General features: G+C 65.4%; 94 protein-coding genes, 1 tRNA gene, 1 other RNA gene, 1 pseudogene and 1 riboswitch. Of the genes and pseudogenes, 50 read left to right on the plus strand and 47 right to left on the minus strand.

Annotation, left to right across the window (positions count from 1 at the left end; all coding sequences use genetic code 11):
* Positions 1–97: 97 nt before the first annotated feature.
* Positions 98–817, minus strand: a complete 720-nt coding sequence (locus tag ABIB14_RS00005; RefSeq protein ID WP_354233175.1) for a DUF4166 domain-containing protein — start codon at positions 815–817, stop codon at positions 98–100.
* A 172-nt stretch (positions 818–989) separates the two neighbouring features.
* On the opposite strand from ABIB14_RS00005, the gene mtrA reads away from it, so the two are divergent.
* From mtrA to secA, 7 genes are all read left to right on the plus strand, one after another.
* On the plus strand, positions 990–1,664 hold the full coding sequence (mtrA, locus tag ABIB14_RS00010) for an MtrAB system response regulator MtrA (RefSeq protein WP_354233177.1): 675 nt from the start codon (positions 990–992) through the stop codon (positions 1,662–1,664).
* Entirely contained in the window at positions 1,636–3,552 is a 1,917-nt protein-coding gene (mtrB, locus tag ABIB14_RS00015; RefSeq protein ID WP_502909567.1) for an MtrAB system histidine kinase MtrB, read from the plus strand. The genes mtrA and mtrB overlap by 29 nt, the downstream gene beginning before the upstream one ends.
* Complete coding sequence (locus ABIB14_RS00020; RefSeq protein WP_354233179.1) at positions 3,549–5,267, plus strand: LpqB family beta-propeller domain-containing protein; 1,719 nt, start codon at positions 3,549–3,551, stop codon at positions 5,265–5,267. Before mtrB ends, ABIB14_RS00020 begins: the two co-directional genes overlap by 4 nt.
* 94 nt (positions 5,268–5,361) lie before the next feature.
* On the plus strand, positions 5,362–6,408 hold the full coding sequence (locus ABIB14_RS00025) for a ComF family protein (RefSeq protein ID WP_354233181.1): 1,047 nt from the start codon (positions 5,362–5,364) through the stop codon (positions 6,406–6,408).
* 143 nt (positions 6,409–6,551) lie between these two features.
* Positions 6,552–7,271, plus strand: a complete 720-nt coding sequence (hpf, locus tag ABIB14_RS00030) for a ribosome hibernation-promoting factor, HPF/YfiA family (protein ID WP_354233183.1) — start codon at positions 6,552–6,554, stop codon at positions 7,269–7,271.
* Positions 7,272–7,300: 29 nt separating this feature from the next.
* Positions 7,301–8,557 (plus strand): winged helix-turn-helix domain-containing protein, encoded by a 1,257-nt coding sequence (locus ABIB14_RS00035; RefSeq protein ID WP_354233185.1) that lies wholly within the window; start codon positions 7,301–7,303, stop codon positions 8,555–8,557.
* A gap of 84 nt (positions 8,558–8,641) precedes the next feature.
* The gene (gene secA / locus ABIB14_RS00040) at positions 8,642–11,383 is read left to right on the plus strand and encodes a preprotein translocase subunit SecA (RefSeq protein ID WP_354233187.1); all 2,742 of its coding nucleotides are present in this window, start codon (positions 8,642–8,644) and stop codon (positions 11,381–11,383) included.
* A 146-nt stretch (positions 11,384–11,529) separates the two neighbouring features.
* On the opposite strand, the gene ABIB14_RS00045 is transcribed toward secA, so the two are convergent.
* Positions 11,530–12,003, minus strand: a complete 474-nt coding sequence (locus ABIB14_RS00045; RefSeq protein ID WP_354233189.1) for an Rv3235 family protein — start codon at positions 12,001–12,003, stop codon at positions 11,530–11,532.
* A gap of 53 nt (positions 12,004–12,056) precedes the next feature.
* Positions 12,057–12,896 (minus strand): LysM peptidoglycan-binding domain-containing protein, encoded by an 840-nt coding sequence (locus ABIB14_RS00050; protein WP_354233190.1) that lies wholly within the window; start codon positions 12,894–12,896, stop codon positions 12,057–12,059.
* Positions 12,897–12,996: 100 nt separating this feature from the next.
* Between ABIB14_RS00050 and ABIB14_RS00055 the strand changes: the two genes are divergently transcribed.
* On the plus strand, positions 12,997–13,605 hold the full coding sequence (locus ABIB14_RS00055) for a hypothetical protein (protein WP_354233191.1): 609 nt from the start codon (positions 12,997–12,999) through the stop codon (positions 13,603–13,605).
* 4 nt (positions 13,606–13,609) lie between these two features.
* Here the strand turns inward: ABIB14_RS00055 and ABIB14_RS00060 are convergent, their stop codons facing one another.
* Entirely contained in the window at positions 13,610–13,825 is a 216-nt protein-coding gene (locus ABIB14_RS00060) for a helix-turn-helix domain-containing protein (protein WP_354233192.1), read from the minus strand.
* A gap of 153 nt (positions 13,826–13,978) precedes the next feature.
* On the opposite strand from ABIB14_RS00060, the gene ABIB14_RS00065 reads away from it, so the two are divergent.
* From ABIB14_RS00065 to ABIB14_RS00080, 4 genes are read left to right on the plus strand one after another with little or no spacing between them, the layout of a single operon-like run.
* The gene (locus ABIB14_RS00065; protein WP_354233193.1) at positions 13,979–14,620 is read left to right on the plus strand and encodes a hypothetical protein; all 642 of its coding nucleotides are present in this window, start codon (positions 13,979–13,981) and stop codon (positions 14,618–14,620) included.
* Positions 14,620–15,978, plus strand: a complete 1,359-nt coding sequence (locus tag ABIB14_RS00070; protein ID WP_354233194.1) for a CpaE/TadZ family protein — start codon at positions 14,620–14,622, stop codon at positions 15,976–15,978. The genes ABIB14_RS00065 and ABIB14_RS00070 overlap by 1 nt, the downstream gene beginning before the upstream one ends.
* A gap of 58 nt (positions 15,979–16,036) precedes the next feature.
* Positions 16,037–20,893, plus strand: coding sequence for an NAD-glutamate dehydrogenase (locus ABIB14_RS00075; RefSeq protein WP_354233195.1), 4,857 nt, complete (start codon positions 16,037–16,039; stop codon positions 20,891–20,893).
* Positions 20,894–20,928: 35 nt separating this feature from the next.
* Positions 20,929–22,398, plus strand: a complete 1,470-nt coding sequence (locus tag ABIB14_RS00080; RefSeq protein ID WP_354233196.1) for a sensor histidine kinase — start codon at positions 20,929–20,931, stop codon at positions 22,396–22,398.
* A gap of 91 nt (positions 22,399–22,489) precedes the next feature.
* Here the strand turns inward: ABIB14_RS00080 and ABIB14_RS00085 are convergent, their stop codons facing one another.
* On the minus strand, positions 22,490–22,738 hold the full coding sequence (locus tag ABIB14_RS00085) for a WhiB family transcriptional regulator (RefSeq protein WP_003804966.1): 249 nt from the start codon (positions 22,736–22,738) through the stop codon (positions 22,490–22,492).
* Positions 22,739–23,133: 395 nt separating this feature from the next.
* Between ABIB14_RS00085 and ABIB14_RS00090 the strand changes: the two genes are divergently transcribed.
* Positions 23,134–23,478, plus strand: a complete 345-nt coding sequence (locus tag ABIB14_RS00090; RefSeq protein ID WP_354233525.1) for a hypothetical protein — start codon at positions 23,134–23,136, stop codon at positions 23,476–23,478.
* Between the two features lie 9 nt (positions 23,479–23,487).
* Here ABIB14_RS00090 and ABIB14_RS00095 read toward each other — a convergent pair whose 3' ends face one another.
* A complete protein-coding gene (locus ABIB14_RS00095) occupies positions 23,488–27,660 on the minus strand; it encodes an FtsK/SpoIIIE domain-containing protein (protein WP_354233197.1) in 4,173 nt (1,390 codons plus the stop codon).
* 213 nt (positions 27,661–27,873) lie between these two features.
* Here ABIB14_RS00095 and glf point away from each other — a divergent pair, with 213 nt between their 5' ends.
* Genes glf through ABIB14_RS00115 form a run of 4 tightly spaced genes read left to right on the plus strand, consistent with a single transcriptional unit; the run spans position 27,874 to position 32,673 of the window.
* Complete coding sequence (gene glf, locus ABIB14_RS00100) at positions 27,874–29,061, plus strand: UDP-galactopyranose mutase (protein WP_354233198.1); 1,188 nt, start codon at positions 27,874–27,876, stop codon at positions 29,059–29,061.
* Positions 29,058–31,049: a glycosyltransferase gene (locus ABIB14_RS00105; RefSeq protein WP_354233200.1), complete on the plus strand. Its 1,992-nt coding sequence runs from the start codon at positions 29,058–29,060 to the stop codon at positions 31,047–31,049. Before glf ends, ABIB14_RS00105 begins: the two co-directional genes overlap by 4 nt.
* A complete protein-coding gene (locus ABIB14_RS00110) occupies positions 31,050–31,919 on the plus strand; it encodes an ABC transporter permease (protein WP_354233201.1) in 870 nt (289 codons plus the stop codon).
* 1 nt (position 31,920) lies between these two features.
* Positions 31,921–32,673, plus strand: coding sequence for an ABC transporter ATP-binding protein (locus tag ABIB14_RS00115; RefSeq protein WP_354233203.1), 753 nt, complete (start codon positions 31,921–31,923; stop codon positions 32,671–32,673).
* 39 nt (positions 32,674–32,712) lie between these two features.
* On the opposite strand, the gene ABIB14_RS00120 is transcribed toward ABIB14_RS00115, so the two are convergent.
* From ABIB14_RS00120 to ABIB14_RS00155, 8 genes are all read right to left on the minus strand, one after another.
* On the minus strand, positions 32,713–34,707 hold the full coding sequence (locus ABIB14_RS00120; RefSeq protein WP_354233205.1) for a DUF6541 family protein: 1,995 nt from the start codon (positions 34,705–34,707) through the stop codon (positions 32,713–32,715).
* A gap of 7 nt (positions 34,708–34,714) precedes the next feature.
* Positions 34,715–35,578: a glucose-1-phosphate thymidylyltransferase RfbA gene (gene rfbA / locus ABIB14_RS00125; protein WP_354233207.1), complete on the minus strand. Its 864-nt coding sequence runs from the start codon at positions 35,576–35,578 to the stop codon at positions 34,715–34,717.
* A 75-nt stretch (positions 35,579–35,653) separates the two neighbouring features.
* Entirely contained in the window at positions 35,654–36,580 is a 927-nt protein-coding gene (locus tag ABIB14_RS00130; protein WP_354233208.1) for a glycosyltransferase, read from the minus strand.
* The gene (locus tag ABIB14_RS00135) at positions 36,577–37,464 is read right to left on the minus strand and encodes a glycosyltransferase (RefSeq protein ID WP_354233209.1); all 888 of its coding nucleotides are present in this window, start codon (positions 37,462–37,464) and stop codon (positions 36,577–36,579) included. Before ABIB14_RS00135 ends, ABIB14_RS00130 begins: the two co-directional genes overlap by 4 nt.
* 19 nt (positions 37,465–37,483) lie before the next feature.
* Positions 37,484–37,864, minus strand: coding sequence for a DUF2304 domain-containing protein (locus tag ABIB14_RS00140; RefSeq protein ID WP_354233211.1), 381 nt, complete (start codon positions 37,862–37,864; stop codon positions 37,484–37,486).
* Positions 37,861–38,616, minus strand: coding sequence for a glycosyltransferase family 2 protein (locus ABIB14_RS00145; RefSeq protein ID WP_354233212.1), 756 nt, complete (start codon positions 38,614–38,616; stop codon positions 37,861–37,863). The genes ABIB14_RS00140 and ABIB14_RS00145 overlap by 4 nt, the downstream gene beginning before the upstream one ends.
* A 14-nt stretch (positions 38,617–38,630) precedes the next feature.
* The gene (locus ABIB14_RS00150; protein ID WP_354233214.1) at positions 38,631–39,566 is read right to left on the minus strand and encodes a glycosyltransferase; all 936 of its coding nucleotides are present in this window, start codon (positions 39,564–39,566) and stop codon (positions 38,631–38,633) included.
* A gap of 10 nt (positions 39,567–39,576) precedes the next feature.
* On the minus strand, positions 39,577–40,815 hold the full coding sequence (locus ABIB14_RS00155; protein ID WP_354233215.1) for a polysaccharide biosynthesis protein: 1,239 nt from the start codon (positions 40,813–40,815) through the stop codon (positions 39,577–39,579).
* A 96-nt stretch (positions 40,816–40,911) separates the two neighbouring features.
* Here ABIB14_RS00155 and ABIB14_RS00160 point away from each other — a divergent pair, with 96 nt between their 5' ends.
* From ABIB14_RS00160 to ABIB14_RS00180, 5 genes are all read left to right on the plus strand, one after another.
* Positions 40,912–41,667, plus strand: coding sequence for a glycosyltransferase (locus ABIB14_RS00160; RefSeq protein WP_354233217.1), 756 nt, complete (start codon positions 40,912–40,914; stop codon positions 41,665–41,667).
* Between the two features lie 45 nt (positions 41,668–41,712).
* Positions 41,713–42,711 carry a dTDP-glucose 4,6-dehydratase gene (gene rfbB, locus ABIB14_RS00165; RefSeq protein ID WP_354233218.1) on the plus strand — a complete coding sequence of 333 codons (999 nt, stop codon included), beginning with the start codon at positions 41,713–41,715 and terminating at the stop codon, positions 42,709–42,711.
* A gap of 3 nt (positions 42,712–42,714) precedes the next feature.
* Entirely contained in the window at positions 42,715–44,214 is a 1,500-nt protein-coding gene (locus ABIB14_RS00170) for a sugar nucleotide-binding protein (protein ID WP_354233220.1), read from the plus strand.
* A 79-nt stretch (positions 44,215–44,293) separates the two neighbouring features.
* Complete coding sequence (locus ABIB14_RS00175; protein ID WP_354233221.1) at positions 44,294–46,213, plus strand: hypothetical protein; 1,920 nt, start codon at positions 44,294–44,296, stop codon at positions 46,211–46,213.
* A gap of 650 nt (positions 46,214–46,863) precedes the next feature.
* Positions 46,864–47,325, plus strand: a complete 462-nt coding sequence (locus ABIB14_RS00180) for an IS110 family transposase (protein WP_354233223.1) — start codon at positions 46,864–46,866, stop codon at positions 47,323–47,325.
* Between the two features lie 9 nt (positions 47,326–47,334).
* Here the strand turns inward: ABIB14_RS00180 and ABIB14_RS00185 are convergent, their stop codons facing one another.
* Entirely contained in the window at positions 47,335–49,596 is a 2,262-nt protein-coding gene (locus tag ABIB14_RS00185; protein ID WP_354233225.1) for a putative transposase, read from the minus strand.
* A 489-nt stretch (positions 49,597–50,085) separates the two neighbouring features.
* On the opposite strand from ABIB14_RS00185, the gene ABIB14_RS00190 reads away from it, so the two are divergent.
* Complete coding sequence (locus ABIB14_RS00190) at positions 50,086–51,435, plus strand: IS110 family RNA-guided transposase (RefSeq protein WP_354233226.1); 1,350 nt, start codon at positions 50,086–50,088, stop codon at positions 51,433–51,435.
* A gap of 243 nt (positions 51,436–51,678) precedes the next feature.
* Here the strand turns inward: ABIB14_RS00190 and ABIB14_RS00195 are convergent, their stop codons facing one another.
* The 6 genes from ABIB14_RS00195 to ABIB14_RS00220 all read right to left on the minus strand — a co-directional run bounded on the left by ABIB14_RS00195 (position 51,679) and on the right by ABIB14_RS00220 (position 64,104).
* The gene (locus tag ABIB14_RS00195; protein WP_354233228.1) at positions 51,679–52,971 is read right to left on the minus strand and encodes an ISL3 family transposase; all 1,293 of its coding nucleotides are present in this window, start codon (positions 52,969–52,971) and stop codon (positions 51,679–51,681) included.
* Between the two features lie 281 nt (positions 52,972–53,252).
* Positions 53,253–54,914: a DUF2142 domain-containing protein gene (locus tag ABIB14_RS00200; RefSeq protein ID WP_354233230.1), complete on the minus strand. Its 1,662-nt coding sequence runs from the start codon at positions 54,912–54,914 to the stop codon at positions 53,253–53,255.
* Complete coding sequence (locus ABIB14_RS00205) at positions 54,911–55,987, minus strand: substrate-binding domain-containing protein (protein ID WP_354233232.1); 1,077 nt, start codon at positions 55,985–55,987, stop codon at positions 54,911–54,913. The genes ABIB14_RS00200 and ABIB14_RS00205 overlap by 4 nt, the downstream gene beginning before the upstream one ends.
* Before the next feature lie 283 nt (positions 55,988–56,270).
* Positions 56,271–58,367, minus strand: a complete 2,097-nt coding sequence (locus ABIB14_RS00210) for a lysozyme (protein WP_354233234.1) — start codon at positions 58,365–58,367, stop codon at positions 56,271–56,273.
* Between the two features lie 1,443 nt (positions 58,368–59,810).
* On the minus strand, positions 59,811–62,204 hold the full coding sequence (locus tag ABIB14_RS00215; protein WP_354233236.1) for a polysaccharide deacetylase family protein: 2,394 nt from the start codon (positions 62,202–62,204) through the stop codon (positions 59,811–59,813).
* A 595-nt stretch (positions 62,205–62,799) separates the two neighbouring features.
* Entirely contained in the window at positions 62,800–64,104 is a 1,305-nt protein-coding gene (locus ABIB14_RS00220) for a polysaccharide deacetylase family protein (protein ID WP_354233238.1), read from the minus strand.
* A 563-nt stretch (positions 64,105–64,667) separates the two neighbouring features.
* On the opposite strand from ABIB14_RS00220, the gene ABIB14_RS00225 reads away from it, so the two are divergent.
* From ABIB14_RS00225 to ssrA, 13 genes are all read left to right on the plus strand, one after another.
* Positions 64,668–65,891 (plus strand): TadA family conjugal transfer-associated ATPase, encoded by a 1,224-nt coding sequence (locus tag ABIB14_RS00225; RefSeq protein ID WP_354233240.1) that lies wholly within the window; start codon positions 64,668–64,670, stop codon positions 65,889–65,891.
* Positions 65,891–66,745: a type II secretion system F family protein gene (locus tag ABIB14_RS00230; protein WP_354233242.1), complete on the plus strand. Its 855-nt coding sequence runs from the start codon at positions 65,891–65,893 to the stop codon at positions 66,743–66,745. Before ABIB14_RS00225 ends, ABIB14_RS00230 begins: the two co-directional genes overlap by 1 nt.
* A gap of 8 nt (positions 66,746–66,753) precedes the next feature.
* A complete protein-coding gene (locus ABIB14_RS00235; protein ID WP_354233244.1) occupies positions 66,754–67,683 on the plus strand; it encodes a type II secretion system F family protein in 930 nt (309 codons plus the stop codon).
* Positions 67,684–67,734: 51 nt separating this feature from the next.
* On the plus strand, positions 67,735–67,983 hold the full coding sequence (locus ABIB14_RS00240; protein ID WP_354233246.1) for a hypothetical protein: 249 nt from the start codon (positions 67,735–67,737) through the stop codon (positions 67,981–67,983).
* A gap of 144 nt (positions 67,984–68,127) precedes the next feature.
* Positions 68,128–68,475 carry a TadE family protein gene (locus ABIB14_RS00245; RefSeq protein WP_354233526.1) on the plus strand — a complete coding sequence of 116 codons (348 nt, stop codon included), beginning with the start codon at positions 68,128–68,130 and terminating at the stop codon, positions 68,473–68,475.
* A complete protein-coding gene (locus ABIB14_RS00250) occupies positions 68,456–68,980 on the plus strand; it encodes a hypothetical protein (RefSeq protein WP_354233248.1) in 525 nt (174 codons plus the stop codon). Before ABIB14_RS00245 ends, ABIB14_RS00250 begins: the two co-directional genes overlap by 20 nt.
* Entirely contained in the window at positions 68,977–69,450 is a 474-nt protein-coding gene (locus ABIB14_RS00255) for a pilus assembly protein TadG-related protein (protein ID WP_354233249.1), read from the plus strand. Before ABIB14_RS00250 ends, ABIB14_RS00255 begins: the two co-directional genes overlap by 4 nt.
* A gap of 12 nt (positions 69,451–69,462) precedes the next feature.
* Positions 69,463–70,578, plus strand: a complete 1,116-nt coding sequence (prfB, locus tag ABIB14_RS00260; RefSeq protein WP_354233250.1) for a peptide chain release factor 2 — start codon at positions 69,463–69,465, stop codon at positions 70,576–70,578.
* Positions 70,579–70,739: 161 nt separating this feature from the next.
* The gene (ftsE, locus tag ABIB14_RS00265) at positions 70,740–71,498 is read left to right on the plus strand and encodes a cell division ATP-binding protein FtsE (protein ID WP_354233252.1); all 759 of its coding nucleotides are present in this window, start codon (positions 70,740–70,742) and stop codon (positions 71,496–71,498) included.
* Positions 71,495–72,409 carry a permease-like cell division protein FtsX gene (gene ftsX / locus ABIB14_RS00270; protein ID WP_354233254.1) on the plus strand — a complete coding sequence of 305 codons (915 nt, stop codon included), beginning with the start codon at positions 71,495–71,497 and terminating at the stop codon, positions 72,407–72,409. The genes ftsE and ftsX overlap by 4 nt, the downstream gene beginning before the upstream one ends.
* 25 nt (positions 72,410–72,434) lie before the next feature.
* The gene (locus ABIB14_RS00275; protein ID WP_354233255.1) at positions 72,435–73,862 is read left to right on the plus strand and encodes a peptidoglycan DD-metalloendopeptidase family protein; all 1,428 of its coding nucleotides are present in this window, start codon (positions 72,435–72,437) and stop codon (positions 73,860–73,862) included.
* A 62-nt stretch (positions 73,863–73,924) separates the two neighbouring features.
* Positions 73,925–74,395, plus strand: coding sequence for an SsrA-binding protein SmpB (gene smpB, locus ABIB14_RS00280; protein WP_354233257.1), 471 nt, complete (start codon positions 73,925–73,927; stop codon positions 74,393–74,395).
* Positions 74,396–74,511: 116 nt separating this feature from the next.
* Positions 74,512–74,880, plus strand: a transfer-messenger RNA (tmRNA) gene (ssrA, locus tag ABIB14_RS00285).
* Between the two features lie 123 nt (positions 74,881–75,003).
* On the opposite strand, the gene ABIB14_RS00290 is transcribed toward ssrA, so the two are convergent.
* Both ABIB14_RS00290 and ABIB14_RS00295 read right to left on the minus strand, forming a co-directional pair.
* Positions 75,004–75,138 (minus strand): hypothetical protein, encoded by a 135-nt coding sequence (locus tag ABIB14_RS00290; RefSeq protein ID WP_354233259.1) that lies wholly within the window; start codon positions 75,136–75,138, stop codon positions 75,004–75,006.
* 50 nt (positions 75,139–75,188) lie between these two features.
* Positions 75,189–75,560 (minus strand): hypothetical protein, encoded by a 372-nt coding sequence (locus ABIB14_RS00295; RefSeq protein WP_354233260.1) that lies wholly within the window; start codon positions 75,558–75,560, stop codon positions 75,189–75,191.
* Positions 75,561–75,713: 153 nt separating this feature from the next.
* Between ABIB14_RS00295 and ABIB14_RS00300 the strand changes: the two genes are divergently transcribed.
* A complete protein-coding gene (locus ABIB14_RS00300) occupies positions 75,714–77,144 on the plus strand; it encodes an MFS transporter (protein WP_354233262.1) in 1,431 nt (476 codons plus the stop codon).
* Between the two features lie 14 nt (positions 77,145–77,158).
* Here ABIB14_RS00300 and ABIB14_RS00305 read toward each other — a convergent pair whose 3' ends face one another.
* The 10 genes from ABIB14_RS00305 to ABIB14_RS00350 form a co-directional block, all read right to left on the minus strand.
* Positions 77,159–77,527, minus strand: coding sequence for a fluoride efflux transporter FluC (locus ABIB14_RS00305; protein WP_354233527.1), 369 nt, complete (start codon positions 77,525–77,527; stop codon positions 77,159–77,161).
* Positions 77,527–77,973, minus strand: a complete 447-nt coding sequence (locus ABIB14_RS00310; RefSeq protein WP_354233264.1) for a fluoride efflux transporter FluC — start codon at positions 77,971–77,973, stop codon at positions 77,527–77,529. Before ABIB14_RS00310 ends, ABIB14_RS00305 begins: the two co-directional genes overlap by 1 nt.
* A complete protein-coding gene (locus ABIB14_RS00315; RefSeq protein WP_354233266.1) occupies positions 77,970–78,686 on the minus strand; it encodes a metal-dependent transcriptional regulator in 717 nt (238 codons plus the stop codon). The genes ABIB14_RS00310 and ABIB14_RS00315 overlap by 4 nt, the downstream gene beginning before the upstream one ends.
* 10 nt (positions 78,687–78,696) lie before the next feature.
* On the minus strand, positions 78,697–79,992 hold the full coding sequence (locus ABIB14_RS00320) for an Nramp family divalent metal transporter (protein ID WP_354233267.1): 1,296 nt from the start codon (positions 79,990–79,992) through the stop codon (positions 78,697–78,699).
* A gap of 98 nt (positions 79,993–80,090) precedes the next feature.
* Positions 80,091–80,849 carry a class I SAM-dependent methyltransferase gene (locus tag ABIB14_RS00325; RefSeq protein ID WP_354233269.1) on the minus strand — a complete coding sequence of 253 codons (759 nt, stop codon included), beginning with the start codon at positions 80,847–80,849 and terminating at the stop codon, positions 80,091–80,093.
* A 108-nt stretch (positions 80,850–80,957) separates the two neighbouring features.
* The gene (locus ABIB14_RS00330; RefSeq protein ID WP_354233270.1) at positions 80,958–82,376 is read right to left on the minus strand and encodes an aminotransferase class V-fold PLP-dependent enzyme; all 1,419 of its coding nucleotides are present in this window, start codon (positions 82,374–82,376) and stop codon (positions 80,958–80,960) included.
* 33 nt (positions 82,377–82,409) lie between these two features.
* Positions 82,410–82,523, minus strand: a riboswitch (SAM riboswitch).
* Positions 82,524–82,627: 104 nt separating this feature from the next.
* Positions 82,628–83,440, minus strand: coding sequence for a histidinol-phosphatase (gene hisN / locus ABIB14_RS00335; RefSeq protein ID WP_354233272.1), 813 nt, complete (start codon positions 83,438–83,440; stop codon positions 82,628–82,630).
* Between the two features lie 82 nt (positions 83,441–83,522).
* A complete protein-coding gene (rsgA, locus tag ABIB14_RS00340) occupies positions 83,523–84,638 on the minus strand; it encodes a ribosome small subunit-dependent GTPase A (protein WP_354233274.1) in 1,116 nt (371 codons plus the stop codon).
* Entirely contained in the window at positions 84,622–86,022 is a 1,401-nt protein-coding gene (gene aroA, locus ABIB14_RS00345; protein WP_354233276.1) for a 3-phosphoshikimate 1-carboxyvinyltransferase, read from the minus strand. Before aroA ends, rsgA begins: the two co-directional genes overlap by 17 nt.
* A 7-nt stretch (positions 86,023–86,029) precedes the next feature.
* Positions 86,030–86,578, minus strand: a complete 549-nt coding sequence (locus tag ABIB14_RS00350) for a DoxX family protein (protein ID WP_354233278.1) — start codon at positions 86,576–86,578, stop codon at positions 86,030–86,032.
* A gap of 285 nt (positions 86,579–86,863) precedes the next feature.
* On the opposite strand from ABIB14_RS00350, the gene ABIB14_RS00355 reads away from it, so the two are divergent.
* Together ABIB14_RS00355 and rsrA are read left to right on the plus strand one after the other, a co-directional pair.
* Positions 86,864–87,607 carry a sigma-70 family RNA polymerase sigma factor gene (locus tag ABIB14_RS00355; protein ID WP_502909569.1) on the plus strand — a complete coding sequence of 248 codons (744 nt, stop codon included), beginning with the start codon at positions 86,864–86,866 and terminating at the stop codon, positions 87,605–87,607.
* Complete coding sequence (gene rsrA, locus ABIB14_RS00360) at positions 87,604–87,870, plus strand: mycothiol system anti-sigma-R factor (protein ID WP_354233279.1); 267 nt, start codon at positions 87,604–87,606, stop codon at positions 87,868–87,870. Before ABIB14_RS00355 ends, rsrA begins: the two co-directional genes overlap by 4 nt.
* 81 nt (positions 87,871–87,951) lie before the next feature.
* Here rsrA and ABIB14_RS18720 read toward each other — a convergent pair whose 3' ends face one another.
* From ABIB14_RS18720 to ABIB14_RS00380, 5 genes are all read right to left on the minus strand, one after another.
* A complete protein-coding gene (locus tag ABIB14_RS18720) occupies positions 87,952–88,026 on the minus strand; it encodes a 50S ribosomal protein bL37 (RefSeq protein ID WP_104061284.1) in 75 nt (24 codons plus the stop codon).
* A 93-nt stretch (positions 88,027–88,119) separates the two neighbouring features.
* Positions 88,120–88,731: a PadR family transcriptional regulator gene (locus ABIB14_RS00365; RefSeq protein WP_354233280.1), complete on the minus strand. Its 612-nt coding sequence runs from the start codon at positions 88,729–88,731 to the stop codon at positions 88,120–88,122.
* On the minus strand, positions 88,731–89,558 hold the full coding sequence (locus tag ABIB14_RS00370) for a DUF4097 family beta strand repeat-containing protein (RefSeq protein WP_354233281.1): 828 nt from the start codon (positions 89,556–89,558) through the stop codon (positions 88,731–88,733). Before ABIB14_RS00370 ends, ABIB14_RS00365 begins: the two co-directional genes overlap by 1 nt.
* A gap of 125 nt (positions 89,559–89,683) precedes the next feature.
* A complete protein-coding gene (locus tag ABIB14_RS00375) occupies positions 89,684–90,283 on the minus strand; it encodes a GDSL-type esterase/lipase family protein (RefSeq protein ID WP_354233282.1) in 600 nt (199 codons plus the stop codon).
* Positions 90,284–90,422: 139 nt separating this feature from the next.
* Positions 90,423–94,211 carry a multifunctional oxoglutarate decarboxylase/oxoglutarate dehydrogenase thiamine pyrophosphate-binding subunit/dihydrolipoyllysine-residue succinyltransferase subunit gene (locus tag ABIB14_RS00380; RefSeq protein ID WP_354233283.1) on the minus strand — a complete coding sequence of 1,263 codons (3,789 nt, stop codon included), beginning with the start codon at positions 94,209–94,211 and terminating at the stop codon, positions 90,423–90,425.
* 311 nt (positions 94,212–94,522) lie between these two features.
* On the opposite strand from ABIB14_RS00380, the pseudogene ABIB14_RS00385 reads away from it, so the two are divergent.
* The 6 genes and pseudogenes from ABIB14_RS00385 to ABIB14_RS00410 all read left to right on the plus strand — a co-directional run.
* A pseudogene (locus tag ABIB14_RS00385) lies at positions 94,523–95,071 on the plus strand (IMP dehydrogenase); the annotation flags it as partial.
* A gap of 267 nt (positions 95,072–95,338) precedes the next feature.
* Positions 95,339–96,700, plus strand: a complete 1,362-nt coding sequence (locus ABIB14_RS00390) for a hemolysin family protein (protein WP_354233284.1) — start codon at positions 95,339–95,341, stop codon at positions 96,698–96,700.
* A complete protein-coding gene (locus ABIB14_RS00395) occupies positions 96,697–97,758 on the plus strand; it encodes a hemolysin family protein (RefSeq protein ID WP_354233285.1) in 1,062 nt (353 codons plus the stop codon). Before ABIB14_RS00390 ends, ABIB14_RS00395 begins: the two co-directional genes overlap by 4 nt.
* 101 nt (positions 97,759–97,859) lie before the next feature.
* Entirely contained in the window at positions 97,860–98,819 is a 960-nt protein-coding gene (locus ABIB14_RS00400; protein ID WP_354233286.1) for a metal ABC transporter solute-binding protein, Zn/Mn family, read from the plus strand.
* 64 nt (positions 98,820–98,883) lie between these two features.
* Positions 98,884–99,699, plus strand: a complete 816-nt coding sequence (locus ABIB14_RS00405; protein ID WP_354233287.1) for a metal ABC transporter ATP-binding protein — start codon at positions 98,884–98,886, stop codon at positions 99,697–99,699.
* Positions 99,700–100,602 (plus strand): metal ABC transporter permease, encoded by a 903-nt coding sequence (locus ABIB14_RS00410; protein WP_354233288.1) that lies wholly within the window; start codon positions 99,700–99,702, stop codon positions 100,600–100,602.
* A 304-nt stretch (positions 100,603–100,906) separates the two neighbouring features.
* Here ABIB14_RS00410 and ABIB14_RS00415 read toward each other — a convergent pair whose 3' ends face one another.
* The gene (locus tag ABIB14_RS00415; protein ID WP_354233530.1) at positions 100,907–101,335 is read right to left on the minus strand and encodes a Fur family transcriptional regulator; all 429 of its coding nucleotides are present in this window, start codon (positions 101,333–101,335) and stop codon (positions 100,907–100,909) included.
* 162 nt (positions 101,336–101,497) lie between these two features.
* Between ABIB14_RS00415 and ABIB14_RS00420 the strand changes: the two genes are divergently transcribed.
* The gene (locus ABIB14_RS00420; RefSeq protein WP_354233289.1) at positions 101,498–102,154 is read left to right on the plus strand and encodes an MBL fold metallo-hydrolase; all 657 of its coding nucleotides are present in this window, start codon (positions 101,498–101,500) and stop codon (positions 102,152–102,154) included.
* Here the strand turns inward: ABIB14_RS00420 and ABIB14_RS00425 are convergent, their stop codons facing one another.
* Positions 102,155–103,249, minus strand: coding sequence for a PLP-dependent cysteine synthase family protein (locus ABIB14_RS00425; RefSeq protein ID WP_354233290.1), 1,095 nt, complete (start codon positions 103,247–103,249; stop codon positions 102,155–102,157).
* A 48-nt stretch (positions 103,250–103,297) separates the two neighbouring features.
* Here ABIB14_RS00425 and ABIB14_RS00430 point away from each other — a divergent pair, with 48 nt between their 5' ends.
* The gene (locus ABIB14_RS00430) at positions 103,298–104,182 is read left to right on the plus strand and encodes a sulfurtransferase (RefSeq protein ID WP_354233291.1); all 885 of its coding nucleotides are present in this window, start codon (positions 103,298–103,300) and stop codon (positions 104,180–104,182) included.
* Here ABIB14_RS00430 and ABIB14_RS00435 read toward each other — a convergent pair.
* Both ABIB14_RS00435 and ABIB14_RS00440 read right to left on the minus strand, forming a co-directional pair.
* Complete coding sequence (locus ABIB14_RS00435) at positions 104,179–105,621, minus strand: HNH endonuclease (protein ID WP_354233292.1); 1,443 nt, start codon at positions 105,619–105,621, stop codon at positions 104,179–104,181. The two genes, ABIB14_RS00430 and ABIB14_RS00435, sit on opposite strands and share 4 nt — an antisense overlap.
* A gap of 294 nt (positions 105,622–105,915) precedes the next feature.
* On the minus strand, positions 105,916–106,446 hold the full coding sequence (locus ABIB14_RS00440; RefSeq protein WP_354233293.1) for a hypothetical protein: 531 nt from the start codon (positions 106,444–106,446) through the stop codon (positions 105,916–105,918).
* Between the two features lie 85 nt (positions 106,447–106,531).
* On the opposite strand from ABIB14_RS00440, the gene ABIB14_RS00445 reads away from it, so the two are divergent.
* Positions 106,532–107,722, plus strand: coding sequence for an NAD(P)-dependent alcohol dehydrogenase (locus ABIB14_RS00445; RefSeq protein WP_354233294.1), 1,191 nt, complete (start codon positions 106,532–106,534; stop codon positions 107,720–107,722).
* Positions 107,719–108,147, plus strand: coding sequence for an HIT family protein (locus tag ABIB14_RS00450; RefSeq protein WP_354233295.1), 429 nt, complete (start codon positions 107,719–107,721; stop codon positions 108,145–108,147). The genes ABIB14_RS00445 and ABIB14_RS00450 overlap by 4 nt, the downstream gene beginning before the upstream one ends.
* 13 nt (positions 108,148–108,160) lie before the next feature.
* On the opposite strand, the gene hrpA is transcribed toward ABIB14_RS00450, so the two are convergent.
* Both hrpA and ABIB14_RS00460 read right to left on the minus strand, forming a co-directional pair.
* Positions 108,161–112,174: an ATP-dependent RNA helicase HrpA gene (hrpA, locus tag ABIB14_RS00455; protein ID WP_354233296.1), complete on the minus strand. Its 4,014-nt coding sequence runs from the start codon at positions 112,172–112,174 to the stop codon at positions 108,161–108,163.
* Positions 112,175–112,261: 87 nt separating this feature from the next.
* Positions 112,262–112,429, minus strand: a complete 168-nt coding sequence (locus tag ABIB14_RS00460) for a hypothetical protein (RefSeq protein WP_354233297.1) — start codon at positions 112,427–112,429, stop codon at positions 112,262–112,264.
* Positions 112,430–112,510: 81 nt separating this feature from the next.
* Between ABIB14_RS00460 and ABIB14_RS00465 the strand changes: the two genes are divergently transcribed.
* A complete protein-coding gene (locus ABIB14_RS00465; protein ID WP_354233299.1) occupies positions 112,511–113,476 on the plus strand; it encodes a GlxA family transcriptional regulator in 966 nt (321 codons plus the stop codon).
* A gap of 12 nt (positions 113,477–113,488) precedes the next feature.
* Here the strand turns inward: ABIB14_RS00465 and ABIB14_RS00470 are convergent, their stop codons facing one another.
* The 3 genes from ABIB14_RS00470 to ABIB14_RS00480 all read right to left on the minus strand — a co-directional run bounded on the left by ABIB14_RS00470 (position 113,489) and on the right by ABIB14_RS00480 (position 115,245).
* Positions 113,489–113,773, minus strand: a complete 285-nt coding sequence (locus ABIB14_RS00470) for a protealysin inhibitor emfourin (protein WP_354233300.1) — start codon at positions 113,771–113,773, stop codon at positions 113,489–113,491.
* 40 nt (positions 113,774–113,813) lie between these two features.
* The gene (locus ABIB14_RS00475) at positions 113,814–114,860 is read right to left on the minus strand and encodes a M4 family metallopeptidase (protein ID WP_354233301.1); all 1,047 of its coding nucleotides are present in this window, start codon (positions 114,858–114,860) and stop codon (positions 113,814–113,816) included.
* 309 nt (positions 114,861–115,169) lie between these two features.
* Positions 115,170–115,245 (minus strand) — tRNA-Arg (locus tag ABIB14_RS00480).
* Between the last annotated feature and the right edge of the window lie 98 nt (positions 115,246–115,343).

The raw sequence follows: 115,343 nt of genomic DNA on the forward strand, positions 1-115,343 counted from the left end.
GTGGTCAGTCAACCGTTCAGGACCCTCCGGGGTCACCCATCCGCTTCGCGCCATGCCGAGAGATTAACACAACTGTGCTAAGTAAACGGCATTGGGCCTAAGCGCGGCCTTCCCAGCGCTCGGGTTGGGCCCGGCCGGGAAGGTGGCCGGGCGCCAGGGTGCCGCCGGGGTAAGGCTCCAGCCGGTAATCGAAGTGCCCGGCGTAGACCAGCACCAGGCCAAGCTGCGGCTGGATCACCTTGACCTGGATCCGGTGCCGGCCCGGAGCGCCGTCGGCAGGCTCCCACCACTGCTCGGCATAGGCTTTGGCGTCTAGGGCTGCCGGCAACGGGAGCCGGAGCGGGCCAACGAACAGCCGGGAAGCTTCTGAGACGCCGCGCAGACGGCCTTCCGGGGTGACGCTGAGGTTCAGGTCGCTGACCAGCCGCCGGTAGCGGCCCACATAGTCCACCAGCCGCGGCGTGCCGGCGGAGGAGTCCAGGCTGGTGGTGTCCTGGAAGATCCTTGTGGTCTTCGGGAAGAAGATTTCCCGCCGGGCGGTCAGGCTCGAGCGCCCGAACGGGTCCAGGTGGGCGTGGTTCTCGATCCGGAACCTGATTGCCGTGCCGTACTCCGGGAAGAACGCCTCTTCGCCGGTCGCGAGCCTCAGCAGCGGCCGCAGCCAGCGCTGCTGGCAGCCGACGACGTCGAAGACGCCTTCACCCACGCCGTAGTGCCCGGAGCCCGGCGCCAGCGAGAAGTACTGCTGCAGTTCGGGCTGCAGGCGGGAAAAGCCGGGCCCGAGGCCTAGTCGATAGATGGGTTCATAGCCGGTCATGCATCCTCCTGGGGTTACAGCCGTCCTGCGGCCTTCCCCTGAATGTACGCGTCCGCAGGCGGCAGCCGTAGCGGATCGGTGTCAACCGCTCCGGGCCGTTCCCGGCACAGCCACGCCATGCCGGGAACGGCCCGAATACGACAAAGCCATTTCAATAGGGGAATATATAGCTATGAAGGCACGGATTTTGGTAGTGGACGACGACGAGGCGCTGGCCGAGATGATCGGCATTGTGCTGCGCAACGACGGCTTCGACCCCGTCTTTTGCGCAGATGGCGGGCAGGCCCTCGAGGTGTTCCGCTCCTCCAAGCCGGATCTGGTGCTGCTGGATCTGATGCTGCCGGGCATCGACGGCATCGAGGTCTGCCGCCTGATCCGTTCCGAGTCGGATGTTCCGATCGTCATGCTGACGGCAAAAGCGGACACCTCCGATGTGGTGCGCGGACTAGAATCAGGAGCCGACGACTACGTGCCCAAACCCTTCAAGCCCGCCGAACTCGTGGCCCGGGTCAGGGCGCGGCTGCGTCCCGGGGACCAGAAAGCACCGGAAACACTGCGCATCGCGGACGTCACGATCGACGTCGCCGGCCACGTCGTCAGCCGCGACAGTGAACGGATTTCGTTGACCCCGCTGGAGTTCGACCTGCTCGTCGCCCTGGCCCGGAAACCCTGGCAGGTCTTCACCCGGGAGCTGCTGCTGGAGCAGGTCTGGGGTTACCGGCACGCGGCGGACACCCGGCTGGTCAACGTCCACGTCCAGCGACTGCGCTCGAAGATCGAGCGTGATCCCGAAGCCCCTGAAGTTGTATTGACGGTCCGTGGTGTCGGCTATAAAGCAGGTTCCTGAGCCGTCGGAAGGCCACCCGGCACCCGCCCGGGAGAGCGACGCGCCGGCACCCGCCCCGCCCGGCGATGCGCCGTCGCCGCATCCTCAGACCGCGCTCTTCCGTGCCCGCATCTGGGCCCGCCGTGCCCGGATCGTCAATGCCCGGGTCGTGCGGCTGGTCCTCACCGGAGCGTCGCGCCTGCTGCCCGCGGCGCGGTACCTGTTGCGTGCCCTGCACCGCCGCTGGCGGCGGTCCCTGCAGTTCCGGACCGTGCTGACCACCCTGATGCTGGCGATCGGCTCCTTCACAGTGGTGGGCGCCTACCTCTCAAACCAGATCGCCGACAACCTCTTCCAGGAGCGGCTGACGCAGGCGGAGTCCGAGACCCGCTATAACGTCAAGCAGGTCCAGGACACTTTCGACGGCGCGCAGGTCACCGATCAATCCAGCGTCATCACCCTGGTCTACGACACGCTGAACGCCGTCGAAGGGCGCGGCTCGGTGATCCAGCGGCGCTATGTCTTCGAGGCAATGCCCGAACAGACCAAACCGCGCAACCGCTGGGTGGAATCACGTGCCTCGGACCAGCTCACGATCAGTGTGATCCCCACCGACCTGCGCAAGGCGGTGGAGGACTCCGGCAAGGACCAGTTCTGGGCCTCCACGCAATTCCCGGTGGGGACAGAAGACCGTCCCGGCATCGCCGTCGGCAACAAGGTGACGTTCAACGGCACGGTCTACGAGCTGTACCTGATCTACGACCTCAACACCGCACAGAAGACACTCGATGAGATCCAGAACGTGCTGCTGGCCGGTGCAGCCGTGCTGGCCCTGATGATCGGCGCCATCGCCTGGTACGTCACCCGCAACGTGGTCAGCCCGGTCAGCCACGCCGCCGTCGTCTCCGAAAAGCTCGCCGCCGGCCAACTGCAGGAGCGCATGGTGGTCAAGGGCGAGGACGAAGTGGCCAGGCTCGGCGCCTCCTTCAACCACATGGCCGCCAGCCTGCAGGAACAGATCACCCAGCTGGCCACCCTGTCCCAGATGCAGCAGCGCTTTGTCTCCGATGTATCGCATGAACTCCGGACGCCGCTCACCACGGTAAGGATGGCCGCAGAGGTGCTGTACGACGCCCGCGACGAGTTCGACCCCATCAACAAACGGTCCGCAGAGCTGCTCTACCACCAGGTGGAGCGCTTCCAGTCCCTGCTGGCGGACCTGCTGGAAATCTCCCGGTTCGACGCCGGCGTCGCCATGCTCGACGCCGAACCGACCGACATCGTCCAGCTCATCGGGCACGTGATGGAGGGCGTGGCGCCGGTGGCGGCTGAGTATGGCTCGGAGGTAACGCTCCACGCCCCGGCAGGCAGCATCGTTGCCGAGATGGACGACCGCCGGATCGACCGGATCCTGCGCAACCTGGTCCTGAACGCGCTGGAGCATGGCGAAGGGCGGCCGGTGAACATTTCCGTCGCCGCAAACGACACCGCTGTGGCAGTGGCGGTGCGGGACCACGGCATCGGCATGACCTCCGCGGAAGCCGCACGCGTGTTCGACCGTTTCTGGCGTGCCGACCCGGCCCGGGCCCGCACCACGGGCGGCAGCGGCTTGGGCCTGTCCATCGCGACCGAGGACACTAAGCTGCACAACGGCTGGCTGCAGGCCTGGGGCTCGAAGGGCAGCGGCTCCAACTTCCGTCTCACGTTGCCGCTGCGCCAGGGCGAAACTATCACCCTCTCCCCGCTGCAGTTGGAGCCTGCCGACGTCGGGCTGGACGTCGGGCCAGGCAAGCAGCTGATGCTGCTGGACCAGGCCGTCATGGTACCCCGCCCGGCGGCCGCCCGCTCCAACGGAACAGCTGGTTCCAACGGACGAGCCGGTTCCAACGGAACAGAGGAGCGACCATGAGCGGCGCCCGAAAGCTCACCAGCCTTGCCGCCGCCCTGCTGGCGCTGGTCCTCCTGCTCCTGACCTCCTGTGCGCAGATCCCGCGCTCGGGGCCGGTGGGCAAGAGCAACGATGAAAGTGCCGGGAAGCCGAACAACGCCCCGGTGTTCTTTCCGGTGGCTCCGCGCGCGGGAGCAGGTCCGGAATCGGTGATTGAGGATTTCTACCTCGCTGGCAGCGGCTATGAGGACGACTACGCGGTGGCGCGGCAGTACCTCACCCAGGCGTCCTCGGTGAAGTGGAAGCCGGACCAGCGGGTGCTGGTCTTCCGCTCCGCCCGCGTGGTGGCCACCGCCGTCGAAAACGTCTTCAATTACGAACTGGACCTGGCGTACTCGGTCGACGCCGACGGCATCGCCACGCAACTGCCGGAAGGCTCCAAGGAGAGCATCCCCGCGACGCTGACCAAGGTCGACGGCGAGTGGAGGATTGCGGATATCCCGGATGGCACGGCCATCCCCGAGGAGACGTTCAAGGTCATCTACGGCGCCTATCCCATCTACTTCTACGACCCCACGTTCAGCTACGCGGTACCTGACATGCGCTGGTTCATCAAGAAGAAGACCGTCAAGTCCATGACCAGCGCCCTGCTCGGCGGCCCCGCACCCTACCTGAAGGGCGCCGTCGTCAGCGCCTTCCCCTCCGGCATGAAGCTGGCCCGCGAGTCGGTTCCCGTCGTCTCCGGCGCCGCACAGGTGGACCTGTCGGCCAAGGACCTGGTGGACGCGTCCAACGAGGACCGGCTTCGGATGCAGACCCAGCTGGCGTTGACCTTCCGCAGCCAGCCCGACGTGATCAACGTGGAACTGCGGGCCAACCAGGACCTGGTGCGGGTCGAGGACAACGGATCGGTGCTCCCGCCGGTGCGGGACAAGGAAGTCCCGGCGCACCAGATTGCGGTCAGCAACAACGATCTGGTCCGCTATGAGAACAACAAGCTCGGCCCGCTGCCGGGCATCGCGTCAGTGAGCGCGCTGGCACCGCGCCTGCCGGCCGAATCCCCGGTGTCCCAGGCCGCGGCCTTCCTCAGTGCCGACCGCAGCACGCTGTACTCGATCGTCCCGGGCCAGCCAGCGCGTGCCCTCACCACAAGGACCGGCCTGTCCGGGCCGTCTTTCGGGCGCTACGACTGGGTTTGGGCCGCCGGTCCGGGCGGAAGCGGGTCTACCGAGGTCCTGGCCTACCGGCCGACCGGGGTCGCCGAGGGTGCCACCGTGCCCGCCGTAAGGTTGACCCCGTCGTGGCTCGCCGGGCGCCACGTCACGGAGTTCCGGATCTCGCGCGAAGGCACCAGGGCTCTGGTCATCTCGGAGCTGAACGGGAAGACCCGGGTCCAGGTCACGGGCATCATCCGCAACGGCGACGGCACCCCGCGGGATCTCACCGCCCCGGTCACCCTCCTGGCGGCTACTGATCCGGACCAGGGCGTCTGGGTCAACGACACCACCGTCGCCGTGATGAAGGGGTCCGCGAACGGGAACGTCACCCCCGAACTGCTGTCCCTGACGTCCTCGGCGCCGCAGCAGCTGGCGCCGTGGGCGGGGCTTACCCGGCTCAGCGCTGGCAACGGACCGGCCGAGATCTTCGGCCAGTCCAGCGACGGCATCTTCCAGCGCCTCGGGAACGGCTGGTCGCAGCAGGTCAAGGGCGCCATCGACCCGGCTTTCCCGGGCTGACCTGCGGGCCTGTTCACCCGGCTGCCGGGCACTGCTGTCCACATAGCGGCAGGCCAGGCTTCCGCGCCGCGGCCGGGGCGCCCAGTCTTGAACGATGAACCTGCGCCTGGACCGTGCCCCAAACCTCCGTGCCCCCAACCTCCGTGCCCCAAACCTCCGTGACCCAACGGAAGACCGGGTCCTTGACCCGGACCTGGCTCCACCGCTGCCGCCCGCCAAACACCGTGGGGACTACGGCGACTGGCTGGCGCGGGCCGCGGAGCGGACGGCAGCCGCTGCGGGAGAGGTGCTGGCACTGGCGGTGCCGGTGGAGTGCGTGGGTTGCGGTGCGGAGGATCGGACCCTGTGTGCCGCCTGTGCCCACAAGGTCCGGCTGCTGACCCGCCGGCCGTTCCGGGCCGAGGGGAGGGCCCCGGCCCTGGTGGACATGGACGGCTCCGTCCTGCTTCCGGTCGTGGCCGCCGGGGTCTACCGGGGCGAGCTTGCCCAAGCGCTGCTCTCCTTCAAGAGACACGGCCAGCGGCAATTGGCCGGGGAACTGGCCAAGGCGCTCGCCCGGGCCGTCGGCGCCGCCGCGGGTCCGGCGGAGGGGATCCTGCTGGTCCCCGTCCCCACCAGCGGGACCGCCTTTCGGCGCCGCGGCTTCAGCCCGGTCCACTTGCTGCTCGCACGTGCCCGGCGCAGCCCGGCCCTGACGGGAGCCGCCGTCGCCGACGTGCTCCGCAAAATACGGCCCGCGCCGATTGATGCCCCGGGCCGTTCCAGGACGGTGGCAGGCTGGCCGGTCCGTCCCCGGACGCCGGCAGGCTGGCCTGGCTGGCCGGGCTGGCCCGGCGGACAAAAGGGTCTGGGGCGCGCTGCCAGGGCACGGCGGGTGCGCGGCTCCATGCGCGTCAAGGGCGGAATTCGAACTCCGGCGCTGACCGGGAGGGCCTGCATCGTCGTGGACGATGTGCTCACCACAGGCGCCACACTGGCCGAAGCGGCGCGCGCGGTGAGTGCCGCGGGAGGGATGGTCCGCGGCGCAGTGGTGCTCGCGGCGACACGCCCGCCCGCCGAGCACGACTTTGCCGCGGCGATCCCCGGGCTGGCACGGAGCCTCGGCGAAATGGAAAAAAATAAACCAAAAAAGGATGAATAACAGGAGGCTATGAACTAACGTCGAAGATGGGTACCAAGAACAGATGTACCTGTCGATAGCGGCTCGGAAAGGGGCTCGACTGTCAGTCAGATCAGCCCCCGGACGCGTCGCTGTCGTGTCACCGAAGTCATTTGGAGGGCACCATGGAGTTCATGATCAGCGGTCGTAATTTGACGGTTTCGGACCGCTTCCGCGAATACGCCGACGAAAAGATCTCAAAGATCGCATCCCTGGGGGACAAGGTCCAGAGAGTGGACGCAAAGGTTTCCAAGGAGACGAAGGCCCGGCAGACTGCGGAGATGCTCACCGTTGAGTTGACCGTCCTGGGGCGCGGCCCCGTGATCCGCGCCGAAGCCAGCGCCGCCGACAAATTTGCCGCTTTTGATCTGGCCTACAACAAGCTTCTTGAGCGGCTGCGCCGTGCCAAGGACCGCAAGAAGGTCCATCACGGGCGGCACACGCCGAAGTCCGTCACCGAGGCGACGGCGGCCCTTGAACCCGCCAGCGCCAGCGAGCCGCTCTACGAAGAAGCGAGCCGTCAGCCGGAGCCCCGGCCGGCCGAGAAATCCGCCTACGAGGTGGAGAACGACATTCCGGCCGGCGATTCGCCGGTGTTGATCCGACGGAAGGTTTTTCCGGCGGCGTCCCTCACACTCGATGACGCCGTCGACAACATGGAACTCGTGGGCCATGACTTCTACCTGTTCGTTGACAAGGACACGAAGGCGCCGTCGGTGGTCTACCGCCGCGAAGGATGGACGTACGGTGTGATCAGCCTGGACCAGACCTGCGAACCGGGCGAGGCGGCGCTGGAAGAGAAGGTCATCGCCTATCGTTCCGAGGATGAACCCGCCCGCACCTGAGCCGGCGGCCATCCGAGGAAGGGAATGACATGCCCGCATCGCTGAGCCTCAATCAGGCGCGGCGGATCGCACTGTCAGCCCAGGGATTGGATAAGGTCCGGTCCACCGCACCCGTGAGCGCACGGGCGGTGGGCCGGACCTTTGCCCGTCTGCACCTGGTCCAGATCGATTCCGTCAACGTGCTGGCGCGGAGCCACTTCCTGCCCTTCTTCTCCAGGCTCGGCAACTATGACCGCTCCATCCTGCACCGCATGGCGGGGACGCACCCGCGCCGGATGATGGAGTACTGGGCGCACGAAGCGAGTTTCATCCGGCCGGACCACTTCCCGGACCTCGTACTTTGGCAAAAGCGCCAATGGGTCGGAGCCCGTGCCATGGATCCGGAGCTGCGCATCGAGGTGGCGCAGCGCGTGCTGGCAGCCCTGGCGGCGGGACATCCGCTAACCGCCGCCGAACTCACGGCCCGGCTGGGTCACGTCGAGGACCGGCCCAGGGACAATTGGGGCTGGAACTGGAACGCTGTCAAGCGGGTCTTGGAGCACCTCTTCGAGCAGGGTCTTGTCTCGGCAGCGTCCCGGACCGATTCCTTTGAACGCCGCTATACGCTGACGGCGAAGGTCCTCGCACCCAGGACACAGGGCGGCCCCACGGAGCTCTGGCAGGCGGAGCCCGACGACGGCCGGGGAGCGGACGCCGCGGCCGCGCTGGTCCGGCTGATCGACGCTGCGGCCCAGGCGCACGGAATCGGCACCCTGCGGTGCTTCGCGGATTATTTCCGGACCCCGCTGCGCGCCGCCGCCGTCGCGGTGGAGCAACTCGTCGACGCCGGGCGGCTGGAGCCGGTGACGGTGGCCGGCTGGAACCGGCCGCTGTACCGGCACGCCGACGCCGGCCTGCCGCGCGCCGCCCGCGGCCGCGCGCTGCTAAGCCCTTTCGATTCCCTGGTCTTCGAACGCCGCCGGCTGGAGGAGCTGTTCGGGTTCCACTACCGGATCGAGATCTACACACCCGAGGCCAAACGCCGCTACGGCTACTACGTCCTGCCCTTCCTGCTGCGCGACGGGATCGTGGCCCGCGTGGACCTTAAAGCGGACCGTGCGGCGGGCAGCCTGATCGCCCGGGCCAGCCACGCCGAGCCCGGCGCGCCGGCCGACACCGCCGTCGAACTCGCCGAAGAACTGCAGCTCATGGCAGAGTGGTTGGAGCTGGACCGGATCGTGGTAGCCCCCGTGGGGGGCCTGGCACCGGCGCTCGCGCGGGCCGTCGCCGGCCTCCATCCGCTCTGAGGGAACAGGCGCGTCCCGCCCTGCGTCTCTCCCGTAGACTAAAAACGCCGGAATTCGGCAGCTTGAGACTGGGAGCAATTTCACGTGGCATCACTTATCGAAAAACTTCTCCGCACGGGCGACAAGAAGACCCTGCGGCAACTGCGGAACTATGCCGATTCCATCAATGCCCTGGAAAGCTCCTTCACGACCTTCACCGATGCCGAATTGCGCGAAGAGACTGACCGGCTGCGTGCCCGCCATGGAGACGGGGAGAAGCTCGACGACCTGCTCCCCGAGGCCTTCGCGGCCGTACGCGAGGCCTCCTCGCGTACCCTCGGGATGCGCCACTTCGACGTCCAGCTGATGGGCGGCGCGGCCCTGCACCTAGGCAACATCGCCGAAATGAAGACCGGTGAAGGCAAGACCCTGGTGGCCACCGCTCCGGCCTACCTCAACGCCCTCGCCGGCAACGGCGTGCACGTCATCACCGTGAACGACTACCTCGCCGAGTACCAGTCGGACCTGATGGGCCGCGTCTACCGGTTCCTCGGACTGACCAGCGGCTGCATCCTCTCCAACCAGGACCCCGCGGTCCGCCGCGAGCAGTACGCCTCGGACATCACCTACGGCACCAACAACGAATTCGGCTTCGACTACCTGCGCGACAACATGGCATGGGACCAGTCCGAACTGGTCCAGCGCGGACACAACTTCGCCATCGTCGACGAAGTGGACTCCATCCTCATCGATGAAGCCCGTACCCCGCTGATCATTTCCGGCCCGGCGCAGGGCGACACCAACCGCTGGTACAGCGAATTCGCGAAGGTCGTTCTGCGGTTGCAGCCGGACACCGACTACGAGGTCGATGAGAAGAAGCGCACCGTCGGCGTCCTCGAGGCCGGCATCGAAAAGGTCGAGGACTACCTGGGCATCCACAATCTCTACGAATCCGCGAACACCCCGCTGATCGGCTTCCTCAATAACGCCATCAAGGCGAAAGAACTGTTCAAACGGGACAAGGACTACGTCATCCTCGACGGCGAAGTGCTGATCGTCGACGAGCACACCGGCCGTATCCTCGCCGGCCGGCGCTACAACGAGGGCATGCACCAGGCCATCGAAGCCAAAGAAGGCGTCGAGATCAAGGCCGAGAACCAGACCCTGGCCACGGTCACGCTGCAGAACTACTTCCGCATGTACGACAAGCTGGCGGGCATGACCGGCACCGCTGAAACCGAAGCCGCCGAGTTCATGAGCACCTACAAGCTTGGGGTCGTTGCGATCCCCACTAACCGGGATATGCAGCGTGCCGACCAGTCGGACCTCGTTTACAAGAACGAGGAGGTCAAGTTCGACGCCGTCGTCAAGGACATCGCCGAGCGGCACGAAAAGGGCCAGCCCGTCCTGGTCGGCACCACCAGCGTCGAAAAGAGCGAATACCTGTCGAGGCTGCTGGCTAAGGACGGCGTCCGGCACGAGGTGCTGAACGCCAAGAACCACGCCCGTGAAGCGTCCATTGTGGCGCAGGCCGGCCGGAAGGCAGCCGTGACGGTGGCAACCAACATGGCCGGCCGCGGCACTGACATCATGCTGGGCGGCAATGCGGAATTCACCGCCGTCGCCGAACTCGCCCAACGCGGCCTGGACCCGGAGGAGAACTCCGAGGAATACGAGGCCGCCTGGCCGGCCGCTTTCGAAGCGGCCAAGCAGTCGGTCAAGGACGAGCATGAGGAAGTCCTGAACCTTGGCGGACTCTACGTGCTCGGCACCGAGCGGCACGAGTCCCGCCGCATCGACAACCAGCTGCGCGGCCGGTCCGGGCGCCAGGGCGACCCGGGCGAGTCCCGCTTCTACCTGTCGCTGACCGATGACCTGATGCGCCTGTTTAACTCCGGCGCGGCAGAGCGGCTCATGAACAGCTCGGTCCCGGACGACGTGGCGCTGGAATCGAAGCTCGTCTCCCGAGCCATCGCCTCCGCCCAGGGCCAGGTGGAGGGCCGCAACGCCGAACAGCGCAAGAACGTCCTCAAGTACGACGACGTCCTGAACCGCCAGCGTGAGGCCATCTACGGCGACCGCCGCCGCATTCTCGAAGGAGACGACCTGCACGAAAAGGTCCAGTATTTCCTCGAGGACACGATCACCGCGTTCATCGATGAGGCGACGGACGAGGGGACCGGCGACGACTGGGACTTCAACCTGCTCTGGTCCAACCTGAAGACCCTGTACCCGGTGAGCTTCTCGCCGCGCGACGTGATCGACGAAGCGGGCGGCAAATCCCGGATCACCGTCGAGTTCCTCAAGGAAGAAATCCTTTCGGATGCCCGGCTGGTCTACCAGGCCCGCGAGGAGCTGATCGGCTCCGAAAGCATGCGTGAGCTCGAACGCCGCGTGGTCCTCTCCGTGATCGGCCGCAAGTGGCAGGAACACCTGTACGAGATGGACTACCTGAAGGAAGGCATCGGCCTGCGCGCGATGGCCCAGCGCGATCCGCTGGTGGAGTACCAGCGCGAGGGATTCATCATGTTCCAGGCCATGATGGAGGCGATCCGCGAGGAGAGCGTCGGCTTCCTGTTCAATCTGGAAGTTGAGGTGACCCCGGCGCAGGACGTCGTGGTGGCCGACGCCGAGGGCCAGCACACGGAACACCAGGAGCCGCAGATCCATGCTGCCGGCCTGGAGGCGCCCGAGAAACCAGCCCAGCTGCAGTACACGGCTCCCGGCGAGGACGGGGCGGCCAAGACCCGGGTGGAGGAGGCCAGGTCTTCCGGGCGCTCCGGCAACCCGGCGAAAGCCGCGGCGCAGGAGCCGCCGCGCCGCGCCAGCAAGAAGAAGCGCCGCTAGGCCGCCCGCCCGAGGCACGAACGGGGCATGGACGGGGAAGGCAGGCAGGCACGGAGCAGGCAGGCAGGCACGGAGCAGGGCCGGAACAAAAGTTCCGGCCCTGCTCCGTTAACGCCACCCTCCTTTCCGGTTTTCGGCCTGGACTCTCAGCCGATCTCGAGCACGGTGACGCGCCAGACCAGCCTGCTGCGCTCCAGCCGCAGCGCGACGGCTCGGACGCGGAGTTCGTCCGATACCACGGCGCTGGCCTCGTAGACGTCCTCGGAAACCCGGCTGGCGCGGACCGACCGGACCGCCGGATTCCGGTGGAGCCGGCCCGCCGTCGGCGAGGTGCCGGAGGCGACGCGCCGTGTCAGCGCGGCCCGGTGCTGCAGTGCCGCCAGGCAGCGACCGTCAAGCCGGCGGGCGAGCTGCTGGGCGGGTCGGGTGCCGGCGAGGACTTCGATGGCCGCCTGCACGGTTGACCGGGAAATGGCACACACCTCGCGGTCCTGGTCCACGAGCCGCAGGCGGGGGACCGATCCGCCGGACGCGGACGGAAAGGGAACTGTGCGGCGATCGGCCGATGTGGGCGGCCGCGGGACAGCTGCTCCTGCGCGGATACTGGCAATGGGACTCATCGGGCTTCCTTTGCTCTCGTGGGTTTGCGAATTGTTATGTTGGAGTGTTGTGGCTACGGAACGACCGGCACCCTGAGGACCTGCCCGGGCAGCAGCAGTCCGGGATCGCCGCCAATGACGTCGCGGTTGGCTTGGTAGAGCCGCGGCCACGCCACAGCGATATCGACGTCGGACGCCAAAGGTCCCAGCTCCGCCGCACAGATGCTCCACAGCGAATCCCCCGCCCGGACAGTCACCTCGGCCGTGCCCGGCGGCTCCTGGGTCCGCAGCGGACGGGCTGCGAGGGTACGTGGATCCACCGGCGGCGGCGCCGGGGTCCAATGCGGATCCGGGCCAAGGCTCGGGGATCCGGGCGTGGGGTCCGGCATGGGGTAGGCGGGTTCCGGTGCAGGAACCGTCACCGGTGCAGGAACCGTTGACGAAAGGCTCCCGCCCAGGGCGCCGCCCGTGGGGACCCAGGCCGCGGCCACAGCTGGTGGGGGAGGCGTGCCCGGACCGGCCGGACCGGGCACCGCGTGGGCCAGTGGGGCCGTGGCGAGCTGAAGCCCGACGGCGGCCAGTGCCAGCCGGCGCATGAACGCCGGGCTGAACTTCCCCGCTGCGGCGGCGGCCCGGCGGCTGCCGCTGCGTTCGAGCAGCGCGGCGACGATGGCAATCAAAAAGGAAAGCGCCCACCAGACGACGACGATCAGTCCGGTGGTGTTGGCCGCCACGCCAATGTGGTCTTCAAAGGAGAGTGACTGGCGCCTCGCCGTCGAGGAATTCAGTCGCTGCGCGAGCTGGGCTCCCGACAGGGCCAGGAACGCGCCCAGCAGCAGAATGACGGCCGACATGGCCGCGTCCGCGCCCAGCCCGCGTCGCGTCCCGGTCCCGAAGGATTCCTTGAGTGCCACAACTGCCTCCTTTGGTGCTGTTTGATGTTATTTGATGTGTTTAGAAGAAGTTTCATCCCGTCGGGCTCGGTTTGTCTAGAGGAAGCGGCAAGAATGTGGATTGACCGTCACCCGGGGCCGCGCCTACGCTGGCGCCATGCGCTGGGACGCCCTGTTTGCAGACCTGGAGGCGCAACTTGCCGCCGGCGAGCGCCTGGACCTGGACGTCGAAATCGACGAGCGGGCGCGCATGGATGCCGCCGCGGTGGAGCTGGCAGACCGGCTGCGCGGTTCGGTGGGGCTCCGGGTCGGCGTCCATCTCGGTTCCGGGACGATATACGAAGGAACCCTGAGTCACGCCGGCAGCCAGTGGCTGGTCCTCGATGAGGAGCGGCACCAGGTGCTGATCCCTTACGCCTCCGCCGTTCGCTACGGGGGACTCTCCAGGTTGGCGGTGGGAGCAGGGCCGTCGGTGCGGCAGCGGCTCGGACTGGCCAGTGCCTTGCGCGGGTTGGCCCGGGACCGAGCCAGCCTCGCCGTGATGGTGTGGCGGGGAGCGGCGGAAGAAGCCGTGCTGCACGGTGTGATCGACAGGGTGGGCCGCGACTTTCTGGACCTGGCCGTCACCCGGCCGGGTGAGGAACGCCGACCGTCCAATGTCAGCGGGGTGGCCACCATCCCCTTCGGGGCTCTGGTCGCGTTAAGATCAGTCCGCGGCGCCGAAGGCTAGTGTTTTAGCGACCCTTGGCTTTGGCCTCATTGATCATGCGCCCTGCCTCAGCGTAGCGGTCCTGGATGTACTGCTCGAGCATGGTCTCCTCCACGCGCCACTGCCCCCGCCCGCCCACTTGGATGGCCTTGAGTTGGCCACTCCGGACCAGGGCGTAGGCGGCAGGCGAGTTGATCTGGAGCTGCTCGGCAACGTCCGCGAGGGTCAGGAATCGGGGCATGACACCATTTTGCCATTGCTGGCGACGTTTGGGCCGGTTATCCCCAGATTGATGTTGTTTGCTTCAGGTCCTTCCCGCGGCGCCGCCAATTCGTGAGAATAGGGGTGTCCGGCGCCCGCAGCCGGTGCCGCGACTACAGGGGGAGCAGGACGCATGACTGTGAGCACGGTGGCCGGCGGCGCCCGGTTGAAGAAACCTTCCTGGAAGGATCCGCGGCTGCTTGTGGGCGTCCTGCTCGTACTGGCTTCCGTCGTGGGCGTCGTCTCGCTCGTCGCCGCGGCGGACCAGACCACCGAGGCCTATGCGGCCAGCGGGCCGATCGCCGTCGGGGAAATGCTGACCACGGACAAGCTGCACCGGGTCAAAGTCCGGCTTGGCGACGTTGAGCAGCACTACCTGACGCCGGAGGCAGGCCTGGCGGCCGGACTGGTCGCCGTCCAACGCATCGGCAAGGACCAGCTCGTCCCGCGCGAAAGCCTCGGCCAGATGGACGCATTGGACCGCAAACCGGTGGCCGTCACGATCGAGGAGACCCTGCCGCCGCAGGCAGTGGCAGGGTCCCGGGTGGATATCTGGGTCGCGCAGCCGGACACCCGCAACGGCTTCAGTGAGCCCACCCTGCTGCTCAAGGGCGCCGAGATCGCGCAACTCACGCCGGGATCTACCGCACTGGGATCACAACGCTCTACCGTCGTGATGGTCCTCGTCCCGGACGGGCAGATGCCGAAACTACTGGGGGCGCAAGCCAACAAAGCGAAGATCTCCGTCGTCTGGAATCCGGGCGGAACGCCCTGATGGGAATCCCAGTGGTGACGGTGGGCAGTACCCGCGACGACCTGGTCGGCGGACTGGAACGACTGCATGGTCCGGTGTCCGTGGTCCGGCGCTGCGGTGAACTGGCCGAACTCCTGGCCGCGTGCCAGACCGGGCTTGCCCGGGCGGCCGTCGTCGCCGAGGGCAGTGCGGAGCTGACCGCCTCACTGGTGGACCGGCTGTCCGCCGTCGGTGTCGCCGTGGTGGCACTGACCGACAGCCCGGAGGAAGCCGCCAGACTGACGGGGATCGGCGTGACCGCTGAGGTCCCCGGGGTGGAGGCCGCAGCGCTCGCCGCCCTGATCGCCGGCGCCGTGGCCCAGCTCGGAGGGGCCGGGCAGGAGAAGGCCGGGAGTGCTTTTGCGGACCATTCCGCGGCGTTCCGGACACAAAACCGCACCCAGGACCCCGCCCGGGAGCTCTCCCCCGACGGCTCTCCCGACGCCGGGGAGTCGGCAGATGCCGGGGCCTTGGCGACGGGCTCCGGGCGGATCATCGCCATCTGGGGCCCGGCCGGCTCGCCCGGCCGGACCCTGGTGGCAGCCAATATCGCCGGTGAGCTGGCGGCAGAGGGCAAATCGGTCCTGCTGGTCGACGCCGACAGCTACGGCGCCAGCGTGGCCGCGGTGCTGGGACTGCTGGACGAGGCGGCCGGACTTGCGCAGGCCTGCCGGCTGGCTGACCAGGGCGTGCTGGACGGAGCGGCTTTACTCCGGATGGCCGCCCCGGTGGCCACCCGTGCCGGATCCTTCCGGGTCCTGACCGGCATCACCCGGGCCGACCGTTGGACCGAACTGCGCGCCGCGGCCCTCTCGCTGGTCTATCAGCGGGCCCGGGAAACCGCCGAGGTCACGGTGATCGACGCCGGGTTCTGCCTCGAGGCGGACGAGGAGCTCAGCTTCGACTCGATGGCGCCGCGCCGGAACGCCGCAACGCTCCGCAGCCTGGAACTTGCGGACACAGTGTATGCCGTCGGCTCCGCCGACCCGGTCGGGGTGCCGCGTCTGGTGCGAGGGCTGGCCGAGTTGAACGCCGCCGTCCCGCAGGCAACACCGCGGGTGGTCCTGAACAAGGTGAGGGCCGCCGCCGTCGGGCGTTCACCGGAACGCCAGTTGCGCGACGCCTGGGCGCGCTACGGGCCGGCCGTTCCCCTGGAAGCGTTCCTCCCGTCCGACCCGGCGGCGTGCGATGCCGCGCTTCTGGCCGGCTCGCTGCTGCTGGAATGCGCGCCCGACTCGGCCCTTCGCAGGGCCATCGCCAGTCTGGTTTGTGCACCTGCCCAGCGGAATCGAAGATCCTCTGTTCTTTCTTCCACAGCAAAGCGCCGGGCAAACGGCTAGGCTCGCCATGAGGGCCGCAACGGTGCGGCCAAGAACTTCTTGATGGAGGCGTTTGTCGATGTCGTCTGGGTCCAGCGTGGAGGATCAACCCGTTTCGGTCGGTGCCAGTGAAGGCTACTTCGGGGACTACTTCGAACACCTCGCCGAGGAGGATGCGCGCGCTTACGGCGGGGAAGTGCTGACCGCGAGGTCGCAGACGCATCTGCAGGTGGCAGATCACCGGCGGCCCGGCGTCGCAAAAATTCTGATCTCCGATGAGGCCGAGTCCAGCGTCGTGTACATCGTCACCGACGACATGCCGTTCCTGGTGGACTCCGTGAACGCCGAACTTGTCCGGCAGAAGTCCCCGATCCGCCTGGTGATGCACCCCCTCTTCGTTGTCACGCGCAACCGGGAGACCGGCCGGCTGGTCAAAGTCGCACGTGTGCCCTCGCACCTGGGGATTTCCAGCGGCGATACGGCGGCGATGCCTAAGCTGTCGCACCTGATTGCCGACGGCGACAATGCCTCCCACATGGAGTCGTGGATCGCTGTTGAAATCGACCGGGTCGACGACGCAAAACGCGAGCAGCTGATCGAAGGCATTTCCCGGGTGCTCGGCGACGTCCGCGCCGCGGTCGAGGACTGGCCGAAGATGCGCAACAAGGCGCACGAAATTTCCGCGGACCTCGACAGGGTGGCCCATGCCGCCCAGATCGCTGAACTCCGCCAGGCCCAGGAACTGCTCCGCTGGCTGGACGACGGGAACTTCACCTTCCTCGGCTACCGCGAATACGACCTGCGCGACGACTCCGGCGAGGATGTGCTGGAACTCCGGGAAGACAGCGGCCTCGGCCTGCTGCGCGGCAGCACCGACACCCGCCACCAGATTCAGCACCTGACCGAAACGGGACGAAAAAAGGCGCGCGAAAGGAGAGCCCTGGTGATCACCAAGGCCAACTCGCGCTCCACGGTGCACCGCTCGGCGTACCTGGACTACGTCGGCGTCAAAAGCTTCGACGCCGCGGGCAACGTCAACGGGGAACGGCGCTTCATCGGCCTGTTCGCGACAACCGCCTACGCCGGCTCGGTCCGGGACATTCCGGTGGTCCGCGAAAAGGTCGATGCCGTGCTGCGGGGGGCCGGCTTCCCGCCGGACTCGCACTCCGGCAAGGACCTGCTCGGCATCCTCGAGACGTACCCGCGCGATGAGCTCTTCCAGATCGAGATTCCCGACCTGGCCGCCATCGCCACCGGCATCCAGCGGCTGCAGGAACGCCGCCGGACCCGGCTGTTCCTCCGCCCGGATATTTACGGCCGCTTCATGTCCGCACTCGTCTACCTTCCCCGTGACCGGTACACGACCAACGTCAGGCTGCGAATCGAGGAGGAACTGCGGGAGACCTTCGACGCGGTCTCGATCGACTACGAGGCGCGGATGACCGAGTCCGCCCTCGCCAGGCTGTTTTTCCGGATCCGGCTGCCCAAGGACGCCGACGTCAGCCACGTCAACAGCGAAGAGCTGGAGAAGCGACTGGTCCGTGCCGCCAGGTCCTGGAGCGAAGGCATCACGGAGGTCCTGCGCGCCGGGGCCGACGGCGACGGCGAGAACGGCGCCAAGGAGCTCGCCGGCCTGTGGGCCGAAGCCTTCCCGGCCGGCTACCGGGTCGACTACGAGGTCGAGGATGCACTCGAGGACATCGCCCGCTTCGAGAAATACGGCGCCGCAGCCGAACACGCGGGCGGGGAGCGGCCCGGCGTGCACGTCTACCTGCCTGACGGCGCGGGGACGACGCTCGAAGAAGACGCCCGCGTCAAGCTGTACATGCTCGAGCCCAAGAGCCTGAGCCAGATCCTGCCGTACTTCCACAATCTCGGCCTCGAGGTCCTGGACGAACGTCCCTTCGAGATCGGGACAGCCGACCACCGCGATTTCTTCCTTTACGATCTCGGCCTTAAGTACCCGGCCGGGGTGGACCCGGAGCGCACCGGGACCCTGCTTGGTGAGTCCTTTGGTGCAGCCGTGTCCGGCGCCGTGGAATCGGACAGCTTCGACCGGCTCGTGCTGCGTGAAGGCATGCCGTGGCGCCAGGTGGTGGTGCTGCGCGCCTACGCCAAATACATGCGGCAGATGGGAAACACCAACTCCTTCGAGTTCATGGCAGACACACTGTTGGCCAACCCCGATGTGACCCGCAGTCTGACTGCGCTGTTCGCCGCCCGCTTTGACCCTGCGCTGGACGCCGCCGGACGCGAACAGCGCCAGGACGAGGTCGCCGCCGCCCTCGACGCGGCCATCGAACAGGTCGCCACGCTCGACGCCGACCGCGTCCTGCGCACCTTCAAGAACCTGATCCAGGCCACGCTGCGGACCAATTTTTACCAGAACAAGACGCACGTCAGCTTCAAACTGGACCCCTCCGGCATTGACGGCCTGCCGTTCCCGCGGCCGATGTTCGAGATCTGGGTTTACTCACCGCGGGTCGAGGGCGTTCACCTGCGCTTCGGCAAAGTCGCCCGCGGTGGACTGCGCTGGTCGGACCGCCGGGAGGACTTCCGCACCGAAATCCTCGGCCTGGTCAAGGCACAGACCGTCAAGAACGCCGTGATCGTTCCGACCGGCGCCAAGGGCGGCTTCTACGCAAAGCAGCTGCCGGATCCGGCCGTGGACCGCAGCGCCTGGATGGCCGAGGGGGTCGAAAGCTACAAGACCTTCATCCGTGGCCTGCTGGACATCACCGACAACCTCGTCACCACCGCGGAGGGCGAAACGCTGGTCCCGCCGGCCGACGTCGTCAGACACGACGGCGACGATTCCTACCTCGTCGTCGCCGCGGACAAGGGAACTGCCTCGTTCTCCGACATCGCCAACGGCCTCGCAGCCGAGTACGGTTTCTGGCTCGGCGACGCGTTCGCATCCGGCGGCTCCGTCGGCTACGACCACAAAGGGATGGGCATCACTGCCCGCGGCGCCTGGGAATCAGTCAAACGGCACTTCAGCGAGCTGGACCTGGACACGCAGGCCGAGCCGTTCACCGTCGTCGGCGTCGGCGATATGTCGGGCGATGTCTTCGGCAACGGCATGCTGCTCTCACGGCACATCCGGCTGCTCGCGGCCTTCGACCACCGGCATATCTTCCTGGATCCGACCCCGGACGAGGCAGCCGCCTTCACGGAACGGCAGCGGCTCTTCGAACTGCCCCGCTCCTCCTGGGACGATTACGACAAGTCGCTGATCAGCGAAGGCGGCGGCGTCTACGGCCGGCAGGCCAAATCCATTCCGGTCTCCGCGCAGGTCCGGGCGGCGCTCGGGCTGCCGGAAGGCACCACCCGGCTCAGCCCGCCGGAACTGCTCCGCGCGATCCTCCTCGCCCCGGCCGACCTGCTCTACAACGGCGGGATCGGCACCTACGTCAAGGCGAGCACCGAAACCAACGCCGAGGTCGGCGACAAAGCCAACGACGCGATCCGCGTCGACGGCCGCGAACTACGCGTGAAGGTGGTCGGCGAGGGCGGCAACCTGGGCATGACCCAGCGCGGACGCATCGAGGCGGCACTGCAGGGCGTCATCCTCAACACGGACGCCATTGATAACTCTGCGGGCGTGGACTGCTCCGACCACGAGGTCAACATCAAGATCTTCGTGGACCGCATGGTGGCCGCCGGCAAACTGGCCCCCGCGGAGCGCGCGGAGTTCCTCGCATCGATGACGGAGGAAGTAGGCCGGCTGGTGCTCGAGGACAACACCGACCAGAACATCCTGCTGCTCAACGACCGGATGCGCGTTGCCGAATGGAGCCCCAGCTACGAGCGCCTGATGGACTGGCTGGAGAAATCCGCCGACCTCAAGCGAGAACTGGAGGCGCTCCCCACTACTGAGACGCTGCGCGAACGCCTTGAACAGGGCCAGGGGCTGACCTCGCCGGAACTCGCCGTGCTGGCCGCCTACGCCAAGATCGAACTCGCCGCCGCACTCCGGGACAGCGACCTCACGGAGGACCCGTGGTTCCGTGAGACGCTCCGTGCCTACTTCCCGAAGCAGCTAAGGGAACGCTTCGACGCCGATCTGGACACCCACCCGCTGCGCCGCGAAATTATCGCGACCGTAGTCGCGAACGCCATGATCAACATGGGCGGCATCACTTTCGTGTTCCGCGCCATGGAGGAAACGTCCGCCACCGAAGCCGCGGTCGCCAAGGCCTTCGTCGCCCTCCGCGAGGTTTACGAGCTGGACGTCATGGTGGCCGAGCTCAACGAACTGCCGGCGTCGTTCCCGACCGAGCACTGGAGCACCGTCCATCTGGACATCCGGAGGCTGCTGGACCGCGCGGTCCGCTGGATCCTGAGCCAGGGCAGCGCTGCACGGCCGATCGTCGAGATCGTGGAAGAATTCAAGCCCTTGATGGATCCGATGCGGGCCAGGCTGCTGGACTACCTGCGCGGCGACGACCGCGAGCGGGTGTCGCAATGGCTCGAGAAGGCACGGAGCTGGGAGCTTCCCGAGGATCTGGCGCAACGCTGGGCCGAGCTGTTCGAAAGCTTCGTGCTGCTGGACATTGCCAAGATCGTGCACGTCAGCCCCGAGCCGGTGGAGAACATCGCGCACGTCTACTACACAGTCTTCAACCGCTTCCACGCCGATTCGCTGCTTGAGCGCATCACCAAGCTGCCGCGCAAGGACCGCTGGCAGGCCTTGGCCCGTGCGGCTCTCCGCGACGATCTGTACTCGACCGTCTCGGACATGACGACCGCGGTTCTGGAGGCGACGCCGCCGGAAATGGCGTCTGACGAAAGACTGGCGGCCTGGGAGAGCCAGAATGTCGACCAGCTGGGCCGGGCGAAGTCAATGTTCGACGAGGTGAACGCGCTCGAGGCCGATGACATGGCCTCACTGTCGGTAGCATTGAGGCTCTTGAGGTCAATCGTTCGACGCTAGGGGACTGCCGTCCCGACGTCGCAAATGGAGGTGCTGTGGCAATCTTTACGGACCCTATCAGGGAGCATGCTGATTTCGGGCCGGGGGATGCCGAGTGGTTGCACCTGCTCGTGGGGGACTGGCAGATGGTCGCCGACCTCGCGTTCGCCGACCTTGCCCTGTGGTTCCCGCACCCGGAGCTCGGTTACGTGGCGCTGGCCCATGTCCGCCCCTCCACCACGCATACGGTGTTCCACGCCGACTTCGTGGGGGAGGGGATCCGGTCGGATTTGAAAAGGCTCGTCGACAAGGCCTGGGAGACCCGGACGATCGAGCGCTCCAACGAGACCAACTGGAGCAGCGACACGGCCATGCGAGTCGAGGCCGTGCCGATGGTGCGCAACGGCCGGACGCTGGCAGTGGTGACCTCGCACATGGATCTCTCCAGCTCGCGGATGCCCTCGCGGCTGGAACTGACCTACCGCCAGTGTGCCTACGACCTGCTGCGCATGGGCACCCTGGGTCTGTGGCCGGACTTTGCCTCGCCCACCGGGTCGCGCCGCGGGGCGCCGCGCGTCGGGGACGGGCTGATCCGGCTCGACGCCGAAGGGATCGTGCAGTATGCGAGCCCCAACGGCGTGTCCGCGTTCCGCCGGCTCGGTGATGGCGAATCGCTCGAAGGCAGGTCGCTGGCCGAAGTCACGGCGGGGCTGCTGCGGGACCGGCGGATGGTGGACGAAACCCTGCCGCTCGTTGTCACCGGTCGGATGCCGTGGCGCACCGAGATCGAGTCCCGCGGCGTGAGTCTGTCTTTGCGGGCGATTCCCCTGCGCGACGAAGAGCGGCGCTTCGGGGCGCTCGTGTTGTGCCGCGACGTCTCGGAACTGCGCCGGCGCGAACTGGAGCTGGTCACGAAGGACGCCACGATCCGCGAGATCCACCACCGCGTTAAGAACAACCTGCAGACGGTGGCGGCGCTGCTGCGCATGCAGTCACGCCGGATGGTCAGCGATGAAGCCAAGCAGGGGTTGGAACAGGCCATGCGCCGGGTCGCCACCATCGCGTTGGTCCACGAAACGCTCTCGCAGGGCCTGGCCCAGAGCGTCGACTTCGACGAGCTGATCGGACGCCAGTTCCGCTTGTCAGCCGAGGTGGCCTCACCTTCGCAGCAGGTACGGACGCAGCGGTCCGGGCTGTTCGGCGAGCTGCCAAGCGACTTCGCGACGCCGTTGGCCCTGGTCATCAACGAACTCGTGACCAACGCCGTCGAACACGGGCTCGCTGGCAGGGCCGGAACGGTCTGGCTGCTCGCCGACCGCTCGGAAAGCGAAGACGGCGAGGAACTGCTGACAGTGACGGTGGCGGACGACGGCGTCGGGCTGCCTGCAGGGTCCTACGCCGAAGGATTGGGGTTGCAGATTGTGCGCACGCTCGTCACGAGTGAACTGGGCGGGAGTATCCAGTGGAAGCCGCGGGAGGGCGGCGGAACTGCTGTGAAGGTGGTCCTCAGCCTGGCTCCGCGCTGAGCACAGCGGCTTAAAGGCAAAGGCAAAGGCAAAGGCAAAGGCCCCGGACCAGCGGTCCGGGGCCGTTTTAGCCGGGTCACCGGCTGAAAATTTAGGAGGCGCGGCGGGCGCGGGCCGCGCGACGCTTCAGGGCGCGTCGTTCGTCTTCGCTCATGCCGCCCCAGACTCCTGCGTCCTGGCCGGATTCGAGGGCCCACTGGAGGCAGGTGTCCACGACGGGGCAACGCCGGCAGACGCTCTTCGCTTCCTCAATCTGCAGGAGGGCGGGACCCGTGTTTCCTACGGGGAAGAACAGCTCCGGGTCCTTGTCAAGGCACGCTGCGCGGTTACGCCAATCCATGCTGATCAGTAACTCCATTCCTGGGAATTCGTTAAATGCCTCTTGTGAAATTATTCACTAGGCGCTACATAAGAAAAGGGCCCTGTGGGCCCCCTCGGTCATCTGGATTAAGCGTGTCATGTTAACGCTGTGTAAACAAGGGGTATTTGCCTGCGAAATGTCGCCAGATCGTGAGCGATGCATCACATTGACTGGCGGAACCCCCAAGTCTGTCCGACTATGTCGGGTAGTGTGCCAGTGTGTCAAGACCCCCTGTGAACCCAGCCGATTCCGCCGACGACAAGGCCCGTGACAAGGCCGACGCTGCCGGCGACAAGGCCGGCGCTGCCGGCCCTGAGTTCGCGGCCCGGCCCGCGGGAATCACCGTCATCGCGATTGTTGCCGCCCTTGAGGCCATGGCGCTGCTGGTGGCGGCAGGCTGGTACGGATTCCAGCTGCTGACCGGGGCGCCGGTCCTGTCCTTTTGGGGGGCGGTCTTTACCCTGGGCCTCCTGCTCGCTTTTTCGGCGTGGCTTTTCGCCGTGGGCTATTTCCTCTTCCGCGGCTATCGCTGGCCGCGGGCCGGCGCCCTGGTCGCCCAGCTATTTATGCTCACCATCGGGTTTCCGACCCTGACCGGCGGTTACCCCCTCGCCGGTCTGGCGATGTTGCTGCCCGCCGGCGTCGCCATCGTGCTGTTGTTCGACAAACGCGTGATTTCCTTTGCGTCCCGGGCAGGCAGCCAGCCTCCGGCACTGTAGGCCACCGGCTCACCGACTCTGCTCCGGAGCCAGAGCCAACTGCACCGCCGTGGCCGCGCCATCCGAGATCACGACGGCGCGTCCCGCCGGCGGACGGGACTCCGGCTCGAAGCGGACGCCGAAGAGGTCCCCGTCCATCAGGCTCCGCGGGCCGATCAGGATGCCCTTTCCCTGGCTGCGGGCCGGTAGCGCCAGCGGAACGCGTTGCGGAAGAGCCGGGCCGAATCCCGCGGAAAACACTACCGTCCAGCCCAGGCTGTTGAGCTCTAGCAGCGAATCATTGGTCTGCCTGCCGCACAAGTCCACGTCGTCGGCCAGGAGGACTGCGGACCTGTCCAGGTTACCGGCCCCGGCCTGCGCCAGAACCCCGGACCAGTAGTCGTCCTGGCCAGCTCCCGGCTGCGGCGCCAGCCACGTCCTTGAGGGGTTCAGCCGCCCCAACGCGCGGAGCAGGGACGTCTTTCCGGAACCGGCCCTGCCGAGGACGGCAAGGACGCCGCCGGGCGGCAAGGTCAGGCTGACGGGCAGGAGCTCATCGCCGCTGACACCGATCCAGAGACGGGTATCCGGGGACCGCGCCGCACGCGCTGCCGGTGCGTTGCGGGCCGGCCCGTCGGCCGGCCCGAGCCGGGACCGGACTTCGTCCGCGGTCACTACGGCCGGCAGCGCTTCGATCCGGAACGGCCGGCTCTGCATCTCGTTGGTGCACCGGCCGCCGGACGGCGCGGCGTCGTCGTCCTCGGGGGGCTCGTAGAGCTGCGCTACCTGCAGCCCGTTCCCGAGTGCTCTCCCGATCGCTGCCGGGCCCGACTTCCCGACGGACATCCCTCGTTCGCCGGACACCCGGTTCCCGTCCGACATGCCGGAGACCACAACGCGGCCGGGAATATCGGGTAGATGCGGAAGCGGCGGCCACGCGAGCCGGCTCTCCTCCGTAGACCCGAGAGGGAAATAGACCCGGTTGGGCAGCGCCGCAAAGAACCGTGCAGTCACCAACTCCCGCTCGCCGGAGAGAACCACTGTGATGTCCGCCTTGGGACCGTCCCGGATGATGTCGTGGACCAGATCCTCGGCCCAGGCGAGCGGACCAGAGCGGAATTCCGAAACCCACGATCCCCAGCTGTGCAGCGCAAGCACCAGCGGCACAGGTTTGCCGGCGACCGGTGCGGCCAGCCGCCGGGTCATTTCCTCGGCTATGCGGGCGAGCACCCGGACCGCGCGGCGCGGCTCCTGCGGGCCTACCCAGGCCCCCACCCTGGGCGAAGTCGCGGCGCGGGCCAGAGCCCCATCCCCGTCGAGAAGATAGAGATGCGATTCGACGTCTGCCCCCTCCAACTGGTCCAGGACAAGACGCAGTGCTTGGAGGCTACCACCGCGCACCGCGTTCTGCGTGCCGCCGATCAGTGCGAGGTGGCCGTGCAGGTCCGGGTTCCAGCTGAGACGGCCGATTCGCTGCTGCTCCGGTAGGTCCACGACGCCTAACATGACATCCCGGACCGCGGGCGTGCCTAGACCCAGATGCGCCGGCGCCGGCGCCGGCGCCGCGGCCGGAGCAGGAAATGTCAGTACCGGCGGCAGGGGTTCGGCGACCGGCCGCCTGGTCGGGGCTCCGCCCTGCAGGTGCCACAGGCGCGACGCGAGTTCGACGAAGGGCAGGGCGGCTTCCACCGGGGTGGACTTCCGCTCTTGGTCTGTAGTCGTCGGCGCAGCAGCTTGAGGCTGGTCCAGCAGCGCCTGTGCGGTCATCACCGTCACGGTGCCCGCGGCCGGGAGGGGCGGCGTCGCACCCAGAACAGCAGTCTGGAATTCTTCAGGGGCGCCGTTGCCGCGGACCAGATACGCGCGTCCCGGGAGCGCAATCGGAATGGTGGCGGCGAGCCGGGAGTTCATAACGTCCGCGGATTCGAGTTCGGACTGGACCCTTAGCACCACGCAACTGGTGACGTTGGCACGGATGTCAGCGGTGAGTGCGCCCTGCGGACGCTGCGTGGCCATGACCAGGTGGATCCCCAGGGAACGGCCGATTACGGCGATACGCATGAGTTCCGTCAACGCCGCAGGCGCGTCCTCCACCAGCATCCGGAATTCGTCGATGATCAGAACCAGGTGCGGGAGTGCGGGGAAGTCCACGGCGCGTGCCTGGTACGAGGCGAGGTCGGGCACTTCGGCTTCCGCAAGCAACTCCTCCCGCCGGCGGACTTCTGCCCTAAGCGAGGCCAGCGTCCGGTCCACTTCGTAACTATCCAGATCTGTGAGCAGCCCGACGCAGTGCGGTAGACGGGACAACGGTCCCAGGCCGGAGCCGCCCTTGAAGTCGACGAAGAGGAGACTTACCCGGTCCGGCGGATAGCACGCCGCCAACCCCGCCACGAGCGTGCGCAGGAATTCAGACTTGCCGGCCCCGGTTGTTCCCGCCACGAGCAGGTGGGGGCCGTCGGCCTGTAGATCGATCCGCAGAACTCCGGCCGCGTCGCGGCCGACCGGAACCGGTAGCCCGGGCGACCGCCCCGGCAACCGGCCGTCCGCTGCCCAGCGCAGTGAAACATCCGCCTCCGAGAGCGGCAGGACGTCGTCCAGGGAACACAACGCCGGGACGGCGGACGGTGCGCCGACCGGACCGTCTGCGGCCGCCGTTTGCCGGCAGAAACGGTCAAAGACGTCGTCCGGCACCTGGTCGGGGAGGAAATCTATCGCGGCACTACCACAGGTAAGCCGGCCGTGGCAGCCGGCGAAGGTCACGGTCTGGCCCGCTGCGGGTGACGCAGCACACGAGCAGTCGACCACCTGCCAACCGAGCCGGCACGCCTCCGCAAGCAGGCTAGCCGGGTCCGTGGTTCCGGGTAGAAGGATCAGCACGCCCCGTTCGCAGCCTGGGCCGGGACCCGCCGTCAGTGTGGCAGCAGTGACGTGGGTGCTGGCGGACAGCGAGACCCGTGCCAGGAAGCGGGCGGCGAGCGGGATCGAGGCTGCCGGGCCGTGAAGATGAATCCAGGTGCGGCCGCCGCGCGGGTAGCTGGCGAGCTGCATGACGAAGAATCGGACCAGCCCGGCGACGGCCTGCGGCGGTCCCTCCAGCCGGGTCGGCACCGAAGGATCCAGAGTTAGCGGCAAGAGACCGGCCGTCGGGGCTCGAAAACCGGGATCGGCCGGCTCCAGCCTGATCTTGGCCGTTTGCTCGGCCAGCCCGAGGCGCAACCACACCGGCCCGGCCTCTGCCGGCTGAGGAGCCGGGATGGGAGCCGGGGCCGCCGTGTCAGCGGGGTTCGCCGCCCCGAGGAGGAGTTCGGGCGCCGACGGCGCGGCCTGCCGTCGTCGTTCCTGGTCCAGCCGGACCGCGGCTGCCACGGCGGCGTTCAGCTCGCGGTGTTGCTTCCGGCCGGACACTGCGGGAACCAGTGCCGGAACCGCCGACATGGCGGTAAAGGCCAGAAACATCCACATGCCCGTGACTACGGCCAGTGCGACTCCGACGACGAGCGGCGCGACCACCGCCGGCACCAACAGTGTCCTCGGGCCGGCGGGACCCGGGCCGGTTACCCGCAACTGCTCCGACGTGTCGCGGCCGGCGGCCTCCAACCCCGGCATTCCCGGGCCGGATTTGCCCGGCAATTGCTCGCGGAACAGGACGGCAAGCGTCGAGTTGCCGCAGCCGATCAGGGAATCGGTGGACACGGGGGCGGACGACACCCGCCGGCCGTCGACTCGTGTCCCGTTGGCGCTGCCCAGGTCGACCACGGTGATACCCGAGTCCGAAACGTCCAGCCGTGCGTGTTCCCGGGAAAGTTCAGTGTCCGGAAGAGCCAACTCCGTCCCGCTCCGGCCGATCCGATAGCTCCCCCGGCGCAGCTGCAGCACCGTTCCGGCGCCTGGTCCGCTCAGGACGGCCAGCAGCAGCGGCGCGCCAGAGGACGCCGGTCGGCCGCCGGGTGCTCGGTCGCCCCGCGGCGGGGGCGACGCCGGGCGTCCGTCAACGAGGACGGCCCCGTTCACGAGCGGAAAGGTTCCGACGGTGAGGCTACCAAGCAGTGTCCCTCCGATCCTCAGCCGGGCGGTACCGAACGTTCCCGCTAGTGCGTCCTGTAGAGCGGCGCCGGAACAGCCGACGCCCACACCGACGGAGAGCTCCAGTGGAGCAAGGATCGCCGAGCCTGCCTCTCCGACGAGAGTGCACTGCAGCAGCATTGCCGGATTCCTTTCTCGCGCCCGCTGCAGTCAACGCTAGGGGCCACAATCCTCCGGCGGCCCGCCGGAATCCCGCTAAGTGGACAACTCCGGCGGGCCCCGAAGGGTTGCTGCTGCGGCTTCCGCATCGCAGGTTCATCCCGTGCCTCGGGTAGGCTGGAACAGCAGACAACGCACAACGTTGCGCTGCCCATATTCGAACCAGGAGATTTTGTGACCGCTGACCTCGTCATCGTAGGGTCGGGTTTTTTTGGCCTGACCATCGCAGAACAGGCCGCCACCGAGCTAGGCTTGAAGGTCGTCGTTATCGACCGCCGCCACCACATCGGCGGCAATGCGTACAGCGAAAAGGAGGAGCAGACCGGGATCGAAGTGCACCGGTATGGGGCACACCTCTTCCACACCTCCAATGACCGCGTCTGGGAGTACGTCAACCGCTTCACGACGTTCACGAACTACGTGCACAAGGTCTACGGCGTGCACAAGGGCGAGGTTTACTCGCTGCCGATCAACCTGGCCACCATCAACCAGTTCTTCCGCGCGAACCTGACCCCGGGCCAGGCCCAGGACCTGATCAATGAACAGGCCGGCGAACTGGCGGGCACCGATCCGCAGAACCTGAACGACAAGGGCATCCAGCTGATCGGCCGGCCGCTCTACGAGGCGTTCATCAAGCACTACACCGGCAAGCAGTGGCAGACGGATCCCAAAGACCTGCCCGCCGGCATCATCTCCCGGCTCCCGGTACGCTACAACTACGACAACCGGTACTTCAACGACAAGTACGAGGGCCTGCCGACCAAGGGTTACACCGCGTGGATCGAGAAGATGGCCGAGCACCCGAACATCGAGGTCCGGCTCAACACCGACTTCTTCGACGAGTCGCACGAATACAGTAAGGACAAGGTCGTCGGCAACATCCCGGTCGTCTACACCGGCCCGGTCGACCGTTACTTCGACTACGCCGAGGGCGACCTCTCCTGGCGAACCATCGACTTCGAGGAAGAAGTGCTCGACGTCGGGGACTTCCAGGGTACGTCGGTGGTCAATTACAACGACGCCGACGTCCCCTATACCCGCATCATCGAGCCGCGCCACTTCCACCCTGAGCGTGACTACCAGTCGAAAAAGACGGTCATCATGCGCGAGTTTTCCCGTGCGGCGGAAAAGGGCGACGAGCCGTACTACCCGATCAACACCGCCGCAGACCGCGAACGGCTCCTCAGGTACCGCGACCTGGCGGCAAACGAGAAGGACGTCCTCTTCGGCGGCCGCCTGGGCACGTACAAGTACCTGGACATGCACATGGCCATCGGGTCTGCCCTGGCCATGTTCGAGAATAAGATCCGCCCGCATTTCGAGGGTGGCGTCACGATTGAAAGCGGAGGAGTGGACGCGTGAGCGACGTGGACCCAGCGACTGAGTGGGCTCGAATTCAACGGGTTATCCTGCCCTCGGCCGATCAAACCGACACTATCCCGCTTTACGTTGACGCGGGGCCCGCCAGCGGAATCCGTTTGCGGGAGAACGACGAGTTGGCTCGGGCCCCCAAACTGCCCGAGGACAAACTGCAGATGTTCAGCTCGGGAAGCCGCCAAGCGCGCTTCGAGGATTTACTCTCTCGGCAGACCATGCGTGTGCGTTCCGGCGAGGAGATCTCATTCGGCACATATTTCAACGCGTTCCCGGCAAGCTACTGGCGGCGGTGGACTTCCGTTCGCGACATCCGGCTGGTCGTCAAGACAAGCGGCAGCGGAGCGGTTACCGTTTATAAGTCCAACGCTCGGGGCTCCGTGCAACGGGTAGATGGACGGCACTTCGACGGAGAGTCCACGTCGGTGTTCGAGCTACCGCTCACACCGTTTGGCGACGGCGGCTGGTACTGGTTCGATCTGGCTGCTAGCTCTACTGACCTGGTGCTGGAATCCGCCCAGTGGGAAACGCAGGAGGTCTTGGACCGCCGCGGTAAAGTGACGCTGGAAATCACGACGATGAATAAACCTGATTTCTGCCTCAACAACGCCAAGATCCTCTCGGAGAACCTCGACGTCCTGACGGATGTCAAAGAGATCCTGATTGTGGACCAGGGAACAAAGAAGGTCGAGGACCAAGAGGGTTTCGCGGACGTCAAGGAGGCGCTCCGCGGGAAGCTGCGGGTTATTAACCAAGCCAATCTTGGCGGATCCGGAGGCTTCGCCCGTGGAATGTACGAGGCCGTGGAGAACGGCAGCGACTACGTACTGCTGCTCGACGACGACATCGTGGTCGAGCCCGAAAGCATAGTTCGTTTGCTCACATTCGCCGACTACTGTCGCACGCCAACCATCATCGGTGGCCACATGTTCGACCTTTACAGCCGCAGCGTCCTGCATACCTTTGGCGAGGTTGTGGACCCGTATCGGATAGTCCCGGCTCAGCCACATGCCGATATGGAGCTCCGCCACGACTTTAGTGTGGCCAACCTCCGCCAGACAGCGTGGCTTCACCGTCGGGTGGACGTGGACTATAACGGCTGGTGGATGTGCCTAGTACCCACGAAGGTGATCAAGGAAATCGGGCTGTCACTGCCGGTGTTCATCAAGTGGGACGATGCCGAGTACGGTCTCCGTGCCAGGGAAGCGGGCTTTGCGACCGTGTCGCTGCCCGGCGCTGCAGTGTGGCATGTCTCGTGGGCAGACAAAGACGACATGGTCGGCTGGCAATCGTATTTCCACGAACGGAACAGGCTTATTACTACGCTCATTCACAGTCCGTACCCTAAGGGCGGGAGGGTGTTAAGGGAATCTGTCCAGGCCGACGTCAAGCACCTCGTGTCGATGCAGTATTTCACCGAACACGGTCGCATTGAGGCTCTCAGAGACATTTTCAAGGGACCGGGTGATCTTCATGGGGTGCTGGCGACCAGGCTTCCGGAAATCAATGCGCTCAAGTCCCAGTACTCGGACGCCCAGCTCAGGGACGACGTCGACGACTTCCCGGCACCAAAGTTGGGACGTGGACCGATGGGTGGTGCCCCGATCGGTATGCCGCGAAAGAAGGACCTCGTTCCGTGGGGGATCAAAACCGTGGCACGCCAGCTGGTCAAGGCGCCGGCGCCGGAGAGCGCAGAACGCCCCCAAGGCTTCTTGGCCCACCGCGACAACCGTTGGTTCCGACTTGCTCACTACGACAGCGTGGTAGTGAGCAACGCCGAGGGTACGGGGGCGTCTTGGTACCGGCGCGACCCCCAGAAGCTCAAATCGATGCTGGCCGAAGCCACGCGGTTGCATGTCCGGCTGTACCGCGAGTGGGACAAGCTCGCCGCGCAGTACCGTGCCGCCGTCCCCGGCATTACCTCGATGGCCGCTTGGAAGCGGACGTTCGACGCCGACGCGCAGGACGGCCGCTAGATGGCCGGACAAGGCGATGAGCTGGTCAAACCCGGTAGTGGCCGCGGGTTGCTTGATGTTTACGGCGACCGCTTCCTGCTGAAGCTGCTGGTGCGCAAGGAAATCAAGATCCGCTACCGAGGCTCGGTGCTGGGGTTGATGTGGTCCTATGTGAAGCCGTTGATGCAGTTTTTGATTTACTACATCGCGTTGGGTATCTTCCTGAATCTTGAGCACGGGACGCCCAATTACGCCATCTATCTTTTTGCTGGGATAGTTCTGGTGAACTTTTTTACAGAGTCGTTGTCCAATTCCACGCGGTCCATCGTGGATAACCGCGACCTGATCAGGAAAATTTATCTGCCGCGGGAGCTGTTTCCCGTGGCGACCGTCTGGGTGTCTGCCGCGCATTTTCTGCCGCAGTTGGTTGTGCTGATTGCGGCCTGTCTCCTCGTGGGATGGGCGCCGTCGATATTGCAGCTGGCCGCGGTGGTTTTGATCTTCATCATGGTGTCCGTGCTCGCGACCGGTCTGGGCCTCATGTTTGGCGCGGTCAACGTGTATTTCCGCGATTCGGAGAACATTGTTGACATGATCGTCATGGTAGTAACTTGGGCATCGCCGGTGCTCTATGTGTGGTCGATGGTGGAACGCGTGATGGGGCCCTGGTACTGGCTCTACCAGCTCAACCCGATGACAACGGCCGTTGAGGTTTTCCATTGGGCCTTCTGGGAACCAACGCTGAAGCCGGGCCAAGTGGTTTCCGGCACTCTTCCGCCGGAATTGCTCACCCTCTGGCTCCCGGTCTCGCTGCTCACAACCCTCGCGGTGCTCTTCCTCGGGCAGTTGACGTTCCGCCGGCTGTCCACCCACTTTGCTCAGGAGCTTTGAGATGACCTCGCACGGACACGTCGCCATCAGCTGCGCTGGCGTCCGAAAGCAGTTTGTTCTGCGCCACACCCGATCCCTGAAAGAGGCCCTGGTGTGGCTGGTGAAAGGCCGCAAGGGTGATCTGTCCAAGAAGTTCCTGGCGTTGAACGACGTGTCGCTTGAGGTCAAGCAAGGTGAAACCGTTGCACTCTTGGGCCTCAATGGTTCCGGCAAGTCCACGTTGCTGAAGTTGATTTCCGGGGTGCTTCAGCCTGACGGTGGCACAGTGCGTACACGGGGGCGGGTTGCCGGGCTCATCGAGGTTGGTGCGGGCTTCCATCATGATCTCAGCGGCCGAGACAATGTCTACCTCAACGGCGCAATTCTTGGTATGTCCGAAAAGCAGATCGATGAGATGTTTGATTCCATCGTGGAATTCTCGGAGATCGGTGAATTTATAGACACCGAAGTGAAGTTCTACTCGTCGGGAATGTACTTGCGTTTGGCGTTTTCCATCGCCGTTCACACTGACCCGGAAGTCTTCTTAATCGATGAGATTTTAGCCGTGGGCGACGAGCCGTTCCAGCGCAAATGCATCGCTAAGATCAAAGAGTTGGCGGATAAGGGGAAGACCCTTTTCGTAGTGAGCCACGACCTCGACCTGGTGGCTACGGTGTGCGATCGTGGGGTTTTGCTGGAACACGGTGAGATCGTGATGGACGGGGAAGTCCACGATGTCGTTGGCGAGCTGAGGCGGCGGTCCACAGTTCAGTAGCACTGCAGTTCCCCGTCCGACGGCTTCGAATCCGGTGTGCTACCCTCCACAGGCCGTAATCTTGTAAAGCTTCGCGTCGCCCTGACTGTCGACCAGTTGGACGCCTGGGTTCTGGTCCAGATGGGTAAGGCCTGCCGCCTCATGGTGACCACCGTGAACTTCCTTGGGGCCGAAGTCCAGGATGTAATAACCGTGTTCTGCCCGTACAGCCTCACAGACGGACGGATCCGTGGAGACTGAACCCGCAGACTCGTAGATCTTTTCGACTCCAGGGGAGACGCTGCTGAGGATATGCAGCTGGGCGGATTTGCGGTCGCCGAGGGCGTACGATAGGGCAGCACCTGTATAGGGGTTGTCGATAAGCACCGCATCGGGTGGCACGTTTTGCCTGAGCCGCTGGATCAAAGAAAGTTCATCCCGAGAGACAAGAGCTGAGTCTTCGTCCAAGGTGTAGCGGGAAGCAGCCTGCTGGATCTCTTTCTTGAGGCCGCCCTGCTGCCCGAGAGCGATGGCGCAAACGAGCAACACGATTCCGCCGCCGACTCGGTAAGTGGCCCGAACCGGGTTGCGCCAGCCCGCCGGGCCCTCAATGATGGTTGTCAGGGCAGGGCGGCGCACCCCCTTGGCCGCCGCCAAGGCGTCGCTGGCCCAGTCCAAGGCAATAGCGGTAAGCAGCACGGCGACCAAAGGCAAGAGCGCCGCTATCCGGTAGCTGTCGTTGTACCAGATGCCTGTCAGGAAGTCCCGGATCGGGGAAATCGAAAAGCCAGCCACAAAGACGAACAAAATTGTGAAGATCACGAAGACCGTTGAAACCCATGCGTATCTGGCCGGACGCCGGCAGCAGACCCAAAGGCCGAGAAGCGCCAAGGGAGCCACCAGCCACGCTGGCGGCAGGTCCACGGGGGAGAAAGTCAGCGCTTCACCCAAGGACTGCGGAACCGTGCCGTACGGGCCCCAGAAGGAGGCGTCCTCTGGCGGACGTAGGAAGGCCCACAGGACTACGAATGCAAGACCGCTGGCGGACCACACCGCCAGATACCTGGCAACGGCGTACCGTCCATTTCCTCTGTTCCGCCAGATGGTGGGAAACGTCGTCCACACCCGGGCCGCTGCCATGGGCAGCGTCCAGGCCAGCCACGCCATGAACGTCGTGGGATGGGCGACGACGAGCCCGCCCAGACCCAGCAGGAGCACCAAGATCGTGCCGACATCGCGGCGTTGCTGTCCAGGTGCCAAACCAGCGTGGGACGCGGTCAGTGCAATGCACCCAGGAAGGATGCTGATAGCGAGCAGATTCGGATAAAGGACGCCGAAGTCCATCATCAGGATCGGGAAGGCGCCCAACGAGGCGCAGGCGACGCCGGCCCCGATGGTCGCAGCCACGCCCGATCCGACGATCCACCGCACCAGCAGGAGACAGCCAAGAGGCCAGAAAACGGAGGCAAGGATGATGCTGGTGATGCTGACCGCGGTTGGTACGTCCGCCCCCGTTGTCGAGGCGACAAGCGAGGCCACGGCGTTCCAGCCGGCGGGGTAGAACCCGCCGCCCGTCATTCCGCCGATGGTCAGCGAAGACGCCTGGCCCGTATCGAGGGCGTACTTGACCGAGTTCAGGTGGAAGACGGCGTCATAGGTCTGCGAAAACGACTGCGGTGTGCCGATGACTCTTATGGTGCTTGCCGCCAGCAGGGCCGCCGCAATGCCAAAAGCGGCAAACGGCACGAGCCCGTTCCGCAAGCGCCACCGGCTGCCGCCCGGGGCCGAGGACCCGGACCGCACCTGGCCGAACCGTGCGGCGAAGAACCCGGCCGCGGCCACAAGTACCGACACGACGGTCACCGGTACCAGCCCGAATCGGACGTGGATGACCGGTGTCAGAGTCGAGGTGGCGACGACGACTCCCACTGTCAACGCCGGAGCGAGCGCAAATGCGTCAAATCCCCTGAAGCGAACTGCCAGGGCAACGAGCATCCCCGGCGAGATCAGGAGGACGGCGGCGCCGATAATCTGGGGTAGGACCGACCACCACATGCGGCCGTTACGGCTCTAGGAGACCGAGCAGGTACGCACCGTAACCGCTCTTGACGAGCGGCTCAGCCCGCTGGCGGAGTTCATCGTCAGAGAGGAAGCCTTGGCGCCAGGCAATTTCCTCGGGGGCGCCGATCTTCAGCCCCTGGCGGTTTTCCACGGTGCGGATGAAGTTCGACGCGTCGTTCAAATCATTGAATGTTCCGGTGTCGAGCCAAGCCGTGCCGCGAGGGAGGATTTCGACGCGCAGCTTACCCTTGTCGAGGTAGGCGCGGTTGACATCCGTGATCTCAAGCTCTCCGCGCGGCGACGGCTGGAGGTTCTTGGAGATATCGACGACGTCGTTGTCGTAGAAGTACAGTCCCGGCACGGCATAGTGGGACTTGGGTTGCGCCGGCTTTTCCTCGAGCGAGATAGCTTGGCCTGAGTCGTCGAATTCGACCACGCCGTAAGCCTTTGGATCCTTGACCCAGTAACCGAAGACAGCGCCGCCGTCGATGTCGGCATGTTTGCGTAGCTGGGTGCCCATTCCCTGGCCATAAAAGATGTTGTCGCCCAGGACGAGGGCTACGGTCTCATTCCCGATGTGCTGCTCGCCGAGAATGAAGGCCTGTGCCAGGCCGTCAGGGGATGCCTGCTGGACGTAGGTCAGGCTGATGCCGAACTGAGAGCCGTCGCCCAAGAGGCGCTGGAACTGTTCGGCATCATGGGGCGTGGTGATGATCAGGATGTCGCGGATTCCGGCCAGGATCAGAGTCGAGAGCGGGTAATAGATCATCGGCTTGTCGTAAACGGGAACGAGCTGCTTGCTGATGCCGTGGGTGATGGGATGAAGTCGTGAGCCGGTCCCACCGGCAAGAATAATTCCGCGCATGGTCTTTATCTTCCCCTACCGGTCTGCAGCGGGCCAAACCAGCGCGTGCGGGACGGCTACCGGCCCCGGACCAGTTCAGTGGAAATCTCCTCGCCCGCTGCGCCCTCGGAGGCCGTCGGCGATGCCGTAAAACACGGACTTTAGCCGGGCGGAGCGTCCCGGCGCCAGCAGCGTAACAACCAGCAGGTGGCGTAGATCAGTCCAGATCCCGGCCGCCACCCAGGCTGGATGACGGGAAAAGTATCGCCGACCCACGAGGAGCCGGTTCCTGAAGATGTAGTAATAACGCCACGTCGCAGCGATGCGGACCTTCAACGGACGCCCCATGGCTGCAACACTTCGCCCGAAAACCCTGGCGTCAACCATGGTGCCCAGCGAATGATCGAATTCCGTATCCGCGAGGATCGTCGGCAGACCGGCGTCGAGGGCGCGGTAATAATACTCGGTATCCACCAGATCTATGAATAACTCTTCCGAGAACTCGCCTATGGCATCCAGGGTGGCGACCGGAATCATCAGCCCGGACTGAATTGGCTCCTTACCCAGAGAAATACCGTTGCGAGATCCTTTACGCTTGACCGGATTTCCATGAATATTTGCGGGCGAGATCAGGCCCGGCTCAATACGCGATGTCTTCGCGCCTGCGGCCGCGCTGTGAAGTGCCTGAACGTAGCCGGCGGGTAGGTAAGAGTCCTGGTCCACGGTCACGATGTACTCGGGGTCACCGATTTCCCGGGCCTTATGAATGCCTGCATTTAAGGCTGCGCCGATGCCCGAGTTAGCTTCGAGGCGGAGAACCACCGCGCCGACCTCGGCAAGCGCCGCGAAGATATGGTCAAAACCCGGGCCGCTGCCGTCGTCAACCACGACGACCACAGCGGCCTGCCGCAGCAGCGATTCAACGTTGCTGACAATTTCCGGGAAAGGCCGGAAGGCGGTCACGACGCCCGCGACACCGGCACCTGAGCCGCTGGGTCGTAGCTGCATCTGCGTTTGACTCATTTGCCGAACGCATGCCGGAGCAGCGTCCCCAGCGGGCCGTTAACGCCTTGGCGCAGAGAGCCGGGGACGAATAAGATGGCGTGCGCCCGTGATGTGAGCCGCAACCGAGCTGCACGGGCAGCCTTGCGCCACCCCATCGCCTCGCACAAACGTTCGGCGAGATCAAAATATTCACGCTCGCCTTCGAACCGGGACCCGTCAACTAGCTTGGCCGCCGAAGCGCTGCTTGTGTGCCTGCGGTACTCAAAGCAGATGTCGGGCTCGACTAAAAGTTCGGCACCCCCCAAAACCATGTCGAGGACCAACGCGAGATCCTGAATGACCGGAAAACCGTCGCGGAACTCATAATTCCGTATCTGGTCAGTCCGAAAGACGAGGGAGGGCCAGTAAAGCCAATCGCCGTGCAACAAGCTGGCTGCCAGCGCTTCTCCGGATAGGACGCGGGCCTTCGTACCGCGCGGTTTGACCAGACGTTGCTTGACAACATCAGCCAGCGGGGCCGCCGCTTTGCCGGTCTCGTCGATGACCTGGACTCCAGGTTGAATGATCCAGGCATGCGGAAACGCATCGTGTGCGTGGAGCGCAACTTCGACGTAGTTGGGCATCAACAAGTCGTCCGAGCCCATGACCACCAGTAAGTCCTGTGTTGCCAGAGAGACACAGGTCCGGAAGTTCTCGGTAATGCCCTCGTTGGTGTCCTTTCGGATGTAGGTGATCCGGGCGTCGTCGATGCCCTCGACGTAGCGGCGGACCTCATCGCTGGGGTAAGCATCGTCAACGACAGTCAGACGCCAGTCGCTATGGGTCTGTGCGAGGACGCTCTGGACGGCCTGGGTCATATAGTCGGTGTCGCCCCAGTAGGGGATGAAAATATCCAGTGCCATGGGTGTTTTTCAGCGTCCTCTATTTTGATGTCGGCGAGGCCGACGTATCGCCGTCGGAGTCTTGGGGTGACATTTCCTCGATCATGGTGCGCAGAATTGCTACTTCTTCTGCGAGCGTCCGGGTCTCGTCCTCCACGACTGAGATCTCCCACGACAAGTGGAGGCAGACGCCCAACAACAGCAAGATGCTAATGATGAACAGGAGGTTGGATGGCAACTGAACACCGACAGCTGTAGCCACTACGGTCAACAGGCTTGGAAAAGCGGCCAAAATCAACGTTCCGACGCCGACGATCAGCCATAACGCTGCATACTTTTCGCGGAGCTTCTTCCCCCGGAGCATTTCGAAGACGACGCCAACAATGGTGAGGGAAAGAACAAATGCTGCCAGGTTTGTCACTGTGTCCTTTCCTCAGCATTGAGATGTGCAGGAGAAATCGTTGACGGCTTCCGGGTTAGGGCAAGAACCAGGGCGAACACCGAGCGGCCGAGGTAGATGGCAGCCTTGAACGGGTTGTGGCTGGGCGTGCCGCCTTGGCGGGGTCGCATCTCGACGGGGATCTGAGTCACCCTGCAGCCGGAGCGGACAGCTACTACTAGCGAATCAATGGTGTCGCCAAGATACTCTGCCGGGTAGTGATCTAGATACTGGGCGATGGCGCGCTCGTTCGCCGCGCGGAAGCCTGAGGTGACGTCAGTCAGCCGGGTCTTGGCCAAACCCGAAATAACCTTGGCCAGAAATTGCATCGCCCATTTGCGTGGACCGCTGACCTCGTATTCGCCTCGGTCTGCAAAGCGGGCGCCGATCGATATATCGGCATATTCCAGACCGGCAAGGACTTCGTCAATATTGCGCGGATCGTGCTGGCCGTCAGCGTCCACCTGTATCACACGGCGGTAGCCAAGCCGCTGGGCATATTTGAACCCCGCCCGCATCGCGCCGCCGACGCCGAGGTTAAACGGTAGTGTCAGAACAGTCGCGCCAGCCTGTTTGGCGATGGACGCTGTGGAGTCGGTCGATCCGTCGTTGACGACAAGAACATCGTAGGGACGTCCGACGCTAAGGACCTCATGGACGGTATTGCCCACCGACTCGGCTTCGTTCCACGCCGGCATGATGACCAGGACACGTGTGGGGTCATGGATTGTCATAGGTCTCCTATAGTTCAACGGGCATGGAAACGGGTGACGAGTTCGTTGCTGATCCGACCGTCGACGCCTCGGCCGGAGTCCTTGAGTCCTTGCCAAGCGGCAGTCAGCAGATTGCGCCGATCGGGGCTGAAAGCGAACCGCAGCATCTGCGCCTTGGCATCCTCAGTCAGACGGCGGAAGACCCAATAGGGATTCCGGCGCCAATAGCGCCTTACAAGGGTCGTCCCGTTGCGCACTATGTAGTACATCCGGAACGGAGAGTAGTAGTTAAATGACAGGTCGTTGCCCCTGAACCGCAGCGGCTGGCCGAACGCCTTCGCAGGTAGGCGTGCCCCGAGTCGGTGTTTGACGCTACAGCCGGCACCAATCAGCACCCTATAGCCCGCGGCCCTGGCTCGCGCGGTGTATTCGGAGTCCACACAGTCGATGAAGAAGCCGGTCTCAAATTTGCCGATTGCGGAGAAGGTCGAAACCGGAATGAAAAAACCGGATTGCATCGGATCGAAGGCGTCGCTGAAACCGTCAGCATGTCCTAGAACAGGTACTGAGTGTCCGGAGAACGATTGCGCGGACACGAACCCGACCCTATGGCCCCCGGCTGTTGCTCGCTCATACGTCGCGAGGGCGTTGTCCACGTAACCGGCGACTGGAAGCGAGTCTTGATCGAAAGTTAGGATGAAGTCAGGCGGCCTCTTAGTCTGAAGTTCCTCGATGCCCCGGTTGAGGGTAGCCGCGATTCCAGAATTGCAGTTCATGGCCAGCACGGTCACGCCGCTCACTTTCTGGAGTCGGGTGAAGATACCGGCCGCTGCCGGCGCAGAACTATAGTCGTCGACGACGATTAGCTCATCTACCTGCGCACGAATGGCAGCAGCATTGGCTAGAAGATCCTCGTCTGGGTTGAACGCAGCAATTACGGCGGCAATCCGCCGTTGGCGCCTTACAAGCACGGTGCTGATCCTACCTATCTACTGTTGAGGGGCGGGCGGTCGCAGGTATGAGCCGTAGTGCGGGGGGCAGTAGTCCCACGAAAAGCAGCGCTTCACTCACGGCCATTCCCAGTGCGACCGCCGGAACGTTGGACATAATGCCCGACAGAATCATGAGCAGTACGCCTACGGCCGCAGATATCCCGGTCCACAACAGCACCGTCTTCTGACGGCGTGCGGGAATCAGGATGTTTCGAATGAGCGGCGTTGACGCCGAGAGAAAGAAGAAGGAAGCGCCATAGTAGGCACAGGTCAGCATTTCTGCTCGCACCGCCTCACCGAACATGACGCCGGACACCCAGGGTCCGAACAGTCCCAAGAAGGCACCTCCTGCTAACCCGAGGATCGCATGCGCGGTCAGGGCGGTGACGTGCCGGCGCCGCGGGTCCGCGGAGTCGTGTTCCAGCGTCCAGCCCTGAAAGGTGTTGCCGAGGGCCACAACACTGAAGAGACCGAGCCGGTAAATGGCGTCCGCGGAGGCCAGCCCCGCGGTGGCAGCGGCGGTCGGAATTGTCGCGGTCGCAATCGGTACCGGCGAGGAAGCATACGCGCTGCCCGTGAGGTTGATGCCGGCAGTGCCTGCATGGGGAAGGATTTCCCGGATCACGTGCCTCGGATTCTTCGGCATCCAAGTTTTTGGTTCGCCAAACCTTAGCTGGAAAGCCCTCATGGCCAAAACGGTGGTCAGTAAGGAAACGACGCCGTAGGTCCAGACCTGCCCGGTGGCCACAATGAGAGGTGCGCTGATGACCGCCGCGAAAAAACGCGGCAGAGTGTCGTAGACGGCAAGGATCCGGGGCTGACCGGTACCGATGCCGTACCAAGCCGGCGAGAAACCGGTTAGGGCAGTCGCCCAGGCCATGGTGACAGCGTCAAGGCGGAAGCCCTCGTGGGCCACGACGAGAACGATCGCCGTCATCAGTGGCAAGACCACCACAGCAATCACCACACGCGTACGGACGCTGCTGGCGTACAGAGCTGCCCGTGCAGCGGGTGCGCCGGACCGGGCGATCTCTACCGGGCCAGAGATATTCCAGCTCCAAAGAATGATGGTCGCTGCAAAAACACCAATGGCTTGGCCGGATGTGATGCTGGACCAGCCCGCGGCACCTACCACCCGCGCGACTATGGGCAGGAGGAGGAATGGAAGGACCAGCGCCAGCAGCGGCAGCAGGGTGAAGCCTGCCAGCCGGAGCAGTACGGGTCTCATGCGGTGAACGGTCCTATTGCTGGAGGGCTTGACCTAACGATGATACGCGATCGCCTGGCTCCATCCCCTGCGCCATTGTCACTTAGAGTGGATTGCATGAACGATGTGTCGGCGCCCGGCGGGCGGAAAATCCGGGCGAGCGTGTGCATGGCGACCTATAGGGGGGCCCCCTTCGTAGAGGAGCAGATCGCGTCTATTCTCGCGGAACTAGGCGCAGACGACGAACTGGTCATCGTGGACGACGCTTCACCCGACGAGACCGCCGGCGTCATCGACAGGATCAGGGACGGCCGCGTCCGCCTCGTCCGCGCACCTATAAATAGGGGCTACGTCCGTACCTTCGAGGAGGCGGTCGGGCTAAGCCGGGGGGAGTACATTTTCCTTTCCGACCAGGACGACGTCTGGATTCCCGGACGTCTCGAACTCATGCTCGCGGCGCTCGCGGAATCCCAAGTGGTTGCGAGCAATTTCGACGTGCTCGACGGCGGTCCCCGGCCCTGGATTCCGCGATTGCGTTCACGGGACTCCGGCCGGCGTCTGGCGAACCTTTGGGGCATCCTGATTGGTTACCGGGCCTACTACGGCTGCGGAATGGCGTTTCGACGGGAGGCTGCGCGCTATTTCACGCCCATTCCGTCGTATGTTCGAGAGTCCCACGACCTTTGGCTGGCCATATGTGGGAACATTGTCGGTTCCGTCACGCATCTCGATCAATCCACCATTTACCGGCGCCTCCACGACGAAAACCAGACGCCGGCGGGCTGGCGCTCGCTCCCCAGGATACTGTCGGCGCGTGTCATGTTGCTGCGACTGATGCTGGAAGCTTTTCGTAGATTCCGCTCGCGGCCATGAACCCGTGATTCTGAGGTAGCGGTGGGGTTTCGGTAGGCTGGGAGCATGCAGAAACTCCTCGTTACCGGCGGCGCCGGCTTCATTGGTTCGAACTTTGTCCACTACGTGATGTCCCATACTGACCGCGACGTCACGGTCCTCGACAAACTTACCTATGCGGGAAACCTCGAATCACTCAAGGGGCTGCCGGGAGATCGCTTTGAATTCGTTCGGGGTGACATCGCAGACGCCGCCCTCGTCGACGCACTGGTGCACGATCACGACGTCGTGGTCCACTACGCCGCGGAATCGCATAACGATAACTCGCTGCACGACCCGCGCCCGTTCCTGGATACGAACATCATCGGCACTTACACCCTGATCGAGGCAGCGCGGAAGCACAACAAGCGCTTTCACCACATCTCCACCGACGAGGTATACGGCGACCTGGAGTTGGACGATCCGGAACGGTTCACCGAGAGCACTCCTTACAATCCGTCGAGCCCTTACTCGTCCACCAAGGCCGGCTCGGACCTGCTGGTCCGTGCCTGGGTGCGGTCGTTCGGGCTGCAGGCGACCATCAGCAACTGCTCGAACAACTACGGCCCGTACCAGCACGTGGAGAAGTTCATACCGCGCCAGATCACCAACGTCATCGACGGGATCCGCCCTAAGCTCTACGGCCAGGGCGAGAACGTCCGCGACTGGATCCACGCCAACGACCACTCCTCTGCCGTGCTCGCCATCATCGACAAGGGCCGGATCGGGGAGACGTACCTGATTGGTGCTGATGGCGAGAAAAACAACAAGGATGTCGTCGAACAGATCCTCAAGCACATGGGCCAGGCGCCGGACGCCTACGACCATGTCGTGGACCGGCCCGGCCACGACCTGCGCTACGCCATCGACTCCGCGAAGCTTCGCAGCGAACTCGGCTGGGAGCCGCAGTTCTCCAACTTCGACGCCGGGATCGAGGACACCATCGCTTGGTACCGGAATAACGAGGACTGGTGGCGTCCCCAGAAGGCGGCGACCGAAGCGAAATATAACGAACAGGGCCAGTAGATCATGTCGATCGAGTTCTCGAAGAAGCTCACCCCAAACGAAACCCAGATTCCTGGCGTCGTCCTCTACGACCTCCCGGTGCACGGGGACAATCGAGGCTGGTTCAAGGAGAACTGGCAGCGCGAGAAGATGGTGGCCCTGGGCCTGCCGGATTTCCGGCCGGTCCAGAACAACATTTCCTTCAACGAGAAGGCCGGAACCACCCGGGGCATCCACGCCGAACCGTGGGACAAGTTCATTTCCGTGGCGACCGGCAGGATTTTTGGTGCCTGGGTGGACCTGCGCGAGGGCCCCACATTTGGAGCGGTTTTCACCGCTGAGCTGGATCCCTCCCAAGCCATTTTCATTCCGCGTGGCGTGGGCAACGCCTTCCAGACCTTGGAGGACAACACCGCCTACACCTACCTGGTCACCGACCACTGGTCCGCCGAAGCGCAGGGCCAGTACACGTTCCTGAATCTGGCCGACGAGACAGCCGCCATCGCCTGGCCCATACCGCTGGAGCAGGCCGAACTCTCGGACAAGGACAAGGCACACCCACGGCTGGCCGACGTGACTCCGATGCCGCCGAAGAAGACCCTCGTCCTGGGCGCTGACGGCCAGCTCGGGAAGGCGCTTCGGAAACTGTACGACGGCGATGCTTCCGTCGAGTTCGCCGGCCGGAGTGACTTTGACCTCAGCAACGAGGACGCATTGGTTGCCCGCAACTGGAAGAACTATTCCGCTATCATCAACGCCGCAGCCTACACAGCGGTGGACACGGCTGAAACCCCGGAGGGGCGCCGGACGGCGTGGGCGATCAACGTCACCGCCGTTGCACGCCTGGCCAAGGTGGCCGCGGCCCACGGTGTCACCCTGGTCCACATCTCCAGTGACTACGTCTTCGATGGCACCGAGGCGCTACATGACGAGGACGAACCCGTATCCCCGCTGGGCGTCTACGGCCAGACAAAAGCCGCCGGCGATGCCGTCGTTTCCGTGGTTCCCCGGCACTACATCGTGCGCACCAGTTGGGTGATTGGAGACGGAAACAACTTTGTCCGCACCATGGCCTCCCTCGCAGCGCGTGGGATTGCCCCCAGCGTGGTCAACGACCAGATCGGCCGGCTCAGTTTCACTGAAGACATTGCCGCCGGCATCAAACACCTGCTGGACTCTGGCGCCGATTACGGGGTCTATAACCTCACAAACGACGGAGATCCGCAGTCGTGGGCCCACATTGCGGCCGACGTATACGAACTAGCCGGACAGCAGCGCTCGTCGGTCACCGGAGTGAGCACGACCGAATATTTCAGGGGGAAATCTGCAGCCCCGAGGCCCCACAACAGCCAATTGGACCTTTCCAAGATTCGTTCGGTGGGCTTTACGCCCCCTCTCGCATCGGATCGGATTATCGGCTATATGCGTTCCCACGGTGTCGCTGGCGCGGGGCTGCCGGTCACTGAACCCGCGAACCAATCACATCAGGCGAACGATTTGAACATTGACTTGGCCAGTGAATAGCGTCATAGAGCTGTTCACCGACTTAAGGCCGAGACTAGTCAGAGCCTCACCGACGGATTTTAACTTGATCCGAGCGTTCTTGGCATTCTCACTGACATTCGTTGCCATAATCGTCCTGCGTCAGTCGGGTTACTTGGTTGGCAAACCCGCTCTTGTACTGGCCGCTGTGGTAGTGGTCATAGCTCCTACATCGTCGGTGCTAGCGCGGCGTCTATTCTTGAATCTCTTAATCTCCATGGGTCTCTTACCGCTTACTTGGTGGATACGTGAAGACTTAATCGGGATCGACCATGGCAGTCTCGTTCTTGCCATTACTGCCGGCACTGTAGCTGGCTGGATATTTGCGCGACCGTTTGAAGGGCAGCGATGGCGCAGGCTATTACCTAAGGTGCGGGGCATTGATTTATTACCCGTTGCCGGCGCAGCCCTCTCGGCGGGTTCGTTATGGACGATGCTGAGGGTATCCAGGCCTGAAGACGCTTTGTCGCTCTTTTTGACTCGCTGGGACTATCAATCGCACTTTAACATCTACGAAATGCTTCGGATGCACGGTGCCGTCATTCCGATTATTCCCCGCCAGAGCCCCGGCATGGGATGGGGATTTGCTGAATATCCTCAGGGGTTTCACGCGCTCGTTGCCACTATTGCCGAGATCCGCGGACCACGGCTCTCGACGCTGGATCTGGAGCTCGTTTCGTTCATGCAATTGCAGGCGTTCGTCGCCGTTCTGACGATAACCATGCTGCTCGCCGGACTCTGTGCCATCAACCAGGTCCGCAAAAGGGCAATCGTGCTGGCTCCTTTCCTTGGGGTTACCGCGGCAGTCTGGATTTATGGCCCAGGGAGTATTCCCATGTATGAGGGTTTCGCGAACTTCTACCTTGCGTGCGGTATGGCGGTCGCCGCTGCCATGGTCTTGTTTATTTTCTCTCGAAAGATGCCGGTTATCGGTATGACCGCGATTTCGGCAGCATTGGTCGGCGTATTTAATAACTGGTTTGTCCTTGCGACATTGTTTGCAATTCCCTTGGCGTTTTTCTTTTGGCGGAAGTTGGCCGGAATTGGACGCCTTGGTCGTCGAGGGCGACTCGTTGCTGGAAGTTGGTCGGCCGTGACCGCCGTGGGCTGCATATTACCCTTGATCCAAGCCGGACCAATTATTGCTCAATCGTCTGCTGTGGTCAATGCACTCGGCGGCATTGCGCCGCCCGACCTTGGATTGGCCATTGCCTCAATCTCGGCGGTTATGTTTTTTGGGATTTGTAATGTGGGACGTCATCCTAATTTTGCGGTCCGGCGCGACCGGGCTATTTCATCACAGCTAGCTCTTGGGCTTGTATTTCCTGTGTTTTTGAGCATCTGCCTGGCAGTTTCCCAGATTCAACAGAATGGTCAAATTGCCTACTACTTTTACAAGTACGTCATAGCTATCATGCTATTTGCGTGGCCTGCTGCGACCGTTGCCTTTGCCACTCTGCTGCCGTCTAGGGCTGAGGCATTTCTGCGGAGACCCCCCGCGCGCTTTAAAATTGCGCTAGGGCTGTTGGCGGCCTCTGCAACGCAGATTTTTGGTTTCTCAGTGACAGGTCTGGAGGATATTGGTCTCGCGCCGACAGCGTCACCGGTTGTTCAAATGTTGCAACAGCGGAAGCACCTTGAGATTACGCCTGACAACGTACGGAGGCTACTAGACAGCGCCAAGATGGTGCAGCCGGCGGATACGGTCTATATTGCGTCTTCGAAATCTCTTGACCCCATCCTTGCTGCTCGCTGGCAGTGGGGCATGCGGGGTACGGCCACTCAGAAGACCACCGACATGTCCAGTTACCTAGCGAGACTCCACAAAGTGCCGTCCGAAGATGCCAGCGTGGTCGTTGAACTCCTTCGAGCGAATGAAGGTACCACGGCGCTGGTTGACCAAGAGCTGTATGAGGAACTAACTCCTCTCATGACAAAGAAGGGGATCGATGGCCGCATCATTCCCGTGGTCAGCCCGTAGTCGGAAGACGAGGCTGATCGACTTCTAGTAACTCTGAGCGGCGGACGCACGGTACTCTAGCGGTTGTTCAGCTCGGGACAATCGCGAGGCCTCCTTTGGTTCTTCCGTGCGGGAGTCCGCGCGCGGGGTTGCCTGTTGCCGCACGTCACTACCTCCGGGAAGAGCGATTCGTTGCCTCATCTGAAAACCTCCGGCTGTCGTGGTGGTTCCAGCGTTCTTTCACGGCGGGTTTGACGGCTTGTATCCCTTAGGTACCCCCTGTTGAGGTTGGGTGGTCGTCGTTTACGGTGGCCTTGGGAGGGGCCGGGGTGGTTCCGGTTTTCGGCTGGGCGTCATGGCTCGTGAAAGAGATCGTCGCCCCCGGCCTGTATTCCAAGCAGACCCGATTGAGGGAATTGGTGGCCGGAAGGCAACGGTGCATAGCACCGGGTTTCGTCCGGGTGGGCACCGGATGACTTACAAGCGCGGGAGCTGTATCCGACGCTTCCTCAGCAGTTCCGGGCGTGTGAGGGAGGTCGCCGCCGGCGCTCGAATTAGAGGCACGACGGTTCTCCCCAAGGTTGGGAAGCCCGGCCTGGTGACTCCGGCTGGTGGACCGGTAACGACGGGTTGTCCCATCGCACGTATTCGATGCGAGGAGGAGAACCATCATGCAGAATCAGAATAAACCCGCTGAGATCGTCCAGGCAGTGGCAGGTATCGACGCTGCCATCACAGCACGGCACCATATCGCGATGCGCGAGTTTTTCGATGACGGAACAGAACACCTGAGCCGTTTCACGGTCGACCCTACACTGGCCGGACTGGAGGGACTCTCACAGCGGCTGGCCGCAGTTCCGGCACCTGTGACAGCTGTCGTGGAGCCAACATCCATGACCTGGCTGGCGCTGGCCCTCGCTGTCGAACGGGCCGGCGGCCAGATGGAAATGATCGGCGCCCGCCACTCGTCACGGCTGCGCGGAGCCATCATGGGCAAGAACAAATCCGACGTCATCGACTCCGAAGTACTCACCCACGCCGGGGAGATCTTCGACCCGCCACCGCTGGTGCTGGCGTCCCCGGGCCAGCTGGCACTGCGCCGGGCCGTGGTACGCCGGGCCCAGGGCTCTTGACATGGCGATTTATTCGGTGAGTGACGGTTTCCTGTTTTTGACCTCGTAGCGCAGGACGAGGTCGGTGCCGGGATACCGGGTTTGGGTGTTGGTGAGGTGTTGGTAGAGTTCGGCGATCGCGGCCGTGGCCCGCTGGGTCGGGAACGGGTCGAGGCGGATGGTCAGGTAGCCGGGCTGTGTGGGGTCGATGTCGCCGCTGCCGGTGAGGGCCTGCCGGACAAGGGTGTGTGCTTCCTCTGCGGCGCGGGCGTAGCCGGTGTTCGTCCGTGCTTCCCTGTCGAGGGTGGTGGCGGTGTTGAACGCGGCCATCCGGACCGCATGGGAGAGCAGTTTCGTCTCGGTGTCCAGGACCTGCTGGCCCGGGGCGAGATCGCCCAGCCGCACCCGGGCAGGGATCCCCTGGTGCGATGCTTCCGCCGCCTCCAAGGCTGTTTCAGCGTCCCAGAGCGGCGCGGTGGCCGTGTTGTGGGCGGCACTGGTGACCGTCACCTCGTTGGAACCTGGCAGGGGGGTCCGGGCTGCCAGCAGTGCCGCGTCCGTCTCGGCCTTCGCCTGGGCATGGCGGGCCCGGGCGGCCAGCACCTGCTGGTACGCCTTCTTCTTAGCCGGGTTCGGCACCGACCTCTCCGCATCGTCATCGGTGGAGGCGTAGGCGTCGTGGGAATCAAGGGCGAAATGCATGCGCGCGTACCGGAAGTAGTTCTCCTGCCGCCACCGGGACCCCATCCGGTAAATGAGCTCCCCGGCCGGCAAGCTCTCGGTGGTGGTGAGGATGTGGATCTGCCGTGACCCGCCACCGCGGGTGGGCACGATCCGGCTGATCTGCCGCATCTGGAAGACCTCACCGGTTCCACCCAAGGGCAGGTCCACGAGGGTGTCGGCCGCGGTCCAGGACCGTGCCTTCCCGTGCCCGACCGTGTGGGCGGCCGTGTTGAAAAGGTGTTCGTCAATGTCGGTGGTGGCGCCTTTGCGCCAAGTCAGCACGTCAAAGCCGGCCCCGGACATGTGTTTGAAGAGGGCCGGGGACCAGCCTCCCCGGTCAAAGCCCACCAGCACCCGCCGGTCATCCCCGACGATCGTCCGCAGGGACGGCAGGAGGCGGCGCAGTTCCCCGGTCAGGGCGGCCCCGGGTTCGGCCAGGACCACCAGCACGGGAGCGCCGGCCGCATCGGCGACCCAGGTCTCTTCCGTGGCCGGGACCGGGAACTTCAATCTCGTTGAGTGGACCTTGCCGATCTTCTTACGTCCCTGGTAGGCGCGCACATGTCCGTCAACATAAAGCACCGCCGCCAAACCATCCTCACCGCTGCCACCGGCGCCGGTGCTGGTGCCGAGGTGTTTGATGGCCATGGCCGTGATGAGCTCGGCGGCTTTCCCGGTCCCGGCCAGATGGGTGAGTTTGCGGCGGATCGTTTTTACTTCAGGTGCCCGGTCCAGCCCGAGCACCCGCCCCAGCGCTTCCGGGTCCAAGCGGGTGGCGCCCTCGGCCCGGGGTTCACCGGCCAGGGCCCGGAAAACAGCATCCAGCAGAAGGGAGTCCAGGCCGTAGAACCCGTCCGGCAACGCACCGAAGGTTGCCCGTGAACAGGCCAGCAAACCGGTGGTTTCCAGGGCCGGCAGCGCCAGGAACAACCCGGCCAGCGGCACCCTGGCTGCCGGGGCAAAGGCCGGGGCCGCGCACTCCAGCAGACCGGCCCGGGCGGCGGCGCGCTCCCCAGACCGATCCACCGGTGCCGGCAGGACAGGCAACACCGGCTGCGCCACCGTGACGGAGATGGTGCCCACGGTGCCTGCCGGTTCCGGTGTGCCTGGTTCGTTTCCGTCGCCGGCTTTCAGCCTCAGGGCCCGGCGGACGCTGAATTCGGAGACGCCCACGGCGGCACCCACCGCGCGCAGGGACAGGCCGCTGGCCCGCAGCGCGACGATCTCGGCCATGACCGTCCCGGTCAGCCTGCTGGGGCCTTTCGGACCCATTCTCTCCGGCGCCAAACCCGCGACGCCCTCGGCTGCCAGGAGTTGGCGCCACCGCCACAGCGTCACCGGCTCAATCCCGAAGGCCCCGGCGATCTCGGCCACGGAAGCGGCCTTGATCTCAGCCAGTTTCACGGCCGTGAACCGGCGCGTCACCGTGTCACGGGCATCCCAGGCATAGGCGAGTTCGCCGTGAATGAAGACCCGGCCGCCCTCACCGCCTTCAACCAGGGAAACGGCCAGGCCCACCAGCGCTGCACCGCCAATCATCGGGACCGGAAGGGGCAGTTGGGCAGTCATCACGCCCATCATCCCACCCCTCAACAGCGACCAATGTTATTTCACACATTTTATCGCAAACGGCGGGGGATTAACGGCTTGTATCTCTTAAGTACCCCCTGTTGAGGTGGGTGGTCGTCGTTTACGGTGGCCTTGGGAGGGGCCGGGGTGGTTCCGGTTTTCGGCTGGGCGTCATGGCTCTTGAAAGAGATCGTCGCCCCCGGCCTGTCTTCCAAGCAGACCCGATTGAGGGAATTGGTGGGCCGGAGAAGAACGGTGCGCAGCGCCGGTTTCGTCTCCGGGCAGGCACCGGATGACTTACAAGCGCGGGAGCTGTATCCGACGCTTCCTCAGCAGTTGCGGGCGTGTGAGGGAGATCGCCCCAGGCGTTCGAATTAGCGCATGAGGGTTCTCCCAGGGGTGGGATGCCCGGCCTGGTGACTTGGCTGGTGGACCGGCAACGACGGGTTGTCCCATCGCACGTATTCTATGCGAAAAGGGAGAACCATCATGCAGAATCAGGATAAACCCGCGGGACTCGTGCGGGCGGTGGCGGGTATCGACGCTGCCATCACGGCGCGGCACCATATCGCGGTGCGGGAGTTTTTCGACGATGGAACGGAGCATCTGAGCCGCTTCACGGTCGACCCGACACTGGCCGGGCTGGAGAGACTATCGCAGCGGCTGGCGGCAGTTCCGGCACCTGTGACAGCTGTCGTGGAACCGACCTCGATGACCTGGCTTGCGCTGGCCCTCGCTGTCGAGCGTGCCGGCGGTCAGATGGAAATGATCGGTGCCCGGCACTCCGCACGGCTGCGCGGGGCCATTATGGGGAAGAACAAGTCCGACGTCATCGACTCCGAAGTGCTCACGCACGTTGGGGAGATCTTCGCCCCGCCACCCCTTGTCCTTGCATCTCCGGGACAGCTGGCACTGCGGCGGGCCGTGGTCCGCCGGGCTGGCGCCGTCATTGACGGCAACCGGTACTGGCGGCGGTTGCTGTCGCTGGCGCGCTGGGCCTTTCCCGATGTGTGGACCGCTTTCGCCGGATCCGAATCAACAGCCCTCGCCGTGCTGGGCCGCTGGCCGCATCTGCGTTCCCTGGCATCGGCGCGCGCCGCCACACTGACAGCGGTGGTGGCAGCGCACACCCGGGACGTCGCAGACACCCCTGCCCGTGCCGCCGCGATCAAGACGGCAGCCCGGGGGTGGGCGGACTTCTGGGACGGTCACCTGGACCTGGACGCACTGGCCGTCGACGTCACCGAACACCTGACCGACCTGCAGGAATCCCGAGCCAGGGTCGAGCGTTTCACCGCACATGCGCGCCAGTGGTGGGAACATCTCTACGGCGATGACCCGCTAATACTCTCCCTGCCGGGCGTGGGCCCGGCAACCGGTCCCTGCATCCGCGCCTACTTCGGCGACGGATCAGGGTTCGACAGCGCCAAGAAGGCAGCCAACTACGTCGGGATCACCCCCTCAAACTGGTCCTCCGGGACGATGAACCAGCCCCGCCGGGCCATCAGCAAGGAAGGGCCTGCACCGTTGCGCCTGGCCTTCTACCAGGCCGGCAGCGTCGCTCGGACCATGGACCCGCAGCTGGCCGCGTTCTATCACCGGCTCATGACCGAACACGGACACTGCCACACCCAGGCCACCATAGCGGTCGCCAGGAAGCTGGCCGAACGGACCTGGAAAACTCTCATCACCGGGCAAATGTATGAGATCCGCGACGTCGAAGGGCAGCCAGTCACCAAGCGGGTCGCGAAGGAACTCATCGCTCCCGCTACACAGTCACCACCAAACAGCGCAGCCAATCCCGGTCCCACACGGTTGAAGCGAAACGGGCACGCCTGACACGTTAGACAACGCCCGATAACGTTTGGCGACCGAGCCGCCAGAGCACCCCAGCCCCCCTCCACCAGCCCTGGGCCGCCACCAGCCGACACCCGGCTTTCCCGAAGGACGGCACCACCGCCACCGGCAAAGCACCGGCGACGGTGCACTCAGCGTGCCTGGCCGTCCAGAGCCAAAAAAGGGTTGACAAAGCGTTAGGGAATCTCTCCGCGGTTCATGGGGAAATGGATTCCCGGATGAGTGTCATGCCGCCGTCCGGACGGCACTTCTCATGAGAATAACCGATTTGTAATTGCCGGGGTTCCGGTAGCCCCGTGCGGTTCGTTTGATGTGCTTGATGCCGGTGTTGTTTGCCTCGACCTTGCCTGTTGTAGCGCCGGTGACGATCAGGACTTCGATCTCGTTCCACCACCTGCAGACTGTGCGGTAGAGCTTGTTCGTCTCCGGCCGTCCAGCTGCTTCAACCAGGATCTTGAGTTCCTCTTTCGCGACGGCGGCGTCGGCCAGGGAGTCGGTGCGCAGGAGCGCCCTGAGCTGCTCCTTGACCTTCCACACAGCTTGGAGCTTGCCGGTCTGGTCGTCAGCGGCGAAGACCTCAGCCAGCCGGTGGGCTGCAGTATCGGAGAGCGTGTCGCCGGCGCGCAGGAGCAGCATCCGGTGCGCCCAGGCCTTGTCGACGCCACGGCCGCGGCGTCCTTTGACCTGCTGGGACAGATTTTGCCGGGCCTCTGTCATGGCCTGGTTGGCCAGCGAGACCAGGTGGAAGTGATCGACCGCGACAGCGGTGCGCGGCAGCCACATCCGCAACGCCTTCCTGAACGCCGCGGACGGGTCGATCGCCACGACCTGCACGCCCAGCCGCCAGGCCAGCGGCCGGGCGAACAGCCATTCACCGACGCCCTTGTGGTCCCGCCCGTCGACCACGCCCAGGACCTGGCCGGTGTCCAGGTCCACGATGGTTGTCATCCAGGGCTCGAACCGTGTCCAGGTCTTTGATTCCGGGTCCTGGAAGTAGCGCACGGACCGGAACCGGTGTTCGTCGATGCCCAGCATTCGGGGGCTGAGCTTGTCCACGTCGGGCAACTGCAGCACGCAGGCTTCGTTGACGGCAGCACGGACCATCCACCACGACACGGCGAAGCCGGCCGCGGTCTCCGAGAAGGCACGGCCCGAACGGATGACCGCGTCCACGAGCTGGTCCCGGAGCCGGCCGGTGGAGCGGGCACGGCGCGGTACCTGTGTCGTGGATTCAAAGAAGGACAGCCTCTCGCAGGCGGGTTCCTCGCAATACCAGCGGTACTTGGACCAGAAGACGTCCACCGTCCCGGCGACAGGGATGTCCCGGAGTCGTTGGAAGCGGCGTTCCTTCCGGCGGGTGGCAATCACCCCGCAGCTCGGACAGCCCGGTGGCTGGTCGGTTTCGACAATGACCTGCCGGCGGCCGCCGGTAGTGAAGGTGGTGGAGACGACGCGGTAGTCGGGCAGGTTGAAGAGGATGGTGGCAGCGTCAACTGCCGCCCCGGTAGGCTCGTTCAAGGCTCGTGGTCCTGTTCCAGGTTGAATGCTTAGACACACTCATCCCAGCAGGGCCACGGGCCCTCTTGTCTTCAACGACACGAACTCAATTCCCCACGAACCACCAAGAGCCGGATTAACAGGCCTGGAGCCACGAAACCACTGGAAAACCAAGGAACCTACCCAGCGATCCGGCGCTCATGTCCAGAGCCCTGGGACCAGATCTCCGGACCCTCACAGATCAATAGTGAAGGGCCGATAATAGGACGTGGGGGATTGAGGCCTCGGACAATTTTGACATCTTAAGTTCGTGCTATTCGAGTTCGAATCTTGGCTCGAAGCCTGGGGATCGCTGGTATTAAATCCTGCGTGGGAAAAATATAAGTGAATAGACGCGAAGCTGATAAGAGAAGGGTGACGGCGAAGAGCACACTCAAGACTTCCCACGACAATGGAGGCTGCCAGGATGGAACTGTGAACATTGTCTGCCAATTGCCAAAGTCCGTTAGCCCGACGACATACCGGCGAAGAACTGTGAGGAAGCCATATAGATGCGCAACGCACATTGCTAATATAAGAATGCGACCCAGGGTCCGCTGCGAAGGGCTGCGACTGTCCAGTGCCTTACCTCTTAGTGCTAGGCCAGTAGAAATCATCGCTATCATGAAAATTGGGAGGCTGTATCGTCCCTGCCAAATATAGCCGCTTGTGTTGACAATTGCAGCCTGAACGAGAGCCGGAACAATGACCAGCATCGCTAGCGCAGCCCAGAATCCAAACTGCGCGCGATATGGTCGAACGGTAAACACCAGCAACGACAAACCGACAAACAGCATATTCCAAAACATAATTACACCCTGTGGCATCGGCGCATCGAGCCATCCAGCAACGCCGATATATTGGCTGACGTAATCAAAAGAACGGTCGATCATCGTAAGAAATGCGTTGTAGGGTCGAACTTCACCGTTAAAGTTTGAAATGCCGAGAGGAGCGTCCCCTGCGGAGGCAGGCGCTGTGAGCATCAGAAAACTCCAGGCGACTCCGAGCGATACGCCGATTGCAGTAATCCCGCTGACGAACAACACGAGCTTGTTCCGAAAAATCGCTGCTATATCCGCTCTCTTGAAGAAGAGTAGTGCTGCGACTCCGCCGCAAAGCAGCCAAAGCGGGGATATGTTTCTAGTGTTAGCGAGAGTGATGGCGGCGACGCCGACGGTTAAAATTCCCGGTCGTGCCCTATGCAATTGTTTGGAGTTTTCAAGAATGGAAACAAGCCCGCAGAAAGCAGCCATGGAAGCCGAGACCTCTATCGAATTTGGATTGATGCCACTCGCCAGGAACATGACCATGGGAGTGGTAGCTACGGTAGCCGCAATGATGGGCCACTTTGGGTTTCGGAGGCGTGAAAGTGCTGTGAATCCAGCAGCATACGCGGCGGCCGAGAGCAGGCCGCTGACGATTCTCATGGCGTATATCGCCGGCGCCCCGGAAATAAAGAGGCTGGGAAGTCCCACAATCCAGTAGTAGACAGGGTTGTAGAGGCCAGCGGAGGTTACACCAATTGTAGGTAGCGTGTCCCCCATCGGGATGGCCGGCGCGCAGTTTGCCGTCTTGTCCTTAAGGAACGCGAAACACATCTGGGATTGAATGTTTGCGATGTAAGACGGTACTTGAACATGGACGCCGTGACCGTAGGATTCACCAGGCGCCGGAAAGAATTGCCCGCGGGCGACTGCTGCCGCCTTCACTGTGTGCGCAGGTTCGTCTGGGTAAGCCATCAGCGGTGTGGCGAGAATCCACAGAGTAACTAGCGCGGAGATGAACGCGAAGACTCGTACGAAGAAACTTAGGCCAGCCCGTGTGTCGGGCGACAGTGCGACCTCCCCTAGTTTGAAGATTCTCGAACCTGTCGAAGACCTTCTCGGAATTGGCGAATCTTGGGGATCTACCTGGGTGATGATCAACCTGCTGCCTCAATCTCTTTGATCCTCTGTGCTGACTTCCGGAGAGCAACTTCGCTCGGCGAACCAACGTTTCCAAAGTAATTGGAAGCTATCTGTCCGTCAGCTCCGAGGACATACAATGCCCAAGACTTAACGAGGGTGGTCAGCTGTTGACTCGGGTAGGTGCTGCAGAAAGCCTGGAAATTAACGAGCCCGAGTGGGTAACCTCGCTCGCTGTGAGCGGGAAGCGTGAATTCGACGCCGGTCGCCCCTTCGGAGGTCAAACCCTCTCTGGCCGCTAACGCAATTGAGTCCTTGGATTGGCGTATGAAGTCGCCACCGAAGGACAAGAGGGCAGTGTCGAATCTATTGCCTATTGAAGCAACATCCATGAAGGCAATTGCCCCAGCTGTTTCATTCAACTTTGACGGAAGATCCCTGTATTTCTTAACCTCGAGCCCGGTTCTCGGGACACTCCAGACGGGTACATCTCCCACGAGCCACTTCTGGCTCGAGCTCAAATACTTCGTTGCCGCTAAAGTCAGGGCCGAAGACTCGGTTGCCACGATTGGGACTATGTCTGCAGAAGGGAGGCGGGTATTCGGGTTGATGGAGACTATTGCATCGTCGTCCCATCGGTTAATGTTGCCCGAAAAGATTTCGGCGAGTACTGCAGGAGAAAGCTTTAGGCCTGTGACACTTGGCAGATTGAAGGCTACACCCAGGGAAGTAACAGAGACGGGGACGGAGAATGCCCCGGCAGGCCCGCACCTAGCTTGGGTTTGGGTCTGATCTTGAGGCGAAATAGGGGAGTCAGTGGCGGCAAAGTAGGCCTGGCCCGTTGCAAGGGCCGTGATGCCGACCCGGGAGCCGTCGGGCGAATAATTGAGAGACGTCGCGGTGTTGGTCTTCCGCCATGCGTTGCTCCAAGCATCGATGGCGTCGCTCTGCACCGGACTCCCTACGGCAGTGAGTGCGCCGCGAATTTCGTTGCCAGAGGTGCCGTTGGAGCAGCTTGTGGTGGCCAAGCCAACCAGCAGGAGACTGGCGATTGCTCCGCATAGGGACCGAGGTTGCAAGGAGAATCCTTTCACTCCATGTTCAAGCAGTTCTTTTACACCCTAACGGCTCCGCCCAGCCGGGATGGGAGGGCCTCTCATTGGGCTGCATGCCTTGTTTCCACCGGAGCAGTTGAAGGCGTCACTTAGCCCCGGCCGACGTGCTTTGGCACGACGGCCGGAGTCGGCGTCTTGAGTGCGGGCCTCAACCCTCGTCAGAATCGTGACCAGGAACGGATGGCTCCCAGACGACCCTACAGGGCGTTCGCGGGCCCGGACCTGCCAGCTATTTATATCACCCGTGGTTGAGCGAGTGGGACTAGTAGGACAATGTCTTGCAACCAAGCAGGGGGTTGCCAGGGCCAAACTCGGCGATGCCGATTCCATAGGCGCAGACGGTGTATGGTCCGCGCTGGGTCAGGGGAGTGAACGTGGAATACCCGTGGTTTCCGCCGATTCCGAATGCCTTGTTGACGTCTGGCCTCGAACGGTCGGCCGCGAAGGCATAGCCCGTGCGGTTTCCATCTGGAGAGGTCACATAGATGTGTACGGGATTTGAAGCCGCTGGAATTGCCGGATCAAAGGTCCAGCCGTCCACGGCAATGCTTGCTTGTCCATTCAGGGACTGGATTCTGGCGCTGTCAACATATCCTAGGGGCGCTGGAGTCTGGGAAACCGTGACTGCGGTGCACCCAAGAGTGGTATTGCCCGCGGATAGGGGGGCGACGGGGATCGCGTATGCGCACACCGAGTAGGTCCCCGTTCGGACGACATCGATCTGTACGTTGAATCCATGATCTCCGATGGTCCCAATGGCCTGGTTGACATCGGGGCGCGGTTTATCAGCGGCGAAGGCGTACCCAAAATTTGATCCATCAGGCGAACGAACATAAATGTGAACGGGCGTGCTCGCTGCTGGTGCCGTTCGATCCAAGGTCCACCCGGTCACTTGAAGTCGTGCGGCCCCGGGCGTTTGGACCACGCTGAGGGTGTCATAGGAGCCCGTCGGGGCCGGGTTTGATTCGACTGTGAATTGTTTGCAACCCAAGGCGGTGTTCGAGTATTGCCCGATTGCGTAAAGACAAGCCGAATAGGTCCCCGCTTGGGCAATTGCGATCTGGCTGTCGAAGCCATATGCAACCGATGCGTTGACATCTGCTCGCGCCTTGTTGGCAGTTAGTCGGTAACCCGTTGTTTTGCCGTCCGGGCCAGTGACATAGGCGTCGGCCCAAGTGGCTGATGCCGCATTAGCCTGGTCTATTGCCCAGCCGGAAAGCCGCAACGAGACGTTGCTGGATGTCCTCACCTGCCCAAGGACATCAAACGAGCCAACGGGGGGTTCGACGCCGAACGCTTGGAAAGTTTTGCACTCGAGTAATGTGTTGTCAAACCTTCCAATCGCGTATGCGCAGGCCTTATACGTTCCGGATTTCGTGATCCTTATCGAATTATCAAAGCCGTGGGAAGATCCGAAGCCTAGGGCTTGATTAACGTCGAGACGGTACTTGTCGGATGGGAATGCATAGCCCGTGGTCACGTTCGAAGGGTCAGTCACATAGACGTGCACTTGACTGGAAACCTGAGGCTGTGAAAGATCGACGGCCCACCCACGGACGCGCAAAGACACCTCGCTACCGCTTCGTACCTGCGAGAGTTCGTCGAAGGACCCAGTTGGGAGCCGCACTCCCGCGAAGCGCTGAAGTGAGGCGTAGTCGCCGTTCCAGACATTTGAATCGCCGGTGTACGGACCCGACTCGCTGTATTGCCAGATGCCATAGCTGGACCAGCTGGCAGGAATCGGCCCGGCGCTATTCGAGGCCGAGCTCGGGTAGGAGGCCAGCCAGAGAGGGTTGTCGCCGAAGCCGAGGGGATTTCCGACACAGTCGCTCCACCAGTAGTTGCCGGTGTATATAACAGGCAGCCTGCCCGTCATTGCCTGCATGGTGTTGCTGAAGTCCCTCGCCCAGGCCGTGAGTGCAGCCGGGGACATGTCATAGCAAGTGTTGCCCTGGTAATATCCACCGATGGTTTGCCCTGCGTAAGGATTGCCCTCGAAGTCGAGAACCGGCGGCAGCGTGTATCCATCGCCAGTCCAGCCCCCACCGCTCTGCACAAAGATCCTGGCCTGGTCGGCGCCGGAGGATGCCGAGGGGTTTGCGTAGTGGTAGGCGCCGCGCATCATTCCGACGCTCCGTGACCCGCCATACTGGGCGCCGAAGAGGGGATTCTTGTAGTAGTTTCCCTCGGTCGCCTTGACGTAGGCAAATCTGGCACCCATGGTCCACTGCTGCTGCCAGTCGACACCGGGCTGGTAGGCGCTGACATCGAGGCCTTGCACACCGAACGTCGGCGTCCAAGTGCCCTGCGTTATCAGAGCTCTGGCAGCCCCCGTGCTTGCGGACAAGCCCTGTCCCATTTCTGCTCCACCCCCAACCGTGGCCGCGGCCATTGCCTCGCGATAGCCTAGTGCGGCTTGGGGCGGGACGGGGGCTGACGGCGGCACAGGGGCGGCCACAGCGCTTTGCGGCGTTGCCGGTGGCGCCGGTGCGGGGACCGTTGGCGACGCGCTAGGGGGCGTGGGTGAGACCGGCGAGCCGGTCGCGGATGGTGCGGCCAGCGAAGGCTCAAGGGCAGCCGCCGGTGCAGTAAAGCCGAGCCCGGTCAGAAGCGTTGCAGCCAGTAGTGCGGTGCCAATTCGGTGGCCGCGATGGAACTTCAGGTTAGCTTGGGTCCGCTTCATTTCCACTCCGGAACAATGACGCCAACTACACGGCGTCCATGGATCTCAGGACCGGATCGAGCTCCAAGGAGTGGCCCAGCTGAGAGAATGTCTGACTTGTCGCGCTCACCGTAGCATTGCTGGAGGCCTGAAACCAGAGTTGCAGATGTTGCAGGTGTGAACATTGTTGTAACGGATACCCGACGATTTCCACCTCTGTCCGGGTGGATCCTTGTTCGGTCGCTGGTACGCACTGCTTTACACAAGTCGGGTTGTCCCAGGGAGTGGTCATGTTGGGGCGCCTTGGAAGCTATGCGCATCGTCGCGGACGAGGTCGACGAGCCAAGCGGCCATAGCGGGCTGGACCCATTTCGGCAGGCCGCCAAATGGTCCGGCGGCCCGTGGAAGGGGCCATCAGCGACTACGAAGACCGGACACAGTTCGGCGCCGCTGCCTCCCGACTTGTAGACCGCCCGCCGGCTCGTCTTGACGCACCGGCGGGCGTCGGCGCGCGGCACCCTTTGCTGGATGAATCGTTCGATCGAAGAGGTCTGGCTCCAAGCGTCGGACGCAATCTTTGGATCTCTTGTCCGCCGTTCTCAACGTCGCGCTCCCTTTCGGGTGCGCACAGATTCTCTCATTGAATGACTTCTACCTGCATGCGTCGACGGCTCACCTGGACTGGGCCTGGCAGTTCGGGGAATCAGTTCTGAAATTCGTCAGTGGCAGTTGGAGTCCAAGGTCGGAGTCAGAAAGCTGCTTTGCTGTGAGGCAGCCGTAGCCACGTGCCTCGCCGGCACGCCCGAAGATGAAACCATCCGAACCGCCTTGTCCCACCACGTATGAACCCAGGAATCAAGAACCGCAGCCGCCTTGCTTCGTTAGGTATATTCCGTACGGTCGCTCATTCGAAGGAGACTGGGCTGGGGCTGTGCCCACTTCAGTGGACCGATTTGAACTCTCCAGGCGACAAAAGCAAACGGTGACGGCTCTCTACACGAGGATCCTTTGCGGGCTAGTTTCGGGCCCGCCATGCCTCTTCCATTGAACGCATTCTATGGGTGAAAATCCGCCGAGTTGAAAGAAGCAACTAGGGCCCTGATAAATCAGGGCCCTAGTTGCAGTCGTGGAGTCAGCCCATTAGAGGAAGTATCCAAAGACGTCGGCTACGAGCTGCGTAGTTCCCGTCGATTGATTATAAAGATTGACCTTGCCATCGACGGCTCCCACGGGCACCGTCACCATGTTCGGTACCGTTTGGCCTAAACCGTAGTTCAGGTTGGAAGCGTTGGGGCGCGGACTGCCCGAATCGTAAGCAGTGATGAACCCGGACGCCCGCGGCTCGGTTACGGTAACGTTCAGGATCGTGGCCGAGGCAGTAGCGGGGACCGCGTTTGCCCCAGCGACGGCGACCGACACGGTTCCACCGCCAGCTACTGGTCCACTGCTGGTCCGTGTATCAAGGAAGCGCAGCGGCGCGGTTGGCTGGAACGTGCCTAACGCGGATGCCGTACCGGCCAGATAGTATCCGGCGACATCAGCGACGAGTTGGGTAGTTCCGGTGGATTGGTTGAATAGCGTTACCTTTCCATCCGCTCCGACAGGAACGGTGACCATGTTCGGCACGGTTTGACCCTGGGCATAATTCAGGTTGGAGGTACCGGGGCGAGCCGCACCGGACGCGTAGGCTGTGACGAATCCATTGGACTTGGGTTCTGTCACTGTCACGTTCACGGCCACGGCAGAGACGCCTGATGGGATACCGTTTGCTCCGCCGACCTGGAAGCTAACCGTCCCGTTGGCCGCCACCGCACCGCTGCTAGTGCGTGTATCTAGGAACCTTGACGGGGCCAGGGCTTTAAAGGCACCTGCAGCGGTAGGTGTCCCTACCAAGTAATATCCAGCGACGTCCGCGATGAGTTGAGCCGTACCGGTGGATTGATTGAATAGAGTGACGTTGCCATCCGCGCCGACCGGGACCACGACCATGTTCGGAACGGTTTGTCCCTGGCCATAATTTAGATTGGAGGCATTGGGACGTGTTGCACCTGATGCGTAGGCGGTGACGAATCCGTTGGCCTTGGTTTCTGTCACTGTGAGGTTCATGGCAACGGCCGAGACAGAGGCAGGGATACCGGGTGTTCCCGCGACCTTAAATGAAACAGTTCCGTTGGGTGCCACCGGACCGCTGCTTGTACGCGTATCAAGTAGCCGCGCAGGGGTGATGGGCTGGAACGCCCCCGGCGTCGTGAGTGCCTCCGTGAGGCTGTAGTCGTCCGTCACTAGCGTTCCGGTGCTGCTCAGCGTCAACGCCATGGACATGGCGGTGGCGCCGGCAGGAACGGGAGGTGAGGTCCAGCTGGTCTGGGTGTAGGTCGCGGAGGGAAGCGCGAAGGGGCTGGACGTCCAGTAGTGCCAGGCCCCCTGGCCTATCCGATAGTAGAGTTCGAACTGCGTTTGTGCCGTGGATGTGTACCAGGCCGACATGGTGTAGCGGTGGCCCGGCGTTACGGTAGGCGCGCACTGCCCGGTGTCAAGCGGTGGAAGCATCTTAGCGTCACCATCGGTGTAGCTGGACATGACCAGTTGACTGGCGGCAGTCCCCGAATGGGCGGTCGTCACGGTGCTGGTGGTGTACGCGTTGGTGCCGTAGGCGCCCGGAACCCAGCACGCTGGCGGGCTTCCGGCTACGGAACCGGCGGTCTCAAATCCGGGGTTGCGAATCAGGTTCCCTGTAGTGATTGGTGCGGGTGGGGTCGGCCCATTGGCGGCAGAAGGTTTGACCGCGCCGCCGATCACCTGATCCACAGTTTTCACGATGACCCGACCCGCGGCTTGCTCGGTCGCCAGGAAATCGATCAGGGCGTTGAAATCTGCGGTGGGTATGCTGAGCGATTCACCCGCGACACCGATGTGGTGAAACGTATACTGCATCCAGCCGCCGGCCGGCTCCGCCTTTAGCGTCAGATCTTTCAGGTTCTGCAGAGTCCACGTGTTGTCGACCTGGTCCGGCGCCTTGGTCAGGAAGGGGTCTCCCGGCGGGATTGTCTCAGCCAGCGGGAGGACTGCGGAGTCCGGATTCTTACTGGCGATGTCGCCCAGACCACGAGCGCTGTTGTAGCCGCAGGCCGCCACGATCGGCTCAATTGTCGAGTTCGAGGCAGCGAACGGATAGGCGAAGCTGGTGACGCGGAGACCCAGCGCGATCAGCGCGTTGCGGTCGTTACAGATTTGCCGCTGTTGCTCACCCGTGTCGGCCAAGGTCAAATCTGGGTGGGTCACGGTGTGCCCGGCAATCTCGTTGCCGGCCGTCTGAAGCGCCTTGGCCTGGTCAGTGGTCATGTAGTACTTGGGGTCGGAATTGAGAAAGCCTGACGGGACGTAGAACGTTCCCTTCAGGCCCTTGGAGTTCATGTACGCCGCAGCGGCCACCTGATCGACGTGGGAATCATCAAAGGTAAGCGACACGATAACTGGTCCTGCGGCGCTGGCAGGCTGGGCCAGAATGGCCGAATTGAAGAGGGCCGCCAGCATGATTGCCGTGGTACCCATGGCTGCCGCGGTGGCACCGCGGTTATGACGTTTCTGCAAAGGATGGCCTCGCCTATAGCGTGAGACCCCGGTCCACCAAGATTGCATCGCAGGTCCAATCGTCGCGCCTGCGATCAGACCGGTGGACTCTTTCGCGCCCCTAGTGTGTCTCTCCCATCGCACAGCTACAGACTCACCAGTACTCATCGCAGGCAGTTATTTATCCTCATTAGCAGCGGTCGCGACTATGGAGCAGACCGTTTTCGTCGGCGATCCCATCCCAGCACCCGCTGATGGGCGCCACGCTACGGTTGCCTTTTGACAGGGACAACGGTAGCCATTACTTGGTCTACTACTTGGTTCCAACGCTGGGCTCCACCGGGACTAAGTAGCCGGAGCGCGTGCAGGCGCATTATCGGTTTGTCCCGCTGGTGGTCGATAAGGCTGGTGTTATTTGTCTGACGAGGAGCTCGGCGGCACCGGGCGCAGCCAGAGCGCGGAAGGGGGCAGAAGCCAATGGAGTTGGCTCCTGCCCCTGCCCGTGCACAAGTTCAAGGACCGTTTTGAGAGCCCCGAGTCTGCTGCGACCCTTCCAAGGTTAGGGACCCTGGGCGGTGAGGCTGTAGTCGTCCGTTACGAGCGTTCCCGGGCTGCTGAGCGTCAGCGCCATGGACATCGCGGTGGCGCCCGCAGGAACGGGCGGGGAGGTCCAGCTGGTCTGGGTGTACGTGGCGGAGGGAAGGACGAACGGGCTGGACGTCCAATAGTGCCAAGCGCCTTGGCCTATCCGGTAGTACAGCTCGAACTGGGTTTGCGCCGTTGAGGTGTACCAGGCCGACATCGTGTAGCTGCGGCCCGGGGTGACGGTCGGCGTGCACTCCCCGGTATCAAGGGGCGGCAGCACTTTGGCGTCGCCGCTCGCCCAACTCGTCACGACCAGCTGAGCGGCCGCAGTCCCGGAATGGGCGGTCGTCACGGTGCTGAAGATGTAGTCGTTGGTGCCGTAGGATCCCGGAACCCAGCAATTAGGTGGGCCGCCTGCCACGGATCCGGCCGTCTCAAACCCGGGGTTGCGGAGCATGTTCCCTGTAGTGATAGGCGCTGGGGGTGTCGGCCCATTGGCAGCAAGCGGTTTGACCGCGCCGCCGATCACTTGGTCCACAGTCTGCACGATGACCCGACCAGCAGCCTGCTCGGCCGCCAGGAAATCGATCAGGGCGTTGAAATCTGCGGTGGGTATGCTGAGCGATTCACCCGCGACGCCGATGTGGTGGAACGAATACTGCATCCAGCCGCCGGCCGGCTCCGCCTTCAGTGTCAGATCTTTCAGGTTCTGCAGAGTCCACGTGTTGTCGACCTGGTCGGGGGCTTGAGTCAGGAATGGGTCGGCCGGTGGGAGTGTCTCGGCCAGTGGGAGGCCTGCGGATGCCGGGTCCTGGCTTGCTATGTCGCCCAGACCACGAGCGCTGTTGTAGCCGCAGGCCGCCACGACGGTCTCTATTGCGGGGCTCGATGCAGCAAACGGATAGGCGAAGCTGGTGATGCGGAAACCCAGCGCGGTAAGTGCGTTGCGGTCGTTGCAGAGTTGCCGCTGTTGTTCACCGGTGTCGGCCACTGTCAAATCGGGATGGGTGACCGTGTGCCCCGCAATCTCATTGCCTGCTGCTTGAAGGGCGAGCGCCTGGCCAGTGTTCATGTAAACGGGGTCGGAATTGAGAAAGCCCGACGGTACGTAGAACGTTCCGTGCAGGCCCTTGGAATTCATGTACGCCGCGGCGGCCACCTGGTCGACGTGCGAATCATCAAAGGTCAATGACACGACGACGGGGCCAGCGGCGCGCGCTGGCTGGGCCAGAATGACCGAGTTGAAGAAGGTACCGAGTAGGAGCGCTGCGGTACCCATGGCTAATGAAACAGCCCAGTGATGTTCTTGCACAGGATGGCCCCGCCCAAGGCGTGAGGTCCCAGTCCATCGAGTTTGCATGCCAAGTCCAATCGTCGCGCCGACGACCAGACAGGTAGACCCTTCCGCGCGGTTTCCTGTATCCCTTCATTGCACAGCTACAGAGCCACCGGTACTCACCGCAGGCATTCATTTACAGGCAATCAGCAGTATTCGCGAACATGGAAGCAAACTGGTTCACGTCTGCAAACCTTTGTCCACTGCGGCTGATGGGCGACACGCTACGGCTGCTCAACGGCGGTGTCAACGGTAGCCCCCACTTGTTTCCACCACTCGTTTCCAGCCGCACTAGGTGGCTGCGGTCTGACAGCGCGAGCCTCTCGGAGGCGTGCCGTCGTCAAACCGGCGTTTCGGGTGTTACTCGTGTGACATTTGTTAAGGGTCTGGATGTGGGTTTTCCCCAGACGACCCTGGGGGCCCTTGCCCGACAGGGTCCGCACCCTTAGCTTTAACCCCAGTTGCACTGCCCCAGGGGAGGGGTAGCGGTCATTTTGGGGGGCTCCGTGGAAGCTGTGCGCATCGTCGAGGACGAGGTCCGTGAGCTGATCCGCCGTCGAGGGCTGGACCCGCTGCGGCAGATCGGCGAGGTCCGGCGCCTCGTGGAAGAGGCCATCAGCGACTACGACGAGCGCGCGCTCCTGGCACCCCTGCCTCCCATCGGCTCCCTCGACACCGCCAGACGGTTCGTCTTCGACGCCGTGGCGGGATTCGGCGCGCTGCAGCCCTTGCTGGATGATCCCGGGATCGAAGAGATCTGGCTCAACGCGCCCGATGAAATCTTTGTGGCGCGCAACGGCGAATCGGAATTGACGTCCGTCGCCTTGACCGAGCAGCAGGTCCGGGACCTCGTGGAACGCATGCTCAAGAGCTCCGGCCGGCGGCTGGACCTCTCGTCCCCGTTCGTGGATGCGGCGCTCCCGGACGGTTCCCGCCTGCACGTCGTGATCCCGGATGTCACGCGGCGGCACTGGGCCATCAACATCCGCAAATTCGTGGTCAAGGCCACCCGGCTGGAACACCTCGTGGAGCTGGGAACGCTCACCCCGCAGTCGGCCCGCTTCCTCGGCGCGGCGGTGGCCAGCGGGCTCAACATCCTCGTCTCCGGTGCCACCCAGGCCGGCAAAACCACCATGCTCAATTGCCTCGCCGCCGGCATCGGCACCCGTGAGCGGGTGGTCACGGTGGAGGAAATCTTCGAGCTGCAATTTCCGCTCCGCGACGTTGTGGGGCTGCAGTGCAGGCAAGCCAACCTCGAGGGGGAAGGTGAAATCCCGCTCCGCCGTCTCGTCAAGGAGGCCCTGCGGATGAGGCCGGACCGCCTGGTGGTCGGCGAAGTCAGGGAGGCCGAAAGTCTGGACATGCTCATCGCCTTGAATTCCGGCCTGCCCGGCATGTGCACGGTCCATGCCAACTCAGCGCACGACGCCGTCACGAAGATCTGCACGCTGCCGTTACTCGCCGGACAAAACATCTCCAGTGACTTCGTCGTCCCCACCGTCGCCTCCTGCATCGACCTGATCGTCCACTGCAGCCGTCAGTCGAACGGGCGCAGGCAGGTCACGGAGATCCTCTCGCTGGGTCGCCGGGTGGAAAACGGCGTCATCGAATCGTCCATGGTGTTTGACATGTCCACCGGCCAACTGGCGCCGAGGGCGAATTCAATGCCAGCCGCGGAAAAGTTCGCGCGCTCCGGGTACGACGTCGCGGCGCTGCTGGAGCCGCGCTGATGGCGCCGCTGTTGGGGGTGCTCGGGGGTGCCGGACTACTCCTGGTTTGGTGGTCTGCCTGGGAACAGCCGCAGGCGCCTGAGCGTAGGCAACGGGTCAGCCGGCTGGAGGACCTATTGCGGGCCGCCGGCATTGAAAAGGTCAGCCGCCTCGGCCTGATGGCAACGTGCTGCGGCGTGGGTGCCTTCGTGACCCTCCTGTTCTTCGCAGGCACCAGGTCCTGGCCGATTTCCGGCTGCTTTGGTCTGTTCGGCGGTTGGTTGCCGCTGGGCATCGTGAGGTGGCGTGCCCGGAAGAGAACGGCCGTGCTCCGCGAACTCTGGCCCGACGTCGTCGACCACCTGCGGTCGGCGATCCGGGCGGGCCTTTCGCTGCCCGAGGCCCTGATTCAGCTGGGCGAGAAAGGGCCGTCCGAGCTCCGGCCGTTGTTCCGCGACTTCGGTGCGGACTACCGGTCCGGCGGCCAGTTTGACCCGGCACTGACCCGGCTGAAGGAACGGCTCGCCGATCCCGTGGCGGACCGGATCGCTGAGGCGCTCCGGTTGACCCGGGAGGTCGGCGGTTCGGACCTGGGCCGCCTGCTGGGGACCCTCGCCGAATTCCTGCGGGAAAACGCGCGCACCCGCAGTGAGCTCGAGGCGCGGCAGTCGTGGACGGTCAACGCCGCCCGGCTCGCCGTCGCCGCGCCGTGGATTGTCCTGGTGCTCCTGGCCAGCCGGCCCGAGGCGGTGACAGCCTACAACTCGCCAGCCGGTGCGGCGGTGCTGCTGGGCGGTTTGCTGGTCTCGCTGTTTTCCTACACCGTCATGCTGCGGATCGGTGCACTGCCGCAGGACGAGCGGGTGCTCCGGTGAGCGGGTTAATGGCAAACGCGGTGGTCTGCGGCGCCGTCTTGGGCGGCGGTCTTTGGCTATGTCTGGTACGGCTGCCGTTCCTGCGTCCCATCAGCTTCGCGGAGCGGATCGGACCGCAGCTAAGATCGCACGCCCTGGAATCCCGCCTGCTGCGCCCGGCCCCTGGAAACGCAACGCCGTTCGGCCCGCTGGAGCGGATCCTGCGTCCGGTGATCCGTGACTGGGCCCGGGCGCTGGGCCGCCTCAACCCTGGCTCCTCGGCGCTCAACCGCAGGCTTGCCCGGGCCGGGAGCAGGAAGTCGTCGGTGGATTTCCGCGCGGAGCAACTGCTCTGGGCCGCCGGCGGATTCGTCGCCGCCGCGGTGTCCGTGCTGTTGGGCGGAGCATCCGGCCGGTTCAATCCGTTGTTGGCGGTGCTGATCGTCCTGGCTGCAGGGGTTGCCGGTTTCCTGCTGCGCGACTACGTGCTGGGGGTTCAGGTCAAGAACCGGGAGGCCAGCATGATGGCGGAGTTCCCCAGCGTTGCCGAACTCATGGCGCTGGCCGTCAGTGCGGGGGAGAGCGCCACCGGCGCGCTGGACCGGGTCTGCCGGAGAACCCAGGGGGAACTTTCCAAGGAGTTCGCCAGGGTGCTGGCCGATACCCGTGCGGGCAAGCCGCTGGCCGACGCCCTGCAGGACTTCTCGTCCCGCACCGAACTCGGGCCGCTGGTCCGCTTTGTCGACGGACTGATGGTGGCGGTGGAACGCGGGACTCCGCTGGCGGAAGTCCTGCGTGCGCAGGCCCAGGACGTTCGGGACACCGCGAAGCGCGACCTGATGGAATCCGCCGGCAAGAAGGAAATCGCCATGATGGTCCCGCTTGTCTTCGGCGTGCTCCCGCTGACGGTGGTGTTTGCCGTCTTCCCGGGACTGGCAGCCATCAGCCTGGGACTCTGAGCAACCGTACGACCTGAATTAGCTAGCGCAACACTCAAAAAAGGGGAATTAGTGAAGACACTTGGTATCCGCACCTTGTTAATGGCCCGCGTCTTGGGTCTCCTCGCGTGGCGCTCCGGCGCCCCAGGGATCCCGGATGCGCTGCCGCCGGGAACCGGGGACCCGCGCCAGCGCGGCGACGTGCCCGGCTGGGTAATGATCACTCTGATGTCCGCCGTTCTGGTGGCAGCACTGCTGGCGCTCGCAGGCCCGGCGCTGGAGGGGCTCTTCAACCAGGCCATGCAAAAAGTCGGGCAGTAGGCGGTGGAGGCGGCGGGGCGGCAAAGGCGTGTCGGCCGGAACACGGCGGACGCCGGCCGGGACCCGGAGGACGCCGGCCGGAACACCGAGGACGCCGGCCGAGGGGACCCGGAACCTGCCGACGGCTGGCAACGCGGCTCCGCAGTGGTGGATTTCGTCCTAGTCGGAGCGTTGCTGACGATCTTCTTCCTGGCCATCATCCAACTCGCCCTCGTCCTGCACGTCCGCAACACGCTGATTGACGCCGCCGCCTCCGGCGCCCGGTACGGCACCCTGGCCGACCGCGGCGCCGCCGACGCCAGAGAACGCACCACGCAGCTGATCGGCGTCGCTCTCACCGCGGAGTTTGCCCGGGACGTCAGCACCACGGAGACCGGCTACCGGGGCATTCGCACGCTTGAGGTGACAGTCCGCGCCCCGCTGCCCGTCATCGGACTGATCGGCCCCCGCGAAGTGCTGGAGGTGAAGGGCCATGCCGCCATCCAGCCCTAGCGCCGGGCCAAGCGGCAGCCCTAGCGCCGGGCCCAGCGGCAGCACCAGCTCGGGCCTTAACGCCGGGCGAAGCGGCAGCCCTGGCAGTGACGACGGCGAGCGGGGGAGTGCCGTCGTCGAATTCACCTTCCTCTCGCTCCTGCTGATGGTGCCGGTGGTCTACTTCATCATCACGATCGGCCAACTCCAGGGCGGGTCGTTCGCGGTGGTCGGTGCCGCGGACCAAGCGGCCAAGGTCTACGTCGCCCAGCCGGACGCGGCCAGCGGACGTGCGGCCGCCGAGCAGGCAGTGCTGCTGGCGCTCGCCGACCACGGGCAGCCGGCGGAAGCTTCCAGCCTGGAAACCAGCTGCCATCCCGCCGACTGTTCGGCGGCCGGGACCGCCGTCACCGTCACCGTGCACCTCACCGTCCCGCTGCCGTTCGTGCCGTTCGGCGACGCGCTGAGGCTCGACGCCGGCCACCTGAGCGCCACCGCCACCCAAATCGTCGGCCGGTTCCGGTGACCGCCCGGCCGCGCAGCCACCGAAGCGGCGGCAGCGGACGCGGCGAGGACGGCCAGCTGATGGTGCTGCTTATCGGGTACGTGCTGCTGGCCCTGCTCGTCACCACAGTGGTCACGGCGGCGTCCAGCGTCTACATCGAACACAAAAAGCTGCTGTCCCTGGCCGACGGTGCCTCGGTGGCCGCCGCCGACAGCTTCACCCTGGGGCAGCTGGAGAGCGCCTCCGGAGGTCCCACCGCCGTCCTCAGCGCCGGCCGGGTGCGCAGCACCGCCGCTGATTACCTGAACCGCGACGGCGCGTTTGCCCGGTTCAGCGGCCTCGCCGTCTCCCCGGCGACGGGCAGCCCTGATGGTTCCACCGCCGTCGTCGTGCTCAGCGCAGCCGTTCACCCGCCGATCGTTAACTTCCTGGTCCCGGACGGCATCCAGATCGAAGCGACGTCGACGGCGCGGTCCCGGCTGACGCGGTAGGCTTGAAAAACCATGGCAAACATTGATTTTCCCGCAGAAATCCGCGCGCTGCGCGCCACCTACACCTCGATCGAGAACGTTTCGAATGTCGAGGCGCTGAAGGAAGACATCGCCGAATTGAGCGAGCGCGCGGGCGAGCCGAACCTTTGGGATGACCCCGCCGCCGCGCAGGTCATCACCTCAAAGCTCTCGCACAAGCAGTCTGAACTGGAGCGGCTGAACCGGCTCACCGCCCGGATCGACGACCTGGAAGTCCTCGTGGAATTGGGCCAGGACGAGGACGACGCCGCCTCGATGGGGGAAGCAGCCACGGAGCTTGAATCAATCCGCAAGGCGCTGACCGACCTCGAGGTGGTCACGCTGCTCTCCGGCGAATTCGACGAGCGTGAAGCCGTGGTCACCATCCGCGCCGGCGCCGGCGGCATCGACGCTGCGGACTTCGCCGAGATGCTGCTACGGATGTACCTGCGCTGGGCCGAACGCCACGGCTACCCGACCACCATCATGGACACCTCCTACGCCGAAGAAGCGGGGCTGAAGTCCGCGACCTTCGAGGTCAAGGCCCCCTACGCCTTCGGCACGCTGAGCGTCGAGGCCGGCACCCACCGGCTGGTCCGGATCAGCCCCTTCGACAACCAGGGCCGCCGCCAGACCTCGTTCGCCGCCGTCGAGGTCATCCCGTTGATCGAGCAGACAGATTCCATCGACATCCCGGACAACGAGATCCGCGTCGACGTCTTCCGCTCCTCCGGGCCGGGCGGCCAGTCCGTCAATACGACAGACTCCGCCGTCCGTCTGACCCACCTCCCCACCGGCACCGTGGTGTCCATGCAGAACGAGAAGTCCCAGCTGCAAAACCGCGCCGCGGCCCTGCGGGTGCTGCAGTCCCGCCTGCTGCTGCTCAAAAAGGAGCAGGAAGACGCCGAGAAGAAGGCGTTCGCCGGCGACGTCAAGGCGTCCTGGGGCGACCAGATGCGCTCCTACGTGCTCAACCCGTACCAAATGGTCAAAGACCTCCGCACCGAACACGAGGTGGGCAACACCTCGGCGGTGTTCGACGGCGAGATCGACGACTTCATTGACGCCGGCATCCGCTGGCGCACCGACAACCGCAACGCCGAGAAGTAACGGCAGAATCCCGCGACACGCCCCCGCCCTTCCGGCCCCGGCGCAGTTACCCGTGCGTATAGTCGGAGGGCCGGTGCCCTACTTCCCCCCAAAAGAAAGCCCGCGCCCCGGCAGCAGAACTGGTCTGAAAGATGCCCGGCGCCTGCAGGGAATTTAGGGCCATGATCCGTTTCGAAAATGTCACCAAGGTCTACGACCAGAAGGCGCGGCCGGCGCTGGATTCGATCAACCTGGAGATCGACCGCGGCGAGTTCGCCTTCCTCGTTGGAGCGTCCGGCTCCGGCAAATCGACCTTCCTGCGCCTTGTGCTGAAGGAAGACCGTGCTTCCTCGGGCACCGTCTATGTCGCCGGCCAGAACGTGGCCAGGATTTCCAGCTGGCGGGTGCCGCGGCTGCGCCGGGGGATCGGCGTCGTCTTCCAGGACTTTCGCCTGCTGCCGCAGAAAACAGTTTTCGCCAACGTCGCCTTTGCCATGCAGGTCATCGGCAAGAGCCGCGGCCTCATCCGTGAGACCGTTCCCGAGGTCCTGAAAACCGTAGGCCTCGAAGGCAAGGAAAACCGGCTGCCGCATGAGCTGTCCGGCGGCGAGCAGCAGCGCGTGGCGATCGCCCGCGCCGTCGTCAACCGTCCCGGCATCCTGCTGGCCGACGAGCCCACCGGCAACCTGGACCCGACCACTTCGATGGGCATCATGGGCGTCCTCGACAAGATCAACCAGAACGGCACCACCGTGGTGATGGCCACTCACGACGACGACATCGTCAACGAGATGCGCAAGCGCGTGGTGGAGCTCAAGAACGGCGTTGTGATCCGCGACGAGGCCCGGGCGCTGTACACCTCGATGATCCCGGTGGTGGGCCAGTCCCGCCGGCTGCGGGACGCAAGCGGCCGCGATGACACCGGGGAGGGCCAGCTGTGAGACTCGCCTTTGTCCTCTCCGAAATCGGAAGCGGCCTGCGCCGCAACCTGTCCATGGTGGTCTCCGTCATCCTGGTCACCTTCGTGTCCCTGACCTTCGTGGGCGCTGCGGGCATGCTGCAGCTGCAAATCAACCAGATGAAGGGGTACTGGTACGACAAGGTCCAGGTGGCCATGTTCCTCTGCAGCGACGGTTCGACGGCGCCCGGCTGCGCCGCCGGCCCCGCGACCCCTGAGCAGCAGGACAACCTGCGCAAGCTGTTGCAGTCCCCGTCCGTGGCCCAGTACGTCAACGATTTCCAGTTCGAATCGAAGGACGAGGCGTACAAGCACTTCAAGGAACAGTTCTCCAACTCGCCGATCGTGGACTCGGTCACCCCTGACCAGCTCCCGGCCTCCTTCCGGATCAACCTGAAGGACCCGGAAAAGTACCAGGTGATCAGCGAGAACTTCTCCTCGCAGGCCGGTGTGGAGTCCGTCATCGACCAGCGCCAGCTGCTGGAACGGCTCTTCTCCGCGATGAACGCCGCCTCCCTGGTGGCAGTCAGCGTGGCCGGCGTGATGATCGTCTGTGCCATCCTGCTGATTGCCACCACCATCCGGCTCTCCGCCTTCAGCCGCCGACGGGAAACGGGCATTATGCGCCTGGTGGGAGCGTCGAAGACCGTAATCCAGCTGCCCTTCATCCTGGAAGGCGTGATCGCGGCCGTGATCGGTGCGGCCCTGGCGTCCGGCACCCTGTGGGCCGTGGCGCACTTCTTCCTAGGCCAGTTCCTGTCCCAGCAGTATCCGGACACGGCCTTCATTTCCCCGGCCCAGACGCTGATTCTTGCCCCGGCCCTTATCGGCCTGGGCGTCCTGCTGGCAGGGACATCATCACTCCTGACCCTCCGCCGCTACTTGAGGGTTTAGCTTTGCCCAACGAAGAGGAATGCTCATGACACCGAAGGACCGACGGGCCGCCCCGGACCGACGCACGGCCCCGGACCGGCAGGCCGTCCGCCGCAGCCGCCTGATCAGTGCCGCCGTGGCCCTGGTCCTGGCGGCCAACCTGGGCGCCTCCACCCCGGTGGCCTTCGCGGACAGCCTCGAGGACCAGCAGGCAGCCCTCAACGCCGAGGCCGCGCGCGCCCAGCAGTCACTGGAATTCGTAGATGCCCGGATCGCCAAGGCCGCCGGCGACCTGGTCCTCTATCAGGGGCAGCTTCCCGGCGCCCAGCAGGCGCTGCTGGATGCGCAGGGCCGTGTGGCCGGCGCCGTCAAGGAGGTGGAAGCCCTCGCCGCGCGCGTGGATCTGGCGCAGCAGAACAAAGCCAAGATCACCCAGCAGCTGGCAACCGACCAGCAGAAGATGACCGGCACCAAGAAGCTGATCGGCCAGATTGCCACGCAGGCGTACAAGTCCGGCGGGGTGCCGTCCAACCTGGCGCTCTTCTTCGGCTCGAACAAGAGCGGCAGCCTGACCGACACGATTGACCTGGCGGACCAGGCCCTGCGCAGCCAGAACTCCGCGATGGACAAGCTCACCCAGCAGAACGCCACGAACGTGAATTCCCAGGCCCGCCTCCAGGCAGTTGAGGCCGAGATTACGGACCTCAAGACTAAGGCCGACGCCGCGCTGGCCCGTGAGAAGACGGCACGCGACGAGGCCGAAGGCAGGAAAGCCCAGGTGGACAAACTCGTCGCCGACACCACCCGCCTCAACGGCGAACTCGAGGCGGCCAAGCCGGGCATCCAGAATCAGATCGCGCAGGTGAAGGCCCAGCAGGATACCGTCGCTGCGGAAATCGTCGAACGGGACAGGAAGCTGCGTGAGGCCTGGGAAGCCGAACAGCGGCGCATCGCCGAAGCGGCGGCAGCCGCGGCTGCGGCAGCCGCCCGCGCCCAGGGCCAGATAGAGGCCAAGCCGGCGCCCTACGTTCCCGCGGCCCCGGGCCCGGTGTCGGCCTTCGGCCTGCGCAGCCCGTTTAACGGTGTCCCGATCACCTCGGGTTTCGGCTGGCGCGCGACGCCGCCGGGCACCATCGACTTCTACGGCCAGGGCGGCTACATGCACACCGGCATCGACTTCGGCGCCGCCTGCGGGACCCCGGTCTACGCCCCGGCAGCCGGCACCGTCTATTCGGCCGGGTGGGGGAACGACGGCGGCGGCAATCACGTGAAGATCTCCCACGGCGTTGTGCAGGGCAACTCGCTGACCACGATCTTTTACCACAACACCTCCGTGGTGGTCTCGAATGGCCAGCAGGTCAGCCAGGGCCAGCTGATCGCCTACTCCGGTACCACCGGCAATTCCACCGGCTGCCACTCGCACTTCGAGACGTGGGTCAACGGCAGGGCAGTCGATCCGATGGGTCTGCTCTAAACTGGAGTACTCCGCGCCAACCCGGCCGGAGTCAGCCATCAACAGATCCGAGGAGTTCTACCGTGCCGAAAGAAAGTGGCCGGAAGGTAGTGGCCACCAACCGCAAGGCCCGGCACGACTACCACGTCCTGGATACCTATGAAGCAGGCATCGCACTCATGGGTACCGAAGTGAAGTCCCTGCGCGAGGGGCACGCCTCCATGGTGGACGGATTCTGCACGTTCTACAACGACGAGTTGTGGATGGAGGGCATCCACATCCCCGAATACCACCAGGGGAGCTGGACCAACCATGCCGCCCGCCGGCGTCGGAAGCTGCTCCTGCACCGCGAGGAGCTGACCAAGATCTCGCATAAGATCCGCGAGTCGGGTTTCACAATCGTGCCGTTGCAGCTGTACTTCGTTGACGGCCGCGCGAAGGTGGAAATCGGCGTCGCCCGCGGTAAGAAAGAATACGACAAGCGGCAGACGCTGCGGGAGCAGCAGGACAAGCGCGAGGCCCTGCGCGTCATGCGTGAGCGTAACCGGAAGTAGCGCCAGGACCGCAAGCCGGGAATGATTCCCGGCAGGCATGCGTTATGCTTGGTAGTCCGGGAAGGAACCGATAGGTTCAGGTCCGGCTTGCTGAAGCAAGGTTGATAAAAAAATACGGGGATGATCGGTTTCGACGATGTTAGTCGCGACAGGTGAAGCGGGCCGAGGATGCAGAATTATCTCGTAAACGCTGTCTGCAAACCAATAAGTGCCGAATCAAAACGCACTGACTTCGCTCTCGCTGCCTAAGCAGTAAGACAGTCCGTCAGCCCGAGGTTGCTATTGCCCCGGATCCTGGCGTCATTTAGATAGCCACTGCTGTTTACCTCCGTCATCGGGGTGAACGGGACTCTTAGATGACTGGGCCCGGATCAGCCACCTGTTTGCAGGATGGCTGGGGCCGAGAAATTCCGACGCAAACTGCGCCCGGAGAAGACCTGACAACACGACATCGGACGGGGGTTCAATTCCCCCCATCTCCACATACGGAGCCCCGGCAACGGGACTCCACCCCGTAGCAAAAAGGCCGGAAGCATCAGCTTCCGGCCTTTTTTGCTGTCTTCGAGGCATCCGACCGCGCCGACGGCGGTCTGCCGGGCAGGAGCCGGTCAGCGCTTCTTGATGTGCGCCACCGGATCGGTGTGCTCGTCCACGATGTGCTTGGTCTTCTTATCGACCCGTTTTTCTTTGATGGTTTTGACCGGCTTCTTCGTGAGGTGCCGGTGCGGCGACTTGTCAGGCATTTCGCGCTCCCTAAAAAATGGGGGCCCGGGATGAGCCCGTGCTTTTAAGGCTACGCCTCGGGCACTGAGACGTCCACGATGCCGACGAAGCGGCTCCCCACACCCTCATATTCGCTGCGGACCAGCCCTGCAGCCAGGTCCGGCCGTTCGTAGGGGGCGTGGTGGGCGCAGCAGACGTAGGTGAAATCCGGCCACCACTTCTTCGGTCTCGCCATCTCGGAGAAGCCGCAAACGGCGCAGCTCAGCTGAACCCAGACCGGGCGTTTGCCCGTCCGGTTGGCCCTGGACTGGAGGAGCCAGGCCGGCGGGCTGTCCAGCAGTTCGCCAAGTTCGGCGTCGGACAGGCGGGATGGAATGCCGTGACGGTGGGCCATCTCCAGCGGAATATCAAGGGCCTGGGCAGCTTCACGTCTCGTAACCATCCTGCAATTTTACGGGATCCCGGGCCCCGTCCGGCCCGCCGCTGCACCGGCGCCGGCCGGTGCTAGGCTCATTCCGTACCCGGCCCCCACCAGGCGGATAACAGCCAGGCAGACAGCCAGAGAGCCGGGACGGCCGTGAGGAAGGCAGCAGCCATGTCCCGCACCCCCGCCGCGGCCTTGACCGGCCTCGAGAAGCGCGTGCTGTACGTGGCGATCGTCGCGTCCTTCATCGCCTTCCTCGACGGCTCGGTGGTCAACCTTGCCCTCCCGGCAATTGGCCGTGAGCTCGGCGGCGGGCTGGTGGTCCAGCAATGGGTGGTGGACGCCTACCTGCTGACCCTGGGGGCGCTGATCCTCGTGGCCGGCTCCCTCTCTGACCAGTTCGGCCGGGTACGGATCCTGCAATGGGGCCTGGCCGGCTTCACCGCTACCTCCGTGCTCTGCGGGCTCGCTTGGAGCGGTGAGTCCCTCATTGTGGCGCGTGGCCTGCAGGGCGTCGCCGGGGCCCTGCTGGTGCCCAGTTCGCTGGCCCTGATCGTGTCGGTCTTCAGCGGGCCTGCCCAGTCCGCCGCGATCGGCAAATGGTCCGCCTGGACCTCCGGGGCCATCATCGCCGCCCCGCTGCTCGGGGGCATCTCCGTGGATGTCTTCACCTGGCGGGTGATCTTCTTCCTCAATATCGTGCCGGCGGTGGCGGTGTGGCCGGCGCTCCGCCGGTTGCGTACCCAGGACCTGGCGCGCGCGCCCGGCAGCACGATAGACGTTACGGGCACCGTCCTGGCGGTCATCGGACTGGGCGGCATCGTGTACGCCTTCATCGAACGCGGGGCGCTTGGCTGGGGCTCCCCGCAGGTCTGGCTGCCGCTGGTCCTCGGCGTTGCCGGACTCGCCGGGTTCCTGCTGCACGAGCGGCGCACCCCGGCGCCGATGATGCCGCTGCGTCTTTTCGCTATCCGCAACTTCGGCTGGGGCAATATCGCCACCGCGGTCATCTACGGGGCGCTGAACCTTGGCTTCTTCGTTCTGGGTCTCTTCCTGCAGCAGGTCGCTGGTCTGGGCGCCACCGCCGCGGGCTTCGCCCTGCTGCCCTCCACCCTGATCCTGCTCCTGCTGTCCGCGCGGGTCGGGGCCCTCTCCGGCCGCTACGGTCCGCGCTGGTTCATGACGGCGGGGCCGCTGCTGTGCGCGGCAGGCTTCCTGATGCTGCTGGGCATCGGCCTGCCGCTTGAGTACTTTTCCGAGGCTTTCCCCGGTCTGGTGATCTTCGGCGTCGGACTGGCGGTGACCGTGGCGCCCCTGACCGCGGCGATCCTGGGCGCCGTGCATCCGGAAGAGGCGGGGATCGGGTCGGCCGTGAACAACGCCGTATCCCGCATCGCGGGGCTGGTGACCATCGCCTTCGCCGGGCTCATCACCGGACCCATGATTACGACGTCGGGGCTGCACGCCACGGCGGCAGTCACCGCCGGGTTGTTCATCGCGGGCGCCGTGGCATCGGCCGTCGGGATCCGCAACCCGCCCCCGGAAGCCCCGGAAGCTCCGGAAGCCCCGGAAGCCGGGGGAGCGGACGCCGCATCGGCCTGACCGGACCGGCCGGCCTAAGAGACCAGAAAGATGCCGAGGGCGGCGGCGGAGAGGCCGGCCGCCAGGTTGGCTCCCAGGTTAATTGCGGCTGCCCGATACCGGGCCTCGCTGACCAGCCTGACGGTGGCGGTGGCCCAGGAGCTGAAGGTGGTCAGGCCGCCCGCCAGGCCGCCGGCGACGCCGGCCTGCCACTCCGGTCCGAGTCCCAGGTGCGGCGTGATCCCTAGGGACAAACCGATGATGAAAGACCCTGTGACGTTGACGGTGAGGGTGGCCCAGGGCCAGTGCGGATGCGGACCATGCCGGTGCGCAAACCAGGAATCCACCGCGAACCTGAGCAGGGCGCCGGTAATCCCGAAAATCCCCACTAGCAGTGCGGTGATCACTGCGCGCCGTCCCGCAGGCCGGCGAGCACCTTGCCCGACTTCCAGCCAGCCGCCGACGCACCGAGTCCCAAAACCAGGGACAGCGCCAGGTAGGCCAGCCAGAGAGCGTGGAAGCCGTCATGGATCTGCTGGTCCAAGGTGAGGGCCAGCGCCGAAAAGGTGGTGAAGGAGCCGAGCAGCCCCGGTCCTAGGCCGGCCCGGAGCCAGAAAGCGGTCCCCGGCCGGGTGATCCAGAAGGTGGTCAGGGCGGCCAGCACGAAGCTTCCAACCACGTTGATCGACAGGGTGGTCCACGGCACGGCCCCGGCCGACTCAGGGAAGACCAGCCCCGCACCGTAGCGCAACTCCGTGCCGATCAGACCGCCGACGGCGACGGCCGCCCACGCCCGCCAGCCCGGAACTCCGGACACTGCGGCCGGGCGCCGCTCGGGCAGCGTCCTCATTCAGCGCCCGCGACACTGCAGCCGGGGTGGGGCGAGTCGCTGTGCACCCAGAGGGCGGAGGCCACCCCATCGGCGAGGTCGAGGTCGCGTGACTCCCTGCGGCTGCTGACGCGGACTACGATCGGGCCGCCGAACGGTTTCCGGCCTACAACCTCGACCTCGGCGTCGAGGTCGATCCGTTCCGCGGCGAGATAGCGCAGCAATTCCGGATTTTCATCGCTGATCCGGGTGATCCGGCCGGTATGGCCGTCGTCGAGCTCATTCAGACGGTAAGCCGGCGGCATCAGGACCGAGCCGTCGGCGGCCGGAATCGGATCGCCATGGGGATCCCGGACGGGGTTTCCCAGCTTCGCTGCCATCCGCTCGATGAAGGTTTCCGAGACGGCGTGTTCAAGGAGTTCTGCCTCGTCGTGGACCTCGTCCCAGCGGTAGCCGAGTTCCTGGACCAGGAAGGTCTCGATCAGCCGGTGCCGCCGGACCATTGAGAGGGCCAGCCGGACGCCATCGTCGGTCAGGGTGACGGCACTGTACGGCTTGTGGTCCACCAGGCCCTGGTCCTTGAGCTTGCGGACCATCTCGGAGACCGATGAATTGGCCACGCCCAGGCGCTGGGCCAGTTGCGTGGAGCTGATGGGCTTGTCCTGCCACTCCGTGAAGGAATAGATGACCTTGACGTAGTCCTCGATCGAGGAGGATGGCGGACTGGTCTTCACGGCCCCAAGCCTACCGCCCGGCGGCACCGGAAAAGGTGAGCCACAGCAGGACCAGGTTCAGAGCGACCACCAGGATCACGCTGAGGATCGCGGCGGTGCGCAGCGCCGGCCCGTCAACGAATCCTCCCATCAAGGACTTGCTGCTGGTCAGCACCACGAGCGGGACCAGGACGAAGGGGATCCCGAAGCTGAGCACCACCTGGCTGAGCACGAGGGCCCAGGTGGGGTCGAAGCCGACGGACAGCAGGACGATAGCGGGGATCAAGGTGAGCAGCCGGCGCGTCAGCAGCGGAATCCGGATCTTGAGCAGGCCCTGCATGATGGTGCCGCCGGCGTAACAGCCCACGGAGGTGGAGGCCAGGCCGGAGGCGAGCAGGCCGACGGCGAAGACCACGCCGATCACCGGGCCGAGGCTGGCCGTAATGGCGGCGTGGGCGCCCTCGATGGTATCCGTTCCGTCAACGCCGGACAGGGTGGACGCGGCCAGCAGTAGCATGCCGATGTTGACGATGCCCGCGACGGCGAGCGCCACGATCACGTCCCAGCGTGTGGCCTTGACCAGCCGGGCGAGGGCATGGGGCGGGACATGCAGGTGCGGGTCCGGGCGGTGCCGGTCCCGGGACAGCGCCGAGTGGACATATATGGCGTGCGGCATCACGGTGGCGCCGAGCATGCTCGCGGCCAACAGCACCGTGTCCGGCCCCTGGAAGCCGGGCACCAGGCCGGCCAGGACGCCGCCCGGGTCTGGCGGCCTGATGAAGAGCCCGGCCAGGAATCCGACGGTGATGATGCCCAGCAGGAAAATGATGACGAACTCGAAGGGCCGCTGCTGGTTGCGGCCCTGCACGACAAGTAAGGCCATGGACATGCCGCCGACGATGATGGCGCCGAGGGGGAGTGGAAGTCCGAAGAGCAGGTACAGGGCCACCGCACCGCCCACCACCTCGGCCAGGTCGGTGGCCGCGGCCACGATTTCGGCCTGGACCCAGAAGGCCCTGCGCGAGGCCGGCCTGAGCCGCTCGCCGAGGATCTCGGGAAGACTCTTGCCGGTGACGATGCCGAGTTTGGCGGACTGGTACTGGACCAGCACGGCCATGACGTTGGCGGCGACGAGCACCCAGACCAGCAGGTAACCGTACTTCGCCCCGGCGGTGAGGTTGGCGGCCACGTTGCCGGGGTCCACGTACGCGATGGCAGCGACAAACGCCGGGCCGAGCAGTCCCAGGAGGGCGCGGCGTCGGCCCCGGACCCTGCGGACAGGCGGCTGCCCTGCGGGCGGGGGTTCGTGTCCGGTGACGTCAAGCACTGCGGGCTCCGATGAAAGTTCCTGTCGGCCTATATCGAAAAGTTAGGTACACCGAAATACTAGGCGCGGCCGCTGTTCCGCGCAATGCGGGCGCCACCTCAGGCCTTGGTGGCGCGCCAGCTTTGCGTCAGGTAGGGAAGCAGCAGGATTTCCCCGCCGTCGTGCCCCAGGTGCGTGTGGAGGTACCAGTCAAGGTTGCCGAGCACCTTGGCACGGGTGTCCTCGCCGGCGCGCAGGTAGTAGCTGCGTGACTTCGCCAGTTCCAGAATGTCCTGCGTGCCCACGGGCTCCTCCCAGCGGGTGAGATGACTCTCCAGCCCGGTGAATCCGGGGCCCAACGGCGGCTTGAAGTCCGGTTTGTGGACGTCGCCGGCATGCATGATCCGGGACAACCGGTGCACCCAGGGGACCGAGGTGTCGAGCTGGTTCCAGATCAGGCCGAGAACGCCGTGCGGGCGAAGGATCCGCGCCACCTCGGTGCTGGCCAGCAGTGGATCGCACCAGTGCCAGGCCTGTGCCACTGTAACCAAGTCGTACGCCGCCGGCGCCAGGCCCGTGTGTTCGGCGGTGCCCTCGACCGCGGTCACGCCCGGCAGGGCCCGGCGCAGCTGTCCCAGCATGTCCGGCGACGGGTCCACGGCCACGGTCCGGAGCCCCCGCGCAACCAGCAGGGCCGTGAACTTGCCGGTCCCCGCCCCCAGGTCGACGACGTCGCTGGCCGCCGCCGGCACGAGCCAGTCGGCTGAGTCCTCGGGGTAGCCGGGCCGGACCCGGTCGTAGTGCTCGCCGCCGTCCAGGAAGCTCCGGCCAAGCTCCCGCCGCCGGTCCTGGTGCAATTTGGGGCCGCCCCGTGCCACGTGCGATCTCCTTCGGCAGCTGAAGCTGGGTACCTATCGAATTTACCGCACGCGGCGGGCGAGGACGCTCCCGGTGCTAGCGGCTCCCGACGCCGGCCGCTCCCGTTGCTAGTCGAGCGTGCAGGGCGCGGCCCCGGCCGTGCCCGGCGTGTTGGGAGCCCACTGCGGGTAGCTGCGGGTGTCGTTGGCCGGCACCCAGCGGCCGGCGTCCACGACATAGTCCCAGCCGAGGCCGTTCCGCCGCAGCTCCTGGAGCCCGGCGAGCAGCCGCCGGGCGTCATCGAGCCGGGACCCGAGGCCAAAGCTGGCGCGGAGCGAACCGGCCGGCAGACCGAGCCGCTTCAGCAGCGGGTGCGCGCAGAACTGGCCGTCGCGCAGGCCGATCCCGTGTTCCGCGGACAGATATGCGGCGACCAGGCCGGCGTCGTATCCGGCGACCGAGAAGTTTACGACCCCGATCGTCCCGGGGCCGTCCGCCAGTGCGGTGTCCTCGAAGATGTGGTGCACGCTCACGCCTTCGATCTGTTGCAGCCCCTCGACCAGGAAGGAGCGGATGGCATCCTCGTGGGCGTGCCACTGCTGCTCGTCAAGTGCCTCGATCACCTGGCTGGCGCGGGCCAGCGCGGCCGCGCCGAGGACGTTCGGCGATCCGGCCTCATGGCGGGCCGGCCCGGTGGTCCAGCTGACACTGTCCAGCCGCGCGTCCCGCACGGCGCCGCCCCCGGCCAGGTACGGGGTGCCGGCGTCGAGCCAGTCCGGCCGGCCGACCAGCACGCCGGCGCCGAACGGGGCGTAGAGCTTGTGGCCGGAGAAGGCCAGGTAGTCGACGTCGTCCGCGGCAATGTTGATACGGCGGTGCGGGGCCAGCTGGGCGGCGTCAACGGCGATCCGGGCGCCGAATTCGTGCGCGAGGGCGGCGAGCTCACGGATCGGCAGGATTTCGCCGGTGACATTGGACGCGCCGGTGACAGCGAGCAGGCTTACGCCGCCGCGGGCGAGCTCCCGACGGAGCCGCGCCAGGGTGCCGGCCAGGGTAGGGGCTGCGACCACGCTGCGGTGCGGGACGCCCTGCCAGGGGAGCAAGTTGGCGTGGTGCTCGATGTCCAGGTAGAGCACCTCGCCCGTGTGCCGGCCGTGGGCAACGGGCAGGCAGCCGGCCAGCAGGTTCAGCGAGTCGGTGGTGTTCCGGGTGAAGATTACGGAATCGTCCGGGCGTCCGCCGACAAAGCCGCGGACGATGTTCCGGGCGTTTTCGTACACCGAGGTGCTCAGCTGGGAAGCGTAACCGGCGCCCCGGTGGACGCTGGCGTAGAACGGCAGGATCTCATTCAGGAACGCGGAGACCACCGACAGGGCCGGGGCCGAGGCGCCGTAATCCAGGTTCGCGTAGCGGACGTGGCCGCCCTGGATCAGCGGGGCCGGGATTTCGGCGCCGGAGACCGCGGACAGGGGCCGGCGGGCGGCGTCGAAGCGTGCCGCGGAAAGCTCCGGGCCGGCGGGGTGGGTGGGGATGGTGGCAGTCGTCATGGGACCTCGCTTGAAAAGGACCCCGCTGACAGGGATCCGCGCTTGCCGTGTCCGCTCCGGACCGGCCAGGTCGTCACCCGGGGCACCCCGCCGCGAATGGAGGGTTGCCGGCCAGCAAACCGGGGTTTAGCGCTGGCACTCGTGACCTGCACCGAGCCTAAGACATGGCCGGCCGAACCGAAAAGGGAAGTCCGGATTGTGAAGCGTTATGTTACGGCACGGCGCGGCCGGCCCTCCCTGGAGCGGGCCCGCTACAGCAGGTCGTCGAGCCCCGGGTTGAGGCGCTTGAGGACCTCAGAGTGGAGGATCGAGTTGGTGGCCAGGGCGTTGCCGCCGAAGGGGCCATCCTCGCCCTCGAGCGAGGTGAAGCGGCCGCCGGCCTCCGTCACGATTGGAACCAGTGCCGCCATGTCGTAGAGGTTGAGTTCCGGCTCGCAGGCGATATCGACGGCGCCTTCGGCCACCAGGCAGTAGGACCAGAAGTCGCCGTAGGCGCGGGTGCGCCAGACTTCCTCGGTCAGGCCGAGGAACTCGTCGAGGTTGCCGCGCTGTTTCCAGCCGCCCAGGCTCGAGTAGGACAGGGAGGCGTCTGCGAGCTGGGAGACGTTGGAGACCTTCAGCCGGGTGGCGGCTGCGAGGGAACGGCCCATGTACGCGCCGGCGCCCTTGGCCGCCCACCAGCGTTTGCCGAGCGCGGGTGCGCTGACGACGCCGACGACGGGTTCGCCCTCATCGACGAGCGCGATCAGCGTGGCCCAGACGGGGACTCCGCGGACGAAGTTCTTGGTGCCGTCGATCGGGTCGATGATCCAGCGGCGCGAGCCGTGGCCGGAGCTGCCGAACTCCTCGCCGAGGACGGCGTCGCGCGGGCGGGAACGGGACAACTGACCGCGGATGGCTTCCTCGGCGGACTTGTCGGCGTCGGTGACGGGGGTCAGGTCCGGCTTCGTTTCGATCCGGAGGTCGAGGGCCTTGAAACGGCTCATGGTCTGGGAATCCACGGAATCTGCCAGTACATGGGCAAGGCGCAGGTCATCGTTGTAGCTCGAAGCGGGTTGACTCATGGTTACAAGCTACCGTCAAAAAGCGCGGCGGCCGGGGAGGCCACGTCGCAGCCGCCGAGGAGACGCCGTTTGGGAGACGCTGCTAGGAGACGCTGCCGAGTTCCTTGGATTCCTGCGCTTCCATCCGCGGATCCGTGCCCAGCAACCGGCGCAGCGAGGCGAGCCGGGCCGGCCCGGACGGGCCCGCATGGCCGGCCCGTACCCACGCGTCCACCCCGCAGTTGACGGCTGCGGCGTCGTGTTTGCAGCCCCGCTCGCAGTCCTCGGTGCCGGGCGCCAGATCCGGGAAGGAGCGCAGGATCCGGTCCGGGTTTACATGGGCCAGTCCGAAGGAGCGGATGCCGGGAGTATCGATGATCCAGCTGCCGGCAGGTGCGTCGTTCACCTTCAGCGCCAGCGCCGAAGAGGAGGTGTGCCGGCCGCGGCCGGTGACCGCGTTGACGCCGCCGGTGGCCCGTTCGGCCCCGGTGAGCGCGTTCACCATGGTGGACTTGCCGACGCCGGAGTGGCCCAGCATGACGGTGACCTTACCGTCCAGGCAGGCCCGCAGCTGCGAGACCGCGACCTTGTCCAACCGGGCGGACAGGCCGTCGTCGGACCGGGCATCGATGCCGGATGCGGCCGAATCCGCGGTTCTGGAGATGATCACCGGAAAATTGAGGTGCTCGTAGTTGGCGAGCAGTTCGGCGGGGTCCTTGACGTCCGCCTTGGTGACAAGCAGCAGCGGCTCGATCCCGGCGTCGTAGGCGGCCACCAAGGCGCGGTCGATGAAGCCGGTGCGCGGCTCCGGGTTCGCTGCGGCCACGACGATGACGAGCTGGTCAGCGTTCGCGACGACGGCACGTTCGATCGGGTCCGTGTCGTCCGCGCTGCGGCGCAGCAGGGTCCTGCGGTCCTGGATCTTGACCAGCCGCGCCAGCGAGTCGGTCTCCCCGCTCACGTCGCCAACGAGGGAGACGAAGTCGCCGGCGACCACCGGATTGCGGCGCAATTCCCGTGCGCGGGCGGCGATGACCGTGCGTTCATCAGCGGTGCCTTCGCCCACGACGGCGGTGTAACGGCCGCGGTCCACGGTGATGATCCGGCCGGTGACCGCGTCGTCGTGGCTGGGCCGGTCCTTGGTGCGGGGCCGGGAGCCCTTTTTGCTGGGACGGATGCGGACGTCGGACTCGTCCCAGGAGTCAGTGCTGCGGGCCAACGGCGACGTCCTTGTTTGCGGTGGTTCCCTGGCTGAGCATGGCTGCCCACAACTGCGGGAAGTCGGGCATGGTCTTGGCCGTGGCGGCGATGTCCTCCACTTCCACGCCGGGCACGGCGAGGCCGAGAATCGCGCCGGCAGTGGCCATCCGGTGGTCCGCGTAGCTGTGCACAACGCCGCCGTGCAGGGTGGCGGGCCGGATGATGAGCCCGTCGGCGGTTTCTTCGGCATCGCCGCCGAGGCCGTTGATCTCGGCCACCAGGGCCGCGAGCCGGTCCGTTTCGTGGCCGCGCAGGTGGGCGATGCCGGTGAGCGTCGAGGGACCTGCGGCCAGGGCGCACAGGGCAGCGACGGTGGGAGCGAGTTCGCTGGTCCCGGCGAAGGTGGCGCCCTTGATCTCCGGGCCGCCGGTGACGGTCAGGGTGCCGTCCGCCAGGCTGACGCTGGCGCCCATGGTCGCGAGGATGCCGCGCCAGAGGTCGCCCACCTGGGTGGTCTCCGCCGGCCAGTTGGGGATGCGGACGGTTCCGCCGGTGGCAAGCGCCGCGGCCAGGAAGGGTCCGGCGTTGGACAGATCCTGCTCGATCCGCCGGTCGAAGGCGCGGATGGGACCGGGGGAAACGATCCAGTGGTTGGGGACGGAGTCGTCGACGCTGACGCCGACCCCGCGGAGCACGGCTACCGTCATGTTGATGTGGTCCAGGCTGGGCACGGGCTCGCCGGCGTGTTCCCTGCTTTGATGTTCGAGGTGGAGCCCTTCGCGGAAGCGCGCACCGGCCAGCAGCAGGGCGGAGACAAACTGGGACGAGGCGCTGGCGTCGATGACGAGGTGGCCGCCGCGGACCTCTCCGGTGCCCCCGACGGTCAACGGCAGGGACGTCGTCGGTCCGCCGTCGGGCGCCCGGACGGCGACGCCGAGGCCGGCCAGGGCCTCGATGATGGTGCCCATCGGGCGTTTGCGCGAATGCGGGTCGCCGTCGAACAGGGCCGTGCCGCGGCGCAACGCGGCCACCGGCGGCACGAAGCGCATGACGGTGCCGGCCAGTCCGCAGTCGATTGCGGTGTCTGCGGCTGCGGCGAAGCTCATGGGGGTGATGTCGAGGTCCGGGCCGTAGGCGCCGTCGCCGGGCACCTCGGTAATGGTGGCCCCCAACTGGCGCAGGGCGCCGATCATGAGGGCGGAGTCCCTGGAGTGCAGCGGTGCCCGCAAGCGGGAAGGACCGTCCGCAAGGGCGGCCAGGACCAGGTACCGGTTAGTCAGGGATTTGGAACCCGGGACCGAGACGGTGGCGTCCACGGCACGGTCCGCGAACGGCGCGAGCCAGTGCGGACCGCCGCCGGCCGGAAGGGACGGTGCCGTTGCGGCGGTGGTGGTGCGAGTCATTGCCGTCTTAGGCTCCGACTGCGTGGTCGACGGCCTTGCGGACGGCCTTGTCTGCCTTCAACAGGTTTTTGCCGGTGGTCTTCCGGGCATCGGACGTCAGGTGCGCCGTAGTCTTCCGGGCGTCGGCCGCGAGGTGCTCGGCACGCCAGGCCAAGCCAGGCTTGCCTGCGGTGTCCACCGATGCCAGCAATACTCCACCCGTCAGCGAGACGTTCTTCAGCAGCTGCTTGCGCCGGGCGTCGCGGCCCTCCTTGGAGGAGATGTCCGCGCTCCGCCATTCGACGAAGCCGTTCAGTGCCGAGATCAGGGCGAGGACGGTGGCGGCGAGGCGGGCGGATTTGCCGAGCGCGAAGCAGACGCCGGCGCCCACCTGGGTGCCGCCGATCACGCGGGCCAGGACCAACTCATTGGTCTGGAAGGGCAACGACTCGGCGGCACGGCGCAGCAGTGGAGACAGCTGGGTGGCAGTGTCATCCGCATTCCGGAGCTTGTCCACGCCTGCCAGCACGAAACTGGAGGCGAGCATGGGGCGGGCGAGAAAGCGGACAACTGACATGAGTTTCCTCCTGGATGGACGAACCGCGGATGCTGTGCGGGAGAACCGGTTCTAGTCTTGCACTTTTGCGGAATATTTGCCCGTTCCGTGGGGTTGTGCAGGTAGCGCCCAATCGTGGTGCAGAAGCCTGTTGCAGGAGCGCGCGGCAGGAGTTTAAGGGATGGGGGAAGTTTGGTTCTGCTGAGAGAAACCGCACTGCTGGAAGCGGTGCCCGCCGGTCCGTGGGCCTTGGGCCTGACCGGAGCTTTGAGCGCCCGCCCTTGGGTGACAGTAGACTTGAACGCAATGAGCACCAAGGATCCGGCCGTTGCGGCCACGCACGACACCACAGCCGTGGACGATACCGTCGCGGAACGAACTGCCGCGGAAACCGTGGCGGCTGACGGCACCGGCAAGCCGTTGGACACCGACGCAGAGACCACGGACGAGCGCCGCATCCGCTTCGAGCGGGATGCGATGCAGTATGTGGACCAGCTGTACTCCGCGGCCATGCGGATGGCGCGGAATCCCGCGGACGCAGAGGACCTCGTCCAGGAGGCGTACACGAAGGCGTTCTCCGCGTTCCACCAGTACAAGCCGGGAACGAACCTTAAGGCCTGGCTGTACCGGATCCTGACCAACACGTACATCAATTTGTACCGCAAGCGCCAGCGTGAGCCGCTGCAGTCCAACTCGGACACCATCGAGGACTGGCAGCTGGCCCGCGCCGGGTCGCACACCTCGGCGGGGCTGCGCTCGGCCGAAGCTGAGGCGCTGGACCACCTGCCGGATTCGGACGTCAAGCGGGCCCTGCAGTCGATCCCCGAGGAGTTCCGGCTGGCGGTCTACTTCGCCGACGTCGAGGGCTTCGCGTACAAGGAAATTTCAGACATCATGAACACCCCGATCGGGACCGTCATGTCCCGGCTGCACCGCGGCCGGAGAATGCTGCGGGACATGCTGGCGGACTATGCGGCCGAGCGGGGATTCAAGGCCGCGGGCGTCCCCGCCGCAGCGGCCGAACGCAACAATCAGGAGAACAGGAAATGAGCGACTGCCAGGGACTGGGCGACTGCGACGACACGCGGATGCAGCGCATCTACGAATACCTCGACGGCGCCCTCACGCACGACGATATAGCCGAGATCAAGGACCACCTGGACAACTGCCCGGAGTGCCACGAGCAGTATGACCTCGAATGCGTCATCCGCATCATGGTGAAGCGTTCCTGCACCGAGGCGGCACCGGAGAACCTGAAGAATTCGATCCTGGACCGGATCCACTCGATCCGCCCGGTTGAGGCCGGGGCCTGAGCGCCAACTGACACCGAAAGACCCCGGAAGCCGAGAGGCTTCCGGGGTCTTTCGCTTAAAGCTATAAATCCAAGCCGTGGCTCAGGCGTTGGGGCGCTTACCGTGGTTCGCGCCGCCACGCTTACGGTCACGACGTTTACGTGCACGCTTGCTCATAGCTGGCCTCCTTAATTTTGGTACTCAAAAGAGCTGCCCTCAAGTCTCCCACATCAGCGGACCGGCCGCGAACCGGAGCGGGCCCGAGGGGTCTCATCCCCGAAGTGAGTTCCGGATGGAGATCCGGGCCTGGTCCAGGACCGTCTTGACGGTTTCAAGGGTGACCGGGGTGACTGGGCCCGCGCCCGCGTGTTGGCGCAGCTCGATCCGAATGTCGTCCCGGAAGGACTGCACCAGCATCTCGGCCTCCCGCAGCCTGCGGTCGCTGTCCTCGGAGTAGCGCACCCCCGCCGGGGCTCCGGCGTTGCGGACCGTGGTGCGGGCGGCTTCGGCCGTCGCGGCGAGGTCCGCGCGCAGTCCTTGCATGTTCACTCGGATGTCCTGCCGCAATTTGTCGGCGAGCCGGCGGACCGAGGCGGAAATGTCGTTCTCGACGCCGGCCAGTTCCTCGCGCCGCCCGTTGAGCTCCACGAGTCCCGCCGGCGTGATGCTGTAGTTGGTGCGCCGCCCTTCCGTGTGGGTGGCCACGAGCCCCTCCTCCTCGAGCTTGGCCAGCCGCGGATAGATGGTGCCGGCACTGGGGGAGTAGGTGCCGCCGAAGCGGTCGCTGAGCGCCTTGATCAGCTCGTAGCCGTGTTTGGGGCCGGACTCCAGCAGGGCCAGCAGATACAGCCGAAGCGCGCCGTGGGCAAAGACCGGCGCCATCAAAGGCCCGCTTCGGTGTCCGCGCCCGGTCCGCCGTGGAAGATCGAGGTTTTCCCGGACACGGAGTTGGTGCGCACCAGCATCAGCTTGGTGTCGGGTCCGGCGATGGTCTGCACGGTGCCGCCGGGCTGGGCGTACTTCTGGTCGTCGATCACGACCGTGCCGCTGGCGGACTTCGCGATGATGTCCACGCCGACGTCGTGCGGCACCCGGATGGTGACGTCGCCGGAAACCGAGTTTGCGCCGAAATCCTGGGTGAAGCCGTGCAGGTCGAAGCTCAGGTCGCCGCTGACGGTGTTGGCACGGATGTTGCTGAAGTCGCCCGACGCCGTGACCTCGCCGGAGACGCTTTTGGCCGTCAGCACCCCTTGATGGTTGCGGGCGATTACTTCGCCGCTGACGGTGCTCACTGCGAGTTCGCCCGCGGTGCCGTCCGCGAGGACCGAGCCGGAGACGGTGTTCAGCCGGGTGTGGCCGGTAACGCCGGACACCATGCCGTCGCCGCTGACGCTGCCGGTCTCGACGTCGACGCCGGCCGGCAGTGCAATGCTGATGACCACCGAGTTGGCGGAGTTGTTGCTGACCGTGCCCATGAGGTTCTTGAACCACCCCTGCGGGCCGTGCAGCTGGTGCCGCACCTCGAGCCGGCCGTCTGTGAGGCTGACCGCTAGCGGATCGCCTTCGATTTCGGAGACTTCGATGCGGGCTACCTCCTCGTCATGGGTGACGATGTCGAAGCGGCCGCGGACTATGCCGAGCTTGAGCGAGCGGACGCCGTCGACGTCGATGGTCTGGGGACCGGTGACGGTCCACGCGCTCTGTTCCATTGTTCCTCCGGCTGCGGACGGTGCGACCCCGCCGGCGTAAATGCCTGCGATATATCGCGACTATGGAACCACGATATATCGCGTCTGGCAGACGGTCAAGATATATCGCGAACTGTCCGCTACCGCTATGCCGGAGCGTCCATCCCCAGCCACTGGAACCAGCCGCGGTGCAACACCAGCCAGGCCATCAGCCCGTAGCCGGCCTGTCCCGGCGTCCCGCCGTTGGCCGCGAGGTCCTGGCGCCACTGCTCGTGGCTCAGCAGCGGGGAGAAGGTGTCCACGTACAGGTGCTTGCGGCGCGTGGTGACATCAGCGAAGGCGGTGTTGAGCTCGCCCAGCCGCCGGTTCTGGGCCGGATCCAGCGTCGGCGGCGGCCCGACGACGAAGACTTCGATCCTGTTCTGGGAGGCCGAGTCCAGGATGTTGGCCAGGTTGAGCCGACTGCGCGCCGTGGAGAGTCCGAACTCGATGTCGCGGCCGGACAGGCCAATCACTAGGCGGTTCTCGTGCCGCGGCGCGAAGCGCCGGCCAGCCTCCTCAAGCCAGCGCTCGGCCAGGCCCTCGGTACCTTCCTGCGGGCAGGGCAGGGAGTAGCTTTCCAGGGTCAGCCCCTCCTGCGGGGTACGGGCCAGGACCCGTCCCAGCCAGCCCAGCGCCCGGGGGTCGCCCAGGCCAGCCAGCAGCTCATCTCCAACGGCTGCGATACGCAGCTTCCGATCTTCCACGACTACCCCTTCATTCCCAATGCCGGTTCTGTGCCCCGGTTCTTTGCCGCATCGGCCTGCTCCCGGACACGGATGCTGCCTTAAACAAAGCTGCCCGGCCGGAGTCGTGATATTCGACGTCCGGCCGGGCAGCCTGGCGCTACTTACGTGCGAATGCCTGTTTGAGCAGAGTATCCTGCTCGGCCGCATGGCGCTTCATCGACCCGGCAGCGGTGGCCGCCGAAGCCGGCCGGGACACAAGCCGCACCCGGCGGTCCAGCGCATCCGGCAGGTTCAGGCCGATGAACGGCCACGGACCCTGGTTGGCAGGCTCGTCCTGTGCCCAGACCACATCCGCGTTGGGGTATTTAGCCAGCTCGGCGGCGATTTCGGCGGCGGGCAGCGGGTAAAGCTGCTCAACCCGGATGAGCGCCGTCGTCGTGTCGCCGGTCTTCTGCCTGGTGGACAGCAGGTCGTAGTACAGGCGCCCGGAGACCAGCAACACGCGTTCGACGGCGCCGGCATCCAGTTGCTCGTGCTCGGGGATGACGGGCCGGAAGGTACCCGTGGTGAAGTCTTCCACCGAGGACGCAGCGGCCTTGAGGCGCAGGAGCTGCTTCGGGGTGAAAATGATCAGGGGCTTGCGCGGCCTGCTGTACGCCTGGCGGCGGAGCAGGTGGAAGTGCGAGGCCGGCGTCGTGGGGTTGGCCACGATCATGTTCTCTTCGGCACACATCTGCAGGAATCGCTCGATGCGAGCCGAGGAGTGGTCCGGGCCCTGGCCCTCGTAGCCGTGCGGCAGCATCAGCACCAGTGAGGAGCGCTGGCCCCATTTCTGCTCGGCCGAGGAGATGAACTCATCGATGATGGTCTGCGCGCCGTTGACGAAGTCACCGAACTGCGCCTCCCACAGCACCAGGGCGTCCGGGCGCTCGACCGAGTAGCCGTATTCGAAGCCCATGGCCGCGTATTCGGACAGCAGGGAGTCGTAGATCCACAGCTTGGCCTGGTCGTCCGAGAGGTTTGCCAGCGGCGTCCACTCGTCACCATTGGCGCGGTCATGGAAGACGGCGTGGCGCTGTACGAAGGTGCCGCGGCGGGAGTCCTGGCCGGCGAGCCGGACTGGGACGCCCTCCATGGTCAGCGAGCCAAAGGCCGCGAGCTCGCCGAAGCCCCAGTCGATCCCGCCCTCGCGGGACATCAGCTCACGCTTCTCGAGCAGCTGCTTGAGCTTGGCGTGGACCGTGAAGCCCTCTGGGAACTCTAGGTGCGCCGTGCCGATCCGGGCCAGCGTCTCGGCGGAGATCGCCGTGGACTCCGGTACACGGACGCCCGTGTCGGCCTGCTGCGCGGCGGGGCGCTCAAGATCGGCCACCGCGGCGGAATCTGCGGTGATGATCGGGATCGGGGACGTCTGCGCGGCGTGGGTTTCGGCGAAGACGCGTTCGAGGCGTTCCTGGTAGTCGCGGAGCAGCTGTTCGGCTTCTTCCTCGGTGATGTCCCCACGGCCGATCAGCGACTCGGTGTAGAGCTTGCGGACCGAACGCTTGGCTTCGATCAGGTTGTACATCAGCGGCTGCGTCATCGAGGGGTCGTCGCCCTCGTTGTGGCCGCGGCGGCGGTAGCAGACCATGTCGATGACGACGTCCTTGTGGAAGCGCTGGCGGAACTCGTAGGCGAGCTGGCCGATGCGGACCACTGCCTCCGGGTCATCGCCGTTGACGTGGAACACCGGCGCCTGGATCATCTTGGCGACGTCCGTGGAGTAGGTGGAGGAACGCGAGGAGGACGGCGCCGTGGTGAAGCCGACCTGGTTGTTGACGACGACGTGGATGGTGCCGCCGGTGCGGTAGCCGCGCAGCTGCGAGAGGTTGAGGGTTTCCGCGACGACGCCCTGCCCGGCGAAGGCCGCGTCACCGTGCACCATGATCGGCAGCACTGGGAAGGTTTCGCCCTGGTCCAGACGGTCCTGCTTGGCGCGGACGATGCCCTCGAGGACGGAGTCCACGGCTTCCAGGTGCGAGGGGTTGGCGGCGAGGTAGACCTTGGTCTCCTTGCCGCTGTCCGAGGTGAAGGTGCCCTCGGTGCCGAGGTGGTACTTCACGTCGCCGGAGCCCTGGACGGAACGCGGGTCCTGGGTGCCCTCGAATTCGCGGAAGACCTGGGCATAGGTCTTGCCGGCGATGTTGGTGAGCACATTGAGGCGGCCGCGGTGGGCCATGCCGATGGCGACTTCGTCGAGTCCGTCGTCGGCGGCGTCGGAGATGATGGCATCCAGCAGCGGGATCAGCGATTCGCCGCCCTCGAGCGAGAAGCGCTTCTGGCCGACGAACTTCGTCTGCAGGAAGGTCTCGAAGGCCTCCGCGGCGTTGAGCTTGGAGACGATGCGGAGCTGCTCGTCACGGCTCGGCTTGGAGTACGGGTGTTCGAGCTGGTCCTGGAACCACTTGCGCTCCTCCGGGTCCTGGATGTGCATGTATTCGATGCCAGTGGTGCGGCAGTAAGCATCGCGGAGCACGCCCAGGATGTCGCGGAACTTCAGCATCGGCGCGCCGCCGAAACCGCCAGTGGGCCACTCGCGGTCCAGGTCCCAGAGCGTGAGGCCGTAGGTCAGTACGTCGAGGTCCGGGTGCTTGCGCTGGACGTACTCGAGCGGATCGGTGTCCGCCATAAGGTGGCCGCGGACGCGGAAGGAGTGGATGAGCTGCTGGATCCGGGCGACCTTGTTGATCTCATCCGCCGGGTCAACCTGCAGGTCGAGGCTCCAGCGTACGGGCTCGTACGGGATGCGCAGCGACTCGAAGATCTCGTCGTAGAAATTCTGCGCCCCGAGCAGAAGCTGGTGCACGAGCTTGAGGAATTCGCCGCTGCCGGCACCCTGGATGACGCGGTGGTCATAGGTGGAGGTGAGCGTGAGTACCTTGCTGATGGCGCTCTGCGCGATGATCTTTTCACTGGCGCCCTGGAACTCGGCCGGGTAGTCGAGTGCGCCGACGCCGATGATGGCGGCCTGGCCCTTGGAGAGCCGGGGGACCGAGTGCACGGTGCCGATGCCGCCGGGGTTGGTTAGCGAGACAGTGGTGCCTGCGTGGTCGTCCGCTGTCAGCTTGCCGGCGCGGGCGCGCTTGATCAGGTCCTCGTAGGTGTGCCAGAACTCGGAGAAGTTGAGGGTCTCCGCCTTCTTGATGTTCGGAACCATGAGCAGGCGGGTGCCGTCGGGCTTGGGCATGTCGATGGCGATGCCGAAGTTCACGTGCGCCGGCTGGACGGCGACGGGCTTGCCGTCAACCACGTCGTAGTACACGTTCATCGAGGGGAACTGGGCCAGCGCCCGGATGACGGCGTAGCCGATCAGGTGCGTGAAGGAGACTTTGCCGCCGCGGGCACGGGCAAGGTTGGAGTTAATGACCACACGGTTGTCGATCAGCAGCTTGGCGGGGATCGCCCGGACGCTCGTCGCGGTGGGCACCTCCAGGCTCGTGATCATGTTAGTGGCAATGGCCTTGGCCGGACCGCGCAGGACGGAGACAACGTCTTCCTCCGGCGCCGTGGGGGCCTTGGTGTTCTTGGGCAGCTGGGCCGGGATGGGCTGGGTGCCGGCGCCGGGCTCGGCGTTCTTCGCGCCGTCGCGGGCAACAGTAGCCGGGGCCTTCTGGGGCGCGGCGGGGGCGGGAGCCGGAGCGGCGGGTGCTGCCGGTGCCGGCGCGGCGGCGGGGGCTGCTGCAACGGGGGCTATGACCGGGAGTTCACGGGTGGAAGGGTTCGCGACGGCGGCTGCCGAGGCGCCGTTGGTCGAAGAACCGTCACTGGCATCGAAGGATTCGAAAAGCGGCCACCATTTGGCGTCCACCGTGTTCTTGTCCTGCTGGTACCGCTCGTACAGTTCGTCAACGAGCCACTCGTTTCCGCCAAATTCCTCGGGTAGACGATGGCTGGGCTGCTCTGGCACTTGAAATACGCCTCTTCCATGAGTTTGGTTCCCGCTGGTTTCCACGGTGCCGCAGCACGTCAATCGAACCAGTTCTCCGCGTCCAGTTGAACCCAGACCTTTGCCAGTCTAGTGAGGATCCCGGCGAAACTGCCAATAAGGGTGACTCAAATCATCGAGGAGTCGCGAAGGCGTGCCTTCCGTCCCGCCGGACCCGCTGCCGGGGCGCCACCGGGCTCGCCCTGAATAACCCCTGAGAACCCCCTTGATCGAGGAGTTGCCGTGCGTTTCCTGAGTGATCCGACCACCGACCTGACCTACTCCGACATCTTCCTGGTGCCGTCCCGCTCCGACGTCACCTCTCGGCACGACGTGGCCGGCCGCAGTTTTCCGCCGTGCTGGAATGCTCGGCCGCTGCACGCGCCTCGGGCGGCAGGGTCTGGGCCGACGGCGGGGTCCGCTACCCCCGCGACGTGGCCCTGGCCCTCGCCGCCGGTGCGAGCCAGGTCATGATCGGCTCCTGGTTCGCCGGCACGCACGAGAGCCCTGGCGACCTGCAGCTCGACGCCAACGGCCGCCAGTTCAAGGAGAGTTTCGGCATGGCTTCCGCCCGGGCCGTGCAGAACCGCAACCAGCGCGAGGGCGCGTTCGAAAAGGACCGGAAGGCACTCTACGAAGAGGGGATTTCCACCTCCCGGATGTATTTGGATCCCGGCCGTCCGGGCGGGGAGGACCTGTTGGACCTGATCACCGCCGGACTCCGGAGTTCCATGAGCTACGCCGGCGCGGCCGATCTGGCGGCGTTCCGGGAGCGGGCCGTGGCGGGCATCCAGTCGGCCGCCGGGTACGAGGAGGGCCGCCCGGTTCCGCAAAGCTGGTGACCGGCCCTCCTGTAGACTGTCATTCTTATGGACAGTAAATCTAGGTGCCGGCCTGGGGGCTGTCAGCGCGGAACACACAACGTTCCCGCCCAGTCCACCCGCAGAGCCGGCAAACCCCGTTCACGCGCCCATCACTCCCCGGCAGCACGGCAGCAAGGTTTCCACGAAAACAATGCCGTCCCGGAAAAAGGGTCTGCCTCCGCAGACCATCCTCCGCCGGCACGCTCTTCCCGCCCGGCACGCCTGCACTCCGAAGCGGGCAGCTAAATGGAATGGCTGCTGCTCGGAGCCGGACTGCTCCTCATCCTCGGCACCGGTTTCTTCGTCGCCGTCGAGTTCTCCCTGGTCGCGCTCGACCAGGCCACTGTGCAACGTGCCGTGGACAACGGCGACACCGCCGCCGGCCCGCTGCTCAGGTGCCTCAAATCCCTGTCCACCCAGCTCTCCAGCTGCCAGCTCGGCATCACCATGACCACGCTGCTTACCGGCTACGTGATGGAACCGTCTGTGGGCAGGCTGCTTGAGGGCCCGCTGACCGCCGTCGGCCTGCCGGAAGCCGCCGCTGCCTCCGTCTCGCTGGTCCTGGCGATGGCGCTGGCCACCCTGCTGTCCATGCTGATCGGCGAACTGGTTCCGAAAAACGCGGCCATCGCGCTCTCGTTCCCGGTCGGCAAGGCCCTTGCCCGGCCCCAGCTGGTCTTCACCGCAATCTTCAAGCCGGCCATCATCGTGCTTAACGGCTTCTCCAACAGGATCCTGAACGTCTTTGGCCTCGAAGCCAAGGAGGAGATTTCCGGTGCCCGCACCCCCGCTGAGCTGGCTTCCCTGGTGCGCCGCTCGGCCGCGATGGGAACCTTGGATGAACGGACCGCCAACTTCATCTCCCGCACCCTGAAGTTCTCCGGCCGGACGGCCGCGGACGTGATGACGCCGAGGATCCGGGTGGAGACGATCGACAGCCACCAGCCGGTCTCGGACATTGTGGAGGCCGCCAAACGCACCGGCTATTCACGCTTCCCCGTGATCGGCGAGTCTTCGGATGACATCCGCGGGGTGGTGCACATCAAGAAAGCCATCGCCGTTCCGGCCGACCGGCGGGCCAAGCTGGAAGCCGGCGCGATCATGACCGAGGTCCTCCGCGTGCCCGAAACCATCCACTTGGACGGCCTGCTCGCCGAACTTAAGGAAGGAAACCTGCAGCTCGCCGTCGTGTTGGACGAGTACGGCGGCACCGCCGGGATCACGACCCTGGAAGACCTGGTCGAGGAAATCGTCGGTGAGGTGGCCGACGAACACGACAAGGTCCGTCCCGGGCTGCTGCAGAGCGCCTCCGGGGACTGGTATTTCCCGGGTCTGCTGCGGCCGGATGAGCTGTCCGAACAAATCCCCGGCCTGACCGTGCCGGACGAGGCGACCTACGAAACCGTGGGCGGCTACGTCATGAGCCAGTTGGGGCGAATGGCGGCGGTGGACGACACCGTCGACGTCGCCGGCGGCAGCCTCAGGGTGACCCGCATGGACGGACGCCGGATCGACCGCATCTGCTTCACGCCGGTCGCGACGGAGCACGAGCAGCACGGCGGCAAGGACGGGCGCATTGACGCTGCCGGAAAGGCCGGTGCCGCATGAGCGACTGGCTGGGAATCCTCTGGCTCGCCCTGCTGCTGGTGGGCAACGCGTTTTTCGTGGCGGCCGAATTCGCCGTCATGTCCGCCCGCCGCAGCCAGATCGAGCCCCTCGCCGAGGCCGGGTCCAAGCGGGCCCAGACCACCCTGCGGGCGATGGAAAACGTCTCGCTCATGCTGGCCTGTGCCCAGCTGGGAATCACTGTCTGCTCCCTGCTGATCCTGCAGGTGGCCGAACCGGCCATCCACCACCTGCTGGCGGTCCCGCTGGGAGCGCTCGGCGTGCCGCTGGAAATCGCCGACGTCGTGGCGTTCGCCGTCGCGTTGCTGGCCGTCACCTTCCTGCATGTGACCTTTGGTGAGATGGTGCCGAAGAACATTTCGGTGTCGGTCGCGGACAAGGCCGCGCTGCTGCTCGCACCGCCGCTGATCTACATCGCCCGTGCGGTCAAGCCGGCGATCGTGGCGCTGAACTGGTCCGCGAACCACATCCTGCAGCTGATGCGGATCGAGCCGAAGGACGAGGTCACCTCCTCCTTCACGCTCGAGGAGGTCCAGTCGATCGTGCAGGAATCCACGAGGCACGGCCTGGTGGACGACGACGCCGGGCTGATTACGGGCGCGCTTGAGTTCTCCGAATACACGGCATCCCAGGTGATGGTTCCGCTGGAGAAGCTGGTGATGCTCAAGGCTCCCACCACGCCGGAGGAATTCGAGAAGGCCGTGAGCCGGACCGGCTTCTCCCGCTTCCCGATGCTCGACGAGGATGGCATGCTGTCCGGCTACCTGCACATCAAGGATGTGCTGTCGATCCCGGAGGCCGGCTATTCGCACGCGATTGCCGAGAGCCGGATACGCTCGCTGGCCAACCTGGCCATGGAGGATGAGATCGAAGAGGCGATGTCTGTCATGCAGCGCACCGGCTCGCACCTTGCCCGGGTGATCGGTCCGGACGGCCACACCCGGGGAGTGCTCTTTTTGGAGGACGTGATCGAGCAACTGGTCGGGGAAATCCGGGACGCTACGCAGGCCACCGGCTACCGCAGGCTCGGACAGGAGTAAGGCATACGGCGCTGGCCTGGCTCTAAATAGGAATGATTCCCATTTACGGTTAGACTCGTTGTATTGCTAACGTTTCTCAATAACAGATCCGAGGTATTCCCGTGCGCCGTTCCGCCGCCGCAGTTCTCCTCGCGGGCCTCAGCAGCCTCCTGCTGACGGCCTGCGGCCCGACGCCGGGCGTCGACCGGGCCAGCGCCGCCGGCGGTGTGGTTGAGGTCGTCGCCTCCACCAGCGTCTACGGCGACATCGTCCGCGCCGTCGGGGGCGACAAGGTGCGGGTCACCTCGATCATCTCCCGGCTTAGCCAGGATCCGCATTCCTACGAGGCCACCACCCAGGACAAGCTGGCCGTCTCCAAGGCCGGGCTGGTGGTGGAAAACGGCGGCGGCTACGACGATTTCCTGCACAAGCTGGCCGGGGACACCGGGCTGGACCCGGGGAACCTGCTCAACGCCGTCGACGTCTCGGGGCTGGCCTCGGCGGCGCCGGCAGCGTCCGGCGCCGACGGACACAGCCACGCTGATGCGGCCGCGGGATTCAACGAACACGTCTGGTACAGCCCAGCAGCCATGAGCCGGCTTGCTGATGCGCTGGCGGAAAAGCTGGGCGCCCTCGAGCCGTCCTCGGCCGGCGGCTTCCGGAACAACGCGACGGCCCTGAAGAAGGAGTTGGCCGGCCTGGACGCCCGGCTCTCGGCGCTGAAGGCCGCGGCGGCTCATGGCGGCGTCGCCGTCACGGAACCGGTCCCGCTCTACCTGCTGGAAGAGGCCGGCCTGGAGAACCGGACGCCGGCGGAGTACACCTCCGCCATCGAATCCGGCACGGATGTTCCGCCTGCCGTGCTGCGGTCCGCCCTCGACCTCGTGAAGTCCGGCGGGATCCGTCTGCTGGCCTACAACCCGCAGACGGAGGGACCGCAGACGCTCGCGCTCAAGGAGGCCGCCGTCGCCGCCGGCGTCCCCGTGGTGGATTTCAGCGAGACGCTGCCGGAGGGCAAGAGTTACCTGCAGTGGATGTCCGGCAACGTGGACAACCTGGCCAAGGCCCTCGGCCGGGGCTAGCCGGGCCTAAGATAAATCGGAACCGCGCGGCCGCCTGGCCCGGCAGAAATCGAGGAAAACCCAGTTGACACCCGTAGTAAGCCTGCGCGGGGCCGCCCTGAAGTTCGGCCAACGGACCCTGTGGGAGAACCTGGACCTGGACATCAACCACGGCGAATTCTTCGCCGTGCTCGGCCCCAACGGTAGCGGCAAGACCACTTTTCTCAAGGTCCTGCTCGGGCTGCAGGAGCTGACCTCCGGCACCGCTGTCCTGGACGGGCATCCCATCGCCCGGGGCAACCAGCGGATCGGCTACGTTCCGCAACAGGAATCCTTCGATCCGGATACGCCGCTGCGCGCCCGGGACCTCGTCGGCCTCGGCGTCGACGGCCACCGCTGGGGCATCCGCCTCGGCGGGGCCAAGGTGAACCGCAAGATCGACCGGCTCCTGGGCCAGGTTGGCGCCCTGGATTACGCCAAGGTGCCGGTGGGCCAGCTCTCCGGCGGGGAACAGCAACGGCTGCGGGTGGCGCAGGCCCTCGCGACGGACCCGAAAGTCCTGCTCTGCGACGAACCCCTGCTGTCCCTCGATCTCCAGCACCAGCAGGCCGTCAGTTCCCTGATCAACGAACAGTGCCACGAACACAACAGTGCCGTGGTGTTCGTGACGCACGAGATCAACCCGATCATGGACTACGTCGACCGGGTCCTCTACCTTGCCGGCGGACGGTTCCGGGTCGGCACGCCCGCGGAAGTGATGACCACGGAGGTCCTCTCCAAGCTCTACGGCAGCCGCGTCGAGGTGATCCACGCCAACGGCAGGATGATCGTGGCTGGCATCCCGGACGCCGTCACGCATCATCACGAGGACGCACACGCTGTCACAGGGGAGGTGGGATAAGTGGACCTCGACAACCTCCTGCATTCAATTTTCAATTTTGAAAACTACGGCGAACTTGTTGCTCTGGTGCAGAACTCCATCTGGGCCGGCGCGGTGCTGGGCCTGCTGGGTGGCCTGGTGGGCACCTTCGTGATGAAGCGCGACCTGGCCTTCGCCGTGCACGGCATTTCCGAGCTTTCCTTTGCCGGTGCGGCCTGTGCCCTGCTGTTCGGCGCCGACGTGGTCCTCGGTTCCTTAGCCGGCTCGGTGGTGGCGGCGCTCCTGCTGGGCCTGATGGGCGTCCGGGCCCGGGACAAGAACTCGACCATCGGCGTGATCATGCCCTTCGGCCTAGGGCTGGGCATCCTGTTCCTTTCGCTCTACGAGGGCCGCGCCGCGAACAAGTTCGGCCTGCTCACCGGGCAGATCGTGTCCGTGGGCACCGTGCAGCTACAGGTGCTGGCCGTCGCCGCGATGGTCGTCATGCTGGCGCTTGTGGCCATTTGGCGGCCGCTGACTTTCGCCAGTGTGGACCCCGCCGTCGCCGCCGCCCGCGGAGTTCCGGTCCGCGGTCTGGCTCTGGGCTTCATGTTGCTGTTGGGCGTGAGCGTGGCACTGTCCATCCAGATCGTCGGCGCGCTGCTGGTGCTGGCGCTTCTGATCACTCCGGCGGCCGCGGCCCTGCGGGTGACCTCATCGCCGCGGCTCGTGGTGCTCCTCAGTGTGCTCTTCGCCATCACGGCCACGGTGGGCGGCATCCTGCTGGCCTTGGGCGGCCGGCTCCCGATCAGCCCGTATGTGACGACGCTGTCGTTTTTGATCTACGTGGTGTGCCGTGGGATCGGCGGCCTCAGGGCCAGGCGCGCCCTCAACGGCCGAGTGGTGCGGGCGACGCCACCGCCCGCGGAGGCAGCAGTTCAGTAAGACCCGGCGTACCGAATGTCATAACCGCGGCCGGGTCCGGTGCCGTGGAGCGCGTGCAGGCCCGGCGATCGTTACCGTCACCGCTTCGCAGAACGGACAAGCACCCGTTGTGCGCTCCAGTCCCTGAACCTGCCGCCGGCATACTGGCGCCGCGGCCTGGGTTCCGAACTTTTCTTGGCGTCTCTGGCCGGACTCCGGTCGATGGGCTACGCGACGCCCGTTTTGCTCCGCCGCTGCTGGAACTAAGGATGTCTGCCCACTTGGGCTGACTGCGCCGGCCGGTGAGCAGTAAGTGCCGCTAGCGTCAGGGCTGCAGGGCTGCGCACTCGGGACACAGCCCGAAGACTTCGACGGTGTGCTCGACATCGGTGAAACCGTGCTCGCTGGCGATCCGCGCTGCCCAGGCCTCGACGGCGGGCGCTTCGACCTCCACCGCCTTGCCACAGTTGCGGCACAGCAGGTGATGGTGGTGCACAGTGACGGCGCAACGGCGGTAGACCACCTCGCCGTCGGCGTTCCGCAGCACATCCACCAGGCCGTCGTCGGCGAGGGACTGCAGGATCCGGTAGGAGGTTGCGAGGGAGACCGAACTGCCGCGTTCCCGCAGAATGCGGTGCAACTCCTGGGTGCTGACAAAATCGTCCAGCTCATCCAGGGCCGCGCTGACCGCGAGACGCTGCTTCGTGACGCGCTGTTCCTTGCCCGGCTGTTCCTTGCCCGGCTGTTCCTTCATGCCGGCGACGGCCTCGGCCGGTGCCTGGCTGCCGCCGGTGGTGGCGCCCTGGGACATTGGGAGAACTCGCTTCGCTGGGATTGTGCTCTGGTACGGGCAGGGTCCCAGATTACCAGCCGGGCCTCGTGGACACCGCGTCGGGCCACGCCATAGGCTGGCCGGATGAAGCTGACGAAATTCACTCATGCCTGCGTCCGGCTCGAAAAAGAGGGACGGGTGCTGGTGCTGGACCCGGGAATTTTTTCCGAGACCGAGCAGGCCCTCGCCGGTGCGTCCGCCGTGCTGATCACGCATGAGCACGCGGACCACATCGACGTCGACGCCGTCTCCGGCGCCCTACTGGCCAACCAGGATCTGCAGCTCTTCGCGCCCGACGGCGTGGCGGCACAGCTGCGCGGCAAGGCCCCCGGGGCGGCGGAGCGGATCCACACTGTCGCAGCCGGCGAGACCTTCGAGGCGGCCGGCTTCGTCATCCGGAGCTTTGGCGGCCAGCACGCCCTCATCCATCCGCAGATTCCGGTGGTCGCCAACGTGGGCTATCTGGTGGACTCCAACGTCTACCATCCCGGGGATTCCTTTGCGATCCCGGACGGCATCGAGGTGCAAACCTTGTTGGTCCCGATCCACGCCCCGTGGAACAAGGTCGGCGAAGTGGTGGATTTTGTGATCGGTGTCCGCGCGCCGCGGGCTTTCCCGATCCACGACGCCCTGCTGAACGAGACGGGACGCGGCCTGGTGGAGGGGCACGTCACCTGGATCGGCGCCAAGTACGGCACGGAGTACCGGCACCTTGCCAGCGGCGAGTCGGTTGACGTTTAGCTAAGCAGGCCACGCTCCGCTGGCAAGGAACTCGCGGATGGTGTCCTCGTGCGGTGCCGGGTCCAGACCCTGCGACTGCAACCACTCGGGGCTGTAGTAGTTGCCTGTATAGCGGTCTCCGGCGTCGCACAGCAACGAGACGACGCTGCCGCGGCGGCCGTCGGCGATCATGCCGGCGATGAGTTGCCACACACCCCAGAGATTGGTGCCGGTGGACGGGCCGGCGTGTAGCCCGGCGTACTCGCGCAGGTGGCGCATCGCCGCCACCGAGGCTGCATCGGGCACCTGGATCATGTGGTCGATGACGTCCGGCACGAAGCTAGGCTCCAGCCGCGGTCGGCCGATGCCCTCGATCCGGGAAGGGAGGCCGGTGGCGTGCGGCGTTGTACCGCCGTCGCGGCTGGCCAGCCAGCCCGGGTAGAACGCGGAATTCTCCGGGTCGACGACGGCGAGTCCGGTGGCGTGGCGCTGGTAGCGGAGGTAACGGCCGATGGTGGCGCTCGTCCCGCCGGTGCCGGCGCCCACCACGATCCAGTGCGGGACCGGGTGTTCCTCAAGCGCCAACTGGCCGAAGATGGACTCGGCGATGTTGTTGTTGCCGCGCCAGTCGGTGGCCCGCTCGGCGTAGGTGAACTGGTCCATGTAGTGGCCGCCGGTGCTCCGGGCCAGATCCTCCGCGGCCGCGTACACCTCGGAGGCGTGGTCCACGAGGTGGCAGGAGCCGCCGTATTGTTCGATCAGCGCGATTTTCTCGCGGCTGGTGGTCCGGGTCATCACGGCAATGAACGGCAGCCCTAGTTGCTGGGCAAAATAGGCTTCCGAGACGGCCGTGCTGCCACTGGACGCCTCCACAATGGTGGTGCCTTCCCGGATCCAGCCGTTGACCAGACCGAACAGGAACAACGAGCGGGCCAGTCGGTGCTTGAGGCTGCCCGTGCGGTGGGTCGATTCGTCTTTGAGGTACAGCTGGACGCCCCAGTGCTGAGGCAGGGGAACCGAATAGAGATGGGTGTCCGCTGATCTGTTGCTCTCGGCGTTGATCCGGCGGATGGCTTCGTCGGCCCAAACCCGGTCCTGCTGGCGCTCTGTTGTCACCGCACCAGCCTACCTGCAGCGGTGCAGGCCCACCGTTAGAGTGGGCGGATGGACACGCTGATGACTGTTGCCGAACTCAAAAACCGGATGGACTCAGGCGCGCGGACAGTGCTGCTGGACGTTCGCTGGGCGCTCGGCGACCCGCACGGCAGGGCGCACTTCGTGGAGGGACACCTCCCCGGTGCGGTTTTCGTGGATCTGGCGACCCAGCTTGCGGGCCCTGCCGATCCGGACCGGGGACGCCACCCGCTGCCTCCGCTGGAGCAGTTCCAACAGTCCGCGCGCTCCTGGGGCATCCGGAATGGTGACGTGGTGGTGGCCTACGACGACAGCGGAAACCTCGCCGCCGCCAGGCTCTGGTGGATGCTGCGCAATTCCGGGTTCCCCGGCGTCAGCCTGCTCGACGGCGGCCTGGCCGGCTGGAGCGCCGCCGGGTACGACGTTGACAGCGGCGAGGCGGATGCGGAGCGCGGCGACGTCGTCTTGTCAGACAGTGCCATGCCGGTGATCGGTGCTGCCGAGGCGGCCACCTGGTCCGGCAGGGGGCTGCTTCTCGATGCCCGTGCCGGCGAACGGTACCGCGGTGAGATCGAGCCAGTGGACCCCCGCGCCGGGCACATCCCCGGCGCCATCAGTGCGCCCACGACCGCGAACCTGGCGGCGGACGGCCGGTTCCTTCCCGCCGCAACACTGCGCGAACGCTTCACCGGCCTGGGTGTGCAGCCGGGGCTGCCAACGGCCGTGTACTGCGGTTCCGGCGTGACCGCGGCGCATGAGATTGCAGCCCTGGAGATCGCCGGTTTCCCTGCGGCGCTATACCCGGGGTCGTTCTCGGAGTGGTCCAACAACGCTGACTATCCCGTCGTGACCGGCGCGGCGCCTGAGGGCGGGGGATCCGAGGACGGCACAGCCGCCGAAAGCAGCACACCCTAGGCCGCAGGCTTCGCTGCCAGACGGGAGCCCATGACCAGCTTTGCCTGATGCCTCAGGTTCCGCCGGTGAAGCTCAGACGGCTGTTCGGCGAGGGTTCCAGGCAGCGGTGGTGCGGTGGAGTGGTAGCTGTGGCCGGTGGGGGTGGTGAGTTGGAGTGTGTGTCTTCGGTGACCGTGCGGCGGTTCCGGGGTTGGTCGGGCGCTCCAGCCGGGGGTTTCTTTGGTGTGGTTGCAGGCTTCGCAGAGCCCGGCAGCATTGCTTTGGGTCGTCGTTCCGCCGCCGTGCCAGGGGACGATGTGGTCCAGGTGTCTGATGGGGGCGTCGCAGTACGGGGTCCGGCAGGTGTGGTCGCGGGCCTGGATGAAGCGGCGCAGCCCGGCGGGGAAGATCCGGGCGCGGGAGTCCATGGCGACCAGTTCGCCGGTGCCCGGGGCGGTGTAGAGCCTGCGCAGCCAGGTCGTGAAGGCGGCCTGGTCGTTAGCGCCCGCGGCTCCCGGAGCCCGGGCCGGATTTTGGCCGGAGCCGCTTTTCTGGAGCAGTGCCCGGGCCCACCCGGCGGGGACCACGCCGTAGCCGGGGAGCCGGGCGGGTTCGCTGTCGGCCTGGAAGAGGGTGCGGTCGGTGATGACGAGCTGGATTTCGATGCCGCTGATCCCTCCCGCGGCGCCGGTGGTGCGTTCGACCAGGGTGTCGGCCATGAGCTGGCCCCGGGTGCGGGGATCCCCGGCCGAGCGAAGAGCGTCGGCGCGCCGGGTCAGGGCTGCGTGCATGGCCACGGCGGCGGCGACGGGCAGCAGCGCGGTCAGGTAGCACATGGTGTCCGGGGCCGGGCGGAGACTGACGTGGCGTTCGGTATCGGCGTGGGCGGCGCGCTCGGTCACGGACCGCGGGTCGCGCCGGTACGCGGCGGCCCGGGCCGCGGCCACAATCGCCCGGTCGCCCGCTCCGTCGAAGCTTCCGGCGTCGGCGGCGAGCTCCTCGTCCACCGCCGAACGGTCGGCGGGGGTCAGGCAGGCGGTCTCCCGGACCAGGAGGGTGGCGCGCCATTCGTTGAGCTGTCCGGTTTCGAGGGCGGCGAGGGTGTGCGGCATTTCGGTTTCGAGGGCTTTGGCCAGGCCGAGGAGCCGGCCGCCCCGGGCCGGGGATTCGCGCCGGGCCAGGGCGATCTGCGCGGCGACGCCGGCGCCCTGCTGCTCGGCGGGGATCCCGGCGTCGGCGTGTTCGCGGCGCTGGGCCTGGTCGAAGGCCACGGCGTACCGGGCCTGGCGGGCGGCCAGGGCGCACTTCAGGTCCTCGAGCTCGCGTGTTTCGTCGATGAGCGCAGCCGGACCGGCCGGGTCAGGGAGACCGGCCAGGATCCGGGCCAGGCTTGCGACCGTCACGGCACCCGCCGGCGCCGAGACCACGTGACCCGCTTCGGGCCCTTCATTGCCATCCATAATTCAAGTGCACCAGAGGGGTCTGACATTAATGGCCCGCGGAGGCGTTCCACGGCCGTCGAATCCACCGGGAATCTTCCGGCTCCCGACGAAACTCCCGGAACGCTGCCCAAGGTCACAGCTCCCCGTCCCCGCGCCACGCCTCTGATGACGCCCCGTCCTCCCGCTTGCCGTCCATGATGCAAGTCAACCCCATCACATCGGCGCGCAAGCAATGCCGGCGCCGAGCTGATCAGCATCACATCGCCGCGTCGGCTCGATCGCGGGCTGGAGCAGATCAAAGGAGACAGCGAGTCAACGGGACGGGACAGCCTTCGCTACCGCTTCGACAGCGGAGCGAGGGCTCGTGAGAACCGGGGTCGCAAGCCCCGTCAGGAGGGCAGCAGCCGATTCCATGCTTGCCTGGGCGAGTACGACGACGTCGCAGCGGGTCGAGAGCGCGCGGGCCGCCCGCGCGATGCGGAAGCGGTACGCCTCCGCATTGCCGGCCAGGAAGGCGTCCCACGCCCCATCGGCGACGTTAACCTCAACGGAGATGGCAGATCGCGCGTCCGCGGCCTCCTCAGTGAGGACGCGCGTAGTAGGTTCGACGGTGCTCGTGAGCGCAGCGACGACGCCGATCCGCGGGCCGAGGGCCACGGCGGCGCGCACGCGGTCACCGGTTCCGTCCTGTCTGGCAACCTCAAGTGCTTTGGGATCCACCCGGTGCAGGGTGTGGACGGCGGGCATGTGCTCATGGGACAGAGCGTCGAAGGTAGCAACGTGGACATGCGACGTGTGCAGGAAGCCGACGGCGCCGCGAGCATCGGGGCGGAAATCGGTCATGGTGCCCGACTCTAACAGAGCATGCTGACGAACATCGGCGCCCTCCAAGTGGCACGTGGACTGGTCCCGGGGGTAGCGTCGGACCATGACTCCAGGACGCCCCGTACCGCCGCCCCTCGCCAAGCCGCTGCCCGACCTAAACGACGCAAACGACTCAAACGAAGCAAGCGACGCAGCCGCCGCCGGTCCCGCCGCCGGCCCCGGCCTCGTAGCCGCCTACGGTGCCACGTCCAGCGACAGCGGCCTCGTCCCGCTGACCGTCGCCCGGCGTACACCCAGGGAGGACGACGTCGAAATTGCCATCGAGTTCTGCGGTCTCTGCCACTCGGACGTGCACGCAACCCGTGGCGAGTGGGGGAGCCAGAACTACCCCCTCGTCCCGGGACACGAAATTGTCGGCCGCGTCACCCGGGTGGGATCGACGGTTGCCGACTTTGCCGTCGGGGACCGGGTCGGCGTCGGCTGTATGGTCGATTCCTGCCGCGAATGCGAGAGCTGCCTCGACGGCCTGGAGCAGTACTGCGAGAGGGGCAACGTCGGCACTTATGGCGCCAGGGACGCCCGCAACGACGGTGCCATCACCCAGGGCGGCTACTCGACGTCCATTGTCGTGGACCGCAACTACGTTCTGCGGGTCCCGGAGGGCATGGATCCGGCCGCCGCGGCACCCCTACTCTGCGCCGGCATCACCACCTACTCCCCGCTGAACCACTTCGAGGTCGAGGAAGGCGACGTGGTCGGCGTTATAGGACTCGGTGGCCTTGGCCACATGGCCGTCAAGATCGCCAAAGCCATGGGCGCGGAGGTGACGGTCTTCACGACGTCGGAACGTAAGTTCGCGGCGGCCCGTGAACTGGGCGCCGACCACGTCGTCCTCTCCACCGACCCGGCCGCGATGGAGGCTGCGGACCGCAGCATCGACGTCATCATTGACACCGTTGCCGCGCCGCACGACCTCAATCCGTACTTCCGCACCCTGCGGGTGGACGGCGCGCTCTTCCAGCTGGGCCTGCCCTCGGAAGCAATGCCGCCGGTCAAGCCGGGCTCGCTGATCCGGCGCCGGATCGCCTACGCCGGCTCGCTGATAGGTGGAATCGCCGAGACCCAGGAAATGCTGGACTTCTGCGCCGAGCACGGCGTGGTGTCCGACGTCGAGGTGGTCCGCGCGGACCAGCTGAACGAGGCCTATGACCGGATGGTAGCCGGCGACGTGAAGTACCGTTTTGTCCTGGACGCCCGCACCCTGGGGTCCCCGGCAGAAAAGGCGGATGTATGAGCACCCTGTTTACCAAGATCATCAACGGCGAGATCCCGGGCCGCTTCGTCTGGCGGGAGGACGACGTCGTCGCCTTCCTGACGACGGGGCCGCTGGCCGACGGGCACACGCTTGTTGTCCCCACGGCCGAAGTGGACCGCTGGACGGATGCCGCGCCGGAAGTGCTGGGCCGGGTGATGGAAGTTGCCCGCAAGATAGGCGCCGTCCAGGTTGAGGTGTTTGACGCCGCCCGGGCCGGCCTGATCGTGGCCGGCTACGAAATCAACCACCTGCACGTGCATGTGTGGCCCTCCAACTCGATGGCGGACTTTGATTTCGGCTCGGCGGACCAGCATCCTGACCCGGCCCGGCTGGACGCGAACGCGGACAGGCTGCGCGAAGGCCTGCGGGAGGCCGGCCACGCGGAGCACGTTCCGGTGGCCTAGCTTCGGCGAAAGGCTACGCCGGCGCCAGCGCCTTGTTCAGCACGGCCCGGATCCGCTTTTCGGAGACCGAATAGGCGGTTCCGAGCTCGACGGCGAAGAGGCTGACCCTTAGCTCCTCGATCATCCAGCGGACCTGGGTTAACTCCGTGCCAATGCGCCGGCCGGGCAACAGCGCGGACACGGCGTCGTCGTAGTCGTCCTCGAGGGCCTGGACCGCCGCCATGTGCTGCGCATCCCGCTGAACGTTGCCGGGGAGCTTTTCGAGGCGCTTCTCAATGGCAGCGAGGTAGCGGGGCAACTGGCTGAGCTGGGCGTAGCCCGTGCGTGCCACGAAACCGGGGAAGACGAGCTGCCTGAGCTGGCTCTTCACGTCGTTGAGCGCACTGATCAGGGCCGGGCTGCTGGTGCCCTTGAGCTGCTTCTCTGTCCGCCGAGTGCTGGCGAGGATCCGTTCGACGACGGCGGTGACGGTGAAGACCGTGTCGATCAGTTCGGCACGGACCTGCTCATACAGCGAGCTGAACGATGCCTCGTCCCACGGCAGCGCGGCGGGGGTGAGCTTGTCGATCGCAGCCAGGGCGCAGTCCGCGATCAGCGCCGAGACGGAGCCGTGCGGGTTCTGGCTGAAGGTCAGTTTCTCGGTGTTGTTCAGGTGTTCCAGGACGTAGCGGTCCGGCGGCGGCACTCTCAGCGCGAGCAAGCGGATCACACCGCCGCGCATGGCCTGTTCCTGCTCCGGGACGGTCTGGAAGAGCCGCAGCGACACGGACGTGCCCTCGTCCACGAGGCCCGGATAGCCGGTGACGGTGTGGCCCTGGACCGTGAACTGTACCTGACGCTGCACGGTTGCGAAGCTCCAGTCCTTAAGGCCGGACAGCTCGGCGAAGCCAGCCGGGGCGGCGGTCGCGCCTTGTGCAGGCAAAGCCGGCTTTCCGCCCGCCCTGCCGTTCGCTTTGGCCTGGCCGGAGGCCTTCGGTGCCGTCGTTGCTGGCGTGGCACCGAGGGACTCGGCGATGGCCCGGCGGGTGGCGGGGGCCAGCTTCTCCTGGAGCGCCGCGAGGTCCTTGCCCTCGTCCAGCACCTTGCCGCGGGAGTCGACCACACGGAAGCTGACCCGCAGGTGCGGCGGCACGGCGGCCCAGTTCCAGGACCCCGGCGGGATGACCTGGCCGCGGATCCGGCGCAGCACGAGTTCCAGCGAGGGCTCGAGGTCGTCCGCAGCGGGGTCGAAACCGGCCTCCAGCGCCGCGACGGACTGGCGTGCGACGTCGGGCGCCGGGACGAAGTTCTTGCGGACGGCCTTGGGCAGCGACTTGATCAGCGCCGTGATGAGTTCCACCCGCTGGCCGGGGATCAGCCAGCGGAAGGCGGCGTCGTCCAGCTGGTTCAGGAACAGCACCGGCACCTCCGCGGTGACTCCGTCGGAGGGGTTTGGTTGTGAACCGGGCGCGACGGGGTGGAATTCGTAGCTCAGCGGCAGTTCGAAGCCCTTGTGCAGCCACGTCTTCGGGTACGCGGAGTCATCCAGCGCGGCGGCGTCCTCGCTGATCAGCAGCGACCGGTCGAAGTCCAGCAGCGTGGGGTCCTGCTGGCGGGCATCCTTCCACCATTTGTCGAAGTGGCGTTCGGAAACGACCTCCTTACCGATCCGGGCGTCGTAGAACTCGAACAGCGTCTCATCATCGACCAGGATGTCGCGGCGCCGCATCCGCGCCTCAAGCTCCTCCACCTCGTGGAGCAAGGCCCGGTTGCGGTGGAAGAACTTGTGGTGGGTCTGCCAGTCGCCCTCCACCAGCGCGTGCCGGATGAACAGCTCACGGCAGAGCTCCGGATCCACCCGTCCGTAGTTGACCCGCCGGCTGGGAATGATGGGCACGCCATAGAGTGTGACTTTTTCATGCGCCATCACCGAGCCCATCTTCTTGGACCAGTGCGGTTCGCTGTAGCTGCGCTTAATCAGGTCCGGTGCCACCTGCTCGGCCCAGAGCGGATCGAATTTCGCGGCAACCCGGGCCCAGAGCCTGCTGGTTTCGACCAGCTCGGCGGCCATCACGAAGGTGGGGGCTTTCTTGAACAGGGCCGAGCCGGGGAAGATCGCGAAACGGCTGCCCCGGGCGCCGGCGTACTCGCGCTTGCGTTCGTCCAGGATGCCGATGTGGCTCAGCAGCCCCGAGAGCAGGCTGATGTGGATGCCCTCGTGGTTGCCCACCGGATCGGTGAGCCGTTTGTTGTCCAGGCTGATGCCCAGCGGCCGGGCGAGCTGGCGCAACTGGGCGAAGAGATCCTGCCATTCCCGGACCCGGAGGTAGTTGATGAACTCGTTGCGGCAGAGCCGGCGGAAGGCGGTGGAGGAGAGTTCCTGCTGTTTCTCCTGCAGGTAGTTCCACAGGTTCAGATAGCCGGTGAAGTCCGAGTTCTCGTCGCGGAAACGGGCGTGCTTCTCGGCGGCCAGCTGCTGCTTCCCTGAGCCGTCGCCCTGGGGGCGCTCGCGCGGGTCCTGGATGGTGAGGGCGGCGGCGAGGATCATCACCTCGCGGACGCAGCCGCGCTTGCCCGACTCGACGATCATCCGGCCCAGGCGTGGATCCACCGGCAGCTGGGCAAGCTGCTGCCCGACGGCGGTCAGGCCGCCGCCGTTCCGGCCGGAAGCCGCCCGGCGTCCGGGTCCGGCGTCGGCGTTGTCCGTCGGCTCCTGCGGGCGCGCCGCGCTGAGGGCGCCGAGTTCGCGCAGGAGGGTGACGCCGTCGTTGATGGCGCGGGAGTCCGGCGGCTCCACGAACGGGAAGTTCTCCACGTCCTTGGGACCGCGGGCCACACCCATGGCCGTCATCTGCAAGATGACAGCGGCAAGGTTGGTGCGCAGGATCTCCGGATCGGTGAACAGCGGCCTCGACTCGAAGTCCTCCTCCGAGTAGAGCCGGATGGTGATGCCGTCCGAGACGCGGCCGCATCGGCCGGAGCGCTGGTTGGCCGAGGCCTGGGAGACCCGTTCGATCGGCAGCCGCTGGACCTTGGTGCGGTGCGAGTAGCGCGAGATGCGGGCGGTGCCGGTGTCGATGACGTACTTGATGCCGGGCACCGTAAGGGAGGTTTCCGCGACGTTGGTGGCCAGCACGATCCGGCGTTTGCTGCCGGGGTGGAAGACCTTGTGCTGCTCCTGCAGGCTCAGGCGGGCGAAGAGCGGGAGAACCTCGGTGCCGGCCAGCCGCCGGTTCGTCTGGATCCGGGCGTTGAGCGCCTCCGCGGCGTCGCGGATTTCGCGCTCGCCGGAGAAGAAGACCAGGATATCGCCTGGGGCTTCAAGGGCGAGTTCGTCGACGGCGTCGCACACCGCGTCCAGCGGGTCCCGGTCCTCTTCGAGTTCGTCGTCGGAGGCCGCGTCTGCATCGTCACCCGCGGCGCCCGCCCCGCCGGCCGGCTGGGACAGCGGCCGGTAGCGGAGCTCCACCGGGTAGGTGCGGCCGGACACTTCGATGATGGGCGAGGGCGCCTCCTCGCTGCCGAAGTGCTTGGCGAAGCGCTCCGGATCGATGGTGGCCGAGGTGATGATGACCTTCAGGTCCGGGCGCTGGGGAAGGATCCGTTTGAGGTAGCCGAGTATGAAGTCAATGTTGAGGCTGCGCTCGTGTGCCTCGTCGATGATGATCGCGTTGTACTTGCGCAGCAGCTTGTCGCGCTGGATCTCGGCCAGCAGGATGCCGTCGGTCATCAGCTTGACCTTGGTGGAGCGGCTGACCTCGCCGGTGAAGCGGACCTGGAAGCCGACCTCCTGGCCGATCTCGACGCCGAGTTCCTCGGCGATGCGCTCGGCGACCGTCCGCGCGGCGAGCCGGCGCGGTTGGGTGTGGCCGATCAGGCCATTGTCGCCCAGACCCAGTTCCAGGCACATCTTGGGGATCTGGGTGGTCTTACCGGAACCGGTCTCACCGGCGATAATGGTCACCTGGTTTGCGGCGATGGCGGCCATCAGGTCCTCGCGGCGCTCAGAGACCGGCAGCTCGGCGGGGTAGGAAATATGCAGTGTCATGGCTGCACACAGTCTACTGGCCGCGCGGCCGGACAGAGATTTGCCCGGTAACTCTGCGGGGCCGGGCAATTCGTGCAGGGGAGCGGCTTAGAAGATTCGCAGGTTGTAGCTGGTGCTGGGAAGATCGTGTCCCATCCAGTACTCCTCCGAGCGGACGGGCGGGTTGTGGCCGAGTCCGTCTTTCGTGAGGCTGCGCAGGGTGGCGGCGACGGCGGCAAGGATCAGGACGATGAGGGCGATTCCGATGAGTTCCATACCTCCATGGTTCGCCGATGCGGGCTTCAACTGAAGTGGCAGAAATGACCAAAAAGCTATAATTTCTGCCACACTGGAAGCATGATCAATTCAGTGGCAGTGATCGTGGTCCCTAACTTCTCGATCTTCGAGTTCGGGACCGCCTTCGAGGTGTTTGGCGTCGACAGGTCTGACCGCGCCACCGGTGTGCCCGCCTTTGATTTCCGCGTCTGCGCGCCGGAGCCGGGCGACATTGCGATGAAGTCGGGGCCGTCGATGCACGTGGAACTCGGACTCGAGGCGACGGCTGATGCGGACCTGGTGATCATGACCCCGTTCGGCAAGGATTCGGACGTTCCCGAGTCCGTCCTGGAGGCGCTTCGCGCTGCGCATGCCCGGGGGGCGTGGGTCATGTCGATCTGTTCCGGGGCCTTCGCGCTGGCCCGGGCCGGCCTGCTGGACGGCCGACGCTGTACCACCCACTGGCACTTCTCGCAGGAGCTCGCCGCCCGCTACCCGGCCGCGCTGGTGGACGAAAACGTGCTCTACGTGGAGGACGACCGGATCATTACCAGCGCCGGCACCGCCGCCGGCATCGACGCCAGCCTGCATTTGGTCCGGGTGGAGCTTGGCGCCAACGTGGCGGCGAGCATCGCCCGGGACATGGTGGTTCCACCGCACCGTGACGGCGGCCAGGCGCAGTACATCGACCGGCCGATGCCGAGGTGTGGTTCGCAGCCGATGGAAGAGCTGCTTGGCTGGATGGTCCGGAACCTGGACGAGGACCACTCCGTCAACGAACTGGCGGCCCGCGTCCACATGTCGCCGCGGACGTTTGCACGGCGGTTCCAGGCTGAGACAGGCGCGACTCCCGCTGCGTGGCTGAACTCCCAGCGGGTGCTCCGGGCGCAGGAGCTGCTGGAGACGACAGATCTCAACATTGATGAGATCGCCCGGGAAGCGGGGTTTGGCCACTCGGTGCTGCTGCGGCACCATTTCGCCAAGGTGCTCGACACCAGCCCGCAGTCCTACCGGCGGACCTTCCGCGGGCACCTGGCGGCGGTCTAACTTGGCGGCCGCCTAATCCGGCCGGGCGGGCGACTCTGCGGCGGCGCGCATAGTGTCGACGAGGATCCGCCAGGGACCGATGAGGTCCTGCTCCGGCAGGGTGGCGCGGCGCTCGCCGGCCCGGATCCGGTAAATGTAGCGATCCGGCCGGGCCGTGTTCCCGGCGGGCAGCTCGTCCCAGGGACAGGCCTCGACAAGGGGCTGCCACTGGCTCCGGTCATCGGGGGTGACCGCCTGCACGCTCCAGACGCGCTTCATCCCGGCAATGCCACCGCTGCGCTGGACACTGATCTTCACGGGCTTACTTTCACTGGCTTGATCCTCCGGCAGGCGCCGTTTAAAGCCTCACTTTCACAGTGTCCCACGCCTGCCGGACGGCGTCATGCTCGGCCGATTCCGCTCCGTAAAGCTCTTTGGCGGACGCTGCGGTGGCCTTGGCGAAGGTGCTGAAAGTTGCGGCGGCAGGCAGCGACCCTCCGGTCAGTGTGTCGTACCAGATGCGCCCCGGAGTCTCCCACGCCTTGCCGCCCAAGGTTGTCGCGGCAAGGCAGAATGCGCGGTTGGGAATCCCCGAGTTCAGGTGCACCCCGCCGCTGTCGGCACCGGTGTGGACATAGGAGTCCATCGAGTCCGGCTGCGGATCCTTGCCGAGCACGTCGTCGTCGTAAGCGGTTCCGGGCGCCTTCATGGAGCGCAGCGCCGTGCCCTGGACCTGGTCCGTGAAGAGGCCCTCGCCGATCAACCAGCTGGCCTCCGAGGCGGACTGCTGCTTCACGTACTGCTCCACGAGGGCACCAAAGACGTCCGAAAGCGATTCGTTGAGCGCTCCGGCCTGGTTGCGGTAAGCGAGGCCGGCGGTGAACTGGGTGACGCCGTGCGCGAGCTCGTGGCCGATGACGCTCAGCGAGGCCGTGAAGCGGTTGAAGACCTGGCCGTCGCCGTCGCCGAAAACCATCTGGCTGCCGTCCCAAAAGGCGTTGTCGTAGCGCAGGCCGAAGTGCACGGTGGCGTCCAGGGGCAGGCCGTTGCCGTCAATTGAGTTACGGCCGAACGCCTCCGCATAGAGCCGGTGCGTGCTGCCCAGGCCGTCGTAGGCTTCATCCGCGGCCGGATCGCCGGTGGCTGGTTCGCCGTCCCTGCGCACCAGCACGCCGGGCAGGTTCTCCGAGGCCTTCGCGTCGTACACCGTGCGTTGCGGCGGCCCCGGTGTGAGCTGCCGCAGCCCCGGGGGCGTGACGGGCGCCGCGGCCACCCGGGAAGCCTGGAAACTCTTGACGTGACGCAGTGCTTCCTTTGCTGCGCGGGCCGCAATTTGAAGACGCGGCTCCTGATGCTGCGCTGCCAGCCGGCGCAACAGGTAGGGAGGGATGATGGAGCAGTACATGTGAGACCCCTTACTTCTGCCGATGCCAACAGACTACGAGGGGGCCCCGACATTTGGCAGGGTCGGCGCCGGAGAGCCTCCTCGCGGGCTGGACATGCCCGCCCCTGCGCGTGTGCGATGGACATATTGGCACTATGTCCATCCGTGGCGGCAGCCACGGGACATGTCCAGCGCCGGGCGGCCCCAGGCAGGGCCGGGCCGGGGCGTCGGTGATCGGCGCGCAGGCCGCGGCCAAGGTCGGCCGGACGCGCCGGCCTCTGGGAAGGAACGCAAAAACCCCGCCGTTTCGCTGAAACGGCGGGGTTTTGGTGGTGCCCTCGATTGGAATCGAACCAACGACCTTCTGCTCCGGAGGCAGACGCTCTATCCCCTGAGCTACGAGGGCAATCGGGGATCCTGCCGTTACCGGCGGGACGTCCTAGAGCTTAGCAGGAAGGTGGGCTCCAACGGAAAATCGCGTGTCCCGCACCGCCCGCACCCATC

Source organism: Arthrobacter sp. UYEF3, from assembly GCF_040546245.1.
Lineage (GTDB): Bacteria > Actinomycetota > Actinomycetes > Actinomycetales > Micrococcaceae > Arthrobacter.

Coding starts and splice junctions, on each gene's coding strand:
- ABIB14_RS00095 (WP_354233197.1), bottom strand. CDS start 27,660: ATGCTGCTGCAGTGCACTCTCGTCGGAGAGGCAGGCTCGGCGATCCTT.
- ftsE (WP_354233252.1), top strand. CDS start 70,740: ATGATCCGTTTCGAAAATGTCACCAAGGTCTACGACCAGAAGGCGCGG.
- ABIB14_RS00350 (WP_354233278.1), bottom strand. CDS start 86,578: ATGTCAGTTGTCCGCTTTCTCGCCCGCCCCATGCTCGCCTCCAGTTTC.
- ABIB14_RS00160 (WP_354233217.1), top strand. CDS start 40,912: ATGAACGATGTGTCGGCGCCCGGCGGGCGGAAAATCCGGGCGAGCGTG.
- ABIB14_RS00090 (WP_354233525.1), top strand. CDS start 23,134: ATGGCGCTGCTGGTGGCGGCAGGCTGGTACGGATTCCAGCTGCTGACC.
- ABIB14_RS00210 (WP_354233234.1), bottom strand. CDS start 58,367: ATGGGACAGGGCTTGTCCGCAAGCACGGGGGCTGCCAGAGCTCTGATA.
- ABIB14_RS00300 (WP_354233262.1), top strand. CDS start 75,714: ATGTCCCGCACCCCCGCCGCGGCCTTGACCGGCCTCGAGAAGCGCGTG.
- ABIB14_RS00190 (WP_354233226.1), top strand. CDS start 50,086: ATGCAGAATCAGGATAAACCCGCGGGACTCGTGCGGGCGGTGGCGGGT.
- ABIB14_RS00060 (WP_354233192.1), bottom strand. CDS start 13,825: ATGCCCCGATTCCTGACCCTCGCGGACGTTGCCGAGCAGCTCCAGATC.
- ABIB14_RS00230 (WP_354233242.1), top strand. CDS start 65,891: ATGGCGCCGCTGTTGGGGGTGCTCGGGGGTGCCGGACTACTCCTGGTT.
- mtrA (WP_354233177.1), top strand. CDS start 990: ATGAAGGCACGGATTTTGGTAGTGGACGACGACGAGGCGCTGGCCGAG.
- ABIB14_RS00370 (WP_354233281.1), bottom strand. CDS start 89,558: ATGGAACAGAGCGCGTGGACCGTCACCGGTCCCCAGACCATCGACGTC.
- ABIB14_RS00170 (WP_354233220.1), top strand. CDS start 42,715: ATGTCGATCGAGTTCTCGAAGAAGCTCACCCCAAACGAAACCCAGATT.
- ABIB14_RS00275 (WP_354233255.1), top strand. CDS start 72,435: ATGACACCGAAGGACCGACGGGCCGCCCCGGACCGACGCACGGCCCCG.
- ABIB14_RS00070 (WP_354233194.1), top strand. CDS start 14,620: ATGGGAATCCCAGTGGTGACGGTGGGCAGTACCCGCGACGACCTGGTC.
- ABIB14_RS00185 (WP_354233225.1), bottom strand. CDS start 49,596: ATGACTGCCCAACTGCCCCTTCCGGTCCCGATGATTGGCGGTGCAGCG.
- ABIB14_RS00310 (WP_354233264.1), bottom strand. CDS start 77,973: ATGAGGACGCTGCCCGAGCGGCGCCCGGCCGCAGTGTCCGGAGTTCCG.
- ABIB14_RS00355 (WP_502909569.1), top strand. CDS start 86,864: ATGAGCACCAAGGATCCGGCCGTTGCGGCCACGCACGACACCACAGCC.
- aroA (WP_354233276.1), bottom strand. CDS start 86,022: ATGACTCGCACCACCACCGCCGCAACGGCACCGTCCCTTCCGGCCGGC.
- ABIB14_RS00110 (WP_354233201.1), top strand. CDS start 31,050: ATGGCCGGACAAGGCGATGAGCTGGTCAAACCCGGTAGTGGCCGCGGG.
- ABIB14_RS00430 (WP_354233291.1), top strand. CDS start 103,298: ATGGACACGCTGATGACTGTTGCCGAACTCAAAAACCGGATGGACTCA.
- ABIB14_RS00330 (WP_354233270.1), bottom strand. CDS start 82,376: ATGACGACTGCCACCATCCCCACCCACCCCGCCGGCCCGGAGCTTTCC.
- prfB (WP_354233250.1), top strand. CDS start 69,463: ATGGCAAACATTGATTTTCCCGCAGAAATCCGCGCGCTGCGCGCCACC.
- ABIB14_RS00075 (WP_354233195.1), top strand. CDS start 16,037: ATGTCGTCTGGGTCCAGCGTGGAGGATCAACCCGTTTCGGTCGGTGCC.
- ABIB14_RS00120 (WP_354233205.1), bottom strand. CDS start 34,707: ATGTGGTGGTCGGTCCTACCCCAGATTATCGGCGCCGCCGTCCTCCTG.
- ABIB14_RS00445 (WP_354233294.1), top strand. CDS start 106,532: ATGACTCCAGGACGCCCCGTACCGCCGCCCCTCGCCAAGCCGCTGCCC.
- hrpA (WP_354233296.1), bottom strand. CDS start 112,174: ATGACACTGCATATTTCCTACCCCGCCGAGCTGCCGGTCTCTGAGCGC.
- ABIB14_RS00085 (WP_003804966.1), bottom strand. CDS start 22,738: ATGGATTGGCGTAACCGCGCAGCGTGCCTTGACAAGGACCCGGAGCTG.
- ABIB14_RS00220 (WP_354233238.1), bottom strand. CDS start 64,104: ATGGGTACCGCAGCGCTCCTACTCGGTACCTTCTTCAACTCGGTCATT.
- ABIB14_RS00115 (WP_354233203.1), top strand. CDS start 31,921: ATGACCTCGCACGGACACGTCGCCATCAGCTGCGCTGGCGTCCGAAAG.
- ABIB14_RS00290 (WP_354233259.1), bottom strand. CDS start 75,138: ATGCCTGACAAGTCGCCGCACCGGCACCTCACGAAGAAGCCGGTCAAA.
- ABIB14_RS00450 (WP_354233295.1), top strand. CDS start 107,719: ATGAGCACCCTGTTTACCAAGATCATCAACGGCGAGATCCCGGGCCGC.
- ABIB14_RS00440 (WP_354233293.1), bottom strand. CDS start 106,446: ATGACCGATTTCCGCCCCGATGCTCGCGGCGCCGTCGGCTTCCTGCAC.
- ABIB14_RS00435 (WP_354233292.1), bottom strand. CDS start 105,621: ATGGATGGCAATGAAGGGCCCGAAGCGGGTCACGTGGTCTCGGCGCCG.
- ABIB14_RS00025 (WP_354233181.1), top strand. CDS start 5,362: ATGAACCTGCGCCTGGACCGTGCCCCAAACCTCCGTGCCCCCAACCTC.
- ABIB14_RS00005 (WP_354233175.1), bottom strand. CDS start 817: ATGACCGGCTATGAACCCATCTATCGACTAGGCCTCGGGCCCGGCTTT.
- rsrA (WP_354233279.1), top strand. CDS start 87,604: ATGAGCGACTGCCAGGGACTGGGCGACTGCGACGACACGCGGATGCAG.
- ABIB14_RS00020 (WP_354233179.1), top strand. CDS start 3,549: ATGAGCGGCGCCCGAAAGCTCACCAGCCTTGCCGCCGCCCTGCTGGCG.
- rfbB (WP_354233218.1), top strand. CDS start 41,713: ATGCAGAAACTCCTCGTTACCGGCGGCGCCGGCTTCATTGGTTCGAAC.
- ABIB14_RS00130 (WP_354233208.1), bottom strand. CDS start 36,580: ATGAGTCAAACGCAGATGCAGCTACGACCCAGCGGCTCAGGTGCCGGT.
- ABIB14_RS00180 (WP_354233223.1), top strand. CDS start 46,864: ATGCAGAATCAGAATAAACCCGCTGAGATCGTCCAGGCAGTGGCAGGT.
- ABIB14_RS00395 (WP_354233285.1), top strand. CDS start 96,697: ATGAGCGACTGGCTGGGAATCCTCTGGCTCGCCCTGCTGCTGGTGGGC.
- ABIB14_RS00420 (WP_354233289.1), top strand. CDS start 101,498: ATGAAGCTGACGAAATTCACTCATGCCTGCGTCCGGCTCGAAAAAGAG.
- ABIB14_RS00390 (WP_354233284.1), top strand. CDS start 95,339: ATGGAATGGCTGCTGCTCGGAGCCGGACTGCTCCTCATCCTCGGCACC.
- hpf (WP_354233183.1), top strand. CDS start 6,552: ATGGAGTTCATGATCAGCGGTCGTAATTTGACGGTTTCGGACCGCTTC.
- ABIB14_RS00215 (WP_354233236.1), bottom strand. CDS start 62,204: ATGCTGGCGGCCCTCTTCAATTCGGCCATTCTGGCCCAGCCTGCCAGC.
- ABIB14_RS00415 (WP_354233530.1), bottom strand. CDS start 101,335: ATGAAGGAACAGCCGGGCAAGGAACAGCCGGGCAAGGAACAGCGCGTC.
- ABIB14_RS00155 (WP_354233215.1), bottom strand. CDS start 40,815: ATGAGACCCGTACTGCTCCGGCTGGCAGGCTTCACCCTGCTGCCGCTG.
- ABIB14_RS00460 (WP_354233297.1), bottom strand. CDS start 112,429: ATGGAACTCATCGGAATCGCCCTCATCGTCCTGATCCTTGCCGCCGTC.
- ABIB14_RS00235 (WP_354233244.1), top strand. CDS start 66,754: ATGGCAAACGCGGTGGTCTGCGGCGCCGTCTTGGGCGGCGGTCTTTGG.
- ABIB14_RS00295 (WP_354233260.1), bottom strand. CDS start 75,560: ATGGTTACGAGACGTGAAGCTGCCCAGGCCCTTGATATTCCGCTGGAG.
- ABIB14_RS00250 (WP_354233248.1), top strand. CDS start 68,456: ATGCCGCCATCCAGCCCTAGCGCCGGGCCAAGCGGCAGCCCTAGCGCC.
- ABIB14_RS00365 (WP_354233280.1), bottom strand. CDS start 88,731: ATGGCGCCGGTCTTTGCCCACGGCGCGCTTCGGCTGTATCTGCTGGCC.
- ABIB14_RS00475 (WP_354233301.1), bottom strand. CDS start 114,860: ATGTACTGCTCCATCATCCCTCCCTACCTGTTGCGCCGGCTGGCAGCG.
- ABIB14_RS00045 (WP_354233189.1), bottom strand. CDS start 12,003: ATGAGTCCCATTGCCAGTATCCGCGCAGGAGCAGCTGTCCCGCGGCCG.
- ABIB14_RS00135 (WP_354233209.1), bottom strand. CDS start 37,464: ATGGCACTGGATATTTTCATCCCCTACTGGGGCGACACCGACTATATG.
- rfbA (WP_354233207.1), bottom strand. CDS start 35,578: ATGCGCGGAATTATTCTTGCCGGTGGGACCGGCTCACGACTTCATCCC.
- ABIB14_RS00035 (WP_354233185.1), top strand. CDS start 7,301: ATGCCCGCATCGCTGAGCCTCAATCAGGCGCGGCGGATCGCACTGTCA.
- ABIB14_RS00465 (WP_354233299.1), top strand. CDS start 112,511: ATGATCAATTCAGTGGCAGTGATCGTGGTCCCTAACTTCTCGATCTTC.
- hisN (WP_354233272.1), bottom strand. CDS start 83,440: ATGAGTCAACCCGCTTCGAGCTACAACGATGACCTGCGCCTTGCCCAT.
- ABIB14_RS00145 (WP_354233212.1), bottom strand. CDS start 38,616: ATGACAATCCATGACCCCACACGTGTCCTGGTCATCATGCCGGCGTGG.
- ABIB14_RS00065 (WP_354233193.1), top strand. CDS start 13,979: ATGACTGTGAGCACGGTGGCCGGCGGCGCCCGGTTGAAGAAACCTTCC.